Genomic DNA, 115,343 nt, shown 5'->3' with positions numbered 1-115,343 from the left:
CTTCGCAATCGGTAACCCTCTAGGACTTAATAGCAGTGTAACGAAAGGCATCATCAGTAGTAAAGAACGTGAAATTTCTGTTAATACTAATGGTGATAATCGGTCCAACTGGCAAGCGCAAGTCATTCAAACAGATGCAGCAATTAATCCTGGAAATAGTGGTGGAGCACTATTTAACCAAAACGGCGAAGTGATTGGTATTAACTCTAGTAAAATCGCGCAGAAAGCCGTAGAAGGAATCGGTTTTGCGATTCCAATTAACATTGCAAAACCAATAATCAAATCTCTTGAAAAAGAGGGTACTGTAAAACGTCCAGCACTTGGAGTTGATATTGTTTCTTTAGATAACTTACTTGGTTACTCGTTCAATCAATTAAATCTTCCAAAAGATATTACAAACGGTGTTGTGTTAAGAGAAATTTATCCAATTTCTCCAGCAGAAAAAGCAGGATTACAACAATATGATATTGTTGTTGCATTAGATGGCCAAAAGACTGAAAATGCACTTCAATTCCGCAAATACCTATATGAAAAGAAGAAAGTTGGAGATAAAATAAAAATTACATTCTATCGTAATGGAGAAAAAATAATAAGAACAGCTACACTAGGAGATAATTCAGCTACTACAAGGTAATACACTAGCCAAAACACCTAATTTGGTGCAAATCTGGGTTTACACATTTCACTACGTTAAAAAATCGGGACATTGCCAACAATTTTTATGACATTTTTAGCTGTATTCATCAAGGGAGCGCACGGTGCGGTTCACAAGTTCATAATGATGAAATAAATAGGGAATATAGAGTAATTTATTAAGGTATATACTTTTTGTGAACTGTATAAACTATAATTCACATCTAGATACAGTTATAGAACGGAGGTATTTTCGACTTTTGAAGATACCTTTGTATATTGTATGAAAAAAAGCCCAATTTTCCCTACTTAGAGTTTAGAGAGAACCGAACTTTTTTCTTAATGTAGAAAAGTCATATTATGTTAATACGTCATGATTTCTTGGTGTTTCCGCACCTTTCAGTATATAACTTAAAAAGTAGTGGTGGTAATTCTTTGCATTAATGTATTTGGCTAGTTCAAAAAGTATATAGAATAGGGGCTATCGTATATATGATTGATGTTACTTAATATAACATAATTGTTCTAATTAGATGTGATAACAATTTGAACATAAAGTAAACTATAAAAATTCTTGTAACTTGCTTTTTAATCTTCTTGATTAATCTTGGATAAGTTTGTTTATGTTAAGTTTTGATCGCTCTTCTAATTTGTAAGGTGGGATTGTGTAAATATCCCCCTTAATTATTCTTTAGATGGAAAACATTTCAACACAAACGTAGGTACAACTTAACTTTCATGCTTATCTGATATTTAAAAAAACACCAAATGAAATAAATATATTGATAAAGTAACTTAAATTAATTACTAAAATTTTCTCTTTGTTTTTTCTTAACTTAATAATTTCCAGAATATACATGACATCTTCTAATGTTATTTACACGTTTTTTTTACATTAGTACAGTTCTAAAACTCATAATTACTTATATCTCTAAGGTTCAATTTTCATAAGCATAATCTAGAAGTACAGTTTACTACTTCTTACAATTTAGGTTTTGATTATGGTATATTGTTATCGAATTAATAGATGTAGTATTTAGGAGGTTGGTTTTATTAATTAGTATAAAAGAAGGATTAGTAAAGTCTAATCTGTATCCTTTGTAAAGGACATTTTGAAAAAAGTTAGGCAACATCAAGAAGATAATTTCTGTATCCAACAGGAGTCATCTTTTTTAAATTCCATTGATATCTATAGTGATTATAGTACGTCATATATTTCTTAATCTCTTGTTTCAACTCATTAAAGGACGCGCAAGGTTGTAAATGAGCTTCATCTTTCAGATGACCAAAAAACGATTCTTGTGGGGCGTTATCCCAACAGTTTCCTTTTCTTGACATGGATTGTCCAAGGTTTAGCTTTTTGACTAGCTTTTGATAGGTAGGGCTTGTGTAGTGGGCTCCTTGATCTGAATGAATATAAGCACCTTCAGTCAATCGAATCCGCGGATTCCTTTTTAGTTTATGGAGAGTTGTCATTACGAGCTCTAATGTCATCTGTTCTGAAACATGGTAAGCTAAAATTTCATTAGTTGAGCCGTCTAAAATTGTAGATAAATAGGCCCTTTGATTCTTACCGTAAACTAAATAGGTGATATCTGTAAGAAGTGTTTTCCCTGAGGTATTTTGTTTAAATTCCCGATTTAATTGATTCGGTACTATTCGATGTTCTTTTGTAGCTTTAAGCATTCTTTTATAAGGATTCGCTTTGCGAACCGGACAGACAATCTCGTATTTCTTCATAATTCTACGGATACGCTTTAAATTGTAGACAACTTGAAACTGACCCACCAATGTCATCTTTATCTGACGAGCCCCTTTCTTTCTATTTCTAAATCGAATTGCTTTTAATATGGTTTCCTTCAAGATTTCATCTCGATCACTCTTTTATTTCCGTTGTTCTTGAGATGAAATTGAAAAGTAATTATAGTACCCCGAACGGGATACACCAGCTACTTTACACAAATAACTGACCATATTCCTTAAGTTGTATTTCATGATGACAGAACGAATCAAGATGAATTTCTGACTAGGTGGTAGTGTTATTTCCTTCTCATCCTCCCTTCCATAAGTTTGATTTTTTTTAGCAATTCGTTTTCCGCCTTTAGTAAGTTTCGTTCGGCTTCTAAACGGGCATACTTTTCTTCTAACGTAAGCTCTCTCTCAAGAATTCTTCCAGCGTTTTCGATACGTGTATTCCTTAAACCCAATACACCATTTTTTCTATAAGCAGCACGCCATCTACTTCCCGATGACATAACCCGTTTCATTCCAATCATATCTATATCAAAACCACATTCTTCAAAAATATTTCGAGGTAGCTTTCCTTTTTCATTTTCCTCAATAAAAATATGCTTAAATTCCTCTGTATAAGTGATACCTTTCTGACTTACAGATTTTACGTATAGGTTATTTGATAGAATTTGAATTTCTCTTTCTGTAAATAGCTTTTTTGTCATTTTCAACATTCTCCGATCCCAATTTTCCTTTTATTATACAAGAAATACCCTATAGAATAGACTTTTTTCAAGTGTCTATTCTATAGGGTACATTTTAAACTGGTTTGACGATTTTTTTAATAATTTCTTTCTGTTTTTTCTTCAGTATAATCTTTATTTATCGCATATGTATTTTTTAGAGAAAGTAGTTACTGTTACAGATAGAGATAACAAAAACAGTACTAGGGAGACTTTAACAAAAATATATTTTTAACCTGCATAAAATCCTCTCCTACAATATGAAATTTTTATATAATAAAAAATAATTGATATGACTTTAATGCAGAACGATAATGAATTAAAAAGTCATTTCATATAGAAATAAGGATGTTCATGAACAAATTTCAAATCTCTTCTTTCTAATGGACGCAGTTTGATATCTTTACTTATAATTAACCTCCAAGATAAAATCTTCTTTTATTATTTTTTTATGTATTTTTCTTCTACCTGCGCGAGAAGGAAGGCTTTCAATACAGTATCAGTATATACTTAATTCTTGAAATTTATAATTCTGTAAGAGGGAACATTAGTCAAATTCTATTTAACTTGAATTATTAACAACAATTCTGAGAGAGGTGAGTTCTCTATCCCTACAATGTAAGAGCAGTAATGGTAAATCTTTGATACCAAAAACCTATTTTATTTCGAAATTCTTTCCTTAATCACACTACTAATATTAATATAAATTTAGTGGTCGAATTAGATTTTCCTTAAACATTTTTAATTAGAAAATGTAGCTAAATAGGCTTGTTCAATTTTATTTTGTTCAAAGCCTAGGGATTGTCCCAATTGAATGTATCTGATAAATAAGTCAATATAGTTAGTAATAGAAGGTCGTTTATTTAAAGTTATAATGCTTATATATATATCTAATAATTGATGCGCATATTCCTCAATTCTAATTTTATATTTAAAAAATTGAAAACCTGAATGAGCACCTAATTTAATGCCCACGGATAAAATATCTTGAAATCCATTAATATACAATTTCAATAAGCATTTAGAATTACTTTTCTTATTATTTAAATATTGAATTTCATTTGTTAATTCACTTATCTTTATAATTAAATTTAAAATTTTATGCTGAAATACTTCGAAAGGTGCTACTTGAGGTTTATTAGCTGCAAACTCATCTAAATTTTTTTGTATGTCAAATAATCTTTGTAAATTCAAATCAAACCCCCTCCTAAATTTCATATTTTTTCTTTTTCCTGAGATTATTATAAGTATCCCCTGTACAGAACTTCTATATTATAGAATTTTATGAGTAGTAATTAGTAAGCATTAAACTATCTCTTAAACAAAAATTGATACAATATATTTGTTAGTTTACTGCATCTTACATGATTATAATTATACAATGTGAACTACATATGAAATGGAAGTGTACTTGTTGATAATTATGTTATTAAAAAAATAAAAGCATAATACAATTTGCAAAAACACTCTAAAAATCATGATATTAAATAGAAAAATAGATTGATTTTTGTAAAATCCCTATATCCAAATTAGCTTTTTAAAAAAGTGAAAGTTCACTCAAAATCCTCTTTTCCACTAATTTACCAACATATTTCAACAATCTATTTAGAATAAAAAATGTCAATTATTAATAAATAAAAACGTAAAAATCGAATTTTTGCTTACTTGACAAGTTTTAAAATAGTAGATATGCTTTCTACACGAATAAAACGTGATAAATTTTATATTGTAAAACCTGTTAGGTGAGGCTCCTATGCAAACACAGGCTATTGCCCAAAAATATCGAAAGATGCCAATGGGTAGAACAGGAATTGTCGGATTAAGGCTCTTCTTAAGATAGCTAAGTGATGAACCATCATCCTTTACGTTGCATAGTGCTAAAGCTCTACTAGGGGAAATTCTAATTTATTTAATTATTTAATCTAAAATCCCCTCTAGGTAAATAGCTAGAGGGGATTTTCTTAAAAACTATTAAAATCATTAGATTATATTTTAGTTATCCCTGTAATTATTATAAGTTTATTTGGAATTATAATGATGTATAGTGCTAGCTCAATTATTGCTATTAAAAATTATGGTTATAACAATAACTACTTTTTCTATTCTCAATTAACTAAACTTCTTTTAGAAACAATAGGATTAATAATCTGTACAATATTTCCTTATAAATTATAAAAAAAAAAAACGGATTGTCTCAGTATGTATTGTCATCGGTAGTATTTTTTTACTTATTCTCGTTTTATGGAAAGGAAGGGTGATAAATAATGCACAGTCATGGATTTTTGGTATACAGCCTGCTGAATTTATTAAATTAGGAATCCTCATTGTACTTGCTCGTTTTTTTCGTTACGTCAAGGGACAAATACGTTACGTTGGCATGGGATTGGTAAAATATTAATTTTTCAGCAACAATTTTTTACTTATTTATAAGCAACCTAATTTAGGATCTGCTCTTTTAATTTTAGCGATAGCAACTAGTATCCTTCTTTGTTCTGGAATAAATATAAATTTACTAATTAAACAGTTCGCTTTAACTTCCTTTTTATGGATTTCGATTTTATATTTATTTATTAAATTTGGATTGTCAAAGGTCCAAATGGCGCGGAATAAAACTGTTATAAACCCATTTCTTGATGCTCAAGGAAACGGATGTCAACTTGTAAATTCTTTTATTGCCATTGGTTCTGGAGGAATTAGCGAACTCAGATTCAGAAACAGTGTCCAAAAATTGGAGTTTTTCCCTGAACCGCATACAGATTTTATTATGTCTATTATATCTGAAGAATTGGGTTTTTTAGGTGTATTTATTATTTTAACTGGACTATTAACTATAGTGCTTCGCTCTTTTAAAATCGCTCAACAATACGAAGATCAATTTGGAAGTTTTATAGCAATCGGTATAGGATCTATGATTGGGATACAATTTGTTATCAATTTAGGTGGAATTACAGGGCTATTCCTTCTTACTGGTACTCCCCTTCCCTTTGTTAGTTTTGGGGACAGTTCTTTAATGACTAATTTAATTGTGATAGGACTTTTAATGAATATCTCAATCTTTAATAAAATTAAAAATTTTAACTAAAGATTATTATATGGAGGAAAAAATGATACTTTCACTAAACACTCTAGATTACAATGTTTTTAAATTTATTAATGGTTTTGTAAAACAAAATCCAATTTTAGATTATACAATGATTTTTTTTGCTGAGTATGCTCAATATTTTCTAATGATTTGTCTTTTAATACTTTGGATACTAAATAAAAAAGGAAAATTAGTTGTGCTACAAACTATTCTAGCTTGTAGCACAGCTTTTACAATTAATAAAGTACTTGGATTATTTTTTTATAGGGACAGGCCGTTTATTTCTCATTTCGATATCAACCAGCTTGTTGAACATGCTGCAAATTCATCTTTCCCTAGCGATCATGCTACTAGTGCTTTTGTCATTGGTATTACCTTATGGTTATATTACAAAAAACGTTTAGGAGCCATACTTTTAATTTCAGCTTGCCTGATTGCCTTCTCAAGAGTTTGGGTCGGTGTTCATTATCCACTAGATGTATTAGCTGGAGTTATTATTGGATGTACTACGGCATTAAGTATCCACTATTTCTTTCAAACCCAGCTTGCGAAAGAAATAATTTGTAAATTTATACTAAAAGAAAAATAAAATAGTAAATACTAATTTTAATGCTGCTTAGTAATGAAATATATAAAATTAAGCTACTCTACAATTGGGATTTTTATCTAATAAAAATCTTTTTCACAACTGAAGAGAATTTCATCAATTATAAAGAACCGCTCTTTATAATTAAGTTTAATAGTTATATATATGTTTAATTTATATATATATAAATTGCAATCTGATGGAGGACAAAATTATGAAACATCTAAGAAGGTTTATAAAAAGATCACTTATCCTTTTGGTGATTTTTGGTCTTATTATTAGTGGTATATTATTTGGTACTAGTTATGGTCACGATTTTCGTTTAACAGTTGCAGAAAGTATATTAACTTCTCAACATCCACAATATGCAAAATATACTTTTTTACCTCAGGAAGAATTAGATAAATTAATTGAAAATATTAATAATCCTAAGTGGATAAATAGTGATACTAATGTTAATGAAAAATCCATAGAAAAAAACTTAAAAAAGTTAAAGAATACTCCGTTACAAATAGATGTAGAAACGATCAAAAGTGATGAAAATTCTCGATTTCATTTTAAAGGAAAATTGGTTACAATTAGTAATCCTTTTAATGTCAAACTTGTTACTCATCATGGTTCGCAAGGAAAAGGAAAAGGGGAAAAAATTAGTGTAATGGCAAAACGTAACCATGCACTTGCAGCTATAAATGCAAGTGGATTTGATGATGAAACTGGGAGAGGTGGAGGAAATCTTGCCACTGGAATTGTAATAGAAAGCGGGAAAATCATTGACTCGAATCATGAAATAAATGAACCTGCACTTGTTGCAGGTTTAACAAAGTTTGGTCAATTAATAACTGGAAATTATTCTGCTCACCAATTACTAAATAAACATGTAATTTCCGCAGCCGGTTTTATGCCACAGTTAATTGTAAATGGGGAAAAAATGATAACAGAAGGTGATGGTGGATGGGGTTCTGCACCAAGAAGTATAGTAGCTCAAAAAAAAGATGGGACCATTATATTTCTAGTTATAGATGGAAGACAAACACACAGCATAGGAGCTACTCTTAGAGAATGCCAGGATATTCTTTATGAAAAAGGGGCTGTAAATGCAATGGCCATGGATGGTGGTTCTTCTGCTACACTGTATTTATTGGGGAAAGTTAGAAATTCCCCTTCTACTTTATCTCATGAAGATCGTTATTTACCGAATGCTTGGATTGTAACAGCTAACCCCAAACAGCAAGTCCATATTACAGTAGATGGAAAGGAGATAGATACAAATACAGTAAGATATTAAAATAATGTTTACATTATAGATATACTTTTATAGAAGATAATCTCATTATATTTTCCTAAAAGGTTATTCTTAGCTACGCAGGCTATAAGTACATTAGCTTGCTAACAATTTAACCTATGAGAAAGTCTTTTGATAGAAGTTAAATATTAGATTAATTCTCTCTTATAAATCGGTGTAATTTTAATCTTATCTATGAATATATTAACTTAAATTAGTAGGAGTGTTTATAAAATGAAGATCATAATTATTCAAAACTTATTGTATGTTTCTGAAGAAAAAAATGATTTTAGGTGTTATATTAAATCTTATTTTTCTAACATAAAACCTAGTATAAGTGATTTAATTGAACTTCCATCTTTTAATAATGAGAAACAATTTTCTAAAGTCAAACACACCTCAATAAATTTTGATAAAAACGAATGTAAAGTTGTTCTTGATCAGCTAGTAACTAATGATCCATCTGATTTAAAACAATATATTAAAGTATTAGTTAATCAAGGATGGACAGAGGAAATTTCCAAAAGTATTTCGTGAACTCCCCCACTTCACACTCTTACGAGCTGTTTGAAGTGGGGCTTCTCGGTTAGTCTATACTTTTATTAGTTAACAAATTAGTCATAAAAACACAAACTATCTCCCAGGTTTCATAGGTTCCTTCATTTTTGATATTGATTGCTTGCAGCATTATAATTTTTATCTATTGACGTACCACAATTACAAACATATACTCGTTCAGATAGTGCTTCCCCTTTATGGAATAACTGTTGTATTTCTAAATCTCTTAATTAGGATACCAATGGAAACTGAAAAACAAAAAATTATTAAATAGATAAATAATTATTAGCCAAGAGCAATCTGTAAGTCATAAGGTGCATGTAAAAAAGGAAACATCTGATAATTATAGGCGTTTCCCTTTTGTTCTGCATAAGCAAGCTTTTCCGCCTCATCCATGAGAGCTTTTTTCCTTGCTTCATACGCTTGGCGGAAAGCAGGATATTGACTCATACGTTCCCATTTATTTAATGCTTTTTGTAAAATTGTTTTTTGGTTCATCGCAATATTCTCCAATGTTTGAGTTAATTGTGCATCTTCATTCGCTGGAAGTATTAATAACCAACGAACAAACGAATCTTTCCAAGGGAGTTACTTGTTCGTTCCGTCACTGCTGTATGGGTATTTTTGCCCACCCCTCGAAAAGGGGGATGGAAAAAAACACCCTATATTCTCTTTTATTTTATCTTTGAACCAGAACCCTAAAACAGTATTTATGGTTTTAGTATCTGTTTAATAAACCATTCGAGATTATGTGTATATTTTTCTTTCTTTATATCATCTAATCCTGGATTTTTTGATATGACAATATATCTATTCCTTTGAATAGTAATACAATACGCTGTTTTTAAATTTTGTACATTATATTCCCTGTTGTGGCTGTACTCACATTTCCGTTTGGTGAGCTAACAACTACCTTTTTATCGTTGATTTCTAGTGTAACTTTTCCGATTGCCTCTTTATTCTTGATTAGTAATTTACGGAAAAAGATTCTGGGCTTTAATACCTTAAATGAAAATCGAATGAATACAATAAAAATTAATATGGTACCGGCTGTTACTATACGTAGGAGCCAAATATAGTTTTGATCATAATTAATAGTTGTATAATCATAAATTCAATACGAAATTGCTAACAGATGAACAATAAGCTCGTGATAAAATAACTTTTTTTGTAACAATCTTTATCGTGTCTTTATAATCATCTTCTGAAATATAATATGTAAGATACACTGAAACTCATCCCCTTTAGTAAAATTAAAAGGTAGAAAGCAACCTATTTATTATAAGTCACTTTCTACTTCCAGTGTACCACCATATTAAGTCAACTAGAACTAAAGTTTAATTCAATCGTTATTGGTTTTTTAGTGCTTCAGAAATAGCTGCAATTACAAGAGAAAATAATGCTGCAACTCCTACCTATAAAGATCCCAAGATTAAAAGAAGAATTACTAAACCTACGATAACAATTGGAACCACTCTATTTTCAATAGTATCAATCATTTTTCACCTACATCATTTAAATTTAGAAATGATAGTTTTAACTCTATTGATAAATCTTGCTTAAGCCCTTCACTAATCTCAATGTTTTCGTAATTTAAAATTGCTGACATATGCACCCATGCCCCATCAATAGTAGTTTTTGTTTCTATATTCCCGTTTTTAACGGATAAGGCTAGTTCTTGAGTAATATTTTGGGATTTCAAGCGATATTCAGGTGATAAGTTGCCTAATAATCCTACTGCCTCTGCACCTAACTTAGATTCTATTTGACCATTTTTCACTTCGAAAACTTGTGAATTCACATCAGGCTTCTTAAATTTATCACTTATTACCACTGATCCCTTTACAACTTTCATATCGAATACAGGAATTTCTTTCTCAAGTACCAAATCTGCTAAAGAAAATTCTAGTAGAGGGATTTTATTCATTAACCCAGCATACTTTCTTACGGCTATTGCTAATGCAGGGTTAATAGATTTTTCACCTTTATATCTATTTGACATAATATTGTTATCAATCTCGATTTTACCATCACCAGTTCTAATTGTAATTGTAGAGATTTGGTCAAATGCCCAGTTCTTTGGTAACAGGAATCCTAAATTACCACTAAATCCTGTAGACATTCCACTTACAAAACTAGTTTCCGCATATCCCGCTTCTGAAACTCTGCTATAAACGTTACGTGCTCCATATACGCCGACTTTATAGTAATTGCGCATAAGATATTTCATCTTACTACTAACACCTTTAAAATAATCTAAGATGTAACTTGAAGTTTCATGATCTTGCGCATCAAAATCAACTGCAAAATAAATTGTTATTCCTTTCGTAAATCTGTGAGCAATTGCGGCATCTACTGCTGCGATTGTATCAGATTTTCCTTTGTCTTCACTAAAGTATGACAATTCAGATCCATTTGTTTGGTAAATAGGAAATACAGTTAAACCTGATTTGAAAATATTTTTAATTCTCCAGGTTGAATCTTTTTATTTAACCTGGAGGGTTCTGTTGCAAAATTTCTTAACAGATAAAAATTTTGATTGGGTGCGATTAAATCTCATGCAATTGTAAGTAACTTTTGCAATTCATTATACGTTGAAAAACCGCAGTTTGGTCGCAAACTACGGTTTTGTTTATATATAGCATGAATGGTTTCAATTCCTTTTATAGTACGTGAAGCATGGCGAAGACTTTGAAATCCTGTGGATTTGGAAAAAACGTCGCTTGTCGCTTGATATGTCTATGATCCTGTTCGATGAGATTATTCAAATATTTGCTTATACAATGAGTGGTATGCTTATAAAATCCTTGTTCTTCCAATTTATTGAACACGCAAAGTAACGCAGAGCCTTATCTGTTGTGAGGGTTGTTGGTTCTCCGAAAGCTTTCACTAGTCTTTTCATAAAGGCATATACCGCTTGAGTATCTCGTTTTTTGCGAAGTTGAATATCCAACGTGTGTCCATTTTTATCGATTGCTCGATAAAGATAACGCCATTCGCTTTTCGCTTTGATATAGGTTTCATCCAGATGCCAAGATAACTGTGCAGATTTATTTTTCTTTCTCCAAATCTGACAAACGAGATTTCCATATTCATGAACCCAACGTATGATGGTTGTTGGGTAAATCGAAACTCCACATTCTTTCAGAATTTCAGATACATCGCGATAGTTTAAAGAAAAACGAAATTAGTAGCCCGCGGCTACTAAAATAATGTCTTTCTTGAACTGTTTCCCTTTAAACATCGCATTTGTGATTCTCCTCGCTTCTTTTTTAGAGTGTATTTTCATTTAGAAAACTTTGCAACAGAACCCTTAACCTTCATTTCGTATTTATTTCAGTGTATATTTACAAATTTAATAACGTTTTTGCAACCATGAAATAAATTACTAATCCAGTTCCATCAACAAATGTTGTAATAAATGGACCAGAAACGACTGCAGGATCTAGTTTTAATTTTCTCAGAATTAAAGGTAAAACAGCTGCAACAAGAGAGGCCCAAATAACAATAAATAATAAAGTGATTGCTACAACTTGTGCAACTTCTGTTCCAACCCCTAACATATAAGCGCGAGTGAGCCCAGCTACCCCAAGTGCAAGTCCGAGAAGCATACCAATTGCAAATTCCTTTTTTATTACACGGAAAATATCTTTAAATTTCACCTCTCCAATACCGATTGCACGAGTAATTGTTGCTACAACCTGTGTTCCTGTATTCCCTCCAGTACCTACTAATAATGGAACAAAGAAAGCAAGGGCAACTATTGTTTCAATTTCGTCTTCAAAATACTTTAATACTGTACCTGTATATGCCTCAGCAACAAAAAGAAGCAATAACCATGGTAGTCGTTTAAAGAAAATACTCCAAATACTAGATTCAAAGTAAGATTGATTTAACGGTTCACTTCCGCCTAACTTTTGGATATTTTCTGTAGCTTCTGCTTCCATAACATTCATTACGTCATCAAATGTTATAATACCAATCATTTCATTATTTGTTGTTGTCACAGGTATTGCTGCTAAATTATAATTCAGTAGCTTTTTTACAACTTCTTGCTGATCAACTTCAGCGTGTACTGAAATTACCTCTTGAATCATGATAGTAGATAATATCTCTTCATCTGCTGCTAATAATAACTCATGTATGGAAACGATTCCCTTAAGATAACCATGACTATCAAGAACATAAATATAAGATATTGATTCCACATTTTCAGAATGTTCCCTAATATACTTCAATGTCATTTTTACTGACCAATTCCCTTTAACTGCAACAAAATCACTTGTGACAAGGCTTCCTGCCGTTTCAGGTTTGAAAGTCATCAATTTTTTTACGTTATGTTTTGTAGTTTTATCTAGATACGCCATTAATTTAGCTTGTTTTTCCGGATGAACCGCTAGAAGTAAATCTACTAATTCGTCAATTGGTTGTAAATTCAGCAACTTTTTAGCTTTATTTTCAGATAAGTGAATTAAGATATTATATTTTTCTTCTGTACTTAAATATTGAAGAATTTTAGAACTTTTTAATACAGGAATCGTATTTAGCAATATGACTTGATCTTCAATTGAAAACCGTTTTACTTCTTGCGCAACATCATACGACGGATGACGTAAAACTTGCTCTGCATCCAAATTATTTTTGGTTACAAGTAATTCATTTAATAATTTCTTCATGTTAACTCCTCCTCATATTGCTAAGGGAGACTCTAGAGTTTCATGAGTGGTTTTGTTTTATTTTATCTGTCTTAAATTTTTTATTAGAGCATTAATAGTTACATTGCAATCCATTCATTATTTAGAATTACCTTCTTTTTGAATATAGACAAGATAAAATAAATAACAGTAAATAGAAAAACCTTTACTCAAAAAGGAGTAAAGGTTTTTTACAATACAAATAAATGATTATTAAGACAGCTCTGCCAAAATCACAGAGGTGCCTTTCTATCAAATCGTATACCACTCCCTCGTTGAGTTTTAGCACTGTATAGCATAGGTTTTTATAACCAGCTACATTAAGAAGGGCCTTAATCCGACCGTTCCTGTTGACCCATTGGCGTCTCTCGACATTTTTGGGCAGCAGCGTTTCTCTATACAGGAGCCTCACCTAACAAAGATTATTGAATTACTTCAAAATTTAAACCAGAATTTAATATTTGTCAACTAACTTTCGATTTTAAAAAAATTCTTTTATAAAGTAATTAGATTCTATTGTAAATTTGAAATTCTACTTAAAAGATATAAAATTAAAATACAATTAGTTTGAAGAAACGTTATAATACATATGAAATTTCGTATATAAAATTTATTGTTTATGATCAGTTTTTAACTTTACAACAGAAGTTAAATCATTAGTCATTCTGTACTTCAAAAGAACATTCTTCAAAAAAATCTTCTTTTATAATTAAAATCTTCTTTACTGTTTATCAAATTTATATAGTTAAACTATTTAATCAAATTATACACTACAAGTCGAAAATATGTATTGATACAGAATGATTACATACATTTTCTCACATCATTTCTCAAAGGGTTTTAAAGCAATAAAACATGTAAAATTAGCAATGCAGTTACTTGACAAGCAAAAAAAATATATTTATGCTTGCTACACGAAACAAATACATAAAATTTTTATTGCTGAACCTGTTAGGTGAGGCTCCTATACAAACACAGGCTATTGCCCAAAAATGTCGAAAGACGCCAATGGGTAGAACAGGAATTGTCGGATTAAGGCTCTTCTTAAGATAGCTAAGCAATGAATCTTCATTACTTTACGTTGTATAGTGCCAAAGCTCTACTAGGGGGAGAAAAGCCTTATTTAGTCATGCCATTTTGAATCCCTCTAGTTAAATTACATACTAGAGGGATTTTTGCGTAAGAAAATAAAGTGTAAGCGATAGAACCTTCCTAAACAAAAGTCCTATTTAGTAATTGACGAGAACAAGATTCTATTCATTAGCAAATGTAATATTATGTTTTGTTTTAAATCAGGAGGATATTAAAATGAAAAAAATATTAAAACTCGATTATCTATTGCTCCTTCCTCTATTCATAACATGTACTTTAGGTATTATCATGATGTATAGTGCTAGCTCCATTGTCGCTGTCCAACATTACGGTTATAACAGTAGACATTTTGTTGATTCTCAATTAATAAAGCTACTTTTAGGAACAATAGGGTTAATAGTTTGTGCTTTACTCCCATATGAAATATGGAAAAAACGAATAGTCTCAATCTGTATTATGGTTGGGGGGATTTTTTTATTAATTATGGTTTTATGGAAAGGAAAAGTGGTAAATAATGCTCAATCATGGATCTTTGGAATACAGCCAGCTGAATTTCTTAAATTAGGAACAATACTTGTAACAGCCCGTTTTTTTGCATTACGACAAGAACAAGCTAAAAATAACTGGAGTGGTATCGGAAAACTTTTATTTTTTTTAGCTACAATTTTTTTTCTTATCTTTAAACAGCCAAATTTAGGATCAGCACTTTTGATATTAGGTATAAGTTTTAGCATATTTCTTTGCTCAGGAATAAATATAAATCAATTAATCAAGAGAACTATAATCGGTTCTATTTTGTGGTTACCTATTTTATATTTTTTGATTCAATATAGTTTGTCAGAAGTTCAAAAGACACGTATTACTACAATTTTTAATCCCTTTATTGATGCGCAAGGAAATGGATACCAGCTTGTAAATTCTTTTATTGCCATTGGTTCTGGAGGAATTATTGGTCGTGGATTCGGAAATAGTATTCAAAAAACAGGTTATCTTCCAGAACCACATACTGATTTTATAATGGCAATCGTTTCTGAAGAATTAGGATTTATTGGTGTATTCATTATAATGGCCGGAGTATTAGCTATAGTTCTTCGCTCACTAAAAATTGCACAACTATGTAAAGATCCATTCGGAAGTTTTATAGCGATCGGTATAGGGTGTATGATTGGTATGCAATCTGTTGTTAATTTAGGTGGTATTACAGGACTATTTCCTCTTACAGGTACACCATTTCCATTTGTAAGTTTTGGAGGAAGTTCTTTAATGGTTAATTTAATCGCAATAGGAATATTACTTAATATTTCAAATTTTAATGAAAATAGGTTATTTTAGTTATATACAATGTCATTTTTTCATAAAGTAAACCGAATCATAATACTTTCAACGGTTTTGTTGCAAAGTGAGAATACATTCTAGAAAAAAGAAGCGAGGAGAATCACACATGCGATATTTTAAAGGGAAATAGTTCAAGATTATTTTTCGTGGAAGAAGATATTTTTTTAGCTGACGTTTTGCCTTTTCCATCGTTTTATTTTCCGAATTATCTTGAAGACGCTTTTCTAAGTTTTGAATTGTTTGTTTAATTTTTTCAGATGTAACGGGAAAGACATCTTTCTTTTGCTTTTCTTCTAATTCAGCTTTCTGATCTTCTTTGTTTACTTGTTCAATTATTGCTACAATCTTTTGATACTGCTCACCTAATTTCTGATCATACTTTTTTTGATTTTTCCACACAAACGTATACCGATTGGCATTTGTCTCAATTTTTGTTCCATCTAAAAAGGAATCTTCAAGTTTGACCAATCCTTCTTGTTTTAATACATCTACAAGAGAAAAGAAATTTTCATAAATCAGGTCTTTCATACGTTCGGATCGAAAACGATTGGATTACCATTCTACTTTGTTCTTCTACCATGTTTCAAATGCGGCAATTACTTCTTATGAAAAAGAAACGAGAACTGAGTGAATATAAGGCCATATATATGATTAAAGATTACTTTTTTCTTCTTTTCCAATCGATACAAAACATACTAAGATTAGTAGTGCAGACCAAGGCATTGGTTCGCACTACTATTTTTTTATATAGTAGAAGTAAAGAGAAGGTCGTGGGTGTCTTGGGATCCTGAATCCGTATACAAAACTGATCTTCTTCACTTACCTTATTTGAATCGGTTTTTAGTATGTTGGTCTTCGAGATCGTGTATAAGAAATGAGAATCGATAAGTGTAAGTTGAAGACTTTAATTCCACCTAAGGAGGAACTTTATGAAACACGTAATTGCGTTTGACATCAGTATGGGTAAAAGTTATATGGTAAAAGTTATATGGTAATTTATAATGCACAGAAACAGTGTATATTTGAAAGTGAAATCAAGCATTCTAAACCTGAATTCAAAAAGCTACAAGAAAAGATTCATGAGCTTATAGATAAGACCGGTGAATTGCCTGAAATCGTATTCGAAGCAACAGGTATCTATTCCAGGCAGTTAGAACGATTTATGCAAGATAATCAGTATACATATTGTTTATTAAACCCATTAGAAGCCAAGCTACAATGTGACTCCTTACGGATTCATAAGACCGATCGAAGCGACGCACACCGATTAGCTCTCACTCATTTTACAGCTACCCGAAGGGTATTTACCGGAACTGATAATTTATTCTACCAGCTAAAATCTCTTTCTAGATTATATAGTGAACTGGATAGTGAATTATCGATAATTCGTAGTCGTATGCATAAAGTAATCCAATTAACATTTCCTGAGTTGGAGAGAATGTTTACCAGTAAATCTGATTTGTTTTTAAATTTTGTTCAACTATTCCCCCACCCAGATTGTATTTTAGGTCTTTCAAAAACCATTATAAAAAATCGTATTCGTGCCAACACCAATAAAAAAATATCAAATATTACAGCGGAGAAAAAAGCGATTCAAATACTTGAAATAGCGAAAACTTCCTATCCTGCTGTTTCTCAGAACGATGTTCTATGTGATCAACTCAAATTATACGCCAGACGCTATCAAGAGCTTCTTCACCAAAAAGAATGCTGCATTAACAAGATGGTATATATAGCCGAGCAACGTGCAGAATACGATATCATTCTCAGTCTTCCTGGGATTGGACCGAATACTGCAGTACGCTTGATGGCTGAAATAGGAGATATTACTCGCTTTAACAATAACAAGCAACTCAATGCATTTGCTGGTATTGATATACGCCGTTTTCAATCCGGTAAAACCTTTTTTAAAGATAAAATCAATAAACGTGGAAATAAACATTTGCGGAAGCTCCTTTTCCTCATCATCCAGAACATGATTAAACAACGACGTTACGGACAAAATCACATTGTTGAGTATTATGATAAATTAAAAACGCAACCCTATAACAAATGTCATAAAGTTGCGTCCATTGCATGTGTAAACAAGTTCTTGAAGCTCCTCTTTCACCTTATTACACATGATATACACTATGATTATCGGTTAACGGCCTAATATCATAGTTTCATTCATCATATCATATCTCACCCCTAGTAAAAAAACGAGTATATATTAGGGGTCTTTGATATGCATGATAACAAGTATTTGTTCCTTCTGATATTTACTCCAGTAAAAACCTAAAAATACAGGTTGACTAATCGTAAGAAAAGACACCCAAGAGCTATCAAAGGTGTTACTTCGCCTGTTCAACCTCCTACAGCAAAACGGGCGAAAATCTCACAGATATGAGAAGAAAACAGTCTTTGATATATTAGGTGTCGTTTACAATTGTACCATGTCAGATAATCAAGCGGCTTAAATCAAAAAAATGAAACCCATTAGGGTTTATTTCGTATGCAAATCTTTCAATTGCCTACACGTAGCCTTTAGAAAAAAAGAAACAACCTCTACTATGATTGATGTTGTATGACCTTAGCTTGATAGTGATGTGGTGGTACCCCTTATAGAATATTCTATCCTTATTTAAACTCAATAGAGGTATCTACAAAAAATATAAAACAAGTAATTAAACTACTATAATAATATAGATGAACTGTACCCCGAATCATGGACACTTAAAAAAAGCCCCATGATTCGGGGTTTTTGTGTATTTTTATCAAAAAACCTCGTTATAATGGAACCAACGATAGAAATGAAGTACGGAGAATGAGTAAAATTATTTTTAACGAGATTCAAATGAAACAGCTAGAAAAAAATAAAAATGTATTAAAAGCGTCGGAACGTTCGATTAGCTATTGTCCAGATTTCAAAATAAGAGCGGTAAAAGAAAATCAACAAGGAAAAGGTCCTAGCCAAATCTTTTTAGAGAATGGGTTTGACTTAGCTGTGATTGGTGAGAAGAAACCAAAACAATGCTTGAAACGTTGGCGAAGAACCTTTGAACAATTTGGTGAAGAGGGCTTTTATACAGAACGCCGCGGGACGCCCTTCGGAAAAACCTTTCTCTTCTGATGAAAAATTAAAGAAAGCGGAAGCACTTATTGCGTTTTTAGAAGCGGAATTGACATTCCTAAAAAAGTTAGACGAACTCGAAAGGCAGGCGTTACAGAAGAAGCGTTAACACCACGAGAAACATACACACTGATTGAACAAACCATACGTCGATTCCAATTCCCACGTATGGTGCGTTACCTTTGCACACTGGCTGGGGTAAGTCGGAGTGGATACTATGCGTGGCTTCATCAGACAGATAAACATCTAGAAAAAGAACGTAATGATGAAACAGATTATGAATGGATCCAAGAAATTTTTAATCGAAAAGGAAAAATATGTGGTGGTCGTTCTATCAAAATGGTGTTGGAAAAGACAAAAGGAATTTGTATGAATCTCAAGCGTATTTACCGTATTATGCGTAAATATAATCTTGTGACAAAGATTTGCCGAGCGAATCCTTATAAACACATCGCAAAAGCGACACAAGAACATAAAACATGTCCGAACCTTTTAAAGCGCCAATTCAATCAAGAAGAGCCTGAAAAAAGTATGTTAACCGATATTACCTATTTATTTTATGGACAAGGAAAGAAGGATTATTTATCATGTGTAAAAGACAGTACAACACGAGAGATTTTAGCCTATCATGTCTCCTCTTCTTTACAAATGGATATCGTCTATCAAACATTAGATAACTTGAAAGAGAGATTAGGAGAAGTCATCCATCCTGAAGCGCTTCTACATTCAGACCAAGGTATTCATTATACACACCCTGAATTTCAGAAACGTGTAAGAGAAATGGGGATCAGACAATCTATGTCCCGTAGGGCAATTGTTTAGACAATGCACCAATGGAATCCTTTTTTGGTCATATGAAAGATGAATTAGATTACAAAGATTGTCAAACCTTTGAATCCCTTGAGCTCAACATAAAGGATTATATGGAGGAGTATAATTATAATCGTTATCAGTGGACATTAAAAAAGATGGCTCCGATCGAATATCGGAACCATCTTTTAAGTGCTTGATTTTTCAGGGCTTTTTTATTAAACTGCCCATTTTATAGGGTACAGTTCAAGATTTCCCCTTTGTTTTTATAGAATAACAAAAATGTTCTTTAATTATTTTTAGTTATTTGTGGTTTTACTTTGTATGTGTATTCTCCATTAGTACTATATTGGGTATTGCTATTAACAGGTTCTACCTTTACACTCATATCTGTTCCATATTGCGCTTCATAAGTACCTAATGAATTAAAGTTTACTGTTTCTTCAGGACCAACTGATAATTTGTCACCATACAAGGCTTTGAATTCTTTATGCTTAAGTGCCTCTCTTAGCATGCTTGCAAAACTACTATAGTCACTTGCAATTTGTTCACCCTTCAGATCAAAAATTTTCATATGATCCACACCTGAACCTTGAGCAATCATTTTTACACGTCCTGTTGATTTATTAGTATTTAGCATCACAGTGACTTTTACAGTTGAATGCGCAGGCACTTTAATTGCTTGTGCGGGAGCGGTATAAGTACGGCTTTCAGCGTGCGTTTGAGCTTCTGAACGTGAAAAATCATATTCTGCGTTAACTTCAACACCGGCATCTACAATAAAACGGAATTCTCCTTTATATTTTATTCCAAATTTTCCACCATGCGTTGTCGTAGTGGTTACAGAATTTGTAATTGTTTTTGAAAAACTCTGTGTAGATAATGTTTGTTCAAAATCAGAATCATTTACCAAAGTTGTTGTTCCTACAAATTCAGGATTTAATTTAGAAATGTTAGGAGCACCAACTGGTTCTACAAAGTATTTGTCAAATTTAAAAACATCTTCAATTTTCCCACCGAAAATACCAGACTTGACAGTTTTTTCTTTTCCATACTTCTGGAAAAGATATGTTGATTCTATTACAGTAAGGTGCCTTTGCCAACTATTTTGGTAATTTTCATATGGATCAGTCTTGACCTCATAATTATTTATTTTTTTCTGAAGGGCATAATTCACTGTTTGGGCACTTGCCATATTTGGAGAAGTTAATGATAATGATGTAACCCCAAGTGTTGCCGCGGTAGTTAGCACAAGAATTTTTTTCATATTGTTCACTCCTATCCATAATATTATACATTCATTATACTTATAGAAAGCGTATACAAGAGGGAATTTTGTGACATTTTTTCGAAATAACATTATCTCTTAAATTCTTATTTAAGTACATTTTATTATTTGTTGTGCTAAGTTTTGAAGAAAAAGTTATAAAGGGGGAGATGCACTTTTGAATCTACGATTCAAAAAATAAAAATAATTTTGATTGAAATGGATCGCATAAAAGATTTATGCGATTTTCAGTTTAATAGGGATTCGTTGATCCACATTTGGTTTAAAAGTCTCGTATGGATTAACATGATTGTAAAATAAGGGTGTTAACCCATCGCTATCAAGCTAAGCTCATACAACATCAGTTATAGTATAGGTTATTTCTTTTTTTCTAGAGGATACATGTAGGGGATTTAAAGATTTGCATACGAAATAAACCCTAATGGGTTGATGAGCGTGTAATGCTACCCTATTAAATTGCCAGCTAAAATTCTATAACTAATTGTGAATTTTTTCGCAATTAAATTGATTTGGAGGAAAAGTCCTTGGATGTATTTTAAATTATCCAGAATTAATTTACTGATATGAATATTGCCAATGCCATTACTTCAACAATTTTTATTATTTTACTAGGTTTCTTTTGTCGAAAAAAAGTGATTTTTAATGATCGAGTTGGAAAGATACTACCAAAAGTCGTATTATCCGTTGCTTTACCTGCTCTGGCCCTCACATCTTCCATGATAGATATTAATAAAGAATCTTTAGCTGAAGGAATGAATCTTTTAATTTTGGAATTACTTATTTACATTATTTTAATTTTCGTCTCTAAGCCAATATATCTGAAATTTAAAAATGACAAGCAAGATACATTACGTGTTTTAACAATTTTTGGTTCAACAACTTTCTTTGGTATTCCCATTGTAGGTGCTATATATGGACCTAAAGGTGTCTTATACGCTTCTATTTTTAATATTGGTTATCGAATTTTTCTATATTCTTACGACTATATCAAGATGAGTGGTCTGGAAATGGAAGCGAAAAATATAAAAGAAATGTTTATAAAAACTATTGTCATTGCGACTTTTCTTGGATTATTGATTTGGATGTTTCAAGAATATTTACCTCAAATGAACGTTGTAGCTGTTGATGGAAAAATATCAAATGTTGCTTTATTATGAATTGATCGAACTGCTGTTTGACTATATAAACCTATGACTTATTTATCAGGACTAGCTTCACCACTCGCTTGGCTTTCGATTGGAGCAACACTCGGTGCTGTATACTTCAAAACAGCGATTACAGATTGAACATCTTTCATCTACCGCATAAACAAAATTGTGTTAGTTCCTAGTATCAATATTGTATTTCTCGCAACTCTTTCACTAACAGGAATTCTTTCGATTAGCGCTATTTCCATAGGAGTTGTTGTCATTATGATGGCAACACCAACTGCTACAGTAGCAGCCGCCTATGCAATTAGTTTTGATAAAGATGCACTGCTTGCTTCTAATACATCTTTACTTTCTACAGTTTGTGTGGTTGCACTGATTCCTATGTGGATTATCATCATTAATTTAATGAGTAATATTGGGATATTTAGATAAAAAATATTATGATAATGGAGAGATGAACTATGACATTAAAAGTAGCTTGTTACGGAGTTAGAGAAAATGAAGTACCTTTTTTTAAGCAATTAAATAAATATAATTTTGAACTATGCTTGATTGAAGATTTACTTAGACACGACAATATTCAAACTGCTAGAGGAATGGATGCTGTTTTATTAAGAGGAAATTGCATAGCAGATTTCCAAAATATTAAAAAATTAAAAGAATACGGTGTGAAATATTTGTTCACATGTACCGTTGACTATAATCATATTGATTTGCAAGCAGCAGCCGATTACGACATGTGCGTGACAAGGGTTCCTTCCTACTCTTCAAATGCTATCGCAGAACTATCTTTAACACTTGCCATGTCATTATTGAGACATACGACCTATACGACAACAAGAACAGTAAATCAAGACTTCACTGTAGATCGGACAATGTTCAGTAAAAAAATTAGAAACAGTAAAGTCGGTATCATTCGTACAGGTAAAATTTGATTGACGGAAGCAAAACTTTTTAAAGGGCTTGGCGCTGAAGTGCTTGGATATGATGTATTCCAAAGTGATGCAACAAAACAAACGGTTGCCTTTATGAAATTGGACGATTTATTAAAAGAAAGTGCTATCGTAAGTATAGTCCCTTATATCCCAGGAGAAAATGATAAAATGATTGAGGCCGAATTTATTTCAAAAATGAAAGATGGATACATTCTCGTTAACACTGCTCGGGGTGAACTGCAAGATAGCGAAGTCCTTCTTAATGCCCTCCAATCTCATAAACTAAAAGGCTTTGCAACAGATGTATTTGGGAATGAAGAAAAACTATTCTTTCAAAAATTTGATAAAACAACAAAAAATTAGATCCAACTGTTCAAGCACTACTAGAACAATACCCTCGTGTCTTCGTGACACCTCATATAGGATCTAATACAGATGAAGCGATTACTAATATGATTGAAACAATCTTTAAAAACCTTCATGACATTATTACAAAAAAACACACAGCAAATGTTGTGCTTTTACCGAAAAAACGAGGACTTATTTCTATAACCTGATTACTATAATCCATAAAAAAGAGTCAAATTATATCGAGTTTGACTCTTTTTTTACGAATTCAACGCATCCTTCCCTCGACGTACAGGATTTAAATTTTTCAATATCTAAATCCCTGCCATGCAAAATAACTTACACCTGTTTTCTCCTTCTGTTTTTCCTTCGCATGTATAAGAAGAGGATTTGACCGCTCCGCACGGCCAGAGCCTCTTGTCCTCCTATAAAAAAGAAATAAGTTTTATATCAGTTTTTATTTGAGGACTTAATTCATTGGGAATACATACGCAGTAATATTGAGGCCGTAAGAGTACCGCTTGGTTTTTGTCTGGATTCGAAGAAAGAAGGCAGTCCTTATGTTGTGACACCATGCCTGACTTGCCCAAATTTCTGCACAATCCCTGACAATCTGTCTGACTTTGAAAGCGAAATCGAACGCGTTGAAGAACATATTCAGATGACGCAAAATTACCCAATTTACAATGAGAAAACCAAGGAGCAATTAGATAACCTTATTAAGATTAGAAATCAACTTGCCAAAGGCAAGTCTCATCGGGGTGAAAGTGCTAAGAAAATCATCCTCGATGCTCAAATTGTCAAAGAAAAAAGAGTATCATCATGAAACATAAACGATCTATAGAGGCTATTGTAGCCCTGGCCAAAAAGAAGCGTGAAGAAACCGTACAAAAAGTTAAGAAAGCAATTAAGCAACTGATTAAAGAGAATAGACGTATTAATTTCAACTCCGTCTCCTGCTTCGCAGGAGTGTCTAAGTCTTACTTGTATAATCACATTACCCTTCTTGAACGAATTGAAACACTTCGTAAACAACAAGCCGCATCTCCAAAATCCGTAAAACGGCAAATGAGTGATGAAAATAAAGATGTAATGATTCAATTATTGCGGGATCGAATCAAGGAATTAGAGTACGAGAATCGGCAATTAAAAGATAAAAACAAAAAGCTACAAGGAAAAATGTATGAAAAAATTTAATGAAATAAGACTCTTACTTTGTGGTCATATCCACAAAGTAAGAGTCTTATATTTTCTGTTTATTTTTTATTTTAATCTAAATTTCCCGAAGGGATGGGCATGCGGCTGTACCGCATATACGCACTAAAAAAGAGAAATGGCATCCCATTTCTTTTCCTCACTCTTATTGTTCTTTTTCTGTATCAGTTGAAGGTAATTTCTTCGCTTGTTTTTCTTTAAAGATTTCACTAATTACACCAAGTGTACCTAGTGTTTCAATTGCATTAGACGGGATGAACACTTTATTAGCTGGTCCTTTCGCAGCTTCAGCTAATGATTCAAATGATTTGTAAGCTAGTACGCGTTCATCTAAATCTGCTGCACGAAGTAATTTAATTCGATTTTGTTCTGCTTTTGCAATTTCCTCAATTGCCCTTGCTTCACCTTTTGCTTATCGAAAGTTTTTTGAAATTCTTTTCGTAAAGAAAGTCAATGTTAAACTCACAATCGCACCAGCTATAATAAACTAAATCAGCCATATGCAATCCTCACTTTCATTCTCATACATGGGCGTTTACTAAAAGCTATTGTACATATTCGCTGTTACAACAAGCATCAATAAAATACTATATCAATATATTACTCATTGCCAATAACACTCCCTTTCAAAAAGTCAAATTATTTCAAATAAAAAGTTCACTTCAAGTATAATGTATGCGCCATAATTTTTTTCTAATTCACGGCATGTTGTATTTTTACCACCTCAAACGCTATAATCCCCATAGCTTCTCCCACTTTTATTAACTAATATCTCATTGCTTCGCTTTTCTCCCCCATAACTGTTTCCATAAAACGATTGAGGCCATAGAAAGCATTATTGTTGTAATGATACTACCTTCAATTCCAAATGAGCCTCCATGAAGGATTGCCGATCCATTTGTTACAGGTTTGAAAAGGGGCGTTGAATATATCGTCATGCCACTAACTGCAAAACCGTAGACGTTATATTGTGCCCAATTCCAAATGGAATGCCATGCGCAAATCCCCCAAAGACTACGGTCCTTTAAAACGTAAAAAGCTGCAAATACACCAACTAATATTATATTCGATATTGAAAGAATTGTAATACCTGGATTAAGCAAATGAAGGAAACCAAATAAAAAAGATGTCACAGCAATCCCAATCCATATACGGCTTCTAACCGAAAGAACTGGGAATAACCAACCTCGTACAACAATTTCTTCAGTTGCCCCTTGTATTAAAAATGCAACTAAAGACCCTACAATACCAAATATAGCGGTTATCGTAATTTCTTGTATTTGTAGTTTTACATTTCCTGTTAATACGAGTGAAATTACTGGTATCGAAATGAAAATCAACCCTATTAATGCACCTCTCAAATATTTTCCTATCCATTGCTCTTTCCAAAATCCAATGGATGAAAATGACCTTTTCTCTACAAATTTAATCCATAAAAACACAAAAAATATAGCCCCGCCAAACGTTAATACCATCTCAATATTGCTATAGATCGCCTTCATAAAGGTTGTTTCTGCTTTCGGTAAAAACAGCATAAATAACATAAACAATTCACCTAAAGTTAAAAATACAATTGCAAGTATAACAGCAAAAACAGGGTGAACTTTGCTTCTTCCCTCTTTTACTGCTTCAATGATTTTATATTTTTTATTTTGCAACATTCTATCCTCCTTATTATTGATTATTGCATTCAACAATATATTTAGCGTTTCCCTTAAAGGGGTTCTGCCGAGATATACCCGTATCTCGGTCGAACCACTACTACACTAGTAATTAACACTTTATTTTTCTTCTCCATCTATTTATCACCTTTTCGTTCGTTTTATTATCTACATTAAGTATAGAAGAGGTGGAGAATATGACAAATCGTTTTAGCTTACAATAAACCTTGCGGTTTTGTAAGGCATGAATATTTAAATGTAATATTGAAATTGTCCTAGTGAACTATATGGGGTCACTATATCATTCCGGGAAAATTGTACGTTAAGGACTAAAAACCCTTGCTATGATAGCGTCCATAGAGGTCAATTATGTGTTCATAAAGATAAAAACCACAGATTAATTGAACGTTGAATTATTTACAAACTTTATGAACATGATTATGGCTAGAAAACGTTAATATCATTGAGTTTTATCCTCTGTTCATAAACATAAGATTTTCTGAACAAATATCTCTTAGTATACAGTACAACGGGTTAGTTGTGTCGGAAATGTCTCTAAACGTACAAAATTACCGAAATGATATGGTGAGACCATGCCCATCAACTTACGAACAAAAACAAAATGAACTTTCGTTCAAATAAACTAAAAAACTCTTAAAACACTTTTTCTTCTTAAAAATGAGCATGCCAAATAAACTTAGGTAGGTATTATTTTTAAGATTATGCAGCTTTCTTTTGTTTTCTAAATCCAATATACTCATAGATAACACCCCCATAATATCAAAGACTGTTTTCTTCCCATATCGATGAGATTTCCGCCCGTTTTTCTGTAGTATGTGGAATAGGCGGTTTAGAATTATTGTTACTTCTTGGGTGTTTTTCTGTTAATCGATTAAAAATAATAAGCGCAAACAGTTGTTGTTTATCAACAGTATAGGCGTGTTTTAATTCAAATGTTTCTCCGGACTGTAGTTGGTTTAGAAGTTGTTTCACATCGATTTGTATGTATTCCGATTGTTTCTTAATAGCACCATTTTTAAAGTATTCTGGATCTGGATTTTTTACATATACATTCGTATTTAATTTTAAACGGGAAATATAGTATGTACCTCGTTGATCCATTTGCTCTAAGTCTTCCAATGAAAAACAACCCAAATCACGAATACATAAATCTCCTGGTCGTAAGGTATCTAAGCACTCCGTACCAAATGTTTTATTATTTTTCCCTGATTCAACTTGAAAGTTAAAAAATTCCCCACTGTGCAGATTATATTCTAATTGAATTTTGAATCCGGCTGGTTGGGCACACCCTCCAAAGCCTGGATATGTAATTTGGCACTTGAAATCTGGTAGCATCTAGGATACGAATTCGTTGAAAATAAGAGAAAAGATGGTTAGAAATTTGTGTTTGTTCACAGATTTTTTGTTGTAATAGTAAAGAGAAAATATGTTGTAAAAACAATACTGCTTGTGTATTTAAGCGTTTATTTAAGTCCTCAGGGCTGAGTAAAGTACCTGTTGCAGCATGAAGCCTACTACATAATCGGATTAGGGGATCACTTGCACCCCAGGTATAGATAGCGGTTAAGTCTGGGTCAGAAAGCTTACATTTTCGCTTTACAAACCCAAGTTCTCTTGCAGATTCTTCTAAAAATACAGGTGTCACATATCGCTGTAATTCCTCTGCAAATGGTTGTAGTTCATCTTGAATCGAGAGATTCATCAAAAAACGTTACCCTTTCTAATCTAGCTTATTTAGAAAGGATAATGTTTTTTGGTACATGAGGGTTGATGGGTATGTATGGTGAGGCCTATTAGAGAAAAATGGATTAGATGATAAGATTCGTAAGTACTATTTATATTTGAATTATGAGGGGTTATTCAGTATTACTATATAAGAACAACTGATAATACAATTACTGATTTGTGTATCTCTGATTTTTCAGAAATCTTCGCTATTCCTAAAGGATTTAGTGATAAACAAATTAGAAAAATTTACAACTGGAACTTATAAGTCTATATAAATAACAAGTTTAATTAATGTAGGAATGAAAAATGAAGATTGCTGTATCGGAATGGAAAGCATTGAAAAAAGAAACAAAGTTAAAACTCTTGCGTTATGCGATGTTAGAAAATTGGAAGATTTCTTCCCTCTATATTTTAACATGTAAAAAGTTGTAGAGAAAAGGGGCATGTAGAATGGAAGAAGGTCGCATTTCCTTTCAGCAAAGGTTTAAAAAATTTCTTGTTATGATCGTCAGTTTTTGGATCATTATGTTTCTCATATATGGCGAAAACCTGTTAAAATAGAATAGAGTCGAAAATCTAAATACCCTTAGGTAGCCCTCATAGATGTAAGATCTATGGGGGCTTTTTTTAACAAGGAAAATAGAAAATTTCACGTATCGTAATATTTAATAAAAAACAAAATACATAAACAATAGTCTACATTAAATTTTATGCTTAATTAATCCGCTTAGTGGATACTACTTCATGTAAAATGGATATTTTATTTATATTTTTGACAGATTTCTTGCGAAATAGGGGTTCAACCGCATGCCCATCAACTTAAGGTTTTAATGTCCCCCATAACGATAAAAACAAACTTGGTTGCTATAAAAAGACATCACGTTTTCATTCTGAAAGTATTATAAAAGTTTAACCTTTATCTAACAGATACCGATTATTATAGAAATAATGCAATAAGATTAATTGCTACATCAATAAAGATAATGTATATAAAAAAAACACCTTTCATTAATGACTAATGAAGGGTGTTTTGAATTAATATTATAGTTCATCTTCTTCTGCTTTTTTATTATTATATTTACTATATCCATACATGCATAAGCCAAAAAAACGCCGCCTAAACTGTTTCCAGTAAGGTCCCTCATGGTAATTGTTTCTCCAGATAAATGTGTTAATAAAGTATATAAAACAAAGAAAATAAAGCCTGAAAATATCGATTTTCGTATCAATGTTTTATTATTTGCAAAACGTAAGTATATTTTTTTGGTTCTCATCATTATAACTATATAAAGTGATGTCGTTAAAAGAATAATTAAAGCTAAAATACCAAGTGATGTAACTTCTTTATTTAAAATCAAATCATATAGGATAGCTCCAAAACAGATAAAAAGAGCTAGCATTCCGGCGTTTGCCATTATTTCGAAGGCAGTATTTTGTTCTCGTTCATCAACAGAAGTACCTTTTCCGAAAAGATATAATTTTAATAACTTAGTCATTAATCTTCCTCCCAAAATAAATCATTTAATGTAACACCTAGACTTTTGCAAATTTCAATACATAATTTCAAAGATGGGTTGTATTCGCCTTTTTCTATTAGACCGATTGTCTGTCTACTTACATTTGTTAATTTTGCTAATTCCCCCTGTGTCATACCCTTTTCAAGTCGAATTCGCTTTACTTTGGTAAGCATATTAGAATCCTCCAATACATTTATTTCCTTTGTAATATATATATTACATTAGTAATGTATATGCGTCAATGGTTAGGTTTTTTTAACATTCTATATTTCCAAGGATATCCTTCTATACAAATAAACTTTATAAATTTGTATCTATAAAATGAAAAAAACACTATTCTTTTTGTAGAAATATACAGAAAGGATCACGTTTTTTATGAATCTTTCGATTCAAGATGAATTACAACTATTTGCTGAAGAATTACACCAATATCTTACTCCTTCATTTTTAGAAAGACTTGCTAGAGAACTAGATTTTGTACAACGAAAGCGTAAGTTTTCGGGTCACGATTTAGCCACTATATGTGTTTGGATTAGTCAACGGGTAGCGAGTGATTCTTTAGTTAGACTGTGCAGTCAACTTCATGCAGCTACAGGAACTCTTATTAGTCCGGAAGGACTTAATAAACGTTTCAATAAAAAAGCTGTTTGCTTATTAAAACATATTTTCTCTGTATTATTAAAAAATAAAATTTGTGAAACATCAGTAATCCCAAGCTCTTCAAGCGCTTATTTTCAACGAATTCGTATTTTAGATGCAACGATTTTCCAAGTGCCAAAACATTTAGCAAGCGTGTATCCTGGATCAGGTGGTTGTGCACAAACAGCGGGTATAAAAATTCAGTTAGAATATAATTTACATAGCGGGCAGTTTTTAAATTTTCAAGTTGAACCGGGGAAAAATAATGATAAGACCTTTGGAACAGAATGTTTAGCGACATTACGGCCTGGCGATCTATGTATTCGAGATTTAGGCTATTATTCACTGGATGATTTAGATCAAATGGACCAAAGAGGCGTGTATTGTATATCGCGGCTTAAACTAAATAATATGGTGTATATCAAAAATGAGTTTCCTGAATACTTTCGAAATGGGGCAGTAAAAAACAATCTCAGTACATCAAAGTTGATTTAGAACACATTATGAATACTTTAAAACCAGGACAGGTCCATGAAATAACAGACGGTTATATTGGAAAGGATAAAAAACTATTCACAAGAGTTATTATGTATCGATTAACTGAAAAACAACTTCATGACCGTATGAAAAAACAAGTTTATACGGAAAGTAAAAAGGGTATTACATATTCAGAGAAAAGTAAAAGATTAGCTGGCATTAACATATATGTTACCAATACACCTTGGGAGATTGTTCCGATGGAACAAATACATGATTTTTACTCTCTTCGTTGGCAAATCGGCGTGTCCAGATAAGGACACATTATCTAGTTGGTGAAAGTCCAATCGGGAGAATAGACTCCACTCCCGTAGCCTGAGAGGCGCCATGAAGTGAAAGCGACATGGCGAAGCCCTCTGACATCACATGCAAAAGGCATGTGGGCAAATCTCCAGGTTGTAACGTACAGTGAACGTAGATGTAGCCTCGTTACACGCAATTCCGGTGGCTGAGACGGTCGATAACGTGCGAAAGCAACAAGAACTGACCGAAATGAGTCTGGAACGGCAGTTCTCACCGGCGGGGTATCAGCGGCGACATGGAGAGAAAGATAATGTGGAAACTGGAGAAGCCCTAGACACCCGATGAAGAAACCTCATCGAGGAGACCGTCTCTATAACCGCGATCGGGAAGTGAGAACGGTAGGTGTCAGGGTGGCGGAACGGATCGTAGTACCAGAGATCTGCGTGCAGCAAAACGCGCGGGGAGGAAAGGGTCCGAACCTGTAAACATTTCGTATGACTAAAGGAGGCAAGGGTGCCATGACAAAAACACCCATCACTTTGCAGGAACTAAGGCAACGAATCTATCGAAAGGCGAAGTCTGAACCTACGCACCGGTTTTGGGGGCTATTTACCCACATTACCAAAATGATAACCCTTCACGAAGCATATCAGCAGGCAAGGAAAAACAACGGTGCTCCAGGCATTGATGGAAAAAGTTTTGCTGATATAGAACTAGAAGGAGTTATCCCATTCTTAACGGGTATTCAAGAAGAATTGCAAGCTGGAATATACCGACCACAAGCCAATCGAAAAGTAGAAATCCCAAAGGCAAACGGCAAAACGCGAACTCTGCAAATTCCATGTATACGAGATCGTGTAGTACAAGGAGCGCTAAAACTCATATTAGAAGCAATTTTTGAAGCTGATTTCTGTCCAAACTCGTATGGATTTCGGCCGAAACGCTCTCCACATCAGGCATTGGCGGAAGTACGACGCAGTATATTGCGCCGTATGACCATAATAATTGATGTTGATTTGTCACGCTACTTTGATACAATTCGACACAACATATTATTGGAGAAAATCGCGAAACGTGTCCAAGACCCACAGGTTATGCATCTTGTAAAACAGGTAATTAAGGCAACAGGTAAGATCGGTGTCCCGCAAGGGGGGCCATTTTCTCCACTAGCTGCGAACATTTACCTCAATGAAGTGGATTGGACATTTGATGCCATTCGACGCAAAACAGCTGAGGGCAATTACGAAGCTGTAAACTATCACCGTTTTGCCGACGATATAGTTATCGCTGTAAGCGGACACTCCAGTAAAAGTGGATGGGCTGAACTGGCATTACGAAGACTGTGGGAACAGTTAAAGCCTTTGGGAGTTGAACTGAATCTGGAGAAGACTCAGATGGTCAATGTCCTAAAAGGAGAATCCTTCGGATTTTTAGGATTTGACCTGAGACGAATATCGAACCGAAATAAGAATGGATTCTTCGTTTTCATGATCCCGAAGAAGAAAGCTCGCACGACAGTGAAAGCAAAAATTCGCGAACTCATTCAAAACGCAGGAGCGAAGTCAGCACAAGACTTAATAAAACAAATCAATGCCGTACTGACTGGATGGGTGAACTACTTCCGGGTTGGGAACTCTAGTCAAGCTTTCAGTGAAGTACGTGATTATACGGAGATGAAAATTCGCACACTGTTAACGAGAAGGAAACGAAGACGAAAGCGTAGCATCGGATGGCAGAGATGGAGTAACGAATATCTCTATGGTGTACTGGGGCTTTACTGGGACTGGAAAGTCCTTCCCCTGAAAAGTGCAGAGAGTTTCCGATGAAAGTGTCTGCCATTTGATAGGTCTCATAACCCTTTTGATGAAGTTTATGGGGTGAGCTGCTTGAGGGAAAACCTCACGAGCAGTTCTTATGGGGAGAGGCTGGAAACGGGTCACAACTGATACCGCGCCAGTCTTTTACCCGACAGCTGTTATTTAAAATATGGAAATCTTGGTTTCAAATTCATCGTTGTAAATCTATTAAACAAGAGCGATTAGAATGTCATCTTTATGGGCAACTCATTAGTATTCTATTATGTTCTTCTACTATGTTTAAAATGCGAGAACTCCTATTACGTAAGAAACAGAAAGAACTAAGTGAATATAAAGCGATGTATATAACTAAGGATTATTTTTCACTTTTTTACCAAGCATTACATAAAAACACCCTGTATGAGATTTGAAAGCTCTAAAATGTGAATTTCTATATCATCACTTAATACCTTTTTTGTTACTTATCCTCAACTATCCCAGTTGCATGAAACTCCTTTATTTAACACTCAAACGTGAAGGTAATTTAATTCTTGTTATTAATCATATAAAAATTACACAATAAAAAATAATAGATTTATTGAGATTCAACATATCTTATCTGCAAAGGTGGCTCCCACATTGTTTTTGCGCTTCATATGCTTCTCTAAATAAATTTTTGTTGTTTGGATATTTTCATGCCCCAGTGTCTGCATTAAATGATATAGATCCGCATCCCCTTGTTCAACTGCCATGATTGCAAAAGCATGACGAAATGTATGCGCTGTAACTGGGTATTCACAATACTTCAGAAACTCTAGATTTGTCTTTTTTATCATATCCGTTACCTGATTTGATAACGTTCTCGAATTGTAAAAGTTCCTCCTTTGGTTTACAAATAAAGGGCTTTCATCTCCTCGATTCAATATGGTTTGAAATCCTCTTCCCCGTCTCATTTCACAAATACACTGGTACAAATGTTCCAAAATGAACAGTTCAAGTACCTTATCCCCTTTACCCTTAACTTTTAACCAGTGCTTTCCGTCATAGTGCAAATCTTTTACTCTTGTTGTACACAATTCTTGAATTCTTGCTCCGGTACTTGCCAGAACTAGTAAGATTGTATAGTTTACTATATGTCCTTTTTCTTTATAAAACCCTAAGATTTTCATAATCTCATCATAGGATAGATCCCGATTTGGCCTATCCCATTCATTTACATTTGCGCGCTGCAGTTCTTCATGAAGAGGCTTTTCAATATAAGAAAATACATGAAGATGTTTTAGAAAAGAACGAATGAGCACTGTTTTCTTTGCAAGTGTTGCCACTGCATATGTTTCCCCATTCCTACCATTCTCTACCTGCTTCAACCAAGAATTGTATTTACGAATATGCCAAGGTTGCAAAGTTTTCAATAACGAGGCATTTTGTTGTACTTCTTCCTCATTCAATTCAAATTCTTCTGCATGCTGCACCATGCCCTGACAAAATGACAAGATTTCTGATATATAACTCTTTTTCGTATCCTCTTTTCTATTCTTCTTCTCATCCATATCTTTTTGTAAATGTACGAAATAATAAATGACTTCCAAATCACTGAAATACGTATATTTACTCTTTCCCTCTTTTTCTGCAACCTCCACCTTATCTACATAACCATTGTTATGCAGAAATGGAACCATATCTCTCATATTCCCTACATATGTATCTATATATTCGATTTGATTATTTATAATAGATAAATTTTCTTTTGCATTTTTATTAACCATATTTCAAATTTACCTCTCCTATTGAAGATTATGAATACAATTCTCTTTATCAACTATATTTATTATTTTATTTCACTTCTATCAATTATACAAATTAAAATCCATATTCTTTCTGTAAGAATCCTACATTCTTCTCTATTTACTTATACTTATGATTTTTTATAATTTATTAGTAAATATACCATTATTCATTATAATTAAAGTTAATTTTAAATCACTCCTATATTTAAATTTTTATAAGAACATAATAAATAGGTAAATACAATTTTAACTATACATAATTCATAAAGAATTATTTAGGTTTTTATAAAATTCATTTCTAGTTTTAAATGCAAATAAGATTTTGATATGATATATACATAGTTTATAAATTAGCAAACAATAGTTAAGGAGGTATCCTTTCATGATACAAGATTTATTGTTTATTACAAAACCTACTGTAACGACAAAAGAGGCAGCAGACTTATTAGGCGTAACCGTACAGACCATATTAAAGAAAGAAAAAGATGGATTAATAGAATGTGTATATAAAAATAACTGGAAACAATTTGGTAGTAAGATTTTCTATTTGGAGGATATTGAACGCTTAAAAACTAAAGAAGAGATTAAAGGCCTTAGCACAAAAGAAACGGCTGAAATTCTTAATGTAGCACCATCTACAGTCTTTACATACATCAAATCCGGAAAATTACCTGCGACAATGGTAGAAAAACGAGGAAAACAAGTATATCTTATAGATGAAGAAGAGCTAGAGATTTTTATGCTTGATTATGAAAAAGCTAAAACAAAAGAGCGAAAAACATTCATTACTAAGATTCAAGATGAAGATATATATTTATATCAATTATTAAGACATCTACATACCGGAAAAACAGCTAGAGTAATAGAGATCAATGGAGCAGATGGAAAGATTCTTACAGAGGATGAAGAAATTTTCCCACTATCCACTTATAAGGAACATGATTATTCCTTTGAACCTCTCCAGAAACAAGCGGTGATTACGAAACGAGGGTATTTATCTTTTTCATTTAAAAAGCCTCAATTATTTAATTCCATCACTTATAATTTAATTAACTTATTTTATAAAGAACTTGGTGTCACAAATATGCGATTAAATATTACACCAGATACTATCAAATTAGAAATTAAACCTTTTGTTTTACAGGTAGACCCATTGCAATTTCAAGAAGAGATTAAATACTTACATTCTCATATGAAATCCGGCACAATACTTCCACATGTAGAAGGTATATACTTTAAAAGTAATGTAGAACCATTAACTTTTCATGCAGATCATGACTTTAAACAAAAAGTAGTTCAAATGGCTGCGGAATCTGGTATGGGACAAGAAGAATTTTTATTCCAGGCAGTAAAATCTTATATAACTAATTTAGAACAGTAATAAATTGCTCAGTTTACTCTTTATTCTCTACTATATAATAATTATTTATATAAATAATTTTAAACATTCCTTCTTAAAAACATCCCATGTCTACCAACTTAAGGATCAAAATTATTCCAAAACAAAAAAATGAAGATTTTCACTTGGATATGCCAATTTTCTCGTTTTGGGGTATTTGCTTTTCTTATCTTGATGGTGATGGGGTATTTCAAAATATAAACTTAATTGGGATATCAACGAATTAATTGAGTTATAACTCCAAGATAAATTATTGGGTTTCGTTGCAAAGTTTCTTAACATTAAATGAGATGAAGAATTTGTCACTAACTATTATGCAACTATAAGTAATTTTTGTAATTCACTGCACGTCGAAAACCAGGAGCCGGGTTTAAAACTCCTGGTTTTCTTATATAACATGAATGACTTTGATTCCTTTCAAGGTACGTGAAGTATGACGAAGATTTTGAAATCCTGCGGATTTGGAAAACCGTCGTTTGACATACCAATGGTCTTGTTCTATGAGATTGTTCAAATGTTTGGTGGTACAATGAGTTGTACGTTTATAAAAGCAGTGTTCTTTTAATTTGTTAAACGCACAAAGTAGCGCTGGGGCTTTGTCTGTTGTGAGAACCGTTGGTTCTCCAAAAACCTTCACCAATCTTTTCCTAAAGGCATATGCCGCCTGATGATCTCTTGTTTTTCGAAGTTGAATATCCAATGTATATTCATCCTTATCGATCACACGATATAAATAACGCCATTTTCCTTTCACTTTTATATAAGTTTCATCTAATTTCCACGATGATTGTACCTTTTTGTTTTTCTTCTTCCAGATTTGATAGATCAAATTTCCATATTCATGGACCCAACGGCTAATAAAATAATATCTTTCTTAAAATTGTTTTCCTTTAAAATATCCCATATAGTATTCTCCTCGCCTTATGTTTCTTACATTTTAATTTCCCTTAGAAAAACTTTGCAACAGAACCAATGTATATCTAATACGATTTGTTCTGGTAAACGTTGTATAATATCTTTTTCTAACAATTTACTACTTGTAGACACATTTTTTCGTACTAATCGTTTTAAAATCGTTTCTCCATCTTCCGTTATAATTACCTGGCCATTATTCAGATAATTTAAATCTACCGCATTGGCAACAGAATTTAATTTCTGTTTCAACTGTTTAACAAAATAAGTAGGAGATGAAGGGAAATTAAGTTCTTTACAATACTCCTTAACTAGCGGTTCACATGCTTCCCAAGGTACTATAATCAGCGTACTTTTTAGAACCTTGTACACACTCACGTCACCTGTCTTTAATTCTGAGGCTAAATAGGAAAATATACAGATTTCAAGACGTTTACGATACAATAAATTAGAATCCTTTCCAACTCGAAGAGTTTGTCTCCATTTCTCGTTTGCAAATGATAAATCAAGATTAGCAGGAAGGTGTTCTACCCTTCGATTTTCATTTAGCAATAAAAATTGTAAAGCTTTTATGAGAGAATCATCCTGAGTTGTTGAATTTATTTTTAACAAGGGTATTTTTGCCCATCCCCCGAAAAAGGGGAATAAGACAAAATACACCAAATTATATTTTGTCTTATTCTTCTTCAATTACATGCTCTGTCACTAACCTGGTTAAAATGTCATCTTCATTGATACCCTCAAAGATTGTCTCTAAATTTACTACTGTTGGGGATTTGCTAAATTCATAACGACCATAAAAATTGATATGTTGCCAAGCAACCGGTGAAATATACTTTAATATGTTCATCTCGATACCTTTATTCTGAGATTTCGTTAATAAATTCGATAAGATACTTGCATTGTAGTAAATAATACAATTGGTTAACAATCTACTACATTCATTCCAGACTTGCTGATCTTGTTCAGTCTTGAAACGAAGTTTTCCAAAGTTTGCAAAAGATACAGCCCGACGTAATTTATGATAACTTTCCCCACGGTTTAGCGCCTTTTGAACATTTTGACGTAATGGTAATGAATCGATATATTCTAAAAAATATAGGTTTTTGATGATATTATCGTACTCCCATAATGCACGTTTCGTTTGATTTTTTCGGGCATAAGAACTTAACTTTCGAACAATCACATTTTGAGTAGTCGTTTTTAAAGCCAGAGACAATATAATCCGTTTAATATTGTCCCATTCCTTCATAATCAATTCTTTATTGATTTTCCGTAAAGGTTTGATAAGTAATTCTTCATATTGGCTTGGATGTTGAAACCCATATAAATTTCGATATATTGTTGCATGAATATCCTTATATCTTGGTGCAAACTGATAACCAAATAAATCTAAAATAGAAAAATTAACCTCATTTGTTCCATGTGTATCTGTAGAATGAATATTAGGCTTTATATCAGTTGTATTATTGTATAAAATATCGAATACATAATGGCTTTCATGCTCATTCGCACCAATAATTCTTGCTTGAATCGGAATATGGTTGGCCGCCATTGTATAAGAAGTAATTCCTTTATTCATTCCAAAATATTTAGAGGAATGACGGGACTGTAGCGTATGAATCTGCGTTTCGAATTTTTGACCGTCACTACTCGAATGGACGAAATCATCAATATTATAATATTGAACAATAGGAAGTTTACTTGTTGCATTACTAATGCAGTCATTCGCTTCTTTTAATGTTTCTAATCGAATAAAATTAGATGATGTAGTTGCTAGTTTTGAATAATCTGTATCAGAAACTTCCCCCATTCTATACAATCCCATATTTGTTCCCCAAGATATTAGACATGGAATAAGAATAGTATCATTTGCATATTGATTTGCATAGCGTCCTAGGATATGTTCAAAGTTATCTAGAAAATTACATTGTTGATTTACAAAGTACAGAATACTTCTCATATCAATTTGTGGCAATACATCGAAAAATGCATGATTAATAGGAGCTGAAACTCGAGTATATGGAAGTGTCCAGGAATTATGATTTTTATGTTTTTTTACTTGAACATGTTTGTTTTTCCCCGAAGTAATCCTTTTATTGATTGAAGTAATACGAGTTTCTAATTTATTTTCCAGTTCTTTCAAATATTGTTCAATAGGCTGTTGTAGGATAGTTAAATGGAGATCTTGAATGATACTCTCTTTTTGTTCCCACTTACCTTCATCGATTAAATCATCTTTAAAACTTCTATACTGTATACTATCCCTACAAAATATATCTCGTGATTGCAAACGATGCCATAAGGAATAATAAATTAAAAATTCATATCGATCTATTAGTAAACGTTTTGGATGAGAATCATCTTTAGTGTAAAGATAACGTTGGTTGCTATTTGTTATAAAGGCTTGCGGGATATCTTCGATATCATATTTGGTTAAGGTTTTTCGTTTCGTAAAAACTTCTTTTTAAAAATTTATTGCATCCATAAGTGTGTCATCCATATCTATTGTAACAAAATCAACCATCATAAAAATAGGACGAATTTGTCGTTTGAATTGTAAAGCTAATGCATCAATACGTTCCCAACGGAACGCTTTTTCATCTATCTTCGAATTATCCAGGATTTGATTTGCTAGTTCAGTTAATTTTTGACGGTCTAGGATAGAAAATACACGTTTTTGAATGTCTTTAAATACTGTATTATCTGAAATATTTTCATCTATTATAACTTGTAAAACCTTCCCTACTTTCTTGAAATCCCCCTGGTTTTCTGTGTAATAGGTATATATCTGGTCTTTCGCAAAGGACAGAATATCATCTTTGTATTTTCTTACCTTATAAATAAAACCATTAATCAAATTATCATTCATTCTTTGATAACGATGAAAAGTAAAGTACAGTAAATAAATATAAACAAGTGATTCATCAAACCGTTTTAATTTATACACAGAATAATATTCTACTAAAGAAGCGTAGTATTTAATACTTTCGTTAGAAATTTTTAGTTGAGGCAAAATTGTATTGGCCAGTTGAAAAAGAGAATGAATTTCTTTCCCACATTCAATTTCGCGCTTCATTTCATTTATACTAAAATCTTTTGGTTGATGTTTTGTTTTAGTAATTTCATATAATCCAGAAGAATTATATAATAATTCTTTTAAATGCTGTTATCTGTTTCAGATAGATGATTTTGTATAATTGTGATGAGTCGTTGTTCTTCAGATGTAATAGCAGTTCCTACAATATCTTGCATAAAACTATACGCAGGAATAACAATGTGTTCTTCTATTAAATAATTGAGTAATTCACGAAAAATAAAAATAGGTTTTCCACTTACTGTTGCAGCCTTACGGGCTTTTTCTTGTAAAACACCTCGATAATATGAGTCACAAATATGGTAATTAGATATTTTAAGAATTAATTTTTTATGAGTAGGTCGTGTCTTTTTATCAATCGATCCAAAATCTCCAAATGACTCATTTTTAAAATATATTGAATATCTTCTTGGACCTCAGATAATTTAAACTGAAAAAATAAATGTTTTGATTTGAAATATCCAAGTTGAAGAATAAAATGCACTTTAGACTTTATAGAACGTAAAGTATATAATAATTCCTTTTCTACTTGTGAAAGCGAAAAGTATTGCACACGTTCTTTAGGTGTAAATACAGGTCTACTATAAAGACGATTAATTTCATCAATTGTTAAAATTGTTAGTCTGTTTTTAGTGTTCATATTTATCTTGGAATCCATCCTTTTACACAAAATATTTTATAATTAAACTTACTGAGTCACAAAGTATACGTCATTTTGTATTAGTTCATATTTCGATAAATGGTCATTCTAGATATACCAGATTTTTCAGCAGCCTCTGTGATATTTGCTCCTTGTTCCATTAAATAAAATGCATAACTTAATTTTTCTTTATCAATAGATGGCCTGCCAGGATATTTCCCCCGTTTTTTTGCCGCCAGAATTCCTTCTTTTGTTCGTTCAGAGGTTAAGTCTCTCTCAAATTGAGCGATTCCCGCAAAAACAGTAAAAAGCATTTTCCTATTTGCTGTTGTTGTATCCATCCAGGACTCTTTTAGACTTTTCAAGTTCGCTCCTTTTTGAGAAATGAGTTCGGCAATCTCAATTTTAAATCTTTTGTAGAACGTGAAAGACGAGTCAAGTCTGTTACTACGACTGTATCTCCTTGGCGTAGAAATTCTAGCATACGACTTAACTCAGGACGATCACGTTTAATCCCAGTTACTTTTTCAAAAAAGATTCGTTCACAACCAGCCTCTTTTAATTGCTGATCTTGGCGATCTAAATTTTGATCAACTGTGGACACTCGCATATATCCAAATTTCATAAAATTCCTCCTTTTTTCATTTTTATTGTATCAAAAACGCTATAAAATAAATATTGTTACAAAATAATTTTGTTACATATTTTTGTTACACTAAGATTGCTAGTTTTCTTGACGTCATGTCTTGATATTAATGGGTGTAATGGTAATTAATAATCTCATGATATCATTTGCAATTTAATACGAATGATAGAAAAGGAAATTTATATGTTGATAAGGTTCAATGTTATAATAAACATAATCTAAAATGTATATATTGTTATACTTTTTAAATAAAAGGGGGCGTTTTTCAATGAAAGAACAAATCCAACCCTTAGATCCTATTGCAATTCACTTAGGACCCATTACTGTACATTGGTATGGAGTTATTATTGGTATAGGAGCTATATTAGGGTTTATCTTAGCAACTCGTGAAGGAAAAAAACGTGGGATACCTTCAGATGTATTTTACGACTTAATCTTTTTAGCTTTACCTATTTCAATTATTTCCGCACGAATATATTATGTAATCTTTGAATGGAATTATTATAAGGAAAATCCAGTTGAAATTTTTGCGATTTGGCACGGTGGAATTGCAATTCATGGCGGTATTATAGGAGCTGTATTAACAACTATATGGTTTACAAGAAAACGGAATCTTTCTTTTTGGAAAATCGCTGATATTTTAGCCCCAAGCTTACTTTTAGGGCAAGCAATTGGGCGTTGGGGAAACTTTATGAATCAAGAAGCTCATGGAGGAGTTGTATCTAAAAACTTTTTAGAGTCGTTACATTTACCAGATTTTATTATCAATCAAATGAATATAAATGGTACATATTATCATCCAACTTTTTTATACGAGTCTGTCTGGAATATTACAGGTGTGATTGTATTACTCGTATTAAGAAAAGTTGATTTGAAACGAGGAGAAATTTTTCTCACTTATTTATTATGGTATTCTGTAGGAAGATTTTTTGTAGAAGGCTTACGTACGGATAGTCTCATGTTAACATCCCATATAAGAATAGCTCAATTAGTCTCAATTGGGTGCATACTTTGTAGTATTCTTATTGTGTGGTATAGACGTAAAAAAGGATATGCACATCTACACTATACTGCTGATTAATGGAGTGAATCGATGTAATGGAGCAACACAAAGTGAAGTCAAAAGTCCTTGAAACAATGGATTCAAAATATATTCAGCAACATTTAGCTAATGAAAGAACTTATCTAGCCTGGTTACGTACTGCAATTGCTATTGCTAGTTTAGGATTTCTTGTAGCTAATCTTCATTTAGCTGTTCGAAAAGAGCTTTCCTCATTAAATAATAAGATTGCTATTGGAATAGGAATTGGATCAGTTATTGCTGGAATAAGTATTATTGTTATTGCAACCTTACAATATCTAATTAAACGTCAAAACATTAATTCACAAACATTCCAAGCACATACCACATTAATTGTATGGTTATCACTCTTAGTTATTACAGTTATTTTAGCCATTTCATCTTATTTTTTACTAATTATATAACAGAATATTACCAACTACGATTTAAAAGCTAAATAAAAAAACAAATTCCTGTCACTAGGAAATTGTTTTTTTATTTAGCTTAGGTTTTATGTCATTCGGTTGGCGGCGGTACCTCTAAAAGAATAAGACAAAATATAATTTGGTGTATTTTGTCTTATTACCCTTTTTCGGGGGATGGGCAAAAACACCCATATAAGATTAAATAAGATAATAAAAAAGTTCCCTAAAAAGGGAACTTTTTTCATAGTAACTCCACATAATGCAGGCACATATTAATTGATCATTTTTAGTATAGAGTAAGAATGAAAGGAATGCATCTTTTAAATATGTAATGTTGATATAGATTTTAAAATTTGGAGCGGATCAGTACGTGTTTGGATAGAATTTTAAATGTATTGGACTATATTGCATCAATTTATGTATTGCATTTTTATTTGTATTTTGTATACTAAACGTGAGTTTTCCTTATTGTAGGCAATCTTTCAATTTCTATGAAAGCCAACTAATCTGTTAATTATGTATGGTAGCAAACAAGCTCTTATGTCTACGGATATAAGAGCTTGTTTGCATATGGATCACTCTTTTATGTACAATGAAAGAAAAACATCATATGAGATGGGGAGAGGAAAACCCATGTCCAACCAACAATTAGTAAATTTACGCATTGATTTTGCTTTTAAACAATTATTTGGCACAAGTGGAAATGAAGATATTCTGATTGCTTTTTTAAATGCTCTGTTACAAGATTCTTTAGAATCCCCTATTGTTTCCTTACAATTAGAAGACCCACACTTGCACCGAGAACATGAAGAAGATAAATTATCGATTTTAGATATTTCCGCAACATTAGATACGGGAACAAAGGTAAATGTAGAAATCCAGGCGCGACAAGAAGTCGCTTCATAATAGTGCGTATCCATAAGGATACGCTATTCTAGTTGTCAAGAATATTTCCACCCAAAACAGCGTTGCCAGTAATGGCAGGGTTGGTTGCATGAGGGAATGCATAAGGAAGCGATGAACGTACATTCAATCCGTGCTAGGGAAAGATGAGAAAGGTAAACGACAGTGAATCTTCTTAAGCTTCGTTACTACAAATCTAATGAAAGACGTTGATACATTGGAACTGCGGATTAGAAAAGTGGACTTTGTATGCTACTGAGAGACAACCTACATATCCGTCGGAGTAGAAGAAGGTACCTTCCCTCATCGTATCTATTAGAAGTGGAACTTGGTAAGCCCTATATAATCTGTACGTTGTACAGTAAGGATGTCGTAAGGCAAAATGACGTTATAGAGGGTATGGGATGTTGGAAAAAGCGAAAGTCGCAAGGTCGAAAGACAACAGGAACTCATAACTGTGCGAATAGCATCCAGGGGAAAAAAACTAATGATGCAACCCGAAAGGGTGCAGACTTCCAACAGGTCTTCAACACGAAAAAAAGCGAAAAAAAACTTCTGCCGAAAGGAAGGAATCTAGTTATGGATACAGCTCACAAGGCGTCGGCTATTCCTTCACTTACAGATTGGTTTACAATTCAATGGAAAGAAATCGAAAGGTATGTAAGGAAGTTACGACAACGAATTTTTCGTGCCAAACAACAAAACCAAAGTAGAAGAGTAAGAAAATTACAACGTCTTATGCTTCGGAGCAAAGCGAATCTATTGTTATCAATCAAAAGAGTTACACAAATAAACCGTGGGAAGCGCACAGCGGGTATTGATGGAGAACGTATATTATCACCTAGGTCTAGGGTAGCATTGTTTCATCAAATGAGTTCCCAAAATATCAAATTACATCGCCCGAGAGCAGTAAAGCGCATACACATTCCGAAGAAAAATGGAAAATTACGCCCGTTGGGCATTCCGACAGTTAAGGATAGAATTTGGCAGAATATCGTCAGAAACGCCCTGGAGCCGGAGTGGGAGGCAGAATTTGAACCCATTTCGTACGGATTCCGTCCAAAGCGTAGTGCGCATGATGCCATAGCGAATATCTTTAATAAACTAAACTCCAAAAGCAAAAAAGTTTGGGTATTTGAAGGGGATTTTGCAGGGTGTTTCGATAATCTCAATCATGAACACATCTTAGAGAAAATTCAAAACTTCCCAGCAAAAGAAATTGTTAGAAGATGGTTAGCATCTGGGTATGTAGATAATCAAGTGTTTCACCCTACAACAGCAGGTTCTCCTCAAGGAGGAGTGATTTCACCTCTCTTGGCTAATATCGCCTTACATGGTATGGAGAAAGAACTCGGTATTAGATACAGTAAGAGTAACACAAAAAGACAAGGTACTATCTATAATATTCATGTCAAATGTACAAAGGCAATGGTTCGCTACGCAGATGATTTTATCATCGCTTGTCAAACCAAAAAAGAAGCCGAATCCTTGTATCGAGAGTTAGTACCATATCTCGAGAAACGCGGAATTACATTAGCAACAGATAAAACCCATGTTACTCACATTACTGAGGGTTTTGATTTTCTAGGTTTTCATATTAAACAATATGTGCAAGACAAGAATAAATTGTTAATAAAACCGTCAAAAACAAGCATTCAAAAAGCTAAGAAGAAAATTAAAACAACTTTCCAAAACTTGAAAGGGAAACCTGTTTATACGCTATTAACAAACCTAAATTCAATAATCCGGGGGTATGTGTATTACTGGAGACATGTAGTATCGAAAAAGGTGTTTTCATCGATTGATTACTTTATATGGGGAAATGTTGTACGACATGTAAAACATTTGCATCCAAAGAAAAGTTGGAAATGGATTGTAAAACAATATTTTCGAAAACCTAAGCATGGAGGACATGATAAATGGGTTCTTACCTGTCCAAAGACACAGTATCAAATCTATAAAATGGTTTGGACCCCCATTGTAAGGCATATTGGGATAAGATACAAAAACAGCCCGGATAATCCTGAACTCTCTGATTATTTTGCCAAACGAAATAAAAAAGATTTTGAGAACAATAATACGCTAACTCGAATCAAGATTGCAAAGAAACAGAAATATATCTGTCCAATGTGTGAAGAGGCTCTACAAAACGGAGAAGCACTAGAAATACATCATAAAGTTCCTAAAGTGTACGGAGGAACAAATGAATATGGTAATCTTCAACTTCTACATACATCTTGTCACATTCAACTCCATCAAAAGCATCCTATCTTTCGAGAGAGAGCATATATTTACAAGAAAGTGAACAAACATATTTCATTAACGCCTCGAGAAAGAATCCAGGTAATAGAATGGCGTATGATGGATGAAGAACGACTAGCTGTTTGGGATAAAAAGAAGGCTTGAGCCGGATGTTTGGAAACGGACAAGTCCGGTTCTGAGGGGAGAAAGAGTCCGCGAGGACTCCGACTTACCCGACCTAAATAATAATCATGACATGATTAAGAGAAGCTTATATTACTGGGGAAGGCTATACACATCCCAACTTCAAAAAGGAATGCCCTATAGTTCTCTTCATAAAACAATTACGATTAATTTGTTGAATTTCGTTATGTTTCCAGAATATGAAGCATTCCATACAACAGGAATCTTATGGAATCAACAACAACAAAAAATATTGAGTGATGATATTGAAGTTCATATTGTGGAGATTCCAAAACTCATGCAACAGTGGCGAAATGAACAAATAAATCCTGGGACGATTCGTTTGTTCGTTGGTTGTTATTACTTCCAGCGAATGAGGATGAACAATTAACCCACACATTGGAGGATATTGCGATGAACCAAGACCCTATTTTACAAAAAGCAATGAATAAATGGGAACGTATGAGTCAAGATTCTTCTTTCCGACAAGCGTATGAAGCAAGGGAGAAAGCGTTGATGGATGAAGCCGCAAAATTTGCTCATGCTCGTAATGAAGGAAAGAAAGAAGGGCGTCAAGAGGGGATTGAAGAAGGAAAAATTCAATTAATTCGTGGAATGCATAAAAATGGAATGCCAATCGAAGATATTGCAAAGTTTACAAGTTTACGTATAGAAGAAATACGAAACATTTTACAAGCCTAAATGATTAAAAATAACACCTACAGTATTTGTAGGTGTTATTTTTTAGTGGCTACCGACTTAATGGTAGCAGCTATCTAAAGGAGAGCACATGTTGGTAGCACGTTGCTCTTTTTTTTATTGTATAAGTTACATGCTGTAAATGTTATTCTATTTTCGTTTATATTACAACATTTACAAAAGGATTCACAATTTCATATACGTTTTTTAATCAGTTGGATTTGAAATGCAGTTGAATCTAAAATACGGATACGCTTGAAAACAGAAGTATACGGAGAAGAAATGAGCATAGATGAGGCCAATTTTTGGTTTAGTAGTTCAGCTAGTATGTGTTGTAAGGATTGGACAGCTGCTTTATTAAATCGTTGATTCAGTCCCTCAAGACTGATGAGTACTTCTGTTGATACTTCTAAACAGCTAGATAACTGAGTTAAAGAAGCCGCAGCGACATTTTGACTCATCCATACAGATAAAGCGACTAAATTTTTCGCTTGATACTTACTAGTTCGTTGTACAAAACCAACATCTCTAGCAAGATCTCGTAAGATATTTGGAGATAAACAGCTTTGAATCTCTTGAGCAAATAGTTGTAATTCATCGGATACAGAAATAGACATACAAAAACGCCATCCTTTCCTATAATTCTACAGAAAGAATAGCGTATTTTTTCATTTTAGGGGGGATTTTGTTACATTAGCTTGATAGCAATGTGGATAAACCCCTAGTATAAATATATGGAGAAGAACTCGGATAATAGTAAATCCCTAGTGAAATCATATTTTATGTTATAAGTCCAAACATTTAATGTATGGTTCTGTTGCAAAGTTTTTAAAGCTAAGCTTTTGCAAAATAGAGTGAGGGGGGAATCATAAATGAGATATTTTAAAGGAAAACAATTCAAAAGAGATATTATTTTGGTAGCCGTTGGCTACTATTGTCGTTTTTCTTTAAGTTATCGTGATATCTCTGAAATTTTGAAAGAATGTGGTGTTTCAGTTCATCCAACAACTATTATGCGCTAGGTTTATGAATATAGGCATCTGATCTATTAAATTTGGAAGAAGAAGAAAAATAAAAAAGTGCAACTATCTTGGAAATTGGATGAGACGTATATAAAAGTCAAAGGAGAATGGTGTTATCTGTATCGTGCAATTGATAAAGAAGGGTACACATTGGATATTCAACTTCTTAAAAAACGAGACCATCAGGCTGCATATTCCTTTATGAAAAGGTTAGTGAAAACGTTTGGAGAACCAGCGGTTCTAATAACAGATAAAGCACCGGCATTACTTTGTACACTCAAAAAATAAAAGGAACAAGACTTTTATAAACATACAACTCATTATACATTCAATAATTTGAATAACCTCATAGAACAAGACCACAGACATGTAAACTTCGCTTTGCCAAATGTGCAGGATTTCAAAGTCTTCACCATGCTTCGCGCACTTTGAAAGGAATCGAAACGATTCACGCTATATATAAACGAAAACGAAGTTTGCAGCCAAACTTCGTTTTTTCAACGTACAATGAATTACAGCAATTACTTACAATTTCATAGAATTCAGCTAAACCTCATCCTAACTTTCTATCTGTAAAAAAACTTTGCAACAGAACCGTATAAGTTTTAAAGTTGATGGGCATGTATGGTAACCCCTTTTAGGGTGTTATAAAATTGTTAAGTTGAAACTTAATCGTGGTTTCACTGCATACTCCTACGAATACTTCACCTAGTTAAATATCGATTTTTAAAAAATCATTTATCTTTCATACGGGTAAAAATAACATCGTACATATCGTTTCCATAATTTAAAGATCGTTTCACACGAGAAATTGTTGCTGTGCTAGTACCTGTCTCCTCTTCAATTTCATGGTAAGTGTTATCTTTATATAGCATTTTAGCTACTTTAAACCTTTGGAATATAGTCTTCATTTCATTCATTGTGCATAAATCATCAAAAAATCTATAACACTCTTCGCTAGTTTCCAATGCTAAAATTGCTTCGAAAAATTCATCTAAGTCTTTCCCACGTAATTTATCTATTAGCATATACTTACCTCCACTTTCATTCGGGCAGCCACTACACCCCAAGGGACTTGCTTTTATTTAATATACCTTTTTCTATATCAAATATGCTTACTTTAATACATTGCTGCTTACAAAATTAGCACAGTTCATTTTCCAGATGCGGATTATATACTTCGCTTTTTAATGCTTTAAAGGGTATAAAATATTATATCATTATTATTTATTTATGAACTACACCTCTAAATTAAATATTCATGACGATTTTGTGTCTGAATTACGTATTTTCAGAAACATAGTATTGAAAATAATGCACTAACAAAGAGTCTTCTTTTCCCTAAAAATACAATCATTATGATAGTTGAAATATTTCTCCTCTTAATATAAGAAAACCCCCTCTAATCATAATCCTTCGCTCCAACTTGCCATGGAGTTCTTTTGAATTACTACTTAAAGGGGATAATATTAAACAATAGTTATTATAAGATACAAAATTCAGTAAGATTTAACCAACTTTTTTTATCTCTTTTGATTGAATTTTCGAGTTCCCAATAAAGCTCAAAATAATATGAATAACAGGAGCTATAAAACAAAATACAGTGAATGGAAGGTACTCCAAAGTAGACACACCAAGTGTACCAGTAATAAATACACCACTTACCCCCCAAGGAATCAATGGATTAACTGCCGCCCCAGCATTCGCTAAAATTCCTGAAAGGTTTTTTGAATGCACATGAATTTTATCAAATTGTGATTTAAATGCTTCACCTGGTAAAATGACTGATAAATACTGTTCTCCTAGTAGAATATTCACTCCGATCGAACTTAAAGCAGTCATTAGCATTAGATTTCCTTTCTTACTAACCATATTGGATATTTTAGAAATTAGTTTTTCAATAACTTTCAATTCTACTAACAATCCACCTAGTGCAAGGGCGAGAAGAATAAGCGAAACTGACCACATCATACTTTGCATTCCGCCGCGAGTCAGTAGTAAATCTACATCCTTTACACCTGTTTGAGAAACAAATCCATCTTGCATAAAACTAGTGATTTGCTTAAAATTAGTACTTGGGTGATACATATAACGTATAAATACTGAAATAGTGATACTAAGTAATAATGTAGGGATAGCAGGTACTTTTTTTCTAGCACACAAAAATAATACAAATACCGGAATTAATGTAAATACTGAGATTGAAAAATATGAATGAAGTGTTTGGATGAGTTCTTCAATTTTATCTCCCCCTGATACTGAAGTGCCATTCCCTAAAAATATATAAAAGATTAGGGTTATAAAAAATGCTGGAATAATTGTTCGCATCATACTACGAATGTGTTCAAATAAATCCACTTCTGCAATGGCTGCTGCTAAATTTGTTGTATCAGATAACGGTGAAATATTATTACCTAAAAATGCACCTGATATAATAGCCCCTGCAACTATCGCTGAATTTAGTCCCATCATTTGTCCCATTCCTAAAAATGCAATACCAACAGTTGAAATAGTTGTGAAAGAGCTTCCCACCATTATTCCAACAAGGGCACAAACAGTAAAAACGGAAGGTAAAAAGAATTTTGGTGACAAGATTTTGAAGCCATAAATCATAATAGTAGGAATTGTTCCTGCTGCGATCCAAACGCTAACCAATATTCCAATTAGCATAAATATAATGATTGGTATTAGGCCTGGTAAAATTCCATTTTGGATTCCTTGATGGATTTTATCCCAAGAAAAACCTTTCACTCGAGCAAATAAAATAACAATACCTATTGCAATTAGAATTGGTACTTGGGGAGGTAAACTGAAGCCAATAATACAAGTTCCTATAATTGCTAATAAAACGACTAAAAGAAAAGTACTTTCTTTAATAGTTACATCTCTTTTCATTTCAATAAACTCCTTATCAGTTAAATGGTCACTGGACCCTTTCCATTTCCCCTCATATTTTGCGAATCATTTTACATTTAATACCTAAGCTTCATATTGAATTAAAGGCAATAGTAATTAAATCCAGATATAATAATATAAGGGCAAAAACAATACATCCGATAAGTATTATATATTAATAAAAATATAATTATAACTGTTTATGCCCACTCTATTCACCCATAATATTAATCTGTTAACGTAGATCAGCTTTATAATAGGCACCGTGCCATACTGGACCAACAAAGTCATTAAAAGCAAAACCAGATTTAATTCCTTCTGTTGTAAAAACTTTTGCCTTTTCCACAGTAGCTTGTACTGAAAGTCCTCTAGCAAGTCCAGCTGTAATAGCTGCTGCAAAAGTACAACCTGCACCATGATTACAATTCGTTTGAATTTGTTCGGCTTCAAAAGTAACAAACTCTACACCATCATAAAGCAAATCAATTGCACTATGGTTCTTTAGAGCTTTACCACCCTTAATCACAACGTTTTCAGCTCCTACATCGTTAATTCGTTTTGCAGCTTCCTTCATATCATTTACTGTTTTAATCTCTTGCACTCCAGATAACTGACCTGCTTCGAATAAGTTTGGTGTTACAATTGTTGCCTTTGGTAAAAGAAAATCACGAATTGCTTTTCCGTTCTCAGGATGAAGAGGTTCATTTCCTCCTTTACAAACCATGACTGGATCAATAACAACATTTTGCATTTTATATGTTTCAATTACCTCACTAACAAGCCTAATAATATCTATAGATCCAAGCATTCCTGTTTTCATTGCATCTAATTTTCCACCAGAAAAAATTGTGTTTAATTGCTTTTGTACAAGCTCTTTATCAATTGGATGAACATGATGATGCCAGTTATGATTAGGATCCATTGTAACAATTGTAGTAATGGCACTTAATCCAAAAGTTCCATACTCTTCAAATGTTTTGAGATCAGCCTGTAATCCTGCACCACCACTTGAATCAGAACCCGCAATCGTTAATACTTTTTTCAACATCATATTTTCACTCCTCAATATTCTTCTAAAGTGAAGCTTTTCGTACCGTGGTTTTCCTTCCCCACTCATCCTTCAACAAACTTCTTTTTTTCGATCAGCTTTTAAAAGGAACATCTACTTTCCACGAATCTTAATGCACATAAGTTATTATATAAAGATGAATGCATAACAATTTCTTATAGTTATGCATTCATTCTATTAAAATACTTTTCTACTAAATTTATTCCACTACATTGTAGATTTTTTCAATTTTCTCTTGAATTGCTTTTTCCATCTTCAAAGCATATTCTTCAAATACATCTTTATCATGAGCATATGGAGATAACGCACAAGCACGTAATACTGTTACTTTACCTTCACGATCCCATTCTCCTTCACTAAATCCTAAACTCTTCACAAATGGAAGTGGGCTGTTACCATAGTCAGGAGTAGCAAAGTCTGTGTGAGATGTAATAAATTCATTATTATATAATCCACCTTTAACGTAAGAAGCGTGATCAAAGAAATCATGATTTAACTTGTTCATTTTTTCTAAGTCTGTATTCCCTTCTTCGTTAAACACATAATCCACCATATTGAAATCAGGTTTTGTTAATGGATACACACGTATTGTTTTATCGCCGATTTTAAATTCTTTTTCAGATAAGAAATCATAGAAACGATAAGCTCCTTCAATACTAGCACCAATCAATTTACCATACCCTGTTACATTTAGCGGTAACACTTTATGGGCTGTCCAAACTGCTGCTGCAGTTGCTCCCGCTTTAGAACCTTCTAACATATATGCACCTAATAATGCTGGAATATCTGCACCTTTTTCAAATACATACGTTGCAAAGTACGAAATAACATCACGCATTCTAATATCTTTAATTACAATACCGCCTGCTGAATAAGGAATATACCCCATTTTATGAGGGTCAATTGTAATCGTTTCTGCTTGGTTCATTGCTTTAAATGAATGATACACTTCTTTCGTTAACCATTCACATTTTTCCGTGAAAATATTATGTTTTGCATGCACTTCTTCAATTTGATCCCATTCAATAAATTCATTATTTTCATCTAAGAAAATAGAACGAGCATAACCACCATATGCAGCATCCACATGAATGTAGAAGTAGATACCTTCTTCTGCTAATTTCTCGCGAAGTTCTACGATTTTATCAATTCGATCGATTTGTCCCTCTTCTGTTGTACCGATAACCCCAACAACACCTAGAACAGGAATTTCTTGTGCTGCAAGTTCACGAATTTTTTCTTCTAACTTGTTAATATCCATTCGATATTGATCATCAACATCTACTTCTTCTACACATTCAAGACCAACACCAATAATATCAGCAGATTTTAACCAAGAGTAATGTTTTGTTTGTGGGATTAACCATTTACCTAACTTTTGTAAATTTTTACCACTACGCGCGGAATGATTTTTAATTTCATCGATTTTTTCAGGGATTTGGTCTAAAATATCTAGGATATCTGCTGTAGACATATTAAGTAATTCCCATTCAGATTTACCTTCAACGAATTCAGGAGCCACTTCTTTGATAGCAAGTGGTAAAGATTTCATATTACGTGCGTACCATAATCCTTCTAAATTTGCAATAGAGCCATCCGCACAAATATGTCCCCAACTTTCACCTTTTTTATAGCTCATAAGTGCTGCAAATTCATGTCCAACTTCTTCTTCCATTTGAGAAGTACCTGGTGATGACTCATATGCTACATTATTCCCATTCCATAACATCGCAGCTGTATACGCAATGATAGAAGGCATTAATGTTTCAGAATTCATATGTCCCCAGAATCGACCTGCAGCATGCCAAGGTAAAGAATGAGTACGCAATTTAGAAGACAGTACATTGAAAACACTACGTATATGATCGGCAGTTTCTTGGAAGCTTTGAGAACTTCTATCTTGAGGTGTAATAACAGGTAAATCTTGTGACATATAATTTTGTCTCCAACCTACATGCTCATCTACCATTTTTAATAATAATTCTTTAAATAAATCTGCATTTTCTCCTTTATCTCCTAAGAATAACGCTTTTAAATTAATATCAGGCATTTCGTATTTCATTTTTGTTTCCTCCATTATATTATTAAGTGAATTATTAACTTAATTAAGTTTTTATTTTAGTTTGCTTGTTTTAAATTTTCCTCTTGCTTATTTTCCTTTTTCCATTCAGGTTTCTTACATTTGTTGATAATAAGAGCGATCCCAATCATAACGACTGTAGCAGCTACTTGATAAATTACGTAACCAGTATACTGACTTGGTTTAAGAATAGATGGCGGAATTAAACTTACAATAATCGTAAGTACAATACCTATCATTGAGAAAATAGATACAAACCACATTAATCCATTCCCTTTACTTCCTAATCTAAAAGGTCTCTTCACATTAGGCATGTTATAACGTAAACGAATTGCTGAAATAGCAATTAAAACATATACAATACAATATAAAATCGTTGTTGTAATTGTAATAATTAAAAATGCGCTATTTACATCTGGAACTACTACATATAAGAAAGATACTAACGAAATAACAATTGCTTGAATCATTACAAACGTGATTGGAATGTCTTTCTTTGTTCTCTTTTGGAAGAACTTCGGTAAATTCCCTTCCTCTGCCACTTTAATCATAGATTTACTTGGTCCAAGTACCCATGCACTTAGCTGTACTAAAACACCAATTAAAATCATTAAAGAAATAAGGTTAACAAAGATGGATGGAATTCCTAAATCTTCACAGAAAATTAAATACGGTTGTGTAATGTTCGCTAATTCTAACCCACCGCGTGGCACTGCATTAGAAACTGTTAAACCAGCAATAATATTAAAGATTACTAATAAAACAACAGAAGCAATAACAGCAACCGGATAATTACGTTTAGGATTTTCAATATTATTTGCATGTACAGATGAAATTTCTACCCCTGCAAAAATAAAGATGATACCCGATAAATACGTTAAACTCCCTAAATCTTTGAAATTAGGAATTAAATCACTTGGTTTAAAATCTCCTAAGTAACCGTTTGGTTGAATTCCATTTTTAAGCATATAAATAACACCTAGAACAACGAGAATAACAAATGGAATATATACACCAATAACTGCGCCCCAGTTACCGGCAACTTTAACCATATCAAACTTAAGATTTAATAAAGTTACGCCCCAGTATGAAATTAAGATTAAAGCAAAGATAAAATAATTGTTTGAAGATAACTCCGGTTTATCAATAACATAGCCTAGTAAAACACCTACTGTTGATGAAACCATTACCATCCCAAAAAACATTTGAACCCATAATAACCATGAGGTAACAAATCCCCACTTTTCGCCTAATGCATTTCTCACCCAAACTTGAGGCCCACCTTCTTCAGGAAATCCTGTTGAAAGCTCTGCCGACATCAAGGCAATTGGAAGGGCGAATACAAGTGCAGCAACTAACATGTAGAAAATTTGCGCCCATCCTGTAATGGAAAGTGTTGGCACACTACGTACTGTGCCAAAGAATGCCATCGTAATACCAATTAACCCAAATAGCGTTAACTTTTTAGTCTTGGCCATAATTTTGTCCTTCTTTCCTTTATAAAATTTTTACGGAATCTATTTTTACTGATTCTTACGATGAACTAATACGCTAATTTTTAAAGAACTTGTATTGTCTAAAATAACCTTTTAAAAACTAGGGTATTAAAACAAAGCCTTTCATAAAATCTTTAGCATCCATCCTTTCCGCTATTTTAAATATGATTTTTTAGAATACTTTTTCGCTTATTCTTAAATTACATTGAATAATATTCATCTTAAATCATATTTTTTCTCACTAAAATCTTTCATAAAACTCAAGTTTAAATTTGTGTAATAATTCACAAATCAACTTACGACGTCAGTTTACTCCTGCAATTTTGTTTTGTCAATGCTACGCAAACCCTTTTATTTAAATGCGTATTTCAAGTTAAATAAAAAACTTTTTATTTAAAACCTTAAAGGTTTAATGCTTTTATCCATTAAAGCGTTAAACCTTTTATCCCCAAAAATAACTTGATTAAATATAATGTTAAACTTATAAATATTCGTTATATTGATAACAAAAAGAAGAGTAAATTCCCTTTACTCTTCTTTTTCAACAGCTACACTTCATATAATTACTATTCTAAAGAATCATTTTCGCTTACTTCTCTTAAACCAGGGTGCCATTTTAACATACTTACAAACGCCTGATTTGCAACTGGATCGCCTATACATAATTTATTCGCCTCTAAATGAAATTCATTTTCATTTATTGATTGGTCAGCTATGTTTTTTAACAATCTACTATATCCAACTAGACGCCTAGATGTAATAATATTACTTTTTTCAAGCGACAGTTCGCTATTTTGTTCACGAAATTTTAATATTTTTTCTTGCAACACTTCATGTCTAGCTTCTTTTCCATTCATTACTTTCACACTTACATATAAACCATTTTCCAATCCCACGGCTCTACTCCATAATGAGATCCAGCTATCATGCTTAATGTAGTACCTTCCTTGAAAATAACTTTTTATCACTGGAAGTAAAATGTGGATTCTTAGATAATAGGTAGCGCCTTTTTTTATAATATCCAGCATTCTAAAATACCCTAAATTTACTTGTTCTTCACTTATATCCTCTAATCCCAAATCTAATAATAACCAATTCACTTGCTGTTTTTTATTTATTTCTGCTATAACATGGTGATTAAAGCATGCTAATTCTAATGTGCGTTCCCATGATGAAAGCATTGTTAATCTCCTCGCTTTCACTCTATAGCTTTATTCCCCTAGTTTCACCAATGTGTAATTCTTTTTACCTTTACGGATAATAATAAATTTGCCATCAATTGAACTACTCACATTAACGTCTGCATTCACATCCGTCACCTTGTCTCCATTCATTAAAATAGCTCCATTATTAATGTCTTCCCTCGCTTGACGTCTAGAAGGCTCAATTCCTAAGTCTACTAGCCACTCCACAATATTTTTTGTTTCTTTAGAAGCCTTTAATATCGGCATCTCTTTAAATCCTTGCTCAATTTCATCTGCATTTAACGATTTAATATCTCCACTAAATAAAGCTGCTGTAATCTTTATCGCTTGTAAAAATGCGTTCTCACCATGAACAAACTTTGTCATTTCTTCTGCAAGTACTTTTTGTGCTTCACGTTTATGAGGTTCTGTTTGAACCTTCATCGCTAATTCATCAATTCTGTCTTTTGTTAAGAAAGTGAAGAATTTTAAGTATTTAATTACATCACGATCATCTGTGTTTACCCAGAACTGGTAAAATTCAAATGGAGTCGTCTTTTCTTGGTCTAACCAAATCGCTCCACCTGCTGTTTTTCCAAACTTCGTTCCATCTGATTTTAATAGCAACGGAATTGTTAACCCAAATACCTTTGCTTCATGTCCTTCTAATTTACGAATTAACTCTAAGCCACTCGTAATATTTCCCCATTGATCACCACCACCGATTTGCAGTTGAACGCCTTCTTCTTTGTATAAGTGGTGAAAATCTAGGGATTGTAATATTTGATATGTGAATTCTGTAAATGAAATCCCTGTATTTAAGCGGCTTGCTACAATATCTTTTGCCAACATACTATTTATGCTAAAATTTTTGCCGTAGTCACGTAAAAATTCGATAATGTTTACTTGACTTATCCAATCGTAGTTATTTACCATTTTCACTTCATTATTGCTGCCAAAATCAAATAATTTTTTCATTTGTGCTGTTAATGCGTCAACATTATGTTGTACCTGTTCAAACGTTTGTAAATTACGTTCCGTTTGTCTTCCACTTGGATCTCCAATTGTTCCTGTTGCTCCCCCAATTAAAATGACTGGATGATGCCCAGCTAATTGAAAGCGCTTTATCATCATGAATGGAATTAGATGTCCAATATGCATACTGTCACCAGTTGGATCTACACCACAGTACAAGGAAATCTTTTTCTCTTCTACTAGTTCACGTAACCCTACTTCATCCGTTTGTTGATTAATTGCGTCACGCCATGTTAGTTCATCAATAATGTTCATTTCTTTCCAGCTCCCTCAAATCATTAGTTCTTTTCACTTTAAAGTAGTAAAGAGTATAAAAAAGTCCCTATGTCTACATTAGACATAGGGACGATTTTAACCGTGTTACCACCCAGATTGTACAAATAGTAATCATTCCTCTATTCATACCACTCTTAGCAATGATATCGATTGCTACTACGCTTGGCATTACCCAAGGATACTCCAGAGTGTAATTCACAGGTTTGTTTGTGCTAGGTTCCATCAGCCCCTAGCTTTCTCGATAACAGTGACAAACTGCTACTGGGCTCTTTCAATGTATTTGTTATGTTAAATTACAGTCATTATAGTGAATTAAAATTCCATTGTCAACGGCATAGAATAACGTTCTAAAAATGTTCACTTTTATTATATCAAAATTAAGATGAACTTGTTTTCACCTCTTTAAGTCGCTCTGTAATTCGATATTTTAAACGAATAAATTGTAGTATTAAAATAATTTTCGGATTAAAAATGTTCAGAATGGGCATAATTTATGAGGCGAAAAAAATCCATTTAAAAAATTGATCCAAACAGATTCTTCTAGTAATAAAAAGTTAATTCATAGGTACAATGGTTCTGTTGCAAAGTTTTTTTTACAGATAGAAAGTTAGGATGAGGTTTAGCTGAATTCTATGAAATTGTAAGTAATTGCTGTAATTCATTGTACGTTGAAAAACGAAGTTTGGCTGCAAACTTCGTTTTCGTTTATATAGCATGAATCGTTTCGATTCCCTTCAAAGTGCGCGAAGCATGGTGAAGACTTTGAAATCCTGCAAATTTAGCAAAGCGACGTTTTACATGTCTGTGGTCTTGTTCTATGAGATTATTCAAATGCTTGATTGTACAATGAGTTGTATGTTTATAAAAGTCTTGTTCCTTTAAATTTTTGAGTTCATAAAGGAATATGCAGCCTGATGGTCTCGTTTTTTACGAAGTTGAATATCCAATGTGTACCCTTCTTTATCAATTGCACGATACAGGTAACACCATTCTCCTTTAACTTTTATATACGTCTCATCCAATTTCCAAGATAGTTGCACTTTTTTATTTTTCTTCTTCTTCCAAATTTAATAGATCAGGTGCCCACATTCATAAACCTAGCGTATAATAGTTGTTGGATGAACTGAAACACCACGTTCTTTCAAAATTTCAGAGATATCACGATAACTAAAAGAAAAATGACAATAGTAGCCAACGGCTACTAAAATAATATCTTTTTTGAATTGTTTTCCTTTAAAATATCTCATTTATGATTCCCCCCTCACTCTGTTTTGCAAAATTTTTATTGAAATAACGAATTGTTTTTTCAATTTCAACTGTAATTTTTGGTAATTAAATGCAATCAATTGGTGGTGGTATCATTTTTGGTTATCATTAAGGTACGTGAAATTATTCATCCCCTTTGATTACTTATCTCCTTATGTGTCACGGAACTCACTCTCACGGTTCTTCTTCCTTTATAAACGAAAAAAATGATAACTTTTCAATTATTTCTCGTGAGATAATGCTTTTATTGGTGATCTTAACTCTTCATTTTTCTTTATTAATAGGTAGCACTTACAAAAGCCCTCCAAATTGAAGTGCCCCCCGAAAGTTAGACAGGTCGTTTCATTAGGCAGCCTCTAGGGTATGAGCCCGGTATTGTACGAAGGCACTGAAAAACTTGCGTTTTTTATAAATAAATTCTTTTTGCCTATTCATTACCCTTTTTCATTCAGAAGCTTCAAGATTCTTTTTAGATTGACAGCGAATATCGTCGTTGCTCCCTGAATTTGCATGCCAAATGAATCCGCAGTCGATGCTTGATCGTACCCGTGTTTATTTTTAAACTCACTATTTTTTGCTTCGATTTTATAGCGTTCTCGAGCTAAGCGTTTAAATTTTTCTGTTTCTTGAAAAGCTTGTTGGTCTAAATGTTCCTCTGATTTAATGGCAACAGAATAGGTTTTAGTTTTTGCGCCTTCCTTAAAACATCCTTCTCGAAGTGGACAGACCTTACATGTTTCAACGTCAAAAAAACAAACCATTCTTGCACTTGCTCCTGGATGTGAATCTGGTTTTTCACTTTTTCTTTTTGCTAAATGTCCTGCTGGACATACAAATAAACCCGCATCTTTATTAAAGTCAAATCCTTTTCCGTTTGCTCGCCCATTTTGAGTAATCATTGGATTTAACTTAGAAATCAGTTGAATGCTTTGTTCTTTTGTATAAAGTAAATTGTTTTTCCCTGAATAAGCCGTGTCAGCGATAACTGTTTCAACTTCCATTCCTGTTACTTTACTTTTTTTAATCAGTTCTTGTAGATAATGTCCATCTGATTTTTCACCTGTTGTAAGACTGCTGCTGTAATAATACGTTCATCACTAATTGCTAAATGTGTTTTATGTCCTACTCGTGCATCGGTGTCTGTTGAATAATTTAGATGTTCTTGCGTATCTTCTACAGCTTCTTTTAACACGTTCAATTTTTCCTTTACAGCTGGTAGATGAGCGATTTGTGGTTTGTTTTCAATAATGGCAATCAATTTTTCACAGTAAGCTAATTCATCTTTTACTTCGTTAGAAGTATTCTTCTTTGGAAATTTTTCTTATTCCCCCTTTTCGAGGGGATGGGCAAAAACACCCAACAATGAAATCAATCGAAATAAGGTCTTTCTATGACTGTTATAGAATTTTTCTAATAGAGGAAAATAATTATTCCCGTTATACGAAGAAATGGCCAAGCAATCTTGTTGTAAAGAATCTATACCACCTATTCTTTCAAATAATTCTGTCATTTAACTCCCTATTATTTTCGTATCATCACACATATAAGTCGTATGTAGGGATCCCATCAACCAAATAACATAAAACCCACGTTAAGGTATTTTTTTGGAAGCTAAAAGCAAATCTTCCTTTGCTAAGAAAATTTCGACAAAGACAAAGCCAATTCCCTATATGGTAAGAAAATCGGCTATTGGCTTTGTTATTGATTTAGAAGTGGAAGTTTACCTTTATTTTTATTAGTAAAACCTACTATCGTATAGATTATATTTATAGGGTGTGGCAACCAAAAGTAAAATACGGGTCCATATAAATAAAATTCCAATTATAATTTTTCGCCATTGAGAATATTCTTATTTAAATTATCAAAATGAATCCACAAATATAGTGGATTCATTTTATATTAGTTGGTTTTTCGTTTATTTTCTTTTAATAATCGCAAGCCATTTAAAATAACAAGAATTGTGCTTCCCTCATGACCGATAACACCAAATGGAAGGGCTAAAAATTGTAAGAAAATCAAGCAAATAAGCACCGCAATTACTGTTAGTGAAAAGATAACATTTTGTTTTACAATCCGATTCATTCGTTTGGATAAATGAATTGCTTGAGCGAGGCGAGATAGTTCGTTTTTCATAAGAACAATATCAGCAGTTTCTAAGGCAACATCTGTTCCTTCTCCCATAGCAACTACACTATATTTTTCTTTAAGTTGTTTTACTGTTTCTACCTTTGCTTCTGGTAAACATGACGCATAGAATTCTTTGAAGTTGCTTTCAGAGGCTATTGCTTTTGCTGTTAGTTCATTATCACCAGTAATCATAATTGCTTCTACACCAAGGTTTTGTAAGTCACGAATTGCGGCAATTGTTTCTTGACGTAATGTATCTTTCAATGCAATTAGACCAAGAACTCCCTCTTCGTCACTAATATACACAACTGTTTCTCCTTCTTGTTCAAGTGTAGTAGCAACACCATCATGGAACAAATTCGCTTTTTCATCAATAAAATCAGCCTTTCCAATTTTATAAGCTTTATTTTCAAATGTCCCTTTAAATCCGAATCCAATTTCCATTGGTTTAACTGGTATACCCATGGAAATTGGTAATCAATCAGTAACGAGTTCTTCTTTTGTTAACTATATGTTGTTTAAGCGTATGGAAATTTGGTAGCAATACGACTACAAAAGCCGTTGCTATTGAACCACTGACACAAATAGATATTATCGCTGCAAATCCGATTCCTATCTATCTAACAAATGCAATAGGCGGCATAATTTCTGCTGTAATTGTTGTATAATTTGGCCTCATTAATAACGCTGTTGCAACAGCAACACCAATTGTTGGATTGATGGTTTGGTTATGTTTGGATTTAATAATCCTATAAAAGGTTACTATGTGCTGCTACTATTATGACTACTGGATTATTATCTGGATTTATAGGATCTTTATTATTCAAAAACTGAAGATATTAGAGAGAACAATCAGAAAATATCTGCTTAATTTATAAAAATTGGACCTGGAGGAATAACATATGAAATACAACTTAATGTTTTGTATTATCGATCAAATTATGGTAGTACCATCCATTTTACAAACTGCTGGTGCTGCACGGATATGTGTCGTAGGGGAACTTTATTTGATGGACCACCAGATGAAGTCAAAATATACCCCCTTACCTTTTTCAAGATTTTATTAAATAAAGTGAATTTTTATCGTATTAATACCTTAATTTAAAAGGCATAAAAGAAATTACATAACTCCTTAGTCTTATTACCGAACACTCATTTGATTAATTTAAAAATTTTGGGTTCCTCAACTAAGGCTTCTTGCCACCCTTACCAGTAGTCAGACTATATTTCACAAAAGATGACTCTTCCTTGCATAAACCTGACATCATATCATTTTTTATATTTTCTAAATAGCCATGGATTTTCAGTAATAATATTTCATCACGTCTAAGCTCTTCTAAATCACAATTTACCCGAATGACTAGCTAGGTTATAAATACCCATTTAATAAACATGTACAAAGTAAGCTTACTGCATTTGGATAGTTGAAATATAGTCAATCCGGTAATCCTTTATTAATATAATTGCTAATTACAGATTTGTTTTCATCATAGTAATTAAATCTTATACATTAAAATCTCTTCATTTAAACTAAATTTTATTATCTTTATGAACTTATATAACTAGCCATTCCTCTTCAAATATTACAAAAATAACTTCATCCACATTGTAAAAATTAGGATTATGCATAAAAAAGTTCGGTCCTTCCCATTTAAAATATAGAATAAACCGAACTTTTTATAGAATGAAAAATTACATTATGGGACTTAAAAAAAGCATGCAACATCATATTTCTGAATATTCCCTCACTTTTTTTAGCATACAACTAAAAATTTTGCATTAATGTATTTAGTTGTACACTCAAAGTCAGGGGCCTCCCCTGACTAGTTCAAAAGTTGTAAAGAACAGGGGGATTCCCCAATATAACATAATTGTTCTTCTAAGATGTGATAACAATTTGAACATAAAGCGAACTATAAAATTTCTTGTAATCTTATCTTTTTACCTCTTTGGTTAACCCCAGATAATATTGTTTTATTTTTATCTTACATAAAATTGTTTCTACCCAGAAAACTGTGCTTTTGAAGTCTTAAAACGTACGAATTAATCAATCTTTGAAAATAATAACGATAATATTACTTTATTATAAATAGCGCACAAAAAATAGTAGTTAATCGACATTAATGAATATTCGAAAAACTCTAAAATATTAACTGAAGTAGTTTTTTGGTATATAATTCCTGTATAGGTTGTAAAGTTGTCTGTACATGTAAAGAATTTTTAAATAAAGGAGGAGATTTTATGAAAAGCGCACTTTTTCTCATACTTTTATTATTTGTAGAAAACATTTTTATTTTTCTTTTACTATTAAGTTTTGTTAGTCATCGATTATATACATATTCTAATCATATAACAGAAGTGGAAATAGATGATTGTAACGCTGATATTAAATGTAAAAACTCTAAAATAATAAAAGATACATTTAATAAAATTAACTTTTCGCATCCTATTCAAACCATTCGGAATATAAATAAAATTAGTAGGACTACAATTTCAACAATATACAGTTATATTAATACTCAGTTTAAAAACCGTAGATCTGGATTTATAATCGTGTTGCTTTGTTAGTATTCTAAGATTTGAATAAAATTTAAATTAGGGTATAGAAGTTTTTACAACGAAATAATTTAACACTTACTCCTTTACACTAGGAACATCAAATTCCAACAAAATATTTTATATTCTGATTAACAGATTTTATAATTAACTTTAGCAATAATAATTGAAATAATTGTTACCAACGACTTTGCAAAACTATGTTTTATCTTTGAGTGAATTTTACACAGAATTATAACAATACATTGACTTCTGAAAATACGATTACCATTTCAATATTCATTTAATTCAACAATTCTACTAAAGCTATTACTAATACTGTTGTTATTACAATTTAATAATTGTCGTAATTATAAATAAAAAATAACTATAGAGTTAACACCTCTTATTGATAGTAGTCCATTTAATTAAATGATATATCTTCTTTTATAAAGTTTGACAAATTGTATATATTATATAAATCGTTACTAACATGTATCTGTCCTTTCTATAAGATATATATATATCTTATAAGTTTACTCTAATACTACATGGATTTAATCTAGAATTAGAGTAAAGATTTTGTAGACCAGTCTGTCCAAAATCAAAAAGGATTCATCCATCAATTATTTGGAATAGGAGCATAAGATACGACTTAGTTAAGAATATATACATTGTATTCTTTTTTTCACGAGAACCTAAATCATATCTCTTAGGTTAGGAACCAACCTGAAATACATATCATTTTCCTGAGAAGTCTTTTTATGTGTCTATGTATGGCATTTCCACATAAAACCCAGATAGGAATGTTATTATAGCTACAAGAGGTGATATAGTGATGAATTATAATATTTTGGTGGTAGAGGCTGACCAAGAAATTCAGGAATTAATTAAACAATTTTTAATAACTCAACAGTATTCTGATACAGCTGCATCATATGGATTAGAGGGCATGACACAATTTAATAAGCAATCCTTTGATACAATTCTTCTAGATGTGATGATGCCAAATCTGAATGGATTTGAAGTTACCAAAATGATTCGAAATCATTCAGATATACCAATAATTATGCTAACTGCATTAGAAGAAGAACAATATCCAATGAATGGATTTGACGTTGGAACCGATGACTATATTACGAAACCTTTTTCTTTTCATGTTTTGATGAAATGAGTCGAAGCAGTACAAAGAAGAAGCTATGCTCAAAGTATTGGAAATCATTTAGTTTTTAAAGAAATGTCAAAAGAGTTTCTTAATAATTTTATAAATGGAATGGAGGATTTACAGAAGAAGAAATTCTCTCAATCCTCCATTCCTTATTAGAAAAGAAAAAGGAGGAAAACGAATGACAGAGTTATTAAAAATTGAAAATCTGTGGAAAAGATATAACTTAAAAACAGTGCTTCAAGATTTAAGTGCAACAATTTCTGAAGGGAAAATTATTGGTCTTGTTGGTGATAATGGTAGCGGAAAAACGACATTATTAAAAATGATTGCTGGTTTGCGTTATCCTTCTAAAAGAACTATCACAATTGAAGGTCAGAAGGTAGGAATAGAAACAAAGAAAATTGTTTCATTTATGTCTGATAGTCCTGTTTTTGACGAGTGGATGACGATAAAAGATGCTGTAGTTTTCTATCGTGATTTTTATCCTGATTTTGATTTACAACAAGCAATAGATTTAATAGCTGAATTTAAAATGCCCTTAGAAGAACATGTAGTTGCTTTATCAAAAGATGAAGTGGAAAAATTACAACTTATCTTAACTTTCTCCAGGAAAGCAAAGTTATATATATTAGATGAGCCATTGGGTAGGATTGATCTTGTTTCTAGAAAACATGTACTAGATTTAATTCTTAAATTTTATCGGGAAGATTGTACCATTCTCATTTCAACTCATTTAATAGAAGAAATCGAAAATATATTTGATGAGGTAATCTTTTTAAAAGACGGAAATATTGTTTTACATGAAAACGTAGATGAAATTCGTTTTCATCAAGGGAAAGCAGTACATGAGTTATTTAGGGAGGTTTTTGAGAAATGAATCCACTTTTTATCTATTTTTATAGGTGCAATAGAAAAAAAATAGCTGTCTTTTATTCGGGTTTTATTATTATTTCTTTACTTCTTTTATTTAGCACGATAGGACTCTCAGGGGTACTATCTCCGTTTATAAAGGATTTAGTATTACTCATATACCTGATAATAATTGGTGTAGCTGCATTTTCGCTTCTTTTTATAGCGCTGCCTTCTTTTAATAAAACACTAAAAAATTCTATGATTCGTTATACAGCTATTCCAACCCATATATATATATATATGCATTTATTTTTTTTTACATTAATGTTTATTATTTTATTAGGTATAGGCTTAATTTTTTCATATTATTTTTCACAAAGTTTTTATGATGGAAAAGTAATTGGTTATGATCCAAGTCTGTATGGGGGAGAAATAATCGGAGAATTCCGACAAGAGTTTCGCAAGTTGTATAGTTACGGAATATTCCAACACATATTCGCTTTTATTTTATGGGGAATCGATTTCATGAGTGTCTTAATTTCTTGTTATTTTATCACGGCAATTATAAAGCTGTTTCCTGTGAAGTCATCGATGAATAAAATTATTTTATTCGTCATTTTCGTTGCTATTTTTTCAACAATACAAATAATAGTAATGAATGTTTTAAGTAAATTAGAGAAATATGCAGTTACTATTAAGAGTTCTGGGTTCATGGATAAAAATGATTTTTTTGATACATCATTTTATCCTATTGAAGATTTCACCATTTTCGGTCTATGTTTTACTTACTTGTTAATAATTGCACTCGTAACGATTACAGGTCGCATTATCGATAAGAAATTAGAGATATAAAAAATTCACTTTACAAGTTAAAAATATTTTAGGAAGAAATCATGAGAACATCTAATCCAATGTTAAAAAAAGACAAACGCTTCTACGATGACTATTGGCGGAACTATAAGCAAAACATTCGTTATGCTTATTTTACTTCTTGCAGCGTCTGTCTATTCATATGTACAGGTTACACAAGGTACAATGAAAATGCCTGTATTAGTTGGAGTAGCAGTGGTTAATATAATAGTTGCATTGGCAGCTATATTCATTCCCCGTATATCACCAGTTTATGCTGTGGTAAAAGGGATTGTATTGGGAAGTATATCAGTATTTTATATAATGCGTTTTGGAAATTCTATTCTTTTAACTGCTGTATTATTAACCATTTCGATTTTATTTGCAATGTTAGTATTATATGCTACTCGTATAATAAAAGTAACTGAAAAATTTCGTACAGTCGTAACGGCTGCAACACTTGGCATTTTTATTATGTATTTGTTTGTTTTTTTACTAAACACCTTTGTTCTGACTGTTCCATATATTCACCAAGGTGGGGCAAGCAGTATCATTATTAGTGCCGTTGTGATTGTCGTTGCTGCATTAGATCTATTATTAGATTTTGATTCAATTGAAAATGGTACACGTAGTGGGGCGCCAAAATATATGGAGTGGTATAGCACAATTGGACTCATGATGACATTAGTATGGTTATACCTCGAAATTCTTCGTTTTGTTTCTTACTTTATTCCATTACTTCCTCTGGCACCATTCTCCCCCCTGTTCTCCATACAATATGTGTACCTTGATTCATTTTTGTTTTAAAAGATTATTTTTTAAATAATCTTTTCCATCTCTATACAATTTAATTTGTCCTATCATACCAGCCAATGCAGGTGGCTTCAAATTGATTCCCTCTGTATCACTAATTCTTTTAATAACTTGTATAGATGATCATCACTAATTATATATGCACCACTAAAAAAGGATCTATTGTTTTCCCTACAGCACGTCCATCTACGTCTGTTTTATTATCAATTCCGAAATCTTGTACAGAGATGCCATCATGCAATCCAGTCATCAAACCTAAAAGTATACAAGAGGAATGAGTAGACTCTATAAAATAACACATAGGATTCTTTTCTTCCTTCTTCTACCGCTTTACTTTAGTCTGCTGTATATTCAATAACAGTAACCTCTTTGCTACGGAGTAAATCTTTTTTCAATTTTTCGCATCTGCTAACATATCAACAGTCACGTTGAAACCTAACTTTACCCACATAATTCCAATGCTTAAATCTAAATTTCCAATTGAACCTACTGCAATAGAATAATTTGAAAAGAAATTACGAAAACTTTCACTATCTAAAATTGAATAATCATCTTGTTTATTTAACAAATAATTTTCAAATGCTAAATATTCTACATATTTTAGCACCTCATATACTCCGCCTCTTGCTTTAATAGATCCTGAGATTGGAAGAGGACTATCACATTTTAGTAATAATTGTCCTAGTTTCTCCTCGTTATATTCTTCTTGTAGATATTGTTGCATAGAATCGATTTTAACCAATGGCGATTCTATAATTCCGTTCATCTGTTTTGTTCCAGGGAAAACTTTTGCAATATATGGAGCAAATCGTTTTTATCTATCTTCTGCATCTTTAACATTAGCATGAGTTAAACGACAATTTTGAATTGATGATTCGAAATCTATTTTTATTCGGATTAATCCAAAAAGCTTCCTCCGTCGCAATTAATTTTTGTATTAGTGAATACTTCCCTTTTAAATTTTCTTTTGTTTGTCTTGAAACTCCACTCACTTGTAAATGCCCCTGTCTAAATATAAATTAAATTATCTACACTTAAATCCGATTTTTTAATTATGTCCTATCTATTCATTCCATACTTTTACAGTGGAATAAATATCCAAAGATTATTGTAATTAATCTATATGTTAATATTGTATTAACTATAAGTAAATAATAGTTAATTAACTTATTTAAAGGACTTTACATACATAAACAATATCAATGTTGCTAAAAAATTACAGAGTTTAGAAAGAGCATAAGATTAACTATAAAATTAGCCGATATAACGTCTTCTATGCTAAGTTAAATTGGAAAATGGGAAATAAATTCGTCTTTACAGACACTAAAACTAATTTCTATAACACTAAATATTCCATTATTATTTTTTTCTTGGAAAACACAAATACAGAAAAGTTAGTTGTGAAAGCTAATCAAAGGAAAATAAACTTCCCTGAAAGTGGCGGTGTTTCATATGAATTGTTATCACCCACATTAAATGAATCACTTGAATTCACCTTGATGAATTTATTACCTCAAATCTCTTTATCTAAAGAGCCTGTAGCACATAAAGGTAATAGTGTTAAAATTCCATCTCATACAAAACATAAATGGGAAAATACTTCTTCAAACCAAATAATTATTATATTTGAAATAATTCCACCATCTTTTAATATATAGCACTAATATATTAAGAAAATTAGAGAAGATATGAAATATCCTATAGAATAGAAACTGAAAAAAGTCTGTTCTATAGGATATTACTTATATAATAAGAGATAAATGCAAAAGGAAAGTTACCTCAAAATATTTTTGAAGAATGTGGCTTTGATATAGATGGGATTAGAATGAAACGCGTTATGTCATCAGGAAGTAGATGATTAGCCGACATGAATATTAAATTACATTTTTAAATCCCTATAATAATGTGCTATAAACTTTGTTCTTTATTCTATTTTTTCGTTAGAATGACAAAAAGCAGTCCTAAGGGTTGTATCATTTAAAGAACCTTTAGGACTGCTTCATTTTAAAATCTTAATCTTTTTTCGGAAGAACAATGCCTTTATATAATTGAACTGTAATAAAGTAGTAAATCACGTAAATGACTATGAAAATAACAAGGGGTAACCAAATACGGAAATACGGATTAATTAAAAAGTACGAGAAGATATTCATACCAACTAATACATGAGCGATACCAACGATTGCCGGGAATAAGAATACTAAGAATAATTCTTTATAAATTGACTTCGTTAATAATTCTTGGCGAACACCAATTTTACGAAGCATTTGATAGCGCGCAATATCGTTTGATGCCCCAGATAAAACTTTAAACATTAAACAACTTGCCATCATTGCTAAGAACGCTATACCTAAGAAGAAACCCATAAATACGATTCCGGTGTACAAACCGTTAAATCCAGTATATGTTTGATACTTACTATTTAGGGAGTCCTCTTTTATGTTTTTATATTTAGCTAACTGCAACTCATCAAGCTTTTTCCATTCTTTTGCGTAAGCTACAAAATCATCTGTTTTTCCTATAAATGCAATACCTTCTTTTCCATTTATACCATCGTACATTTTTTGATCTACAATTTTAATTGCTTGATCAGGATATAAATAATGTGGCTGTATTATTTCAAATGCTGCATTCCATTCTTCTGACAATTCTTTTGCATTTACATCTTTTTCTTTCATTTCTCTTGAAATTGCACCTACCGGCAATTCTTCTGAAGCCTTTTTCACTTTTCCAATATCTTTCATACCTTTCGCATTTTCCCTATTAGGTACGAAAGGACGTTTTTTCTCTAAGTCTTCTTTTAAATAATAAACATATTTATCATCTACTTTGTAACGATATTCACTTTTCTCTTTAAATGGAATATCATTTAAAATTTTCTTTTCTTCCGCTGTTGGATTATGAACGACGGAATCGTATAGTTCCATACCATCAACCATTTGTATCACGTTATTTTTAAATGCCATACCAGCTGAAATCGCACCAGCACCAAGCGCAACTAACATCGCCACTGTTGCAAGTACTTTCGTTAAACTATTAATACGGAAGTTTAATTGTGCAAAAGTAAAGGCATTCAGTCCTTTTTCACTACGTTTTTTATTACCCTTTAATTTTCTAATAACAAGAGGTAGGAATGTACCAAATAACATGTACGTTCCTGATGTTACTGTGATTAATGCGATGATAATCCCGTTTTGCTTTAACTTATCCATGTAAATCATTGAAACATAACCAATCGTTAACAAAATAATGGCTAAGAATGCAATGGCAACTGTTTTCGCTCCTCCTATAGTTGCACGTTCAGTTTTAGAACCTGCATGAACAAGTTGCAGGACAGAAATACGTGATAATTTAATACTATTCATAATTGCTGAAAGAACAAATAATATAAGAAAGAAAAGACAAGTAACCGTTACTGATGGAACATAAAGGGCTTGATAACCACTAGCAGTAAAATCAAGCTGTTTCATCAATAACTGACCCACCCCTTTAGATAACCCTATACCAATCGTAATCCCGATTATAAGAGATGCAAGGCCTAATACAATGGTTTCCATAAACATAAGAGTTGTTACTTTATGTTTTTTTGCTCCTAACATCATATACATACCGAATTCTTTTTGACGGAGCGATAATAAGAAAGAATTGGCATACAAAATATAGAAGAACGTGAGAATTGTTAATAATGCTGTACCTGCATGAAAGATGAATCCTATAGCTCCTCCAATGGGAGAATTCGATTTAAGAAATGCTTCATTCAGTGCTAACGTTTCGAACATATAAAAAATAGAAATTGACATAATGAGGCCAACAAGTAAGACAATATAGTCTTTCATCTTACTTCTTAGACCCGACATAGATAGTTTGAATAACATGCGCTTACCTCCGTTGTTATGCTTTTTGTGTCCCTAAGCCTGCCAGTACATTTAAAATCTCTTTATAGAATATTTCACGATTAGTGGTACGATGAAGTTCCTTATATAGCTCTCCATCTTGAATGAATAAAATACGCTGACAGTAACTTGCACTAAATGGATCATGTGTCACCATCATAATAGAAACATCTTGTTCTTCATTTAAGTTTGTCATTGCATCTAAAAGACTGGTAGCATTTTTTGAATCTAGTGCTCCTGTTGGTTCGTCACCTAGAATAATTGCTGGTTCATGAACAAGTGCACGGGCTGCGGCAGAACGTTGTTTTTGTCCACCAGATATTTCAGATGGATATTTTTGTAGGATTGCTGAAATGCCTAACATTTCCGCTACCTTTTCTACTTTTGGTCCAATTTTACGTGATGAAACACCTTGAAGTGAAAGTGGTAGAGCAATGTTTTCATAAATTGATAGATTTTCTAATAAGTTAAAGTCTTGGAAGATGAATCCTAATTTTTGCGAACGGAAATCAGAAAGTTCGCCTTGCTTCATTTTTGTAATATCTGTACCTGCAATTTCAACAATACCGCCCGTTACGTTATCTAATGTTGAAATGACATTTAATAACGTTGTTTTGCCTGAACCTGATGGTCCCATAATTCCAACAAATTCACCTTCACGAATGGAAAATGATACACCTTTTAATGCATGGGATTGACTTTCTCCTTTTTTACCGTATACTTTTTGGACGTTTTTTACGTCTACAACTGGTTTGATCATTATTTTCTCCTCCTAATATTAGTTTCTTTAACCCATTTTGCATCTTTTTAACAGAATCTGCAATCAACTTACATTACAGTTCTCTTACACTTTTGTAATATATCCATAATTACCAGAAATGATTTTAAATTTAAATTTGAGTAAATTCTGTAGTCTATATTGAGAATTAAGAATTATTTATTATTTTAAGTTGCACAAGTCTTTGCATAAACAGTAGTATATCGTTCCATCTAATCCAAATCATTTTACATCAAGAAGACACAGCATAATTGTTGTGTCTTCTTGATGTAAGTTATTTTTGACTTTCATTTAATTTATTTACTATATTTTTTGGAACATCTTCTTTCTTGACAACTTTTATATCATGCATTCTTGTATCACTACCCTTTTTCACTGCTTTGATATAAGTACCAATTGGATGTAGGGTAGGTGAGCCGAAACCTAAGTCAACCTTGTTTAAATCTTTATCATATCCAATTAAATCATAATCATAGGATGTAAAACCGTGCTCTTTCCCGTTAGCATCCATTTTCGGTTCAGTTGTTACCATTCCATAAACATCTGTTTTACTTGCAACAGGACTATAACGATCCCATTGTTCACAACCAGCTAATCCCATACTAAATACCATTGCTAACATCAATATGAAAAAACTTCTCTTCATAATTTATTCACTCCCTCTTTGCATGCTCTTGCGATGCTATATAAATATAACATATCTAAAAATAATACACTCTTACAATAAATGCAGTCTTACCTTACAATTATGTAAGGTATAAAAAGCATATAAAATAAATGCAACACATTTTATCCGAGTATTAAAATGTAATGAAAAAACAACCATACTAAGGCGGTGATTGTAGAATTTGGAAAGATATTTAAAACACGTTATTTACTCTTACATTTAAATGACGAAAATTATAGTCAGAAAATTTTAAATATACTAAGCATAAGTGAAGCAAGACATAGTTTAGCAAGGGCTTTATTTTACGGCAAAAGTGGAGAACTTCATAACCCTATCGAGAAGGGCCAGAAGTTCATTTAGGAGCATTAGGCTTAGTAGTAAATACAATTGTTGTATGGAATACTCACTATATAGGATCCGCGCTACAAGTAATCCGAAATCGTGGTCACGTTATTGATAATGATGATATTTCTAGACTTTCACCATTAGGTCATAAGCATATTAATATAGTAGAACGATATTCATTTATTCTTCCTGAAGAAATAAAAAGTGGACGATTACGTACATTAGTATATGAAGAAAATAACCAAATAAAGATAGAAAAGGAACCCGGTTCTTTATAGAACAGGTTCCTAATGTCCGCTAATACTTGTTGCGTGATTTTGTTCCATTGCTACACACATATCCCATGCTCATCAACTTAAAAATTTATACTACCCCCAAGTGTCAAAAAACGTTATCCTTTCTAAAAAGCTAATTGGAAATGATAACGTTTTTTATGAATCTTTCGATTCAAGACGAATTACAATTATTTTCGGAAGAGTTGTGCCGTCATTTAATACCGTTTTTATTAGAAGGGCTTTCAAAAGAATTAGGTTTTATAAAAAGAAAACGAAAGTTCTCAGATAATGACTTAGCTAGCCTTTGTATTTGGGTTAGCCAACGTACAGCGAACGATTCCCTCGTTGTTAGCAAGCTACATGAAATCACTGGCACTCTTATGAGTCCTGAGGGACTCATAAGGGCTTTATTCAAAAAGCTGTTGTATTTCTGAAGTCTATTTTTTCTGTATTATGGAAAAGTAAGCTTTGCGAGGCATCAGCTGTTTAAAGCGCAATGCTCAAACACTTTCAACGCATTCGTATTTTAGATGCCACCATTTTTCAAGTGCCAAAACATTTAACGAGTTCATATCCAGGATCCGGTGGTTGCGCACAAATAGCAGGTATCAAGATGCAATTAGAATATGACTTACATAGTGGTCAATTTTTAAACTTTCAGGTAGGTCCAGGGAAAAATAAAGATAAGACCTTTGGAACAGAATGCTTAGACACATTATATCCAGGTGATTTATGTATCCTTGATTTAGATTATTTTTCATTAGAAGACTTCGATCAAATGGATCAACTAGGTACGCACTATATATCGAGGTTAAAATTAAACCATACGGTATATATAATCCGTTTCCTGAATACTTTCGAAATGGAATAGTAAAAAAGCAATCACAGTATATCCAAGTTAACTTAGAACATATCATGAACAATTTAAAACCAGGACAAACATATGAAATAAAAGAAGTTTACATTGGAGAGAATCAAAAACTATTCACGAGAGTGATTATCTATTGATTAACAGAGGAACAAATACGGGAACGTAGAAAAAAACAAATCTATATAACAGGTAAAAAGGGCATTTCGTTTTCAGAAAAAAGTAAACGATTAACCGGTATCAACATATATATCACAAATGCGCCTTGTGAGATCGTTCTGATGGAACAAATCCATGATTTTTACTCTCTCCATTGGCAAATCGAAATCATGTTTAAAACGTGGAAATCCCTATTTCAAATTCATCACTGGCAAACTATCAAACAAAAACGATTAGAATGTCCTGTATATGGAAAACTCATTGCCATTTTCATCTGTACTTCTACGATGTTTAAGATGCGCCAACTTTTTTTACAAAAGAAACAAGAGAACTAAGTGAATATAAGACAATTGGGATGATTCAAGATCATCTATCGCTGTTATATCAAACAATAAAGAGAAACACCCCAGTAATAACAAAGGTTTTTATCCGCCTGTTTACCCTACTAAAGAAAAATGGTCGGAAATCTCATCAATATGAGAAGAACTGTCTTTGGTATTATGGGTGTTATCTATGAGTATAGTGGATGTATAAAACAAAAGAAAGCGGAATAAGTAAAAAAATGAAACTTATGGAAAGGAGGATGAAAAGGAAATAACGTTACCATCTAGTCAGAAATATATCCTGATTTGTTCTAACATCATAAAATACAACTTAAGAAATATGGTGAGTTACTTGTGTAAAGTAGCTGGTGTATCCCGTTCGGGATACTATAATTATTTTTCCATTTCATCTCAAGAACAAGGGAAACAAAAGAACGTTTAAGATGAAATCGTAAAAGAAATCATCCCTTTCGATTTAGAAACCGAAAGGGAGTCGTCAAATAAAAATGACATTGGCGGGCCAGTTTCAAGTTGTCTACAATCTAAAACTTATTCGTAGAATCATGAAAAAACATGAGATTGTTTGCTCGATTCGTAAAGCGAATCCTTATAAAAGAATGCTGAAAGAGAAAAAAGAACATCGAATATCTCATTGATATGATTCATTACGTTTATAAATGCGTACAGCCCACAAGATGGACCAGTTTATCTAATTGCTCTTCCCATTGTGTCTTAACCACCTCTAAAATGTGCAATTGTAATAGCTACCAGCCCCTTAAATTTATAAATTATTATATATTTATTTAAAGAATTTTAAACTTAACTAAGTATTACCTATAAAACAAATAAGACAGAATGCGGCTAACATCCCCTCTAATAAAGGATACTGTCAAGATGGCTGTTATTATGCATTATCTTTTTTTAGACCCACGCTTGAGATTGGGACGGCAAAAAGTGGGTTTTGGGTTTCCCCTTTTTTGTAGTTGCTTTCTCAAAAAATAAGCTGATACTTCACTCACAACCGCTCTTGCAATTTATTTTAAAAGTTCAAATAAAAATTCCATGTATTATCCCTTCTTTCCCTCCAAATGGAAAGAAGGGATAATAACAAACCCACCATCACACGCTATACATTTATATTTCTATTTTATCATCTTTCTAATCACTTAAATAGCAAATCCTTACGGGTTCAATCACCTTCGAATATTTTAGTGTAGAAATGTAATCAAATTTCAGTTTACCATAATATAAATATGTAAATATATTGATTTATAATTTTGTTTAAGCCTTCCAAAATGGGTTTTCAGATTAAATCGTATGAGGTTTTCGATGGTAGATTAATACCATGGCTTAAAGAGTACTTATCCTCAATACAAAGCTGATAAGCCCCTTAAAAATAAATTGACTAAAAACAGCCGACGTTGTTGAGATATCCCCATAAAATTTGTCCGTTGACTTCTCAATTATTTTAGGTTCTAGATACAAACTAACATGCTTTTTATTATTTGTGAAATATATTATATCTTTCTTCTGTTGCAAGTGACCGCTTATTAAACAAGTGTTAAGAACTTTAAATATAGGAGCATCAAACGAAACATTTCCTAACTTAAACTTCATAAAGGATCCCTCATTTTTTAGAAACAAGAGCAATTGAAACACCTAAATGGGATATTATATAACATCATAAGCTGTATATAATGGTAATAAGAAAGAGACATCCCCTGATTTTGTGAGTTTCTTCTTTTGATTACATTCTTTAACAAAATAGTCTGATGATATATTTTCAGGAAACTCTATAGATTCATTATGCGAGTTAACCCCTACCCGCTTTCCCACATCAACGATTCTCGCAGTTTGATTATTTAACATTGTAACATCACATAATAAAAGATTACTGGTGTGCAGTGACATATGGGCATGGGTTCTTTTGTTTACTATATCCACCTCATTCATTTTCTTCTTAAATTCTTCTAGATCTTTGAAGTAATACAGTTTTTCTGTTGTTTTCCCTTTTTCTACCTCAACACGTCCACCAGATCAAACACTAACGTATTTAGAGCTAGTGCAACACCAGTTGAAAAACCTATCCTCAAACCCTAGAATTTTATAAAGGAGCATCAAGAGGCTACAAAAAAAGTATGGTGATTTTCGTGCACAAGTATCCCAAGGAAAAGAATAGTAAGTAATACGTCATAATATTCTCGGTTCCCTTAATAGGTCTTTAAATTCTCATCAATCCTTAGAATTTCTTAATAAATAGTTAGATAAACAAACTATTGAGAACTAGAATGATAACCCCACAGTTCGTATAGAGACGTTTGCGGGTCAAGAATAATACCTTTACGAAAACTTTAAGAACCGGAATCCTTTTCCCCAAAAAAAACGGGTGAAACATATTTTACCAAGTACGAATCTCGCCCAGCTGTTATTAGAAGTGAAGCGAAATCAAGAATTAACGAATTGCCAATTAGTATATGGGCATTACTTATTTCTCAATCTTGTAATATTGATCTAATGCCCCTTGTTCAAGATGGAGTTCCATCCCTAGAACACGATCGTTTAACATGGAGTGAACAAAATTATTTTCGAGCAGAACCCCTTACTGAAGCAAATTCAAAACTTGTGGATTTTCATAGTCATTTACAGCTAGCTAACATATAGGGTGTTGGAGAAGTTGCTTCAGCTGATTGCCTATGTTTTTCACATCAGTACGGTCAGTCCATTCCGGACCAAATCCAAAATATTTTGGTGCGGGTTGTAGAGGCCATACTACAACTATATGAGTAATCAATTCACAGGCCTTTATGGGCTCGTTATTCCAGGAACAATGCATGATTCGTTGTCAAAGAATCGCAAGTTTTTATATGCGCTTCATCTTTCAGATGGCCCAAAAACGATTATTGTGGGGCGTTATTCCAACAGTTTCCTCTTTTTGACATGGATTAGCTTTAGCTTTTTGACTAATTTTTGATAGGTAGGGCTTATGCAGTGAGCTCCTTGGTCCGAACGAATATATACACCTTCAGTCAATTGCATCCTCTTATTCCTTTTTAGTTTATGAAGAGTTGTTGTTACGATGTCTAACGTCATCTGTTCTGAAACATGGTAAGCTAAAATTTCATTGGTCGATCCATCTAAAATTGCAGACAACTTGAAACTGACCCGCCAATGTCATTTTTATTTGACGAGCCCCTTTCTTTCGGTTTCTAAATCGAAAAATATGATTTCTTTCACGATTTCATCTTGATCATTCTTTTGTTTCCGTTGTTCTTGAGATGAAACGAAAAAATAATTATAGTATCCCGAACGGGATACACCAGCTACTTTACACAAGTAACTCACCATATTTCTTAAGTTGTATTTTATGATGGCAGAACAAATCAGGATATATTTTTGACTAGGTGGTAACGTTATTTCCTTTTCATTCCCCTTTCCATAAATTCAATTTTTTAACAATTCATTTTCTGTCATTAGTAGATTCCATTCGACTTCTAAACGGACATACCTCTCTTCTAAAGTAAGCTCTCTCAAAGGTTCTTCCAGCGTTTTTGGCGCTTGTATCTCACAAACCAAATACACTATTCTTTCTATAGACAGCACGCCATCTACTTCCTGATGACATAACGCGTTTCTTCTCAAATATATGGCCCTTTAACTAAATAACAAGACTGGCGTTTTTAAACAATTTGATTTTTACTCAACACTACTGCTACAGGCATTGGGTGGAAATTTGAATGTTGACTGTTTTTTTTAAGTGTATATTTTTTTAAAATTAATACGGTACGTGAAATTTTTATATTCTGTATTGAAAAAACACCCATAGATCTTACACCTACAAAAACTGCCTAAAGGTATTCCTATTCGACTCCATTCTATTGGAACAGGCTTTTACCATACATGAGAAATATAATGATCCAAAAACTGACGATCATAACAAGACTTTCTTTAAACCTTTGCTGAAAGGAAATACGACTTTCTTCCATTCTTCATGCCCCTTTCTCTACATCATTTTATATGTTAAATGATAGCTGTTAAACGTTTCTAGAAGTTTTTTTATCGCTATAAATCACGTCATTTCCTTTGTTTAGATATTTGTATTTCCCCTTATTTATATGATTTTAGGTTCTGTTGCAAATTTTTTTACAGATAGAAAGTTAGGGTGAGGGTGAGTACAGCTGAATCTTATGCAACTGTGAGTAATTGCTGCAATTCATTGTACGTTGAAAAAACGAAGTTTGGCTCCAAACTTCGTTTTCATATATAGCATGAATAGTTTCGTTTTCTTTCAAAGGGTGTGAAGCATGGCAAAAACTTTGGAATCCAGTAGATTTGGCAAAGTAACGTTTTACATGTCCATGGTCCTATTCTATGAGATTATTCCAATGCTTGGTTGTACAATGAGTTATTTATACAAGCTTTGTTCCTTTAATTTTTTGAATCTACAAAGTAATGCCGGTACTTTGCCTGTTGTGAGAACCGTTGGTTCTCCAAGCTTTTTTCACTAATCTTTTCATAAAGGCATGTGCAGCCTAATGACCCCATTTTTTTGAGGTTAAAAATCCAATGTGTACTCTTGTTTATCAATTGCACAAGCTATAATCGCATCAGCGATTTACGGATATTAGCACCATTATCACTAAGAAATAGGCTGATAGCAACTATGCAATTATATCCAGGAAAAGTAGGAATTTCTACTCTCTCTATTAGTGTTATTTGATATTGATAGATCAGTACCAAAAATATTAACGGCAAACATAACAGGGAAACTTGATAATGTGGCGTGGCAAGCCCCTGGAAGCAATAATCTAACTTTTGCTGCTGACAAAACGTACTTTATGGGGAAAGTCAAGCAAACTGTATCTTAATTGTATATACTGCACAATACTCATCTAAAAGAACAACACATATTTCAAAAAGGGTGGGCATAACCACTGCTCTTTTGTCTGCTTATCTCCCTCTAACGTCTCACTAGCGATAATTTAAACGTTTATCCTTGCGAATTATGCACCTTAAACTGTGGTATTTCTTTCAACACGATTTCATTTGCGATTAATACCTCATTCTACATATTGCGAACGGAAATAAACTCCAGATTCATCGTATACGGACATTTTGCCCCATATTTTTTTGTAATCTCCATTATTTAACACGCCTATTTCCAATCGCATCAAAGGTGTTGTTACTAACGAATCCAATAATATGAGTACCCTCGGCGAACTTATGATTCACCTTCTCATTATATACACTTCGATAATACCCTAGTTTCTCTTCCAAATTGTCTCGATGCTGAATGCTTATCTCTGATTAAATCTTTCCATTTCGTCTAATAGAAAAATAACAAGGATTCAGTAAACTGCACCAAGATAAACATCTAGGCATTTTGTATGCATAATCTAATATATTTAATAATTTAAATAAGAGAGCTATTTAAGATACCAATTCGTTGGAAGTAAGAGCAAAAAGGTTTAGAAGTTTGCAACTGTGCTCATACTTTTTTGTAAGAATAAATAAAACTATTTTTGTATCTAAGCACTCAAGGTTTAGTAAAGTACCTATTATAGCATGAAATTCAATACAACAAGTTGTCAACATATCTATGAAACGGCGTCAAAACTTAAAAAGACTTACGAACCTAAATATCAGATACTTATTATAACATTAAAAATATATTACAATTATTGGTTTTTATAATATATAATAATCAAGAAAAGTACAAATAAATAAGATTGAGGTGCATTTTTATATTATGATTTATTGGTATTTTACAATTATATTTTTAATTATTTTTTTAATTTTTTATTTATCAGATTCTAGGAGAATAATAAATGGTTTTTTATTCAATATGTTTTGTTGTTCATTACTTGTTTCTGCAATTTATTTCGCATTTACCACTGATATTATTATTTTCAAAATAGTTGTTATTCTACCATTACTTATCGTTCTCCTTTTTATATCAGCTTTCGGAATAATCACCTTATGCTCTGGGTTATTTCTTAATGCAAGAATTCTTATGAAAAAAGAAGGCCGACGATTTTCTAATTGTTTAACTTTAATTTTTGGATTATGTCTTTTACTAATATTATCATTTTCAATTCTTGATCCGGCGCGTTTTTTATCTCCTAATTTTCAACCAATGTTTGCCGGGGGATCACTTATTGTAATCTATTTCTTTTTTAGTTTAACAAATTTCTTAAGCGCATATTTTCTTTATCAATTTAACAAACCAAAATATAACCAGGATTTTATTATTGTACTTGGAAGTGGTTTAATTAATGACAAAGTACCACCACTTTTAGCAAGTAGAATTAATAAAGCTATTGATTTTTATTGGAAACAGGCTTCTGTTACTAATCCGCCTACAATTATTTTCTCTGGTGGACAAGGCCCTGATGAAAATCTCTCAGAAGCTGAAGCTATGCAAAAGTATGCTATAGAAAAAGGAATTCCTTCGAATCATACACTAAGAGAAGACCGTTCTGTCAATACGTATCAGAATATGCTTTTCTCAAAACAAATTATGGATTTATTAAAGAAGGATCAATATAATAGCATCTTTACAACAAATAATTTTCATCTATTCCGTGCTAGCTTGTATGCAAAACAATCAGGATTAGCGAGTCAAGGAATTGGATCAAAAACAGCGTTTTATTACTGGCCAAATGCAATGATTCGTGAATATATGGCTATTTTGGTAATGAATCAAAAACGTCATAGCATAGTAGTAATAACAATTTTAGTTTTTTCAATATTACTAACCACCATTTTCTTTTTTTACTTTTAAAAATGGTATTCTTTAAAGATTTTTATTTACTAATCACAATCGAAAATTATCAATAGCTTTTATAACAAAATTCACACCCTAAACGATATTGCAAAATATTCCAATCCAGTCACAAAAATGTTATAAGAGCTATAACAAATAATTCTATGGAAGGAGTTTCATTTTGACTACTTATTTATTTCCAATTAAAACAGCTTTTATTATATTCCCTTTACTAGCTTTATTTCTTCTTATTCCATTTTTAGTTTTTAACTATAGAAAATATGGTTATGTAAATAAATGGCGTTCTTTTATTTTATATTCTTTATTATTATACTTACTAAATGCTTATTTTCTTATTACCTTACCGTTACCACAAACATATGATACATGTAGTCTGCAACCAGCTAATACGCAGCATATGCAACTCGTACCATTCTATTTCATTCAAGAAATTAGTAGTACTACAGCTGTTGTATTATCAAAACCAAGTACCTATTTTTCCTTACTAAAAGAATCAGCTTTTTTACAAGTTGCATTTAATGCACTGTTAACGATTCCATTTGGTGTGTATTTACGTTATTATTTCCGTCGTAGTTTTTTACAAACCATAATTTTATCATTTTGTCTATCATTCTTCTTTGAAGTAACACAGTTAACAGGTTTATATGGTATATATAATTGTGCTTATCGTTTATTTGATGTAGATGATTTATTTTTAAATACACTGGGAGGAGCAGTTGGCTATATGATTGCACCAATATTCACATATTTCCTTCCTGAATCAAATAAACTAGATATCAATATTGATGTAATATCTAAGCAAGTTGGATTTATTCGACGCTTTATTGCGATGCAGATTGACTGGATATTTTTATCAATAATAATCCCATCTATAAAAATTCAAGAAACTTATATCTTTTTTTCTGGTATTAAACCTTATACAAATCCATTTGATCTCATTTTGATTGTATGCGTAGTTTTTCTTTATTTCATAGTTTTACCATATCTTACAAACGGAAAAACTCTTGGAAAAGCGCTACTCCGTATCCATATAAAAGGAAAAAATGAACGCATTACTTTTAAAGAATTATTTATTCGTTATGGTCTATTCTACTTTGTTCTCGGTGGAACTAACTACATTTCCTCTAGTAGCTCTATATTAAATAGTGCAGATTATTTAGTTTTAATTGTAACGCTTTTATTTAATATTACAATCAACGCTATTTTTATTATGCATGTTTTATTGCATATTTTCAGTAATGATAAACTACTTTTTTATGAACATGTTAGTCAAACTCAAAATATAATTACCTCAAAAAAGATTCAAAATTCATAAACATAAAAATGGACCTTTACTTAACTTTCTATTGAGGTGAAGGTCTATTTTTATGTATTTTCACAAGGGAATATACTTCTCATATAAATTTATCTTCAAAACTAAAAAACATAAACTACATTTGAAGATAAATCCAAATTTTCAAATGACAAACCATTACAAAGACCCGTAGTGAACTACCCGCCACTTAACATCCTTACAAACTGTTTGAAGTAGCAGGTTCTTGAGAACTAGTTACTTTTACTAGCTATCTATATTTACCAAGCTATAAGGGCAGTTCCTGCCCCTATAGAAAATACCAATTACATGGCTAGTTTTAGCAAGTTGATACTTGCGTTTATATTCCTGTCGTGTTGACTATTACATTTTGGACAATTCCATTCGCGAAGGCTGAGATTTTTCACATTTTTATTTTTATAACCACAGTGGGAACATAGTTGGTTATTTGCATAATTCTTAGGTGTGATTATCAAATTACGACCTTTCCATACAGATTTATAGTCAAGATATTATCTGAATTTAGCCCAAGATACTTCACTAATTGCTTTAGCTAACTTGTTATTCTTTTGCATATTCTTCAATTTTAGATCTTCAATCACAATTACTTGGTTTTCCCTTGTAATTTCGTTACTTATTTTGCAAAGAAAATCATTATGTTGATGAGCAATTTTTTCGTAAAGTCTTGCGACCTGTAATCTAATCTTGTTTCAATCATTTGAACTTTTCTTTTTGCGTGACAAATAACTTTGTAAAAAAGCTAATCTTTTTTCAATCTTCTCAACCATTTAGGATTTTCATGTTTTGTGCCATTAAACAGTATTGCAAAGTCTTTTAAGACTACATCAATACCAACTTTTATGTCGACTTTAGAAAATAGTTGTTCATGTTCTTCCACTAAAACCGATACAAAGTATTTATCAGTAGGTGTTTGAGAAATCGTGACAGACTTAATCCATCCTTGTAGCAATCTGTGTTGTTTAATTCGTACCAGGGTCTTTAAAATTTTGATATCTTGAGATAAGCGTTTTCAATACAGACTGTTCCCTTTTAATTACCCGTTGTATAGCTTCGATGATTATCTTTCTTGCTTTTGAATTTCGAGAATCCAACGGATTTATCACGAAAAAAGTTAACATATGCTTTGTTCAGGTTTAATTGGGCATTAGCTAGCGCAAGACTATCAATTTCTTTTAGAAACGGGAAGTTAGCTTTATACTGTGCATGTGTAAGATATTTGATAGATTTATCCTTCAATATTTTTTAATTTGGAAGGATATTTTCATCTTTACATGAAAATATATATACTTTTTTTCTATTTATAAGAGATATGATTTGTTCATAAATCAATAAAGAGTAAGATTATAATTAAGAGTTAGAAATAGTAAGTTTTAATTTCTATATTCACAATATAATCCTTTAAACTAAAAAAACTCTCTATTTATTTAATTTATTATTATTTAACATATATTTAGAAGGGATGATGAAAAATGTCAGGATTAGACGAATTATTTTATCCGGATAACGCTAACCGTAAGAATAGAGTAGAACAATTAATGGCACAATGTGCAGATTTAACTAACGAAATTGCGGACAATAAAATAAAGATTGATAAACTACTAGAAATGGTTAACAAAACCACTAGAGAAGCATATGAAAATATCGGAATAAAAGATATTCAATACAAAAAAGTTGAACTTACTCCAGATTGGTATGTAACTCTTCCTAAAAGTTTAAGTATGATGAGTGTTTCATTAGTTTCTTATAGAGGATTTTCGATATTAGCAAATAAATTAGCAATATCAGCTTTATTAAAACAAGGAAGAATTGGTGAAGCTGCACTTAGTAAATTAGTTGGTTTACCGAAATGGTTTAAATTCGGTTCCAAAGTAGGATCAGCAGCTGCCAGCGTTATAGTGACTGTTGGAATTGAATCAGTGATTGACGCTATATATGGAGCAGATGTAAGGGGTAAATTGCAAAGTGCAATTAATGAGTTAGCTAAACCTCGAATTGAGTTGACGTATATAAAATTACTTTCTGAATATGTAATAACTATATTAACTGGAATTGAAACTGAGATTAAACGAATTAAAAGGAAGGCAAAAAAGCATAAATGGACTAAAGAGAGACTTGAAGAAGAACTAAATGATGCAATAGATGATGCTCGTGACACACTAGAAGAGACGAACGATAAACCAACTAGAAAAAAAGCTTTAAACGATTTGAAACAAAAAGATGAGATACTTCACGCTTGGACTAATGAAGATCCATCTGATCAAAAAATAAATGAAATTGTTGACGAATTGAATAAAAAAGATAAAAAATAAGAAGATAACATGGTTAAAAACAATAGACCACTTTATTCATTTTTGTCCATATAATAAAGTGGTTTATTATTTTACTTTATATATGAAAAAAATTTTATGGTATTAAGAGATATATTAACAACTTTGATTAATAATGGGATGAAAGGATGAGAAAAATGTCAGGATTCGACGATTTATTTTATCCAGATAATGAAAATCGTGAAAAGAGAGTACAACAGTTAATGAATCAATGTTCAGATTTAACTAATCAAATTAGAAGTGATGAGAAAGAAATTGATTACCTTTTTCAAAACAATGATTCAATTATTAAAGAAAGGTTTAAATATAAACTAGTACTAGGTATTCCTGATAAAAAATTTGATTCACCAAAAAATTCTGCGGATGATGTTCTAAATTATATTTTAGGTGTAATCCCTGGTGCTATTGCGGGAGCTAATAAAAGAAACTTATATCAAAAAGCAATTAAAGAATTAGTGAGAATTCGTATTGAATTAAAATATATAGAATTAAAGACTGTTTATGATAAAGAAGTTATTAATTTAGTTATAAAATCGGTTAGTCAAATTAAAAGGAAGGCCCAAAAGCATAAATGGACTAAAGAAAGACTTGAAGAAGATATCCAGGAAACTATTGAGGACACTATTGAAACGGCACAAACAATAAGTTTAAAACCCTCTAGAGAGTTAGCTGTAGATAAACTAAAAGAACTTGATGAAAGTCTTGTAGCTTGGGTTAATGAAGATCCATCTAGCCAAGAAATTGTTAGAGAATTGAATGCATTAGATGGAGTATATAAAATTATTTCGCTTTTAAATAATACAAGTGTTTTAGATTTTTCTCAATCAGATCATAATGTAGTTTTATGGAATGACCATGATGGCGAAAATCAAAAGTGGAAATTCGAATACAATGTAAATCAATCAGCATACCAAATTAAAAGTCTAATAAATAAAAATTTTGTTTTAGCCTGGAATGACTATGATGGATCAAATAATGCGTTTGTTACAGAAAATCAATACAAAGAAGAACATTTTTGGGTTTTAGAAAAGGAAGAAGATAACAATTATATTATTAAAAATAAAAAATATCCAAATTTAGTAATAGACGTTGATAATGCTAGTGCTAACAATGGAATAAACATAAAAGTGAATCAGCAACACGGTAAATATGAATTGCTTATTAATGCTCAAAAATTCAAATTAGCAAAGTGCTATTAATATTATAAAAGTATATGAAAAATTAACTACTGGATTTGAGTTAATTTTTTGAAAAGAAAAAAATCAACTTTAGCCATTTTTTCAGCTAAATATCCTATTACTTACTTGATTTTATAACCAATGATATTATGAATTCGCTTACGGTTATAAAATCCATTAACGTATTAAAATAGGACTAGATTTTCCAGTTCAAATATGGAATATTTTATACGATAGACTTCTTCTTTCTTTAAAATGAAATAAAGAGACTCGATATAAGCCTTTTTATATGGAGAATCTTTTTTTGTTGAAAGAGATTTTTATGTTGTAATTTGCGAGTCAGGGTTGAAATTTTTATATTTCAATAATATTTGATGAATTTTAGTACAGAAATACTCCCCACTATCCTGATGAATCATTTTCTGGATGAACTCTTTACTTTCACGACTGCGTTTTGACTCTGTTTTGTGCTGAAAGTGGTGATGTGATTCTCACTATTCCAAAAGTTAGGCACATCATATGAACAGAGTTTGTTTCTTTTTAACAATCTATAAATTGATGTAGTGTTACCGCCACATCACTACCAAGGTAACAAAACAAAATTCCTCTAAAATAAAAAAATACGCTATTCTTTCTGTAGAAGCATCGACATAAGTACTCATCAGTCCCGAGGGAATGAATCAACGATTTAATAAATCAGCCGTTCAACTTTTACAACACGTATTAGCTGAACTAATAAACCAAAAATTAGCCTCATCTATGCCGCTTTCTTCTCCGTTTATTTCTGTTTTCAAGCGTATTTGTATTTTAGATTCAACCGTATTTCAATTCCCAGATTCTTTTTTATTTGTTTATCCAGGGGCAGGAGGATGTAGCCATACAGAGGAAATAAAGATTCAACTTGAGTATGATTTATTAAGTGGAAAGTTCCTTCATATTCATACAAGTCCAGGTAAACAACATGATCGAACCTACGGTTCCCTGTTTGTACCAACTGTAACAGCGAATGATTTATGTATCCAAGATTTAAGTTATTTTCATTTGAAAGATCTTCAACATATACAAGATAAAAAGGCTTATTAAATCGAATACACGTATTTATCAAAAAAATCCTACCCCTGATTATTTTCAAGATGGCAGAATCAAGAAAGGTACAGAGTATATCCAGATAGATATGGAAGTTTTAATGAACTCGCTTCAGCCGGGACAGACATGTGAAATACCCAACGCTTATGTAGGAATGATTGATAAAGTCCCAACTCGTTTGATTGTTCATCGACTAACAAAAGAACAACAACAAAAACGATTACAAAATCAAACTGTAAGAGAAAAAAAGAAAGGAATGAAGTATTCTGCTCGTAGTAAACGACTTAGCAGTATCAATGTATATATGACAAATACCAATCATGCAATTGTCCCGATGGGACAATTGCATGATTGGTATTCTTTACGTTGGCAAATCGAGATTATATTTAAAACATAGATGGACTTTGTTAATAATTCGTGGCGAACACCGATTTTACGAAGCATTTGATAACGTGTAATGTCTTTGGATGCTCCAGATAAAACTTTAAACATTAAACAACTTGCCATACTGTAGAATAGAGAATACCCAGAGTATTTACTAGATAAATCCCACTCATCTTTTACATTTTTATATTTAGCTAGTTGTAACTCGTCAATTTTTCTCCATTCTTTTTTATATGTTAGAAAATCATTTGATTTTTCAAGTAATGCAACGCCCTCTTTACCTGATAGATCATCATACATTTTTGATTTATGATTTTAATATTATGATCTGGATGAACATAATCAGGTTCAATTATACGTAATCCTTCATTCCACATTTGTGGCATTTCTTTTACACCAATCTCTGGTTCTACATTTGTTCCTGAAACAGCTCCTACTGGAAGCCCTTAGGTAATCTGTTTAAATTCACCTGCATTTTCTAGGCCTTGACCAATTCGTACTATCGAACGATTCTGCTCTAACTCTTCCTTTAAGTAGTAAACAAATTTTTCATCTACCTTATAACGATACGTATTTATCTCGTTAAATGTAATACCCGCTAGTATTTTCTTTTCTTCTGCGGTTGGATTATGAATTACTACATCATAATGATTAAAACCATCTACTTTAAGCATAACATCATTCTTAAATGCCATACCGCCAGCAATTGCCCCAGCCCCAAGTGCAACTAACATAGTAACCACTTTAGTTAGGCTATTAATACGGAAGTTTAACTGTGCAAAAGTAAAGGCATTCAGTCCTTTTTCACTACGTTTTTTATTACTCTTTAACTTTTTAATAACGAGCGGTAGGAATGCTCCAAATAACATGTAAGTTCCTGATGTTAACGTGATTAATGCAATAACAATCCCCTCTTGCTTTAATTTATCCATATCAATCATGGAAGCATAACCGATTACTAACAACATAATGGCTAACACTGCAATAACAACTGTTTTCGCTCCTCCTACAGATGTACGTTCTGTTTTAGAACCTGAATGAACAAGTTGTAAAACTGTAATACGTGATAGTTTAATACTGTTTAATAGCGCTGATAATGCAAATAATACAAAAAAGAAAAGACAAGACAAGTAACAATTACCGATGGAACATAAAGTGCTTGATAACCACTGGCAGTAAAATCAAGCTGTTTCATTAGTAAATGACCAACCCCTTGGGATAGGCCAACACCAATCATAATCCCTATTACAAGAGATACAACCCCTAATATCACTGTTTCAAAAAACATAAGCATTGTTACCTTATGTTTTTTTGCGTCTAACATCATATACATACCGAACTCTTTTTGACGGAGTGATAATAAGAAAGAATTTGCATATAAAATATAGAAGAAGGTAATAATCGCTAGTAAGACTGCACCTGCATGAAAGACGAAAATAATAGGCCCAGTGTTGAATTTGCCTTAAGAAAAGATTCATTAAGTGCTAGCGTTTGGAACATATAAATAATAGAAATCGGCATGATAAGACCAACAAGTAAAACAATATAATCTTTAAGCTTACTTTTTAGACTTGACATAGATAGTTTAAATAACATTCTTTCACCTCCGTTTTTATGCTTTTTGTGTACCTAAGTCTGCCAATACATTTAATATTTCTTTATAGAACAATTCACGATTAGTCGTACGGTGAAGTTCCTTATATAGCTCTCCGTCTTGAATGGATAAAATACGTTGACAGTAACTTGCACTAAATGGATCATGGGTAACCATCATAATAGAAACATCTTGTTCTTCATTTAAGCTTTTCATTGCATCTAAAAGACTAGTTGCATTTTTAGAATCAAGAGCTCCTGTTGGTTCATCTCCTAAAATTATTGCAGGCTCATGTACAAGTGCACGAGCTGCGGCAGAACGTTGTTTCTGCCCACCTGATACTTCAGCTGGATATTTTTGAAGGATTTCTGAAATGCCTAACATCTCCGCTACCCTTTCTACCTTCGGTCCAATTTTACGTGATAGAACACCTTGAAGTGAAAGTGGCAGAGCAATATTTTCATAAATCGAAAGGTTTTCCAATAAATTAAAATCCTGGAATATGAACCCTACTTTTTTACAACGGAAATCAGAAAGTTCTCCTTGCTTCATTTTTGTAATATCTGCACCTGCAATTTCAACATGCCCACCCGTTGCATTATCTAATGTTGAAATTACATTTAATAACGTTGTTTTCCCTGAACCTGATGGCCCCATAATTCCAACAAATTCACCTTCACGAATGGAAAATAATACACCTTTTAATGCATGTGATTGGCTTTTCCCTTTCTTACAGTACACTTTTTGAATGTTTTTACGTCTACAACTGGGGTATTCATAATTCTATCCTCATAGGCTTTATTATTTCCTTCTACTTCTACATAATTTGCCATCAATTAACATTACATTTATCTTACACTTTTGTAATATACCAAATATCATCTATAATAATTTAATACATATTATTTTTCGGGGGACATTTTTAAATTTTTATCCCATAAGAAACACTATATCCCCATGAATTTAAGGTTTTAAAGTACCAAAATAAATTTTTTCTCTATTGTTATTTATAGAGATTTAGCTCTAATGAATTTAGACCACAACCAGTCCTCTAATTTATTGCACTTAAATCTTTACTGTTCTTGTAATTCTTTTTAATATATTTTCATCAGAACTAAAAATCTATCTAAAAAGGATGTTATTCAACAAATTTATAAGTCAGCTTTATTTTAAATTATAACGCTCTACATCTTTAGGTATATTAGAATCTCGCTTTACGCCTTCTTTGTTTTTTAGTACTATGGTTAAAGAATTCAACCCTACCGTTTTGTGAATTACCGTAAGTTTTATCTTTTCTCCAACAGAAGACGCCTTCCTCAAAAATGTGAAGGTGTAAAACACCAATTTTGGGTGGGAGATGAATGTCAATAGTCGTAAGCCTACGTTTTTTGTGTAATAAAGAAAGCATACAAGAAAGTAAGGTACAATCCGTGTTAATCAATAAGACATATAAATTTCGCATTTATCCAAATCAAGAGGAACAAGTCTGACTTGCGAAAACGATTCGTTAAAGTCGTTTTGTATTTAATTATTTCCTTGCTATGTGGAACAATGCTTACAAAGAAACACAGCGGACATTAACCTTTCCTTCTTGCTCCGCCGAGCTCACTCAATAAAACAAGCAGGATGATACGATATAGTTAAAAGAAGTAGATAGTATTACGCTTCAATCCGTATTGAAACATCTAGTAGATGCTTCCTCACATTTTTTCAAGAAACAGAACGATTATCCACGATTCAAGTCCAATCTTACACAATGAAACAAACAAATGGTAATATTGCTGTAATAGGCAATCGAATGAAAATCCCTAAAGTTAGGCTTGTGAAGTTTGCATAGAGCCGTGAGGTAAAGTGACGTATTTTGAGCGCTACTGTTAGACGGAATCCAAGTGGTAAATACTTTGTATCTTGTTAGCTGAGACGGATGTAAAGAATTACCCACAACAAGCTCTTCCGTTGGAATTACTGTGGGATTAAATAAAGTATTTTGCTATTCTTTCAGATAAACATACATACAAAAAACCTAAATTCTTTCGTACATTAGAAAAAAGATAGCAGAAGCACAACGTATCCTTTCTAGAAGAACGAAGGGTTTTTCTAACTGGAACAAGCAACGTATGAAAGTGGCACAAATCCATGAACATATTACAAATACAAGAAAAGATTACTTGGATAAAATCTCTATTGAAATCATCAAAAATCACGATGCAATTAGTATTGAAGATCTACCAGTAAGTAATATGCTGAAAAACGGTAAACTTGCTAAATCAATTAGCGAATTATCTTGGTTACAATTCCGAAATATGTTTGAATACAAAGTAAGATAGTATAGGAAACAGTTCTCAACCGACAGATATAACATTAGGGATTGGAAGGATTATCGTAGTATGTATTTGCGGTATAATTAGCTTATACTTCTTCATTTAGAATATTGTAAAAGGTATTAAAGTGATTAGATTATAAAAAAGTATGACAAAACAAACACCAAATATCTTAACTAAGAGAGGTTTGAGTGCTTATTTAGATTCTGTTACAAAGTTTCACAAAAGATAGACATAGATCAGCGTGTATGACTAAATATTATACAGCCACTAGTAATTTGAACTGTTTCCCTCTAAAATATCCTATCTGTACTTCTCCTCATATTCTTTTCCGAAAGCGCTGCTTAGTTTAGAAAACTTGGCAACAAAACCCAGATAACTATTTTTCGTGATAGGTTGGTTATCCGTCAGTTGTCCATTTTCCAACAACAGCACTCTTACTTACTCGTAGCGTGAACTGCATCACCTGATAATGTACGATCTACTAATATATCTTCCTTAATTTCTGTATGTGCTGGAATGTCTTTCGCAGCCAGTACGATTTTGGTTGGCTTAATCGCATTCTCAATGGAATAATAGTTATAGCTGTAAATACCAGCTACGATAGCTAAACAGACCACTACAATCTTTTTCTATTGAAACTTAGATGGTTTCAAATTGTTTTTCCTCCCTTGTCTAGCTTTAAACATAAAAAAGACACACCAATGGCTGATAATATGCCCTCAGTGTGTTCGTTTATCTAATATATATATAATATCAATTAGTACATAATATTAAATGTATTACATTCATTTACGATAATTATATCTACAAATTAAAACAGTCAAGTCTTTTTTTCAAAATACAAGTATACATGAAAAAAACTTGTCAAAAATATTAATACTATGAACCTTACGGATTCCTAATTTTTGAATTAAAAAATTGAAAATCCCTAATTAATATCTCACATTTTCTTTTAATAACTCAATAATTACATATAACTATACCCAATAACTATATATAAAGAAAATGATTAAAAGACAAAAAAAGCTTATGTAGCAAGGTTTTAAAGAGTAATTCCACATTTCACATTCATATTGTACACAGAACTCACAAACAGTTTAAGATATTACCCTCAATCACACAATCCTATATTCATACTCTTCACAAATCACAAGTTAAATATTATAGTAATCACATTTCAACAAATTATGTATCGAATCGTATTACTTCTAAATAAAAATGGAAGTAATGTACTTAGTACTGCAAGAGATTTGTATTTCTGAAAATTAAAAATATACCCTTGCAATTGAGTGAATAACCTTTGTTATTCACTCAATTTTTAACAAGGACCTTGAACTACTCACCACTTAACATTCTAACGGACTGCTGGTATCGTTCTGTTTTTGACTGAATTATTCATAATAAGGTCGTGTCGTTCTTCTACAGAAAGACGCTACACTTTAAAGTCAGCTCGGGCTTCTATACTGAATGCGCATAAACGCTGGTACAGAGAATATATCTATTTCTTTTATGTACGATTTCTCTTGATCTAGTGCATAAGTCATCGCATATATAAAAGCAACTCATTTTGTTTTCTTTTGCCGGTAAGTAATTCGCGATATCTTCGAGTTCTTGAACAAAAGCAATCATGATATCCCTTTGCTCTTTTTTAAGTTTGTCCCATGTATTTTAGACGAGAGACTGCTTCTTTTCTAGACTTTGCAACAGCTTTGTAAAGTGCTTTTTTATCATTTTCAATTACACAATTCGCAGAGAAAACAACAGCAAATTTGTCTTACTTACTTTCTCACATGTGTTAATCGAGAAACGTTTGGTTCTTTTTCTTTTGGATTAACGACAGTAAATTGAATAATCGGTTAAAGTATTTCTATGTAATCGCGAACTTTTTTACATTTCGCTTTAATTTTATCTTTTAAGTATTCCATTTTTCTAGTGACCTCGTAATCATGCATACTATGTTTGGTATATTCTATCCTAATCTTTCTTGTAAAAGTGTTTTTTCACTTCTAACAAGAACATGCTCCCTCAATTATCTTGAGCTTTAACTAAACTAGTAAGAATAGTAGTTTGTATAAGGTGAAATGGAATTTGAAAATACGATAACAATATATCAGTATGTCTCGAAGTTTCTGAAGAGGTATGATTATACATTGCACAATCAACAATTTCGTACATTGTACGATTTCCTACTGTTGTTTCTTTCACTAATTTGCGATTTATCCAATTTTGAAATTCTGTGTAAATTGTTGTATATGGAACTCCAATCCCCTCATAAAGATCCATAATTTAGAATTCGTGTGGTGGCATTCCTATATCATTTTATTCAAAATAATGCAATATATAAGTTGCTAGTGCATAATATGGTAATTATCCCCTTTCGTTTTCTAGTTTCAAGATATTTAAAAAACACTCAAAAAACTTTACTCCATGAACTTTAAAGTTCTGTTGGGATAGATTCATTTGCGTACTCATGATTTAGTATACTTCTTCCAAAAAAGCACCTAGAAAGTTTAGAAGCAATTGTTCACTGTAATAAATTAGTTAGCGCTATTTCATTGCGCTGGTGAGCCTTTTTTACGGTTCTTATATTTTACTTTCTAATTATTTATGTTTTTTAAGATTGCAAGTTGATTTTTCTAACATCGTTGATAATTCTCAGGAATACAAATCAAATCTACCGACTCCTACTTTCCACTTTAAAAATCAACAAGAACGAATAGTGTTCTGACGTTCCAATCCAACCATAAGAACGTGTCGAACTACAGAACGGCTCGTTCTGTTATTAACTCTATACCCTTTTTAGTGGATAGTAAAGTTAATAATATGAATTTAAAGGTTTTACAAATGAAAACCAAGTACAGAAATGATTCATTCTCACTTTTAGAGCAATCACTTATTTTTGGAACGAATACCATTCCGACGTTCGTAATTCGTGAATCCCTAACTAGAAAAAGTCATTCTCCTATAATAATAAAAAGATCAGGTACACAATTTTCATGAATACTGTAAGTATAATATTAAACTATATTGGAATATATTCATGAGAATAGTTTATTGAAATGGTTTATATTCTATTATTCTTATCACTAAAAGCATCTTCATAAAAACGCATCCCATTCTGACGTTCTAAAACCACCGTGAAAGTATGCTCAATGTAAGAACGGGTCGTTCTTACATTGAGCATACGAAGTTTTAATGAACGATAAATTACTATATGTACCTCCACAATTCCATTACAAGCTCTATCAAATTGAAAATATCGGAACACTTACCATTCCACCGTTCGTAATTGCAAGTATTGTTACCTAGAATGGGTCGTTTTTTAAAATTAAATACTGATAATACTAGAATCAAAACATTGGAATGGTGTTCGTTCCGTAAGTTTCTCATTAAAAGTATGACCATTTAGTAAGAAATTTATACATGAAATCTATTTTTTTGATAGAATATAAAGGTGGAATTATAGAGTTGTATATTAATTTAAAGGTATTTATTAATTCTTTATATAATATAAGAAATTAATAAGAACGTGAGGAGGTATATGTGAACTATGAACGAGGAACGGTCGAACGGGAGCCAGGACTCCTTAGAAAATGCATTTTGGACAAAAGAAGTTGCCGGAACACTTGGGATCAGTGATAGTTATTTAAGAAAATGGTGCTTAGGTTTAGAAAAAAACGGCTACATTTTTATAAAAGTAAAAGACGGAAAAAATAAAGAGAACCGAGCTTTTACTGAGCATGACATTAAAGCTCTTCAAAAGTTTAAATTATTGCTACAAGAGCCTAAAATGAATCTACCAGCAGTCGCTGAAGTCATTGCTAAAGAGTTCGGTCTGGAAGATAGGAACGGCGGAATGGGTAACGTGCCAAGTCCATTATTCCGTGATAACGATAGAGAGAAGGCTCTTAATGAGCTAAAAGATATTGTTATTAAGGAAATGCAAGATAATATTAAAGAACAAGTAAAGCAAGAATTAAAAGAAGAAATGAAGGAACAATTATCTGCAACTATTAATGAAGCTGAAGAACGATTAAATAAACGAATTAAAGACCATGATGAATTGCTTATGAGGACTATAAGAGAACAACAAGAAACAAAAAAACTATTAGCAGCAGTTAAAGAAGAACAACAGAACAAAAAATGGTGGAAGTTTTGGGGATAAGAACTATTAAAAGCTCTTCTTAATAAGATTCATAACAATCATATTAAGAAACGGCTCGTTCCAATGAAGGTTTAAAAAAGATTTTTTGTAAAGAACGGCAGAACGGGTTGTGTTCCTCTATAAAATTATTAACTTGAAATTATTTTCAATTCATCTTATAAACACTTTATTTATTAAGGAATGGTTCATTATATCAACTGTATACTGAACCATTCCTTATATATTTCAAACTCACAAGGAACGGCGGAATGGCTATCGTTCCTATTAATTATACTAACTATCCTAATAATTTAATAAAAGCAGTAGTCGTTACAACAGGTGAAAAATCAAATGGACATTATCTACAAGAATTGATTGAAAAAAGGAAAGTAACAGGAATGAAAGTTGAAACAATCATTGCTGACACAGATTGTTTAGGGAAAAACAATTTACTTTATACAGAAGAACAAAGCATTCAACTGATTTCTAAGTTAAATCCAATGATTACTCAAAACGGGACGTGCAAAGGGAAAAGGACTTGACTTTAATAAAAGATGCAGGTTTATTTGGCATGCAAATTCAGGGAGCAACGACGATATTCGCTGTCAATCTAAAAAGAATCTTGAAGCTTCTGAATGAAAAAAGGTAATAAATAAACAAAAAAATAAGGCGATTTCTGTTCAAAACTGAACAAAAATCGCCTTATTTTTCTCTATAATGAATTTATTTATAAAAAAACAAGTTTTTCAGTGGCTTCGTAGAATACCGAACTCATGCCCTAAAGGCTGCCTAATGAAACGACCTGTCTAACTTTATGGGGTTAGTTATAAAATGCTACTGCTTTTCTATTAACGCTTCTTAAATGGATTTTTTTTAAGTGTACTAATAATGTTTTTTTCTTCTTCTTGTGGTTTTTCAGGAGTAATTGGTGTCTGGCGTTTGAATGCGGAAGTTTTTCCACCACCAAAGCGTGAAGGGCCTCCAAAACCTTGATTCTTATTGTAAGGATTAAATGTATTCTTCTGTACACGATTAGTAGCAAAGGAAATATCAACTTTTTGTTCATCCTGTCTACGTTGAGCTTCTAATCTTAATTGTTCTTGTTTTTCAGCCATTTCTTTACCTTCTTGAGCAAGAGAAAGATAGCGTTTTGGCATTGTCATACCTGCAAATATTGTGTAGCAAACAGCATAATCATTTCCCCAAATAGGATCACCTAATTTACCTGCAATTTCTTCTAATTTCTTGTATTCTCCTAAAATACTACGAATCTTATTCTCAGTATTTACATCCTTGAAGAAGTCAGCATTTGCTGGTCTTAATACAAACCCACCATACATTGTTGCTGTATCATATTGATGTTCTGCAGAAAAGAAACCGTCATCCAAACTACGTTTAATGCCATTTTCTAAGGAATGCAGGTCAAATTTAGCTATTCTTGCTTTTCCGATAGTCAAAAAGCGTCCTGGCATACTAAATAATTTAATTAAATCAGATGGATCGTATGTAACATTATCAGACCCGTAATTTTCAGGAATTAAGTTTATTTCGTGTAAAGTACTCACGACATTATCATTTGCGACTTCTTTCCAGTTTACGTATCTATTTTTTAATTCTTTAGTTCCTTTTTGTGACTCAATCATATGCTGCATTTGTTTGTTATCATTAATAATTACATTAGCTAAAGGTTTGATGTCAGAAGCACCGAATAAGCGGTCTTGTTCTCTCATAAAATCGGCAATTTCACTTAATAATACAAGTGCATTATTAATTTCATCTGGATCACCTGAAGGTAATGAAATTAACATAGATACTGGACATGGGAAAAATTGCTCACGGATTAATTGTAGTACTAGTGAACCCCAACCAGTTCCAACCCCACCACCTGCTCCTAAACAAATTAGAAATTGATCTACAATTACTTCTCCTGTATCATTTGTAAATTTTCTACCAAGTTCTTGGGAAAATTTATCGATGTAGTAATTCGCATTTGGGTTTACTTCTGCATCGAATAATTCAGTAACAACAGCTGGTGTACGTGCTGCACCTTTTAATCCATCAAAATGAATTCGGTCTTCTTTGGAAATATTATTCAAGTGCATCATATCTGATTCTGCGAAGTTTACAGCTAAGGTTGGGTAACACGCTGTACCGCTTGAAAATTTATAACCTGCAAATAAATCGGCTTCTTTATTACCTTTCTGGCCAGCACCGATAACTCCCCAACGAATACTTACCTCATTAACATCATGTTTATTCGAATGAATATGTTCTAGTTCATTACTGTTCAATAACATGTTCCATTCCTCCTTTATTAATTATTTAATTCTCTAGCTTTTTGTTTAAAATACTCAACTACTGTAATTCCTAAATCGGACAATGTATAGATTTTAGATCTACCCACGCGTGTTTCATTCACATACCCAGTACAATACAGAGCGTTTACAGTCGCGAATACAGTAGGTTTGCTCAAATTTATCATTTCAGCTACAGCAGTTTTATTCAGTAATTGTACATTACCATTATCTCCGACAAATGCCATTAAAACTTGATAAGCACAATCATCATTAGCAATTCTTTCTGCAACTTCATGAACATGTACTTTGATATCAAAATCTCTACTCATAATTTAACTCCCATCTTATGTAATTGAATTTTTGAGAGTGAACACAAAATGCTACTATATTTAGTTGTAACATATTACATATAAAATGTAAACCGATAATTAAAAACTATTTAAACCGTTTTTTAAACCATGATAAAACCCTATTTTTTTAGTATTTACAATAGATTTTCAGTAAAATTCATACAAGATTAAACCTAATTTTAAACCGTTTTTTAATTATTATTTAAACTTATAATTAAACTAAAATTAAAACCTTAATTTTCTCTAACCTCTAAATAAAAGGTTGATATTATCGTCCGACATGTTCCGAAAGAAATATAGCACGAGATAGAAAATATAACTGCTGATGTTGATTTGAGAAACAGCGTGATATGGTTGGGGTGAAGAAAATTCACTATGTAACTGTGATTGATGGGAATGGTCAATTAACCTAATCACCTATAAGAATTAACTTAGGGTGACAATGATATTCTCTCATCTTGAAGGGGGTTTAAAACAGAACTAGACTGCAGACGTTTCGTCATTTAAGAATTCCATTCATTAGACTATAGTGATTAGGATTTGCGACTTTAGTCGTGAGAGTCTCATGCATATTAAAGAGGAACTAGAAAATACAAATTCAAAGAGTAAACATTTCAACTCGTAATAGAGCTGTTACAGGTGGAGTGGTAGAAGTTTATTAGAAAGAGCTGCTTCTTTCTAACCAATTAAAAGCGGCTCGTTCCATGCAGTACTTTGATGCTAATTACACAAAGAACGGTAGAACGGGTTGTGTTCCTGTATAGAATTATTAGTTCAACAAAGTTATATAGTAAAAAAGAAAAAATGAGTGTCCTAGTTTATCTTTTTTATTATATATAATTACTTTTGGTTCCGAACCAGTAGGAGATTCAACAGCAGAAGAGAAACCGGTTAAAAAAAACTATGATTCTAATAATTAAGCAGACGTGATCATTGTATCAATTGTTCTTATTTTAAGACTTAATATATGCGTAGTTAAAAAAATCAAGAATAGAACCTAGACGATGGTGAACTATTAAATTGAGTATCCTTTATATTTGTTGAATATTTTGGAACTAGAAAATCACATATTTACACCCTACATATTTGTCATGGCGCCCTAACAAATATGTACAATCCTTACACCATTAAAATATTTTGTTAGGATAATAGATATTCCCCGTCCTAACAAAATCAAAACACTCACAAAGTCAGTTATATCAATAATTTTTTGTGTTTTTGAAAACCAGAACAAATCCCAACTTCTGCGTACCAGTTTAAGTATCTGTACTCCCAAAAATCTATTCTATATTTTATAAGATTTTACAAGGTAATATAGTTATAACAATATATATATACGATACATATTATTACTTGATTCAACTAATAATACAGCGGTGTATATAAAGAACAATAAAACGTATAAATATAAATGTCCAGGGAAACAGAAATATTTTACTCTAAAAGAAGCAGACTTATTTGTCTTTACGATTTTACATTACAAAATAACTCTCATAACACGACAAATTACTCAATTATATAGTACATTTGAAGGAAGAGAATATTCAGAAGCAAGTGTGTTTACCAAACTTAATCAATATTCACGGTATGGTGGCTTACTAGCTAAAAAAGTTGAACAAAAGGATGATAGTATAACTAAACGCGCTTTGTTTTCGTTAAAAGAAAATACAATTGAATATCTTCAGGATATTAAAAAAATCCCACGAACAACATCAAAACGAGGAAATACACGAATAAATTCTAGTCACACAATGTGTTCACGTGAATTTATAATTCATACTCTTTTAGAAGCTACAAAAAAAAACACAAAGTAACGAGTTACTATTTGAGTTAGATATTCGTTCTTATCATCAAAAGAAAAATATATCAATTGAAGATGATAAGTTGCCGATCGTACCAGATAAGCATATTTTATACCAGGATAAGAATGTCTATATTGATTTGGATATGTCGAAAGAAATCAATTTCACCTTAGTTGAAAAGGTAAGGAAATACATACAGTATGCTCAACAATCAGACGAGAATATTTCTGTTGTGTGTGTTATGTATGATAAATCTATGTTCAATGCCACAGAGATTGCAACACCATATATTAGAATGAAAAAAACTATTATTCTCGATGCATGAATATCATGAACCTCTTATGACCATTCCAAATTTAAGAATGTACGTTTGTGCTGGAGATGTTATTTCGGACATAATTTTAGGTAAAGATGATACTCTAAACTTTGAAGAGGATATTTTATTACCACTTTCGAAACGAACAGTAGGAGATGCGAACTAGCGCTATGCATTTGTTGAAAAAGTACAGACATTTAAAGAACCTATTGATGCTGGGCTGCGCCGAGCATACAGAAGATATAAAAATGTCATGCAGAATTTCTTTTTATTTTTGGACATGAAAATGAGTATAGAGCAATTGCCAGATTAGATGATGTAGTATTTTCTAGAAGAGAAGGGGACACTGCAATTCCTCTCATAGTGATCTATCCTAAAAAAGATTGAAATAGGGATATACTCCTAATGGACACATACGCAAATGTTTTACTTTTTTCAACCGAGAACGAGAATGTGAATATTATGATACGTGCTGCAAATAGCCATTATCCAAGGAAAAGAACACGAAAAGAATTATACTGACCCATATCGCTTTTATATTAAACAATTAAATTATATTGATTTTTATTTTCTAGAGTGCTAGAATAGCGTTTGAACATGTAATAAAACAAAATCAAATCAGAACATATGAGGAAAAGGCAAGGGACACACGCTGTTTTACAGTGGGTGTCCTTTTCTTTTTTTATTTCAAAAAAGCGGAAAATGATTATGGAACTAGGAATTACAGCACTTACAGAAGGAAATTCAGCGCATGAAAAGTACATTTTAATGTCTGTTAGAGAAGCCTTAGCAAACCCTGAGTTAGTACTTCAGTACATTACAAAAGAAGGAGCAACATTCAATGTTTCCTTACAAAATATCAAAATCCCAAGTATGCCTAATTACCATTGATATAACGTACTCATTGAAACAGCACAAGGTAAAAAAGATTGCAGTTAATATTGCGGTACTCTTCCAACAAGAATATAACCAGCTCTGTTCAAAAGACAGCATTGACCTATATCTAAAACAAACGGAAGACACTGTAAAATTCTTCTTAGAAAAAACAAAAAACAAATTTAGCCCAGAACTGCATAATCGATTTAACTTACATCAAAAAGCGCAGTTGTTCTTATAAGAAACAGGTGAGAGGCATGGATACATTCAGTTACTATTAATCACGACTATCACACTCATTACTGGATTTATCGTTTCTTTCGATGTAGGTCTAGTGAACTATGACAAGCTGCTGTATTATGCGTTTGAACCACCAACACATCTTGTAGAAATTACATTTGTACCACTCATACTTATGTTTTTCTCCTTATTTCTTGGAGAGTTTAGCTTTCGGTTTTACAGCCGTTTTCCTGCCTTACATGTAAAGAATGTGAAATTGATTATCTTACTTGCTTCGCATTTTGCAATAGACGTACAATTTTTATGGCTTGAAACTGCTCCTATTCATTCCAAAGTAATCCCTTATCTATCAGATAAATCGAATCATGTAAACTTTGAAGAGTATAAAGCAATTGGTGAAGTGTTAACAGGAATTTTTTATACATTAACGATGATATTTGTTTTCTTACCAACCGTATTATGATTCTGTTCACTCTATGGTATAGCGGTCATATCGTCCATTATCGAAATGAGATCTTAGACTGGATTAAAAAGTACGAATACAAAAATCAGAAGTTGCAGAAATGGTTCGGATAAAGGGGAAAGATAGAACCTTGAATGGAATTATCATTGGTCCAATTGGTTCTGGTAAACCATCGAATCTAATTATTTCGATGGTTAATCACGATTTACACTGGATGTCTCACTTTATTAATCAGTTTGAAAAGATGTATAAAAAAATGATTATGATACAGAAGATGTAAAAGGGGCCTTTTTAAATGGTATCACTGTAATTGAACCCAGTAATGACCTAAGTCAAAAGGTACTTAAGCTAGTTCAAGCACATCATATCCCTGAAAGTTTCGTTTACTATATCGATCCTACCAATCCAGATACAAAAAATATTAATAACTTACGTGGTCCTATTGATAAAGTCTCAGAAGTCTTTAAGATGGTTATATAAGGTCTCTCTGAATCTAATAACGCATTCTTTAAGCAGGTACAACGTAACCATTTAAAGCAGCGTATCTATTTCTTAAAGCTGCATACCCCACAAAAAGATGTAACATACGATGCCTCATTTCCATGTATGACGACGTAGAACGCGTACATCGAATGCATTTCCTTCTAAAAGTACAAGTTGAAAAATTATATGATTTTGTTCAAACTGGTGCTGCTACACGTGACCAAAAGAATGAATATGAAATTATAAAAGGTATAGATGAGTGGTTTAGTACGACACGTTTCTCTATAAATAGTTAATAACTATGAAATGAGAAGACTATCTAGATTAACACAGATAGTAATAACTGATATAACGAGTGAGTGGAATGAAAGCCTTCATGTTGAGCTGAAACAAGTCTACATTGTTCGCTACGCCGACGATTTTAAGTTGCTCACCGACACACGAAATCGAACGCGATAAAGCTCACGCAAGCAAAAACTGGCTAGAAGAAAGATTGAAACTTCCTATCTCTGACGAAAAATCAAAAATCACGAATCTGCAAAAGCAAAAGAGTGAGTTTCTCGGCTTCACACTTAAAGTCGTTAAGAAAGGAAGCGGGAAATGGAAAAAACACGTCAAAAAAAGGGCAACTTACTACCAAAGGAGAAACGAAACCTATACAAAAATGGTGAACGAGAAATAAAATTCATCATGGAATCTGATATCTCCTCCAAAGCATTAAAGCAACTCAGAACGCAGTTGAAAGAATAAATTAAGAAAATAGCTAAAGCTCCTAACATTATCGCCAAAGTCGCAGAATTAAATAAATTCAACAGTATGGTCATAGGTATCCATAACTACTATGAACTAGCTACAAACGTGAGCCTAAATCTCAGAAGCATCGGAAGAAATATGGATAATACCATGAGAAACCGACTTCGAACAGGACAAACCAGAGGCAAAACGACTAAGGAATACACAAGGAATGGAAACTATGCAAGGAAAGATAAAGGAACCCTTAAATACTTCAAGCAAAACAAAAAGGCGCTTAGATACTGCATGGAAAGACCAGTAATCCCAGTCTCGCTCATACAAAGCAAGCCGCCAATGATAAAGAAGAATTCCATCAACAAATATACCCCCGAAGGGCGTTCATTAATCCACAAAAAATTGGAAAACGGAGTCACTGATGGGGAACTGAGATGGTTGAGGAACAATCCAATAACGGGAATCCGAGGAAGCATTGAACTAAATGACAACAGAATCAGTCTGTACGTGGCCCAAGTAGGAAAATGCGCGGTAAGTGGAATAAGGCTTAACCCACATCAAATGCACGTCCACCACAAAAATATGTGGAGCCAAACCAAAGGTGACAGTTACAAGAACTTGGCAATACTTCACCCGCGGATACATCAACTGGTACACGCAACTAGCGTAGAAACGATCCAAAATATTTTAAAACAGTTTGCCCTCACGGACAAACAGATTAATAAATTGAATAAACTTCGCAAGTCAGTAGGAAATGAAGCCATAAATCAAATACCTGCATAATAAAGAACAAAGCTGGAAAAGAATCTGGGAATAAACACTAAATTAGGTCAGTGAGAAAAGGAATAATGCAACATGTAAGGTGGAGCGCCGTGTGAGATGAAAGTCTCACGCACGGTGCGGAACGGGGGAAGGCTGAAAAGAGAATGGAACAATACTGTTTTACACTCAGTAAGCTACCTATCGTTATTCTTTACAGATTCTCACGAATCTGCAAAGAATATATTCCATGCGGTCAAAGAATATCTTGAAAATCATCTACAGCTTAATATATCAAGAGAAAAGTCAAAGATAACAAATATTACAAAGAGTAAATCAGAATTTCTAGGATTTAACTTAAAAGCAGTCAAAAAGAAGAATAAATTTGTTGCTAATACTCACGTTTCAAGTAAACAAAAAAAATATCTTAGAAAAAACCAAAAAGTTAATCAAAGAAATTCAACATAAACCAACTGTAATATCTGTCAACAAATACAATCAATATATATTAGGAATCAAAAACTACTACCGAACAGCTACGCATGTAAATTATAATTTTCGCCTAATAGCCTATCGTCTATCACGAACCTTATATAATCGACTTAAAAACCATGTATTCGAAAAATCAATAAACCCTTCGGTTTTATATAAAAGACTTCATAAAAACAAATATAAAACATACAAAATAATGGGAGTCTATTTATATCCAATAAGGTAACGGAGTTTCCGTAGGTGCGACAAGAAGTCGCTAATTAATAGTGCTGGTAACCAATCCAGATAGCTTAGTCATTGAGCTATTCCCAACCAAAACTGCGTTCTAAGTAATTGGAAGGTGGGTTGTAAGAGGTAATGTCTAACGCATTATTTTACACAGAGATAATACGGGGCAAGGGAAAGAATGAGAATGCATAAGCTTAAAGCTGAACCTTTGTAATCATCGTAAGCTCCAGTAAGCGTACTGTGGTTGTAACAAGCTTATTTTACGGATCAGAAGGACTGAATCTATGGACAGCCGTGCAATGACCCTACACCCATCGGTGTAAAGAATGATGCTTAACCCATTCGCATCTATGATTAGCGAAACTTGGTAAGCCCACTGTGTTCCATGTAAATGGTAGGGAAATTGTAAGAGGACTACAACACACACATAGCGGGTAAAGGATTGTGGAAAAAGCGAATGCCAGTAAGGTGAAAATCCATAAATATGTAGAGAAACTTCGACAACGAACCTTTCATGCCGAACAGTTAGGACAACATCGAAAATTAAGAAAATGCCAACACCTAATGTTAATAAGCAAAGCAAACCTATTATTAAGTATCAGAAGGGTAACACAAGTAAATAAGGATAAACGTACAGCAAAGATAGATGGATATAAAGCACTAATATCCAGAGAAATAATTGATTTATATAACCGAATCGAAGATTATAATATCCATTCTATCAGACCAAAACTTGCAAAAAGAATCTACGTTCTCCGATAACTCACATGGGTTTAGATCTAAAAAGAGCTGTCATACTGCGTTAACCCAAATTCAAAAGACATATAGAGATGTACGATGGTTTGTAGAGGGAGACATAAAAGGGTTTTTCAATAACATAAACCATCATACAATTATAAATATCTTTAAAAGAAGGATTAATGATGAAAAGTTTATAAAGTTAATCTGGAATTTTCTCAGCGAAGGTTTTCTCGAAGAATGGACATAAAACAAAACACTCTCTGGCACCCCACAAGGAGGCATAATCAGTCCCATACTATCAAACATTTATCTAAACGAATTGGACAAATTTATGAAGCACTACAAACAACAATTTGATAAAGGGACATGAAGGAAAACAAATCGTGATTATGGGTACCTATTGGAAAAGAAATATCGATTATGAAAAAAACATAAGAAATAATCGGAACAAATGTAAGAGGTAGAAAAAAGAGAAGTTAAAACACAGTGGAACAAACTACACAAAGAACAGCTCTCCACCCATTCAAAAAAAACTATGGACGAAAACTACAAAAGAATCGTATATACCAAGTACGCAGATGATTTCCTCATAGGAATAATAGGTAGTAAAGAAGATGAAATTCAAGTCACAGAAAATCTTACGATTTCCCTAAAAAAAACCTTGAACTCGAGTTGCCACAGAAAAAGACTCTCATGCCCCCTAGTGAAAAATTAGTACAATTTCTTGGTGGCGATATTACAATTTCAAGAGAAGAAGCAACAGCGAAAACAACCCACGGAAGGACGAAAAGGCTATTTTTTTTCACACCTAAACTATACGTACCCAAAAACAAATGGATAAAGAGCTTATTTCAAAAAGATGCACTAGCAATTGATAAAAATACAGACACTTGGAAACCGAAGCATAGAACCTATCTAAAAGATAATGACGACTTAGAGATTCTAAGTATCTACAACTTATAGTATTCGTGGTCTATACGAATACTATAAGTTGGCGAACAACGTAAGTGTTATAAATACAAATACATAATGGAATATAGTATGTATAAGACGTTCGTTAACAAATACAAAACAAGTGTAAAAAAATACTTAGCAAATATAAAACGAATGAAAAATTTGGTGTACGATACAAAACTAAAAACAGTGAAAAGATAAGATATCCTTATCATTTTAGCCAAGAAGACTCCTTCCTCAAGGAGCGTGAAGGGTCACAGCCCAGTGAGTAGGTGGGAGATGAATTGGCTTCGAACAAGGGATGGCAGGAAGCCATCTTAATTGCTCGACATACAGAAAGTGTTACTCCACTACTTATCAAATGTATGTTTGGTGTATAATAGTCATATACCGAAATGGAGGTGAATCAAATAATGATTAATAAAGCCTATAAGTTTCGTATCTATCCAAATCAAGCACAAGCAATTCTAATCAACAAAACGATTGGGTGTTCTCGCTTTGTATTCAATCATTTCCTATCCCTATGGGATCACGCATACAAAGAAACTGGGAAAGGTTTAACATATGGTACATGCTCTGCCAAACTTCCTGCCATGAAGAAAGAGTTTGTTTGGCTAAAAGAAGTGGATAGTATTGCGATTCAGTCGTCTGTTCGCAACCTTGCGGATGCGTATACACGCTTTTTCAAAAAACAAAACAGCGCACCGCGCTTTAAATCTAAGAAGAACAACGTACAATCTTATACCACAAAACAAACAAATGAAAACCTTGCCGTTGTAGGGAACAAAATAAAGTTGCCGAAACTAGGCCTTGTTCGATTTGCCAAAAGTCGCGAAGTAGAGGGGCGTATTGTAAATGCTACAGTTAGACGGAACCCTTCTGGTAGATATTTTGTGTCACTATTAGTTGAAACAGAAGTACAAGAACTTCCGAAAACACATTCTTACATTGGAATAGATGTAGGACTAAAAGATTTCGCTATTTTGTCAGATGGAACACACTATGAAAATCCGAAGTTTTTCCGATCATTAGAAGATAAGTTGGCGAAAGCACAGCGTGTTCTTTCTAGAAGAATGAAAGGATCTTCTCGCTGGAATAAACAACGAGTAAAGGTAGCTAGAATTCATGAATACATATCAAATACTAGAAAAGATTACTTGGACAAAATTTCAACTGAAATCATCAAAAACCACGATGTTATCGGTATAGAGGATTTGCAAGTATCGAATATGTTAAAGAATCATAAGTTAGCAAAAGCAATTAGTGAAGTATCATGGTCGCAATTTCGATCAATGTTAGAATACAAAGCAAAATGGTATGGCAAACAAGTCATTGTCGTATCGAAAACATTTGCTTCCAGCCAATTATGTTCTTGTTGTGGATATCAAAATAAAGACGTTAAAAATCTAAACCTACGTGAATGGGACTGTCCTTCTTGTCGTACACACCATGATAGGGATATTAACGCAAGTATCAATCTAAAGAATGAAGCGATAAGGCTTCTAACCGCAAGGACTGCGGGGTTAGCCTAATCAATTAGAGTTCGATAGAACTCTTTACTTAGGAATCCCCCACTTTCACTTCTAAACGAAGTGAAAGTGGGGGTAGTTCAAAACCAAGGATTTCAGAGACAAAAAAGTATAGATACCAAAACAGAAATCGATATTCTCCCAAACTGGACTTGTCGACATTTACTGGACACTCAGTTAGATAAATATTATGAATAAGCTCTCTTTTTATAAATTTGTAAAAATACCCCATTTATGAATTGTCATAAGGGTAGCCTTTTCTACTGACACTCGAAATAAAATGTACCCTATAGAATAGACACTTGAAAAAAGTCTATTCTATAGGGTATTTCTTGTATAATAAAAGGAAAATTGGGATCGGAGAATGTTGAAAATGACAAAAAAACTATTCACAGAAAGAGAAATTCAAATTCTATCAAATAACCTATACGTAAAATCTGTAAGTCAGAAAGGCATCACTTATACAGAGGAATTTAAGCATATTTTTATTGAGGAAAATGAAAAAGGAAAGCTACCTCGAAATATTTTTGAAGAATGTGGTTTTGATATAGATATGATTGGAATGAAACGAGTTATGTCATCGGGAAGTAGATGGCGTGCTGCTTATAGAAAAAATGGTGTATTGGGTTTAAGGGATACACGTATCGAAAACGCTGGAAGAACTCTTGAGAGAGAGCTTACGTTAGAAGAAAAGTATGCCCGTTTAGAAGCCAAACGAAACTTACTAAAGGCGGAAAACGAATTGCTAAAAAAATCAAACTTATGGAAGGGAGGATGAGAAGGAAATAACACTACCACCTAGTCAGAAATTCATCTTGATTCGTTCTGTCATCATGAAATACAACTTAAGGAATATGGTCAGTCATTTGTGTAAAGTAGCTGGTGTATCCCGTTCAGGATACTATAATTACTTTTCAGTTTCATCTCAAGAACAACGGAAACAAAAGAGTGATCGAGATGAAATCTTGAAGGAAACCATATTAAAAGCACTTCGATTTAGAAATAGAAACAAGGGGGCTCGTCAGATAAAGATGACATTGGCGGGTCAGTTTCAAGTTGTCTACAATTTAAAGCGTATCCGTAGAATTATGAAGAAATACGAGATTATCTGTCCGGTTCGCAAAGCGAATCCTTATAAAAGAATGCTTAAAGCTACAAAAGAACATCGAATAGTACCGAATCAATTAAATCGGGAATTTAAACAAAATACCCCAGGGAAAACACTTCTTACAGATATCACCTATTTAGTTTACGGTAAGAATCAAAGGGCCTATTTATCTACAATTTTAGACGGTTCAACTAATGAAATTTTAGCTTACCATGTTTCAGAACAGATGACATTAGAGCTCGTAACGACAACTCTCCATAAACTAAAAAAAAATCCGCGGATTCGATTGACTGAAGGTGCTTATATTCATTCAGATCAAGGATCCCACTACACAAGCCCTACCTATCAAAAGCTAGTTAAAAAGCTAAACCTTGGACAATCCATGTCAAGAAGAGGAAACTGTTGGGATAACGCCCCACAAGAATCGTTTTTTGGTCATCTGAAAGATGAAGCTCATATACAACCTTGCGCGTCCTTTAATGAGTTGAAACAAGAGATTAAGAAATATATGACGTACTATAATCACTATAGATATCAATGGAATTTAAAAAAGATGACTCCTGTTGGATGGTCTTACCCCTGTCAAGTAGACAGTAATAGATTAGGTGTCTTTTCATTAAGCAGCCTTAGTTCCAAATTCAATAGGACTAAGGTTGTTTAATCTTTTTTGAAATCTTTTGTTATTGTAATAGCCCATATATCTTTTAGTAGCCTTAAAAACTTCTGCTTTTTCATGAAACGTATGTCTATAAAAGCATTCTGCCTTAAAATGACTAAAAAAACTCTCTATACATGCATTATCGTAACAATTTCCCTTCCTAGACATACTCACAGTTATTTTGTGCTTTTTAAGTAATTGGTTATATTTTTTTGACGTATACTGATAACCTCGGTCGCTATGTAATACTGTTTCGTGGACTTTTCTTTTTCTTAAGGCTTTATTGACTGTGTCTGTAACTAATTTTAAATTGTTGTATTCGCTCATTTGGTAGGCCACAACTTCGTTATTGGAAAGGTCTAGTATCACAGAAAGATATATGCGCTTATTGTTAAAGGTAAGATAGGTTATATCTGTAACCCATTTTTCATTTGGTCTTGTAGTTGAAAACTCTCTGTTTAACAGATTTTCCGACACGACGCATTGTTCTTTTAAACCAAAATGCCTCCACTTTTTCTTTCGAATCTTAGCTTGTATCCCCATTTTCCTCATTAAACGATATACTCTTTTGTGATTTATCTGTAAACCATAATACTTTTTGAGCCATATACAAATTCTTCGGTAACCATAGCTTCCATTTATATCTGGATCTCGTTCGCATTCTACTATTTTAGACATGATAAATTGATCCTCTTTCATCTTTTCAGAGGGATCGTTGATTCTTTTTTCCCACTTATAATATCCACTTCTTGAAACACCTGCAATTTCACAAAGCAATACAATTGAAAAGTTCTGTTTTAAGGTATGAATGACTTCGTATTCTACTGATTTACTTTTGTTGACCTCATCTCCTTTTTCGTAGCTAATAGCTTTTTTAAGTATGCGTTTTCCGCTTCTAATCGTTGTATTCTAGCGTCTTGACTGACTTCATTTGTTTGTTTAGATCTTCCACGTTTTTCTTGTAGGCCCAGAATCCCCTCATTTTCATATTTTTTAATCCATCTATCTATAACTGAATATGTAACTCCCAATTCCTTTCCAATTAATTTGCTTCCAATTCCTCTATGTGAGTACAATTCAATAGCTTTCATTTTAAAATCAATTGAAAAAGTTCTTCTAATTTTCCCCATAAAAAATCCCCTCCATAATAAACAGTAAAGTAACTTTCTTTCAACTGTCTACTATAAGGGGATCATATCAGGATACAGAAATCATCTTCTTGATGTTGCCTAACTTTTTTCAAAATGTCCTTTACAAAGGATACAGATTATAAATAGAGGCTCTTTTTTCATTCATGCTCTCTGTCCCTCTAATAAATTTTTCGCCATCTTTCTAAATTCTTGATTAAATGCATCGTTCATCCCATTTTGCACGTTAGAGAAAAGAATTACAAAAATTCGTTTATCCCAATTAAAATTATTAAATGTGTTCCATCCAGCTAATACCCCATGATTATGATTATAGTCTGGGTAAATGTAAAAACTAAATCCATATTTTCTAGCGGATGATACAGTAAACATATCCGATAAGCTTTGTTTAGAAAGCAATTTACCATTCATAATTGACACATCCAGCCTTTTCATATCTTCAACAGTTGTATACATTTCACCGCAACCATATAACCAATTCATTCTTAGACGGGGCGTAGCAATTAACTCATTATCTTTTTTCGTATAACCTTTTGCTAAAAACACATCTCCAGGGAAAGGTGTACCCATCCCAGATTCATGCATTCCAACGGGTATAAAAATGTTTTCTTTCACATACTCAGCGAGCGGTTCATGCGTCAGTTTTTCTACAATATAGGCAAGCACCATGTAATTATAATCTGTATATCTCCATCCAGTCCCTGCAGGAAATTCAAGTTTTTGAGATCCAATCCACGTTACTAACTTTAAGTGTGATGCCGCATTAACGTTCCCTTGTCCCTGCTCTGGCAATCCAGAAGTATGTGTTAACAAATTTCTTAATGTAATATTTTTATCTGCTGGAAATGATGGAATGTATTTATTCACATTATCTTCTATATTCAATTTCCCTTTTTCTCTTAATTGCAATATAGATATTGCAACTACTGTTTTCGTAATAGAACCGATGCGATATTTTGTTCTTGACGTTGTTAAAACTTTATCCTTTACATTCGCATATCCGTATCCTTTTCGTAAAACCACATTATTTTTATCAGCAACGAGGACCGTTCCATTAAATCCTTTATCTTTTAAATACTGATCTAGTTTCGCCGCTGCAACTTCATAACGTTTTTTCTGATTCGCATCGACTTTCGAATTATCATTTTCAATCTTATTCTTAGAATCTGAAAATGCCTTCAAACTATATTTTTTATCTTTATTTGCATGTATGAGTACAGCGACACTCCCACAAAAAATAGCAAAAATAAAGAAAATGATTAACCCCTTCTTTAACATACAGGAACCCTCTTTTATCCAGTTTCACTTAATACTTTTCCATTCTATATCTTTTAAATTCTAAACATTTTATAATTATAGCATCTATCTATTATTCCTCATATTAAACTAGATTCCTTTTTCTCACATTCAAAGTTTGACTATTTTCTATTGTATTTCTTTCTTGCAAAATTTCCACCTTACAATCGAATGCATCCAACTTTAATTTCAATTTATTATGTAACATTTATTACACATTAGCAAGAATACCGGAGTAAATTTGAGAAATACTGATAAACTCAATTGTTTAGATGATACGATGTTTCATTATCAAGTAACTAAGAACAACATAATTTTAATTTAATATTATAGAAAATAAATAATGATTTTAAAATGTAATAGTTAAACAACATTATTATCGTTACACAAAAAAGACAAACCTCCAGTAATAGATACGTAGGTTTATCCTTTTGTATGTGAATGGTAAATATTTATTTAATACTAATAATGTATCCTTTAATTAAGTATTCTTCAACGGTTATTTACAAATGGTGGAATATATCCTAACTAAAAAATCTAATATAAATATATATCTTATATATTTATTAAAAATATATAGATAAAACTATTATAGGTAGCTACGATAGCCCTTAATTCTTACTCTATTAAGGATATTTCAAATGTATAGTCCAAAAAAATCATAAATTGAAGAATTTCCCAACGTAAAATCAATTGTAATTGTATTATCTAATCTACAAAAAACATAAACAAAAATAGATATTTCTACATGAAATATGAAACAAATTGATACATATGGAGTCATAATTATTCAACACTAAAATATGGTGTTATTTTCCTATTACACAATGATTTATCTAATATTTCCGTAATATATTCACATTTGATCCACATAAATCTTTAATGAATCAACATAATCCAGTATATGTACATAACTAACAAATATATTGATGATTTTTATTAGATATAACGCCAGAAATAGGTAATAACAAGTCAAATTAGATAATGTTATTCACATTGAATTAGAATCATCAACATATCCACTGAAATTAATTTTTTTCTTATGATTTTTTGTAGGTATATAAACATGTATTTATACCATAAATATGAGTTTTGTAGAAATGAGTATGGAAATATAGAAAAATAGGTGAAGTTACTTGTATAGAGATGCATAAAAAAAGACTCTATTATGAATAGAATTTATTGACATTTAGTATGATTGGAAGGTAATGGAAGTCCCTATCATACTAAAAATAACACGAATAGCCCTCTATCTTTGATTTTTTCAAAAATAGAGAGCTGTATGTTGTTAATTCGTTTCCATTGCTACCAGTACCTGATCAGCTGCAGTTACATTCATACCTTTACGTATTAAGCGTTCAAAGGTACGCATAAACGTAAGCAGATTAAAATGTGCCGGTAGGTCGATTACACGAAGCTTTTCTTTTGGTAATCTATCTATTTTTTCAATGAACCATTCACGTACATCGCTAGGGATCGAACGTTCTTTATGTCCTCTAGCTTTTAAAAGTTCACGCATTTCTATTTCTAACGCGACATACGCATGTAGATTTGTCCCTTGTTCAAATGCGTATTTTCTAAATAGCGTTTCTTCCTGGTACTTTAGATAGTTACGGTGATAGGATTCTTCTGTAACAGGTACAGCAAACTTTTGCTTCAGCAGATCATAAACGTTTCTAAACATCTTCTTAATATTGCGAAGTGAATACATCGAGTAATGTAAACCAAAGTCGAAGACAGCTTTTTCTCTTTCGCTGTTTTGTTCTTTTGGTACATGTTGCGCAATAAGAGGATAGATACCTTCTTTTGCCGCTGTATCGAATATTTTGTATTGTGATGCTTGATTTAATAATTTTTTTAGTGTGTACACGAGTTTAGTTGGATATTTTTCATTACGATCAATCATGTCACGTAAGCCACGAATCACACTACGTATTTGACGATTCCCTGTATGTTTCAGTACATGAATGAATTTATTTATATCAGAGGCAAACTCGCCAATATGCATCTCCTCTAGCACAGATTCGATAAAGCGGGCTTTACGAGCATAGGCAACTTTGGGTGTAAATGGATCTCGATAGTGCACTTCTCCGGCTTCTTTTGTACATAAGAAGTCAGTATGTAAAGATAGATACAAAGTTGTGTATCTTTTTATATTTTTAACCCCTTTTTGCATTTTGCAAATCTTGAAGAGGGGAGTACCTGTGCATGGTAATGCAGTTGTTAATTCTTTGATTACCGCCCGAACTTGATGCGGATACTTTTTATGTAAGAAGCGATACATCCCGCCAAAGTGCGTCTTGTTTCCTCGCTCATCATGCTTGTCCAATGAGCGCTTTAATGTTGTTTCCGTATGTTGTTGCATGGCAATGTCTAGGAATAGCTTCTTCGCTGCAACAGATAGCTTAAAGAAAGCTTTTGTAAATACGACTGGGCTAATATATACATAAGGATTTGCTTTTTCTGTTTCATCATTCATGAAATGAGTGAGTTTAATGGTATATCGGCCATCTATTCCATTTTTAATCGAAATAATGTTATGTAGGCTTAATTTTTTTAAAGCAATATAGAATTGAGAGTGCTGTATGTATGCGAATTCTTCTTTATACTGCTTGTAATCTTCCCACATCATATGTACGGTTACATTTGGAATGACTCCATTTGTGTAACATTTTTTATGAAGATATAAGAAGACTTCTAAATCTGCATTGGTAATCCCGTATAATTTATGTTTTCTTCCCATTGTTTTAGAGATAGCAGACATCGTACGACGTGAAAAAGATGGTTTCGCTTGTTCGACAAATCCATCTGCATCTGCAATACGTTCTTCGTATGTCATATGCTGCAGAATGTCTTCTAAATATGTATCTTTATAGCTGTAGTATTTCTCTTCAAACATTTCAACAAACTTCTGCCAGGATTTTAGCGTAACTAAAACCGTATTTGTTGATTCGCCTTTTAAACTACGTTGATTACGAATAATAAATGATTTCCCCAT

Annotated in this window: 50 protein-coding genes, 54 pseudogenes, 3 riboswitches and 1 other annotated feature (1 of these 108 running past the window's edge); of the genes and pseudogenes, 53 read left to right on the top strand and 51 right to left on the bottom strand. The window is 32.4% G+C overall.

All coding sequences use genetic code 11. The features are described 5' to 3' along the window. Positions 1–634, top strand: partial view of a S1C family serine protease gene (locus tag DN407_RS30675; protein ID WP_149217153.1) — the 3' portion only. 596 nt of this gene lie to the left of the window's left edge; only the last 634 of its 1,230 coding nucleotides appear in the window; its start codon lies beyond the left edge, outside the window; its stop codon occupies positions 632–634. Between the two features lie 1,121 nt (positions 635–1,755). On the opposite strand, the pseudogene DN407_RS30670 reads toward DN407_RS30675, so the two are convergent. Together DN407_RS30670 and DN407_RS30665 are read right to left on the bottom strand one after the other, a co-directional pair. After that, positions 1,756–3,098, bottom strand: a pseudogene (locus tag DN407_RS30670) (IS3 family transposase). Positions 3,099–3,848: 750 nt separating this feature from the next. Further along, positions 3,849–4,301, bottom strand: a complete 453-nt coding sequence (locus DN407_RS30665; RefSeq protein ID WP_179955875.1) for a dUTP diphosphatase — start codon at positions 4,299–4,301, stop codon at positions 3,849–3,851. A gap of 533 nt (positions 4,302–4,834) precedes the next feature. Beyond that, positions 4,835–5,010: riboswitch (M-box (ykoK) riboswitch) on the top strand. Between the two features lie 261 nt (positions 5,011–5,271). On the opposite strand from DN407_RS30665, the pseudogene DN407_RS32580 reads away from it, so the two are divergent. The 4 genes and pseudogenes from DN407_RS32580 to DN407_RS30640 all read left to right on the top strand — a co-directional run bounded on the left by DN407_RS32580 (position 5,272) and on the right by DN407_RS30640 (position 8,594). Beyond that, positions 5,272–6,189, top strand: a pseudogene (locus tag DN407_RS32580) (FtsW/RodA/SpoVE family cell cycle protein). A gap of 22 nt (positions 6,190–6,211) precedes the next feature. Then, entirely contained in the window at positions 6,212–6,778 is a 567-nt protein-coding gene (locus DN407_RS30650; RefSeq protein ID WP_149217150.1) for an undecaprenyl-diphosphatase, read from the top strand. Positions 6,779–6,989: 211 nt separating this feature from the next. Then, complete coding sequence (locus DN407_RS30645) at positions 6,990–8,060, top strand: phosphodiester glycosidase family protein (RefSeq protein ID WP_149217149.1); 1,071 nt, start codon at positions 6,990–6,992, stop codon at positions 8,058–8,060. A gap of 231 nt (positions 8,061–8,291) precedes the next feature. Next, a complete protein-coding gene (locus tag DN407_RS30640) occupies positions 8,292–8,594 on the top strand; it encodes a hypothetical protein (RefSeq protein ID WP_149217148.1) in 303 nt (100 codons plus the stop codon). A 375-nt stretch (positions 8,595–8,969) separates the two neighbouring features. On the opposite strand, the pseudogene DN407_RS30635 reads toward DN407_RS30640, so the two are convergent. From DN407_RS30635 to mgtE, 4 genes and pseudogenes are all read right to left on the bottom strand, one after another. After that, positions 8,970–9,219, bottom strand: a pseudogene (locus DN407_RS30635) (PD-(D/E)XK nuclease family transposase); the annotation flags it as partial. 891 nt (positions 9,220–10,110) lie between these two features. Continuing rightward, the gene (locus DN407_RS30630; protein WP_255446579.1) at positions 10,111–11,043 is read right to left on the bottom strand and encodes a glycoside hydrolase domain-containing protein; all 933 of its coding nucleotides are present in this window, start codon (positions 11,041–11,043) and stop codon (positions 10,111–10,113) included. A 128-nt stretch (positions 11,044–11,171) separates the two neighbouring features. Then, positions 11,172–11,859, bottom strand: a pseudogene (locus tag DN407_RS30625) (IS6 family transposase). Between the two features lie 103 nt (positions 11,860–11,962). After that, positions 11,963–13,291: a magnesium transporter gene (gene mgtE, locus DN407_RS30620; protein ID WP_149217147.1), complete on the bottom strand. Its 1,329-nt coding sequence runs from the start codon at positions 13,289–13,291 to the stop codon at positions 11,963–11,965. A gap of 277 nt (positions 13,292–13,568) precedes the next feature. After that, positions 13,569–13,736: riboswitch (M-box (ykoK) riboswitch) on the bottom strand. A gap of 513 nt (positions 13,737–14,249) precedes the next feature. Further along, positions 14,250–14,426, top strand: a riboswitch (M-box (ykoK) riboswitch). Between the two features lie 191 nt (positions 14,427–14,617). Here mgtE and DN407_RS30615 point away from each other — a divergent pair. Beyond that, positions 14,618–15,733: an FtsW/RodA/SpoVE family cell cycle protein gene (locus DN407_RS30615; protein WP_149217146.1), complete on the top strand. Its 1,116-nt coding sequence runs from the start codon at positions 14,618–14,620 to the stop codon at positions 15,731–15,733. Between the two features lie 141 nt (positions 15,734–15,874). Here DN407_RS30615 and DN407_RS30610 read toward each other — a convergent pair. Continuing rightward, positions 15,875–16,285, bottom strand: a pseudogene (locus DN407_RS30610) (IS5/IS1182 family transposase); the annotation flags it as partial. A 380-nt stretch (positions 16,286–16,665) separates the two neighbouring features. Between DN407_RS30610 and DN407_RS30600 the strand changes: the two are divergent. The 3 pseudogenes from DN407_RS30600 to DN407_RS30590 all read left to right on the top strand — a co-directional run bounded on the left by DN407_RS30600 (position 16,666) and on the right by DN407_RS30590 (position 19,858). Then, a pseudogene (locus DN407_RS30600) lies at positions 16,666–17,891 on the top strand (IS110 family RNA-guided transposase). 145 nt (positions 17,892–18,036) lie between these two features. Beyond that, a pseudogene (locus tag DN407_RS30595) lies at positions 18,037–18,195 on the top strand (IS4 family transposase); the annotation flags it as partial. Positions 18,196–18,542: 347 nt separating this feature from the next. Next, a pseudogene (locus DN407_RS30590) lies at positions 18,543–19,858 on the top strand (IS3 family transposase). Between the two features lie 89 nt (positions 19,859–19,947). Here the strand turns inward: DN407_RS30590 and DN407_RS30585 are convergent. Continuing rightward, positions 19,948–20,925 carry an ETX/MTX2 family pore-forming toxin gene (locus tag DN407_RS30585; RefSeq protein WP_179955874.1) on the bottom strand — a complete coding sequence of 326 codons (978 nt, stop codon included), beginning with the start codon at positions 20,923–20,925 and terminating at the stop codon, positions 19,948–19,950. A 584-nt stretch (positions 20,926–21,509) separates the two neighbouring features. Between DN407_RS30585 and DN407_RS30580 the strand changes: the two are divergent. The 3 genes and pseudogenes from DN407_RS30580 (at position 21,510) to DN407_RS30565 (ending at position 24,577) form a co-directional block, all read left to right on the top strand. Further along, a pseudogene (locus tag DN407_RS30580) lies at positions 21,510–22,529 on the top strand (AEC family transporter). Positions 22,530–22,558: 29 nt separating this feature from the next. After that, positions 22,559–23,589: pseudogene (locus tag DN407_RS30575) on the top strand (NAD(P)-dependent oxidoreductase). A 613-nt stretch (positions 23,590–24,202) separates the two neighbouring features. Beyond that, complete coding sequence (locus DN407_RS30565; RefSeq protein WP_149217144.1) at positions 24,203–24,577, top strand: DUF6262 family protein; 375 nt, start codon at positions 24,203–24,205, stop codon at positions 24,575–24,577. A gap of 163 nt (positions 24,578–24,740) precedes the next feature. On the opposite strand, the pseudogene DN407_RS30560 reads toward DN407_RS30565, so the two are convergent. The 5 genes and pseudogenes from DN407_RS30560 to DN407_RS30540 form a co-directional block, all read right to left on the bottom strand. After that, positions 24,741–25,007 (bottom strand): annotated as a pseudogene (locus DN407_RS30560) (SPFH domain-containing protein); the annotation flags it as partial. Positions 25,008–25,010: 3 nt separating this feature from the next. Next, a pseudogene (locus DN407_RS30555) lies at positions 25,011–25,079 on the bottom strand (NfeD family protein); the annotation flags it as partial. 159 nt (positions 25,080–25,238) lie between these two features. Then, positions 25,239–25,357, bottom strand: a pseudogene (locus tag DN407_RS30550) (chloramphenicol acetyltransferase); the annotation flags it as partial. Between the two features lie 11 nt (positions 25,358–25,368). After that, a complete protein-coding gene (locus DN407_RS30545; RefSeq protein ID WP_149217241.1) occupies positions 25,369–26,253 on the bottom strand; it encodes a CPBP family intramembrane glutamic endopeptidase in 885 nt (294 codons plus the stop codon). A gap of 879 nt (positions 26,254–27,132) precedes the next feature. Further along, a pseudogene (locus DN407_RS30540) lies at positions 27,133–27,979 on the bottom strand (IS4 family transposase); the annotation flags it as partial. Between the two features lie 88 nt (positions 27,980–28,067). On the opposite strand from DN407_RS30540, the pseudogene DN407_RS32575 reads away from it, so the two are divergent. After that, positions 28,068–28,270, top strand: a pseudogene (locus DN407_RS32575) (hypothetical protein); the annotation flags it as partial. A 776-nt stretch (positions 28,271–29,046) separates the two neighbouring features. Here DN407_RS32575 and DN407_RS30530 read toward each other — a convergent pair. Together DN407_RS30530 and DN407_RS30525 are read right to left on the bottom strand one after the other, a co-directional pair. Beyond that, a pseudogene (locus DN407_RS30530) lies at positions 29,047–29,501 on the bottom strand (hypothetical protein). Further along, positions 29,501–29,695 (bottom strand): helix-turn-helix transcriptional regulator, encoded by a 195-nt coding sequence (locus DN407_RS30525; protein ID WP_000956453.1) that lies wholly within the window; start codon positions 29,693–29,695, stop codon positions 29,501–29,503. The pseudogene DN407_RS30530 and the gene DN407_RS30525 overlap by 1 nt, the downstream one beginning before the upstream one ends. Before the next feature lie 202 nt (positions 29,696–29,897). Here DN407_RS30525 and DN407_RS30520 point away from each other — a divergent pair. The 3 genes and pseudogenes from DN407_RS30520 to DN407_RS30500 all read left to right on the top strand — a co-directional run. Then, positions 29,898–30,946 (top strand): annotated as a pseudogene (locus DN407_RS30520) (IS4 family transposase); the annotation flags it as partial. A 513-nt stretch (positions 30,947–31,459) separates the two neighbouring features. Further along, a complete protein-coding gene (ltrA, locus tag DN407_RS30505; RefSeq protein ID WP_149217143.1) occupies positions 31,460–32,767 on the top strand; it encodes a group II intron reverse transcriptase/maturase in 1,308 nt (435 codons plus the stop codon). Positions 32,768–32,910: 143 nt separating this feature from the next. Beyond that, positions 32,911–33,153: pseudogene (locus tag DN407_RS30500) on the top strand (IS4 family transposase); the annotation flags it as partial. 189 nt (positions 33,154–33,342) lie between these two features. On the opposite strand, the gene DN407_RS30495 reads toward DN407_RS30500, so the two are convergent. Further along, the gene (locus tag DN407_RS30495) at positions 33,343–34,503 is read right to left on the bottom strand and encodes a tyrosine-type recombinase/integrase (RefSeq protein WP_149217142.1); all 1,161 of its coding nucleotides are present in this window, start codon (positions 34,501–34,503) and stop codon (positions 33,343–33,345) included. 403 nt (positions 34,504–34,906) lie between these two features. Here DN407_RS30495 and DN407_RS30490 point away from each other — a divergent pair, with 403 nt between their 5' ends. Next, entirely contained in the window at positions 34,907–35,905 is a 999-nt protein-coding gene (locus DN407_RS30490) for a helix-turn-helix domain-containing protein (protein ID WP_149217141.1), read from the top strand. Between the two features lie 330 nt (positions 35,906–36,235). On the opposite strand, the pseudogene DN407_RS30485 reads toward DN407_RS30490, so the two are convergent. The 4 pseudogenes from DN407_RS30485 to DN407_RS30470 all read right to left on the bottom strand — a co-directional run. Next, positions 36,236–36,782: pseudogene (locus DN407_RS30485) on the bottom strand (IS6 family transposase); the annotation flags it as partial. A gap of 110 nt (positions 36,783–36,892) precedes the next feature. Next, positions 36,893–37,453, bottom strand: a pseudogene (locus tag DN407_RS30480) (Tn3 family transposase); the annotation flags it as partial. 58 nt (positions 37,454–37,511) lie between these two features. Next, a pseudogene (locus tag DN407_RS30475) lies at positions 37,512–40,572 on the bottom strand (Tn3 family transposase). A gap of 80 nt (positions 40,573–40,652) precedes the next feature. Continuing rightward, a pseudogene (locus tag DN407_RS30470) lies at positions 40,653–41,197 on the bottom strand (recombinase family protein). 289 nt (positions 41,198–41,486) lie between these two features. Between DN407_RS30470 and lgt the strand changes: the two are divergent. The 5 genes and pseudogenes from lgt to DN407_RS30445 all read left to right on the top strand — a co-directional run. Then, positions 41,487–42,299 carry a prolipoprotein diacylglyceryl transferase gene (lgt, locus tag DN407_RS30465; RefSeq protein ID WP_149217140.1) on the top strand — a complete coding sequence of 271 codons (813 nt, stop codon included), beginning with the start codon at positions 41,487–41,489 and terminating at the stop codon, positions 42,297–42,299. A gap of 17 nt (positions 42,300–42,316) precedes the next feature. Continuing rightward, positions 42,317–42,703, top strand: coding sequence for a YidH family protein (locus tag DN407_RS30460; RefSeq protein ID WP_255446576.1), 387 nt, complete (start codon positions 42,317–42,319; stop codon positions 42,701–42,703). A gap of 633 nt (positions 42,704–43,336) precedes the next feature. Next, a pseudogene (locus DN407_RS30455) lies at positions 43,337–43,585 on the top strand (Rpn family recombination-promoting nuclease/putative transposase); the annotation flags it as partial. A gap of 600 nt (positions 43,586–44,185) precedes the next feature. Continuing rightward, complete coding sequence (ltrA, locus tag DN407_RS30450) at positions 44,186–46,012, top strand: group II intron reverse transcriptase/maturase (RefSeq protein ID WP_086411375.1); 1,827 nt, start codon at positions 44,186–44,188, stop codon at positions 46,010–46,012. A 73-nt stretch (positions 46,013–46,085) separates the two neighbouring features. After that, positions 46,086–46,732: pseudogene (locus DN407_RS30445) on the top strand (Rpn family recombination-promoting nuclease/putative transposase); the annotation flags it as partial. A 215-nt stretch (positions 46,733–46,947) separates the two neighbouring features. Here DN407_RS30445 and DN407_RS30440 read toward each other — a convergent pair. Continuing rightward, positions 46,948–47,346: pseudogene (locus tag DN407_RS30440) on the bottom strand (IS4 family transposase); the annotation flags it as partial. A gap of 255 nt (positions 47,347–47,601) precedes the next feature. Between DN407_RS30440 and DN407_RS30435 the strand changes: the two are divergent. Further along, positions 47,602–48,290, top strand: a pseudogene (locus DN407_RS30435) (IS6 family transposase). Positions 48,291–48,485: 195 nt separating this feature from the next. Here DN407_RS30435 and DN407_RS30430 read toward each other — a convergent pair. The 11 genes and pseudogenes from DN407_RS30430 to DN407_RS30380 form a co-directional block, all read right to left on the bottom strand. Further along, entirely contained in the window at positions 48,486–48,779 is a 294-nt protein-coding gene (locus tag DN407_RS30430; protein WP_149217139.1) for a YerC/YecD family TrpR-related protein, read from the bottom strand. Between the two features lie 481 nt (positions 48,780–49,260). Continuing rightward, positions 49,261–50,646: a Na+/H+ antiporter NhaC gene (gene nhaC / locus DN407_RS30425; protein WP_149217138.1), complete on the bottom strand. Its 1,386-nt coding sequence runs from the start codon at positions 50,644–50,646 to the stop codon at positions 49,261–49,263. A gap of 235 nt (positions 50,647–50,881) precedes the next feature. Beyond that, positions 50,882–51,697: a bifunctional hydroxymethylpyrimidine kinase/phosphomethylpyrimidine kinase gene (thiD, locus tag DN407_RS30420; protein ID WP_149217137.1), complete on the bottom strand. Its 816-nt coding sequence runs from the start codon at positions 51,695–51,697 to the stop codon at positions 50,882–50,884. Positions 51,698–51,914: 217 nt separating this feature from the next. Beyond that, positions 51,915–53,777: a tyrosine decarboxylase gene (gene tdc / locus DN407_RS30415; protein ID WP_149217136.1), complete on the bottom strand. Its 1,863-nt coding sequence runs from the start codon at positions 53,775–53,777 to the stop codon at positions 51,915–51,917. Between the two features lie 56 nt (positions 53,778–53,833). Next, the gene (gene tyrP, locus DN407_RS30410) at positions 53,834–55,273 is read right to left on the bottom strand and encodes a tyrosine-tyramine antiporter (protein ID WP_149217135.1); all 1,440 of its coding nucleotides are present in this window, start codon (positions 55,271–55,273) and stop codon (positions 53,834–53,836) included. A gap of 584 nt (positions 55,274–55,857) precedes the next feature. Then, entirely contained in the window at positions 55,858–56,472 is a 615-nt protein-coding gene (locus DN407_RS30405; protein ID WP_149217134.1) for a protein rep, read from the bottom strand. Between the two features lie 30 nt (positions 56,473–56,502). Next, positions 56,503–57,765, bottom strand: a complete 1,263-nt coding sequence (tyrS, locus tag DN407_RS30400; RefSeq protein WP_149217133.1) for a tyrosine--tRNA ligase — start codon at positions 57,763–57,765, stop codon at positions 56,503–56,505. An 83-nt stretch (positions 57,766–57,848) separates the two neighbouring features. Next, positions 57,849–58,070, bottom strand: a binding site (T-box leader). A gap of 346 nt (positions 58,071–58,416) precedes the next feature. After that, positions 58,417–59,033 (bottom strand): annotated as a pseudogene (locus DN407_RS30395) (IS6 family transposase). A 453-nt stretch (positions 59,034–59,486) separates the two neighbouring features. Beyond that, a pseudogene (locus DN407_RS33050) lies at positions 59,487–60,373 on the bottom strand (transposase); the annotation flags it as partial. Between the two features lie 36 nt (positions 60,374–60,409). Next, positions 60,410–60,610: pseudogene (locus DN407_RS32830) on the bottom strand (hypothetical protein); the annotation flags it as partial. Positions 60,611–60,951: 341 nt separating this feature from the next. Beyond that, positions 60,952–61,614 (bottom strand): annotated as a pseudogene (locus DN407_RS30380) (HAD-IC family P-type ATPase); the annotation flags it as partial. A gap of 2,935 nt (positions 61,615–64,549) precedes the next feature. Here DN407_RS30380 and DN407_RS30375 point away from each other — a divergent pair. The 5 genes and pseudogenes from DN407_RS30375 to DN407_RS30360 all read left to right on the top strand — a co-directional run. After that, positions 64,550–64,954 (top strand): annotated as a pseudogene (locus tag DN407_RS30375) (response regulator transcription factor); the annotation flags it as partial. Next, positions 64,946–65,064, top strand: a pseudogene (locus tag DN407_RS33045) (GntR family transcriptional regulator); the annotation flags it as partial. The pseudogenes DN407_RS30375 and DN407_RS33045, both read left to right, overlap by 9 nt. Continuing rightward, positions 65,061–65,759, top strand: coding sequence for an ATP-binding cassette domain-containing protein (locus tag DN407_RS30370; RefSeq protein ID WP_149217132.1), 699 nt, complete (start codon positions 65,061–65,063; stop codon positions 65,757–65,759). The pseudogene DN407_RS33045 and the gene DN407_RS30370, both read left to right, overlap by 4 nt. Continuing rightward, positions 65,756–66,586 (top strand): ABC transporter permease, encoded by an 831-nt coding sequence (locus tag DN407_RS30365; RefSeq protein WP_149217131.1) that lies wholly within the window; start codon positions 65,756–65,758, stop codon positions 66,584–66,586. Before DN407_RS30370 ends, DN407_RS30365 begins: the two co-directional genes overlap by 4 nt. 41 nt (positions 66,587–66,627) lie before the next feature. Beyond that, positions 66,628–67,312 (top strand): annotated as a pseudogene (locus DN407_RS30360) (Bax inhibitor-1/YccA family protein); the annotation flags it as partial. On the opposite strand, the pseudogene DN407_RS32560 reads toward DN407_RS30360, so the two are convergent. After that, a pseudogene (locus DN407_RS32560) lies at positions 67,311–68,388 on the bottom strand (D-serine ammonia-lyase). The pseudogenes DN407_RS30360 and DN407_RS32560 overlap by 2 nt on opposite strands. Positions 68,389–68,585: 197 nt before the next feature. Here DN407_RS32560 and DN407_RS30350 point away from each other — a divergent pair. Then, positions 68,586–69,054, top strand: a pseudogene (locus DN407_RS30350) (MerR family transcriptional regulator). 354 nt (positions 69,055–69,408) lie between these two features. Here the strand turns inward: DN407_RS30350 and DN407_RS30345 are convergent. The 3 genes from DN407_RS30345 to DN407_RS30335 all read right to left on the bottom strand — a co-directional run bounded on the left by DN407_RS30345 (position 69,409) and on the right by DN407_RS30335 (position 72,713). After that, positions 69,409–71,271 (bottom strand): FtsX-like permease family protein, encoded by a 1,863-nt coding sequence (locus DN407_RS30345; RefSeq protein WP_149217128.1) that lies wholly within the window; start codon positions 71,269–71,271, stop codon positions 69,409–69,411. 16 nt (positions 71,272–71,287) lie between these two features. Further along, entirely contained in the window at positions 71,288–72,049 is a 762-nt protein-coding gene (locus tag DN407_RS30340; RefSeq protein ID WP_149217127.1) for an ABC transporter ATP-binding protein, read from the bottom strand. Positions 72,050–72,341: 292 nt separating this feature from the next. Further along, positions 72,342–72,713: a YxeA family protein gene (locus DN407_RS30335; protein ID WP_149217126.1), complete on the bottom strand. Its 372-nt coding sequence runs from the start codon at positions 72,711–72,713 to the stop codon at positions 72,342–72,344. Between the two features lie 189 nt (positions 72,714–72,902). Here DN407_RS30335 and DN407_RS32825 point away from each other — a divergent pair. The 3 pseudogenes from DN407_RS32825 to DN407_RS30315 all read left to right on the top strand — a co-directional run. After that, positions 72,903–73,357: pseudogene (locus DN407_RS32825) on the top strand (Tn3 family transposase). A gap of 155 nt (positions 73,358–73,512) precedes the next feature. Next, positions 73,513–74,935 (top strand): annotated as a pseudogene (locus DN407_RS30320) (IS4 family transposase). A gap of 19 nt (positions 74,936–74,954) precedes the next feature. Continuing rightward, positions 74,955–75,351 (top strand): annotated as a pseudogene (locus DN407_RS30315) (IS3 family transposase); the annotation flags it as partial. Between the two features lie 1,024 nt (positions 75,352–76,375). Here DN407_RS30315 and DN407_RS30310 read toward each other — a convergent pair. Continuing rightward, positions 76,376–76,573, bottom strand: coding sequence for a hypothetical protein (locus tag DN407_RS30310; RefSeq protein ID WP_149217125.1), 198 nt, complete (start codon positions 76,571–76,573; stop codon positions 76,376–76,378). Positions 76,574–77,164: 591 nt separating this feature from the next. On the opposite strand from DN407_RS30310, the gene DN407_RS30305 reads away from it, so the two are divergent. After that, entirely contained in the window at positions 77,165–77,365 is a 201-nt protein-coding gene (locus DN407_RS30305) for a Tn3 family transposase (protein WP_179955870.1), read from the top strand. A 239-nt stretch (positions 77,366–77,604) separates the two neighbouring features. On the opposite strand, the pseudogene DN407_RS30300 reads toward DN407_RS30305, so the two are convergent. Together DN407_RS30300 and DN407_RS32545 are read right to left on the bottom strand one after the other, a co-directional pair. Further along, positions 77,605–78,335: pseudogene (locus DN407_RS30300) on the bottom strand (transposase family protein); the annotation flags it as partial. 551 nt (positions 78,336–78,886) lie between these two features. After that, positions 78,887–79,233, bottom strand: a pseudogene (locus tag DN407_RS32545) (DDE-type integrase/transposase/recombinase); the annotation flags it as partial. Positions 79,234–80,450: 1,217 nt separating this feature from the next. Here DN407_RS32545 and DN407_RS30290 point away from each other — a divergent pair. Together DN407_RS30290 and DN407_RS30285 are read left to right on the top strand one after the other, a co-directional pair. Further along, on the top strand, positions 80,451–81,485 hold the full coding sequence (locus DN407_RS30290) for a YdcF family protein (protein ID WP_149217124.1): 1,035 nt from the start codon (positions 80,451–80,453) through the stop codon (positions 81,483–81,485). A 163-nt stretch (positions 81,486–81,648) separates the two neighbouring features. Beyond that, positions 81,649–82,803: a VanZ family protein gene (locus DN407_RS30285; protein WP_149217123.1), complete on the top strand. Its 1,155-nt coding sequence runs from the start codon at positions 81,649–81,651 to the stop codon at positions 82,801–82,803. Between the two features lie 302 nt (positions 82,804–83,105). On the opposite strand, the pseudogene DN407_RS32000 reads toward DN407_RS30285, so the two are convergent. Continuing rightward, positions 83,106–84,051 (bottom strand): annotated as a pseudogene (locus DN407_RS32000) (RNA-guided endonuclease TnpB family protein); the annotation flags it as partial. A gap of 239 nt (positions 84,052–84,290) precedes the next feature. Here DN407_RS32000 and DN407_RS30270 point away from each other — a divergent pair. Next, on the top strand, positions 84,291–85,130 hold the full coding sequence (locus DN407_RS30270) for a hypothetical protein (protein ID WP_255446572.1): 840 nt from the start codon (positions 84,291–84,293) through the stop codon (positions 85,128–85,130). 155 nt (positions 85,131–85,285) lie between these two features. After that, entirely contained in the window at positions 85,286–86,347 is a 1,062-nt protein-coding gene (locus DN407_RS30265; protein ID WP_255446571.1) for an RICIN domain-containing protein, read from the top strand. 167 nt (positions 86,348–86,514) lie between these two features. On the opposite strand, the pseudogene DN407_RS32540 reads toward DN407_RS30265, so the two are convergent. Next, positions 86,515–86,890 (bottom strand): annotated as a pseudogene (locus tag DN407_RS32540) (hypothetical protein); the annotation flags it as partial. A 90-nt stretch (positions 86,891–86,980) separates the two neighbouring features. Between DN407_RS32540 and DN407_RS30260 the strand changes: the two are divergent. Then, positions 86,981–87,806 (top strand): annotated as a pseudogene (locus tag DN407_RS30260) (IS4 family transposase); the annotation flags it as partial. Here the strand turns inward: DN407_RS30260 and DN407_RS30255 are convergent. Both DN407_RS30255 and DN407_RS30250 read right to left on the bottom strand, forming a co-directional pair. Beyond that, positions 87,806–89,392, bottom strand: a pseudogene (locus DN407_RS30255) (FtsX-like permease family protein); the annotation flags it as partial. The pseudogenes DN407_RS30260 and DN407_RS30255 sit on opposite strands and share 1 nt — an antisense overlap. A 16-nt stretch (positions 89,393–89,408) precedes the next feature. Next, positions 89,409–90,169 (bottom strand): annotated as a pseudogene (locus DN407_RS30250) (ABC transporter ATP-binding protein). Positions 90,170–90,820: 651 nt separating this feature from the next. Here DN407_RS30250 and DN407_RS32535 point away from each other — a divergent pair. Beyond that, a pseudogene (locus DN407_RS32535) lies at positions 90,821–91,714 on the top strand (RNA-guided endonuclease TnpB family protein); the annotation flags it as partial. 25 nt (positions 91,715–91,739) lie between these two features. Continuing rightward, a pseudogene (locus tag DN407_RS33040) lies at positions 91,740–91,817 on the top strand (DUF4870 domain-containing protein); the annotation flags it as partial. 297 nt (positions 91,818–92,114) lie between these two features. Here DN407_RS33040 and DN407_RS30230 read toward each other — a convergent pair. Both DN407_RS30230 and DN407_RS32530 read right to left on the bottom strand, forming a co-directional pair. Next, positions 92,115–92,337 (bottom strand): annotated as a pseudogene (locus DN407_RS30230) (Flp pilus assembly protein CpaB); the annotation flags it as partial. A 731-nt stretch (positions 92,338–93,068) separates the two neighbouring features. Continuing rightward, positions 93,069–94,186 (bottom strand): annotated as a pseudogene (locus DN407_RS32530) (hypothetical protein). Positions 94,187–95,264: 1,078 nt separating this feature from the next. Here DN407_RS32530 and DN407_RS30220 point away from each other — a divergent pair. Together DN407_RS30220 and DN407_RS30215 are read left to right on the top strand one after the other, a co-directional pair. Next, positions 95,265–95,879, top strand: a complete 615-nt coding sequence (locus tag DN407_RS30220) for a DUF3967 domain-containing protein (RefSeq protein WP_149217117.1) — start codon at positions 95,265–95,267, stop codon at positions 95,877–95,879. Positions 95,880–96,169: 290 nt separating this feature from the next. After that, a pseudogene (locus DN407_RS30215) lies at positions 96,170–96,507 on the top strand (IS5/IS1182 family transposase); the annotation flags it as partial. Between the two features lie 199 nt (positions 96,508–96,706). On the opposite strand, the gene DN407_RS30210 reads toward DN407_RS30215, so the two are convergent. Both DN407_RS30210 and DN407_RS30205 read right to left on the bottom strand, forming a co-directional pair. Beyond that, a complete protein-coding gene (locus tag DN407_RS30210; protein ID WP_149217116.1) occupies positions 96,707–98,155 on the bottom strand; it encodes an FtsZ/tubulin family protein in 1,449 nt (482 codons plus the stop codon). 17 nt (positions 98,156–98,172) lie between these two features. Beyond that, complete coding sequence (locus DN407_RS30205) at positions 98,173–98,484, bottom strand: helix-turn-helix domain-containing protein (RefSeq protein ID WP_149217115.1); 312 nt, start codon at positions 98,482–98,484, stop codon at positions 98,173–98,175. A gap of 1,397 nt (positions 98,485–99,881) precedes the next feature. Here DN407_RS30205 and DN407_RS30200 point away from each other — a divergent pair. The 11 genes and pseudogenes from DN407_RS30200 to DN407_RS30160 form a co-directional block, all read left to right on the top strand. Continuing rightward, positions 99,882–101,145 (top strand): annotated as a pseudogene (locus tag DN407_RS30200) (replication-relaxation family protein). A 186-nt stretch (positions 101,146–101,331) separates the two neighbouring features. Then, positions 101,332–101,740, top strand: a pseudogene (locus DN407_RS30195) (hypothetical protein). Positions 101,741–101,914: 174 nt separating this feature from the next. After that, positions 101,915–102,960 (top strand): annotated as a pseudogene (locus DN407_RS30190) (hypothetical protein); the annotation flags it as partial. 325 nt (positions 102,961–103,285) lie between these two features. After that, positions 103,286–103,435: a hypothetical protein gene (locus DN407_RS31995; protein ID WP_218954582.1), complete on the top strand. Its 150-nt coding sequence runs from the start codon at positions 103,286–103,288 to the stop codon at positions 103,433–103,435. A 141-nt stretch (positions 103,436–103,576) separates the two neighbouring features. Then, on the top strand, positions 103,577–104,215 hold the full coding sequence (locus DN407_RS30185; protein WP_149217114.1) for an HNH endonuclease signature motif containing protein: 639 nt from the start codon (positions 103,577–103,579) through the stop codon (positions 104,213–104,215). A gap of 96 nt (positions 104,216–104,311) precedes the next feature. After that, positions 104,312–104,659 (top strand): RNA-dependent RNA polymerase family protein, encoded by a 348-nt coding sequence (locus DN407_RS32520; RefSeq protein ID WP_255446568.1) that lies wholly within the window; start codon positions 104,312–104,314, stop codon positions 104,657–104,659. A gap of 696 nt (positions 104,660–105,355) precedes the next feature. Continuing rightward, entirely contained in the window at positions 105,356–105,673 is a 318-nt protein-coding gene (locus DN407_RS30175) for a reverse transcriptase N-terminal domain-containing protein (protein WP_179955865.1), read from the top strand. Next, positions 105,591–105,899, top strand: a complete 309-nt coding sequence (locus DN407_RS32515; protein WP_347402783.1) for a reverse transcriptase/maturase family protein — start codon at positions 105,591–105,593, stop codon at positions 105,897–105,899. The genes DN407_RS30175 and DN407_RS32515 overlap by 83 nt, the downstream gene beginning before the upstream one ends. Positions 105,900–106,345: 446 nt before the next feature. Beyond that, on the top strand, positions 106,346–106,615 hold the full coding sequence (locus DN407_RS32510; RefSeq protein WP_255446566.1) for a hypothetical protein: 270 nt from the start codon (positions 106,346–106,348) through the stop codon (positions 106,613–106,615). 404 nt (positions 106,616–107,019) lie between these two features. Next, complete coding sequence (tnpB, locus tag DN407_RS30165; protein WP_149217113.1) at positions 107,020–108,138, top strand: IS200/IS605 family element RNA-guided endonuclease TnpB; 1,119 nt, start codon at positions 107,020–107,022, stop codon at positions 108,136–108,138. Between the two features lie 361 nt (positions 108,139–108,499). After that, positions 108,500–109,814: pseudogene (locus DN407_RS30160) on the top strand (IS3 family transposase); the annotation flags it as partial. 45 nt (positions 109,815–109,859) lie between these two features. On the opposite strand, the gene DN407_RS30155 reads toward DN407_RS30160, so the two are convergent. From DN407_RS30155 to DN407_RS30140, 4 genes are all read right to left on the bottom strand, one after another. Continuing rightward, on the bottom strand, positions 109,860–110,768 hold the full coding sequence (locus tag DN407_RS30155) for an IS3 family transposase (RefSeq protein WP_255446582.1): 909 nt from the start codon (positions 110,766–110,768) through the stop codon (positions 109,860–109,862). Next, positions 110,723–111,031, bottom strand: coding sequence for a helix-turn-helix domain-containing protein (locus DN407_RS30150; RefSeq protein ID WP_000516502.1), 309 nt, complete (start codon positions 111,029–111,031; stop codon positions 110,723–110,725). Before DN407_RS30150 ends, DN407_RS30155 begins: the two co-directional genes overlap by 46 nt. Before the next feature lie 162 nt (positions 111,032–111,193). Next, positions 111,194–112,327 (bottom strand): serine hydrolase domain-containing protein, encoded by a 1,134-nt coding sequence (locus tag DN407_RS30145; RefSeq protein WP_149217111.1) that lies wholly within the window; start codon positions 112,325–112,327, stop codon positions 111,194–111,196. A gap of 1,306 nt (positions 112,328–113,633) precedes the next feature. After that, on the bottom strand, positions 113,634–115,343 hold the full coding sequence (locus tag DN407_RS30140; RefSeq protein ID WP_149217110.1) for a hypothetical protein: 1,710 nt from the start codon (positions 115,341–115,343) through the stop codon (positions 113,634–113,636).

This window comes from Bacillus sp. JAS24-2 (assembly GCF_008274905.1).
Classification (GTDB): domain Bacteria; phylum Bacillota; class Bacilli; order Bacillales; family Bacillaceae_G; genus Bacillus_A; species Bacillus_A cereus.
The sequence above is the reverse complement of the archived record's forward strand: the minus strand, read 5'-3'. Positions and strand labels throughout refer to the sequence as shown.

Bases quoted from the DNA above. Each gene is read 5' to 3' on its own strand.
- tyrS (WP_149217133.1), bottom strand. From the start codon at position 57,765: ATGAACATTATTGATGAACTAACATGGCGTGACGCAATTAATCAACAA.
- DN407_RS30205 (WP_149217115.1), bottom strand. From the start codon at position 98,484: ATGAGTAGAGATTTTGATATCAAAGTACATGTTCATGAAGTTGCAGAA.
- DN407_RS30645 (WP_149217149.1), top strand. From the start codon at position 6,990: ATGAAACATCTAAGAAGGTTTATAAAAAGATCACTTATCCTTTTGGTG.
- DN407_RS30335 (WP_149217126.1), bottom strand. From the start codon at position 72,713: ATGAAGAGAAGTTTTTTCATATTGATGTTAGCAATGGTATTTAGTATG.
- tyrP (WP_149217135.1), bottom strand. From the start codon at position 55,273: ATGGCCAAGACTAAAAAGTTAACGCTATTTGGGTTAATTGGTATTACG.
- DN407_RS30525 (WP_000956453.1), bottom strand. From the start codon at position 29,695: ATGCTTACCAAAGTAAAGCGAATTCGACTTGAAAAGGGTATGACACAG.
- DN407_RS30490 (WP_149217141.1), top strand. From the start codon at position 34,907: ATGATACAAGATTTATTGTTTATTACAAAACCTACTGTAACGACAAAA.
- ltrA (WP_086411375.1), top strand. From the start codon at position 44,186: ATGGATACAGCTCACAAGGCGTCGGCTATTCCTTCACTTACAGATTGG.
- tnpB (WP_149217113.1), top strand. From the start codon at position 107,020: ATGATTAATAAAGCCTATAAGTTTCGTATCTATCCAAATCAAGCACAA.
- DN407_RS30220 (WP_149217117.1), top strand. From the start codon at position 95,265: ATGAACGAGGAACGGTCGAACGGGAGCCAGGACTCCTTAGAAAATGCA.
- DN407_RS30585 (WP_179955874.1), bottom strand. From the start codon at position 20,925: ATGAAAAAAATTCTTGTGCTAACTACCGCGGCAACACTTGGGGTTACA.
- thiD (WP_149217137.1), bottom strand. From the start codon at position 51,697: ATGATGTTGAAAAAAGTATTAACGATTGCGGGTTCTGATTCAAGTGGT.
- mgtE (WP_149217147.1), bottom strand. From the start codon at position 13,291: ATGAAGAAATTATTAAATGAATTACTTGTAACCAAAAATAATTTGGAT.
- DN407_RS30565 (WP_149217144.1), top strand. From the start codon at position 24,203: ATGAAACATAAACGATCTATAGAGGCTATTGTAGCCCTGGCCAAAAAG.
- DN407_RS32520 (WP_255446568.1), top strand. From the start codon at position 104,312: ATGAAAGTCTCACGCACGGTGCGGAACGGGGGAAGGCTGAAAAGAGAA.
- DN407_RS30145 (WP_149217111.1), bottom strand. From the start codon at position 112,327: ATGTTAAAGAAGGGGTTAATCATTTTCTTTATTTTTGCTATTTTTTGT.
- DN407_RS30210 (WP_149217116.1), bottom strand. From the start codon at position 98,155: ATGTTATTGAACAGTAATGAACTAGAACATATTCATTCGAATAAACAT.
- DN407_RS30310 (WP_149217125.1), bottom strand. From the start codon at position 76,573: ATGTTAAATAATCAAACTGCGAGAATCGTTGATGTGGGAAAGCGGGTA.
- DN407_RS30615 (WP_149217146.1), top strand. From the start codon at position 14,618: ATGAAAAAAATATTAAAACTCGATTATCTATTGCTCCTTCCTCTATTC.
- DN407_RS30290 (WP_149217124.1), top strand. From the start codon at position 80,451: ATGATTTATTGGTATTTTACAATTATATTTTTAATTATTTTTTTAATT.
- tdc (WP_149217136.1), bottom strand. From the start codon at position 53,777: ATGAAATACGAAATGCCTGATATTAATTTAAAAGCGTTATTCTTAGGA.
- DN407_RS30150 (WP_000516502.1), bottom strand. From the start codon at position 111,031: ATGGGGAAAATTAGAAGAACTTTTTCAATTGATTTTAAAATGAAAGCT.
- DN407_RS32510 (WP_255446566.1), top strand. From the start codon at position 106,346: ATGCCCCCTAGTGAAAAATTAGTACAATTTCTTGGTGGCGATATTACA.
- DN407_RS30370 (WP_149217132.1), top strand. From the start codon at position 65,061: ATGACAGAGTTATTAAAAATTGAAAATCTGTGGAAAAGATATAACTTA.
- DN407_RS30270 (WP_255446572.1), top strand. From the start codon at position 84,291: ATGTCAGGATTAGACGAATTATTTTATCCGGATAACGCTAACCGTAAG.
- DN407_RS30340 (WP_149217127.1), bottom strand. From the start codon at position 72,049: ATGATCAAACCAGTTGTAGACGTAAAAAACGTCCAAAAAGTATACGGT.
- DN407_RS30460 (WP_255446576.1), top strand. From the start codon at position 42,317: ATGGAGCAACACAAAGTGAAGTCAAAAGTCCTTGAAACAATGGATTCA.
- nhaC (WP_149217138.1), bottom strand. From the start codon at position 50,646: ATGAAAAGAGATGTAACTATTAAAGAAAGTACTTTTCTTTTAGTCGTT.
- DN407_RS30185 (WP_149217114.1), top strand. From the start codon at position 103,577: ATGGATAATACCATGAGAAACCGACTTCGAACAGGACAAACCAGAGGC.
- lgt (WP_149217140.1), top strand. From the start codon at position 41,487: ATGAAAGAACAAATCCAACCCTTAGATCCTATTGCAATTCACTTAGGA.
- ltrA (WP_149217143.1), top strand. From the start codon at position 31,460: ATGACAAAAACACCCATCACTTTGCAGGAACTAAGGCAACGAATCTAT.
- DN407_RS30405 (WP_149217134.1), bottom strand. From the start codon at position 56,472: ATGCTTTCATCATGGGAACGCACATTAGAATTAGCATGCTTTAATCAC.
- DN407_RS30345 (WP_149217128.1), bottom strand. From the start codon at position 71,271: ATGTTATTCAAACTATCTATGTCGGGTCTAAGAAGTAAGATGAAAGAC.
- DN407_RS30640 (WP_149217148.1), top strand. From the start codon at position 8,292: ATGAAGATCATAATTATTCAAAACTTATTGTATGTTTCTGAAGAAAAA.
- DN407_RS30650 (WP_149217150.1), top strand. From the start codon at position 6,212: ATGATACTTTCACTAAACACTCTAGATTACAATGTTTTTAAATTTATT.
- DN407_RS31995 (WP_218954582.1), top strand. From the start codon at position 103,286: ATGGAAAAAACACGTCAAAAAAAGGGCAACTTACTACCAAAGGAGAAA.
- DN407_RS30140 (WP_149217110.1), bottom strand. From the start codon at position 115,343: ATGGGGAAATCATTTATTATTCGTAATCAACGTAGTTTAAAAGGCGAA.
- DN407_RS30265 (WP_255446571.1), top strand. From the start codon at position 85,286: ATGTCAGGATTCGACGATTTATTTTATCCAGATAATGAAAATCGTGAA.
- DN407_RS30495 (WP_149217142.1), bottom strand. From the start codon at position 34,503: ATGGTTAATAAAAATGCAAAAGAAAATTTATCTATTATAAATAATCAA.
- DN407_RS30365 (WP_149217131.1), top strand. From the start codon at position 65,756: ATGAATCCACTTTTTATCTATTTTTATAGGTGCAATAGAAAAAAAATA.
- DN407_RS30430 (WP_149217139.1), bottom strand. From the start codon at position 48,779: ATGCTAATAGATAAATTACGTGGGAAAGACTTAGATGAATTTTTCGAA.